Below are 115,343 nucleotides of genomic sequence, written 5' to 3' on the forward strand. Positions count from 1 at the left end.
ATGTTTTAAAAACATCTGGCTTGAATCACAAATGATTCATGTTGCATTGTTTAGTTTTCAGAGAACCACCTGAGGCTTTCGCCCCGCCGCTCATCTCAGCGACTCATTTAGTATATCGCATCGACTTTTTCCTGTCAAGAACTTTTTTCGCGTTTTTTTAAGCCCGTGCTCCCTCCGCGTTTCCAGCCCCAGCAAGTATTTTGAGTCGTTAGCGCCGGATTCATTCAGCCAGCGTCAGGGAGAGTCTAAAACGCCCCCTGACGCTGATTTCATTTTATCACTTATAACGACATCAGCACGACAATCAGTACGCCGGGAATGCCGAACAGTCCGGCAATCAGGGCTTTCAGAAACGTAATCTGTATGCCTGCGCCGAAGAGATTCACCACCCAGAGCAGCACCGCACCGACGATGCTGTTGGTAATCATCTTCCATAGCAGTTTCATCGGCAATGCCACGATTTTCCCAATCAGGCAGAGTACGATAAGACCTACGGCAAACGCCACAACAAGTTCCATTAAATTTCCCTCCGATTTTCCATTGCCTTGGAAAGCGTCACCTCGTCGGCATATTCCAGATCGCCGCCAACGGGCAGTCCATGAGCGATACGCGTCACCTTAATTCCCATCGGCTTGAGCAGCCTGGCCAGATACATAGCCGTAGCCTCTCCTTCCACATTGGGATTGGTCGCCATAATGACTTCGCGAACCGTATCGTTCGACAAGCGGTAAATGAGTTCTTTGATGCGAATCTGATCCGGCCCCACCCCTTCCAAAGGGGAAAGAGCGCCATGGAGGACATGATAGACGCCATGATATTCACGCATGCGCTCCATCGCCGCAACGTCCTGCGGCTGTTCGACGACGCAGATCACAGAATGATCCCGCTGTTCACTGGCACAAATAGCACAGGGATTCTGATCGCTGAGATTGAAACAGGTATTGCAGAATCCGATCTTCTCCTTGGCTTCGATGATCGCGCCTGCCAGTGCTTTCGCCTGATCCGCATCCATATCCAGAATATGATAAGCAAGACGCACTGCCGTCTTGTTTCCAATGCCCGGCAGTGCGCGAAAGTGTTCGATAAGTTTTGCCAAGGGTGCAATATACTGCACGATCAGAACATCCCCGGCGGCAGACCGAGACCGCTCGTCAGCTTGCCCATTTCCGAGGCCATCATATCGTCTACTTTTTTGACGGACTCGTTAAATGCAGCCGAAATCAGATCCTGCAGCATCTCGACATCCTCCGGATCTACCGCCGCCGGATCAATGGTCAGGGACTGCACCTGCTTTTCACCGTTCATGACGACCTTCACCGCGCCGCCGCCCGCTGTCACCTCGACGGTCTTGCGCTTGAGCTCATCCTGCATTTTTTTCATTTCATTCTGCATCTTCTGGACTTTTTTCATCATGCCGGCCATATTGCCCATGTTGCCCATTCCACCAAACATATCTTGAACTCCTCTCAAAGTCAGATTGTAGCACTCAACTTCCTTTAGCCTATCAAAATTAGAGAATTACGTCAAGAAAAAGCCTCCCGAACTGGAAGGCTTCTCCTCATCATTTCCGATTAGAAATTCCACTTTAAACCTAAATTGCCGATAACACCGCGCTGTTTGCCGGCCCATCCCGTAACACCGAGATCAACGGAAACAGGACCGTTGCCCGGCTTTACCTGCCAGCCAAGCTCCATCATAACGCTGCTGCCCTTGACGCTGGGCGCCGCCGTTTCATTGCCATGATAGGTCGCTCTGTCTTCTCCTTTGGTCTCCGCCTGATAAGCTACGCCGCCATAAAGGCTGCTGTTTTCATTCACCTGATGCGTAAGACGCGCGCCCAGACGCAGACGCTGGCTTTCTACATTATCAAACTCAATCTGATCGTCAGCGGCGCCGTCAATTTTCACCCTGACTTTATCGCCGTCCTGCTGGCTGTAGAAATATTTTGCATACGTATCGAGCGTATCCTTGCCGTTGATCTTCGCCACGGTCCCCACGCCGATATGTCCGGCCCAGTAATTGCTGTCACTATCATACGATGCGTGCGTTACAGACGAGAGCCAGCCGTTGTAATCGGAACTTACGCGGCCAACCCTGAGACTGCCTTCGTAATACAAACCGCGGGAGTTCGTCTGACGTCCCATGACGCCCACGCCCCATAAGCGGCTCTTGCCATCCGCCTTGATGCCGTTATTCTGATAGCTGTCGTAATTGCCTCTGCCATATTCCACGACCGGAGCCAGCAGATACGTCTTGTTGCCCTTCTTTACTTCGCGGGCAAAACCTACATTGAGGTTATAGCCTTTCGTATCTACATGAGAGCCGCTTTTAACCCGCAGATTGGAACCGCCCATGGCCGCAAACGGAGCAAATTCTCCGGCCTGAGCTGCCGCAGCCGCCGTCTTAGCCTGCGTGAAGCCGGCCCCGGTGAGCATATCCGAGCTCATGTTGAGCACCGTAGCCGCCGCAGCCTGAGTTTCCACCAGAGATTTTACGCGCTGGGACGTCTTGATGGCCGAAGCCTCAGCATTATCACCGCCGATAACATTTTTGACCTCGCTATCGCCAGTGTTGCCAGTGTTGCCAGTGTTGCCTGTATCGCCAGTAGTGTCGGTAATGCTCTTGACCGTAGCCGTCAATGCTGTGTCCGTTGTGCCAAGTGTAAACGTATATTCCTTATCGCTGAGCACATTGCCGGCCGCTATCATCTTGACATCCTTATCGGCAATTTTCGTGGTTTCCGTAGGTGCATTTGAGAGGCCATTATCATTTACCAACAGCTTTACCATGTCGCCTTCTTTCAGCCCCACACCATGCTGCGCCGCTACACCTACCTTAACGTTGGCCATATCAGTGGAGCTACCATCATTAGTAACCGTCAACATGGTATCACCCTGAGCAATATCGGCTGGCAGGAAGAAATTGATATTTTCAAAGCTGCCAAAATAATTAGTAGAAACATTCTTAGCCGCTATATTTAATGTATTGCCATTTAAGCCAACATTATAGCTTGCATTTTCGCCGCCCTTTAAAGCCGACAGCTGTACCGAGCCCAGAATATTTACCGTGTTACCAGAAATACTTTGCGTATCCTTTGCCGCCGCATAGCCGCCAAAGACCTGCAGCCCAGGAACATCCCCCGGATAACCGGGTTCGGGCTTGATTTTTACATTAGCACCTATCGTCACCACATTGCCGCTGACGTTGTCCGTGCCAGAAGTATAACCACCAGCCAGTAATCCACGCGTAGTACTATCGCTGATAGTGATAACATTCCCTGTCACATCCGTACCATTACCATAACCACCACAGACACGCAAATCATATGTCTCCGAAGTAAAATCCTTAAAGGTAATCGTATTTCCCGTTGAATCAGAGCCATTTGCAGAATACCATTTTTCCTCCCAGCCATCATGCTTAATAACTGTCTTTTCTGCCAATTGACTATAAAAACCATTATCCCCACTCATGCCAGTAACTGTCGCTTCAGCAGCTCCTGCCATCCCCGGCATAACGCTTCCGCTCACGCCCGCCAGCAGAGCTGTCCCCACAGCCAGACGCAGCCATTTTGACGATTTTTTATTTACCTGCCCATTCTGCACCATAATCCATACTCCCTTCTGATCCTCTTTTTATGCTTTTCTTTAAGCTGGTTTTAATATACATGATTTTATATTGCTTAACAATAATTCTGTATCGTTATGAAACAATGATACAGCTATTCTTTCGTATAAGTTATTGATACGTATCATTGGTACATAAAGCAATAAAAAAGAAAAAAGAAACGCCCCCCGCAGACGCGGAGGGCGTTTCCTCGCAACCATTCCAATGAATTGGAACAGGTTAAGGGAAAAAGATTGTTTTACTTCGTCACGCTGGGGAAAGCGCGCGTAAGTTTTATCTGAGATGCTGTCAATCCTTCCGGTTTAGCAAACCATGCGAGCGCATAAGCTGCCGTTCCCGTATAATCGATAGCATACTCATTCGTAGACCATGACGTCAAAACGTCAAGATAAGATTTAGCGGTCGGGATATGACCACTCTCCAAGTATTTCGTCTGATCGGGGTCGCCGCCCGATACCGCATTGGGTCCGCCAACCAGCAGGCCCGGGATATAAGCCCCCGTGCTCTCATGGATGCGGTTATGCGGATGCTCCGGCGGATTGTCCCCTGCACCTGTCAGGAAGCTCTTATCCAGCGAATTGCGTCCAAACATATAGTGAATCTGCGACAAAGCTCCTTCGATATAAGCCTGTTTCGGCTCAATCTGGTAAGCCATGAGCAGCATATCGCCCTGCGTCAGAGCATTCTTGGTCGAAGCCCAGGTATACTCGTCTTTGGACAGAGCGCAGCCAAAGCCGTCTTTCGCAATCTTAACCAAAATCATATCGGCATAATCCATATAGGCCTTTTTGACCTCTGCCTGCAGACCGGCATCCGCACCTTTCGACATGGCATAGGCAAACTGCGCCAAAGCCAGCGTATTATCCCAGGTAAAGAACCCCGGCGCCTTCGTAAGCTCCGCCTTGTTCGCTTTCAGATACCGCTCGTATTTCTTATCTCCCGTCGTGCGGAACATTTCAGCCGCCATCCACAGGCGTTCCTGAATGTCATTGGTATCATTGTATGGTCCGGAGCCGCTTTCCTGTCCTTCATCTACACGATAGACAGACTCTTTGGTCTTCGACAGATAGGCCCATACCTTATCGGCATCCTTCTTGAGCTGCCTGGCATAGACAGCATCGTAATCCTTGTAGACGCGCACGCCAATCGCCAGACTAGCGCCATACATCGCCGTGCTGGCCGTACAGGTACTATAGAGGAAGCGGTCCTGCGTATCCGAATCCGGACTCTTATCAAAGCCCGGCCACTGGGCTCCGGATACCTTATGGAACGTACTGCCGTCTTTGCGCATCATCTTCTTGAGGAAGTCAAATTCATACTTTACCTCATTCAGCGCATCGGGCAGATTTTTATCGTACTGGATGCCTTCCGGAAAGAGCAGCTGCCCCTTAGTGAAATGGTCCGGATGCGCCTCAAAAGCCAGCAAAAGCTCGGCAGCCGCCAGACCGCCGGTCGTCGTATACTTGCCATAGTCGCCGGCATCATACCAGCCGCCCAGAACATCGACCCGATCACCTTTTTTATTGAGCTTATCGGTAAAATAAACCTGGGCTTGCTTATCCTGCGCATGACCCATCTTAACCTTGAGGCCGGTGATATTCTTATCATCGATCGGCGTGCCGCTGCGCGTCAGCGTATAGGAGCGCCAGGTCTGCACCGCCGGCACCGAATAAACATTATCGCCAATAGCAAAATCATACGATTCGCGGCTGCCGACCTTGATTTTATATTGCCCCGGCGTATTGAAATCGCTAAAATCGGCCCGGCGCAGCGTCTCTTCCGACATAGCATCCCGCTTAGCGGCTGAAAGCTTGCCCGTATAGACCACTTTATCCGTCCTGGCATCCACAATGCTAAAGGCCGTATCACCAGAATCCGTTACCATAGCCATCTTCTCATGGCCGGTAAGGTAACCTACCTGATCGACATGCATGCCTGCGTCGGCGGCTTCCACAAGGGAAGCCGCCCCGCAGGCACCCAGCATGGCAATGCCTGCCAGCACCAGCCGGCAAAGTCTTTTCTTGCTCTGCATGGCAGCCTCAACTCCTTATCATTCAAAGAACGGCGTGTATTTAATGGATTTATACTCAGCCGTAATCGGCAGATTGGAGTCATTAAAGGGCTTGAGCCATGCGTCTACGCCCTTGCCATTCCAGGCGTTCATCATGATCTTCTGCTTGGTCACCGGCAGATCCTCATTTTCGCGGCGGAATACTTCCTTGCCATCGACGAACCAGATGATGGAATTCTTGTGCCACTCAAAGGCATAGGTATGAAAATCCTCCGAAGCGTCAAAACCAAGGTCAATCATCTTTTCATGGCCGCCCTTGCCATTGCGGAAGTAGTTGAGCTGAACTTTCGTGGTATCCTTGCCGAGCACCTCGAAGTCGATCTCATCCCACGGATCGCCATCATAAGGGCCCGTATAAGTGAAGAAAGACGAAACGACGCCATCATTCTTCATGGCTTTCATGACTACTTCATAGCGGCCATAGCCATAGGTAGCCTTGCTGCGATACTCGCCGCCGGAATACGGAACTTTATCCGCAGCCGGATTCGGCGACTCGTCGACGGTCAGCTGCAATGTGCCGTCTTCAAACGTCACATTTTCTTTGTGCCAGAAGCAGTTGAACGGCATGCCGTTCGTCCAGCCATCGGAAGCTTCAAACAAGTTATTCGCACCTTTCGAGAGGTCTACTTCAAAAGCATCGCTGGCTTTCGTCTGCGTAGCCGGAGCGGCGGCAGCCACACCCGGAGCGGCCATGTCCATCGTAACGGATACAGGTACTGCCAGCGCCATCATAACCGCGGCTGCCAATGCTTTCTTGCGAATGTCCATCATTTTGTTTCCTCCTTATTCCTTGTTACTCATCATGGACCAGTCCAATAGACCGGTCCATCCCCCCTGATCAATAAGACAAGTCCTCGCCATTGCTCCGAATGACTTTCTGATACCAATAGAAGGACTTCTTCGGGGTGCGCTTGAGCGTCCCCTCTCCCTTGTTGTTCTTGTCGACATAGATAAAGCCATAGCGTTTTTCCATCTCGCCCGTGCTGGCCGAGACGAGATCGATCGGCCCCCATGGGCAGTAGCCCATGAGCGTCACGCCGTCCTCCTCGATGGCCTTCTTCATCTGCTCGATATGCGCCGCAAAGTAGCGGATGCGCTCATCATCCTGCACGACTCCCGTCTCGTCCGGCGTCTCATGCAAACCGATGCCGTTCTCAACGATCATCATCGGCAGCTCATAGCGCTCGGAAAGCACATTGAGCATATAACGCAGGCCGATCGGATCAATCTGCCAGCCCCAGTCAGAAGCCTTGACATATGGATTGGGAACTTCCTTGGCCAGATGACGGCTCGTCGCATCGTACTCGCTGACGAAACTCATGTAGTAAGACAGGGCGAAATAATCCACCTTGCCCGCCTCAAGAGTCGCGAGATCGCCGTCCTCCATCTCGATATGATAGCCGCGGTTCTCCCACTCCTTGAGCATGTACTGCGGATAATGTCCGCGGCACTGCACATCACTGTAATAGAAGGTGCGGTCCATTTCTTTGAGCGCCGCAATCTGATCGAGCGGTTTGCATGTCGCCGGATACGACGGCGACATGGCAAGCATGCAGCCGATCTGGAAATCCGGATTGATCTTGTGCCCTTCGATAACCGCCTTGGCCGAAGCGACGAACTCATGATGCGCGACCTGATAGAGCACCTCGTAGCGATCCTCGCCTTCCTGATAAAGCACGCCCGAATTCGTGAACGGCGCGAACGCGTCATCGACATTGCGCTGATTGTTGATTTCGTTAAAGGTCATCCAATACTTGACCTTATCCTTGTAGCGTTCGAAGCACGTAACGGCAAAGCGGACAAACATATCGACGAGCTTGCGGCTGCGCCAGCCGCCGTACTCCTTAACCAGATGATACGGCATCTCAAAATGCGACAGCGTAATGACCGGCTCCATGCCATACTTGTGCATTTCATCGAACAGATCATCATAAAACCTGAGGCCTTCTTCGTTCGGCTCCAGTTCATCGCCATTCGGGAAGATACGCGTCCAGGCAATGCTCGTGCGGAAGCATTTGAAGCCCAGCTTCGCCAGCAGTGCAATATCTTCCTTATAATGCGAGTAAAACTCAATGGCCTCATGATTCGGATAGATTTTGCCCGGCAGCACGCCGTCCGTGATCTCACGCGGCTTGCCCGGCCCGCCGACGGTCATGACATCCGCTACGCTGATGCCCTTGCCGCCTTCTTTCCATCCGCCCTCAAGCTGATGAGCAGCGACTGCGCCGCCCCAGAGGAACCCCTTTGGAAAACTCATAACCGGTTAATCCTCCTTTTGCTCATCCAAACGATGGTAAACATCGATAAACTCCAATGCGATCGTTTTAAACGCCTCCGCGCTCATCAGCTGATCCTCTGCGTGCAGAATCAAAAGATTCACTGCGCCGCCTTTCCCCGAAGCTTCCTGCTGCAGAAGCCCGGCATGAGCATCATGTCCTTCGACAAACGCCTCATCGCCATCCTTGATCAGCTGCTCCGCCTTTTCATAGTTGCTTTTTTTCGCTTCCTGAATGGCTTCAATGTAGCAGCTGCGCGCCGTGCCAACAGCCGAGATAATCTGAAATGCAGTGAGTTCTAAACCTTCCATAAAATAATGCTCCTTAGTCGTTTTAGTCGTTCATTAATTTGCGGGCAAATTCAAGGGTGCCTTTGCCATCCATGCGGCCATACATCCGCATATCGATCGCGTCGACCGGTACGCCCGGCACCTGTTCAGCGATCTTATTCTTCTGGAAACGGATCTGCGGTCCGAGAAGGATGCAGTCGGCATCAGCGGCCTTCGTTGCCGCCTCCGATGCTGAGAAAGCATCGATGGAGCATTCATAAGAAGCCGCAGCGGCAGCTTCCTGCATTTTCTTTACCAGCATGCTGGTGGACATCCCCGAAGCGCAAAGTAAAACAATCTTTTTCATAATAATTTCTCCTTTTTATTCCCCAAGAAAACCGTTTATTGTTAAATCAGAAATGGAAATCAACACGAGTACGCAGGAAGTTGTGTTTATATTTGTTGAGCTTATGACCATAGGTCGTATCAAAGGCATCTGCCGTAAGATACATGGTATCCCACTCGACATTCTTAATCGGAACATATTTGAAACCGAATGCCCAGCCTTTGTTTCCTGCATGGAATGCACCATCCTGCTTGTCACCGAACACGCCAACGAGATCGTTCTCGTTTTCCGGATAGTTGAAGTAACGGGTATAGAGCTGGAACGAACCTGGGCTGTTAAGATCAGGCCAACGATAGTTGAGCTGAACAACATACGTGTTCTTGCCATCATAGGTCTTATTGTAGGAACCACCGCCAGCAGAATATTCCGTAATCGTGTTAGATTTACGATTTGTACGTACATAATCTCCTAACAAGAAGATATTCTTCACTGGATTCCACATAGCACCGATAAGGAATGCATTCGAGCCAACAGTATTCGTTAAATTCGGTGCATAAACATCATCGCCATTTGCAGTTTTTCCTACATGATTGACGTGTGTAGCCGCATTATAATTTGGATTCTTTGAAGTTGCTTGGTCGTAATAATTTACACCAAGCCGCTCATTCTTGCCTACATTTAATTTACCGTATGCAACCCGCATTTCCAAGCCATGGCCAACACGTCCTTCCAAGCCGACACCGCCTAAGCTGAAATCATAGCCACGATCCGTCGGCGTCAGGTAGAACGCCTTAGCCGTCAGGTTGGATTTCGGGACATCGGTGCTGAGTACAACACCATCGGATTCATTGCCGAAATAAGCGAAGTTATAGCCTAAGAAACGCCATCTGCGGCCCGCATCCACATTCACCTTACCGAGGGAGCCCTCCAACCAAACGCGCTGAATAGTACCGTGCTCATTGTCATATTTATGATCTGCATCCTTCGGATGATAGAACTGTGAGCCACCTTCAGCCGTTACATATTTAGCATAATGCTGTACCGTCTCAGCCTGAAAATTTGCATTCCAGCGGTCGTTGATCTTGTATTTTCCTTCGAGATCCAGATAAGTACGGCGGAAGTCATTTCGATTGCCATAGGACTTCATATTATCATTATCCCAAGCCAAACGGCCAAAACCGTTAATCGTGATGCGGTTCTGCGCATCTTTGAGATTCGTGATTGCTGCTTTATTGCTTTTTGCGATTTTTCCTGCCTGTTTGAGCTTGGCATTCTCTTTTTTGAGTGCATTGAGCTGTTGGGCAAGCTGCTGCTGCTGTGCCTCAAGAGCCGCAATACGGGCGTTGATGTCCGCACCGTCATTGGCCGGCGCTGCCAGCGCCGTACCCGAAATCCCCATGGTAAGGCCGAGCATCATTGCTGTTGCTTTTTTCTTACTAATCATCATCATTCCCCTTTTCTCGATACTTCCTAAACTCTAAATTAATGTTCTGCAGTCGACTGCATCTCAGCCTTTACAGAATCTTCTTCCGGTTTTTCTTCTTCCATCTCGCCCATCTCTTCTTTGAGGAGGGCGTTATCCTGCGCTCTGAGGAACGGGAAGTAAATCGCTGTTGCGATAGCAAGGTTTACGATCTGAACGACCGCGCCCTGCCAGCCGTTCAGCAGGAAGCCGGCGATGACCGGCGGCGTCGTCCAGGGAACCTGTACGGCGCTGAACGGAGCCATAAATCCCAGCGAAATGGAAAAATACGTAACCAGCATAGCCAGCAGCGGAACCAGAACAAACGGTACCAGAAGATACGGGTTGAACACGATCGGCAGGCCAAAGATGATCGGCTCGTTGATGTTGAAAAGTCCCGGTACGAACGCCATCTTCATCAGGGATTTGAGCTGCTGCGAGCGCGCCGTGAACACGCCGGCGATCAGGAGTCCCAGCGTCAGGCCGCAGCCGCCGCTCTTGACAAATACATCGTTGATCTGGCAGGTCATGATCTTGGCCTGCGGATTGTTCAAGAGCGTCATGCCCATATCGATGAGATGCTGGTTATCGAGCGAGTTGGCGATGAGCAGAGGACCGACCACGCCGCCGACGACGTTCGGCCCATGGATGCCGGCCCAGAAGAGGATACTCTGCAGTCCGACGATGATCGTGCCGCCGGCCAGCGAATCCGAGAGGCCCTGCAGCGGCGTCTGAATGACCTTGAAGATCAGCTCCGGCACCGTCGTCGCCCCGATATAATGGCAAAGTCCGTAAAGAACCGAAGCCGTCGTAAAGAAAATCATGCCCGGAACGAGCGCGGTAAAGGCTTTCGCGACGCCCTGCGGCACCGAATCCGGCATCTTGACGCCGATGTGGTTCTTCTCACAATAACAAAAGACATAAGAGACAAAAAATGCGATGAAAATTGCCGTGATAACGCCATTGCTTCCCGCCCAGGCTTTCGGGATGATGTCGCCCACTGTCTCGCCGCCCTTGCTGACGATTGTCGGCGGCATCAGGATCAGGAAAGTCGACAGGGCCAGAATCGAAGCCATCATGGCATCGCAGCCTTCATTTTCTACGAATTTATACGTGATGGACAAAACGACAATCAGAGCCAGTACACTGAACGTACCGCCTGCTACGGCATTGAGCGGCGCCGTCCAATCCGATCCGAAAATGGAAGCCATAAACTCAGAATAACCCGGCAGCGGCAGGTTTGCTAAAAGCAGAAACACCGAACCGCAAATCGTAAACGGCGTCGTCATGATGAAGCCATCACGCAGGGCCGCTACTGCCCGAATCTGAGCGAACTCTCCCATGAATTCGATAAACTTATCGAACAGTTCTTGTTTACTCATGATCTTTCCTCTTTCCAATAAAAATACCCTTTGGAGCTATGCGCTTAGCTCCCCTTCCCCTTAAGGTGATTATAATATAACATGCCGCAAATCAAGGCACAATAAAGCACAATCAATACGAAACACTGTTTCAGCGCCGATAATAAAAACCCCGGCGTCTCGTAGCGTTGTTACATATATTTTTCATATTCTGATAGTTCACATAATATTTATCCAATCTAAACGGGCGCCAAGGCTCCTCCGGCAGGTTTTCTTTTATGAATCATACCAATAAAAAAGCTGTGAAGCCTATGCTGATGCGCACCAGCATAGGCTTCACAGCCTGTCAAAGGATGGATTAATAGTAGAAATGTTTCCTGAGCCATTGCTCCTTCTGTTGGGCATTATGAAAATCGACCCGCGTCATGAGGACAGCGAACAATATATCGGTTACATATTTCGCGCCCATAAGGAAAACGCGCGGCCCCAGCTCTTCCATGGATTTTACCGTAGCCACAGGGAAAACCACATCCGCCATATTCGCAAGATTGGAACGCGGAACCGCCGTGATAAGAATAATCGGATTGCCGCGCATTTTCAGAAGATGCGCCACATCAAGCAGCATACGGTTCTCCCCCGTACGGCTGATAAAAAACGCAACATGATCCTTAGGTGCTCCTGTTGCCTGCAGATACTGCATCGTCATGGCCAGATGGACCGTCGAACATTTATTGGCCATGATAAAGCCGGAAGATGCCATATTGGCAATATCTAAATTATTATCCGTAGCATAGAAATCGATATGATCCGTCTTATTCAAAATGGCCAGAGCCCGCACAAAATCAGCTGGTTCCAGCATACTGCGCGTATCCTTCAGCGCATCGATCTCAATACTCGTAACCTTATCGAGAATCGAATGCACCGAATCCCTGTCGGTCATAATGAGCTCATCACCATGCGGGCGCTCCATATACTGCATCATCTCCGCCAGAAACTTGACACGAAACTCCGTATAGCCGCCGAAGCCCAATTTCTGGCTGAACCGCACGATAGCCGCCGAGCTTGTAAACGTCTCCTTAGCCAGCTGGCGTGTGGACATCCCCGGCAGCATCCGGAAATTCGCCAACAGATAATCAGCAATCATGGCTTCCGATTCTGAGAAACCATCTTTATCCTGTAATTGTTTTACTAAGCCCGTCATTTTTCTCCCTCAATCTCTACGACATTATCCCCAAAATAATGAAACGCTTTTTCCAACGGCGCCCGTTCCTCCGGCGGCATGTCCTCAAGATTTACCGGAACCGGCTCCGGTTCTTTCGGTACCGCCGGCTGAGGTTTCTGCGGCGGACGCGGCGGCGGCGCGGGACGATCCTCTCCGCTGCAGGAAAGACGCAGTTCCCGGCCCGTGATCTCCTGTAGAATCGTTTCCAGCTGCGAACGATAATTGCGCATCGTCAGGGACGCCATCAGTGTCCCCTTGAAGCGGATAAAGAACTGCGAGCCTGTCATACCCGCGAACTCGCCCTGCGAAACACAAGCCAGCACCGGCGCCTTGCGGGGGTCCTGCAGTTTCTGCAGCAGGGCTTCCCATACCTTTGCATCCTCCGGGCGCACGGTCGCCGGAGCAGACTGAGCAGCAGGAGCAGCGGGAGCGGCAGGCTTCTGCCGCGGGACTGCAGCAGGCGGCTTCGGCGCCTGAGCCGCACGCGATGACAAAGCAGCGGAAAGCTGCACCAGCTTCGCTTCCAGACGGGCAATCCGGCTGTCCGCTTGTCCGGAGCCGGATGAGGCTTCCGATGCGGCAGCTGGCGGTTCTGCCGACGGGACAGCAGACGGGACAGCGGACGGTCGGCAGAGCGACAGCAGCGCAACCTCTACCGTGATGCGCGGCTGAGGCGACCATTTCATCTCGTTCATGGCCTCGTGGAGGCGCTGGATCATCTGCATGATCTGTTCCGGCGAGAAGAACTTGCTCTGCTCCTGAAGAACCTGTTCCCTCTCAGCGTAAAGATCCATGTCCTTCACCGTGCCGGCAGCTTCATAAATCATCAGACTGCGGAGGTGCAGCGAAAATTCCGTAAGCACCTGCCTTAAATCCATCCCGCTGCGCAGAAGCTCCGCGATGATTTGCAAGACCTCCGGAGCACGGCGGCCGGCCACGGCCTCAGTCATACGGTAAATCCAGTCATGACCGACCAGCCCGAGAATCTGCCGTACCTGATCCGCTGTAATATTCCCTTCCGACAAGGCAGAGCACTGATCGAGAATCGATAACGCATCGCGCAGCCCGCCATCGGCCTGCAGCGCAATCATGGTCAGCGCCTCGTCCTCGGCCTCCAGCTTCATCGCACCGACGATATAAGAAAGGCGCTCCTTGATTTCCTCGACGGTAATCCGTTTAAAATCGTAACGCTGACAGCGCGACTGGATCGTAGCGGGGACCTTATGCGCCTCCGTCGTGGCCAGAATGAAGACCACATGAGCCGGCGGCTCCTCCAGCGTCTTCAGCAGCGCGTTGAACGCTTCGGCCGTCAGCATATGCACCTCGTCGATGATATACACTTTATACCGCCCGTCAACCGGCGCAAATTTGACCGTCTCTCTGAGATCGCGAATCTCGTCGATACCGCGGTTCGATGCGGCATCGATTTCAAAAACATCCATCGATGAGCCGTCGTTGATCTTACGGCACTGCTCGCACTGCCCGCAGGGATCCGGCGTCGGCCCCTTTTCACAGTTCAGCGCTTTGGCCAGAATCTTTGCCGTACTCGTCTTTCCCGTTCCGCGCGGGCCGGAAAACAGATACGCATGGCCGATCCGTCCGGACGTGATGGCATTGGACAAGGTGCGGCTGATATGTTCCTGGCCGACCAGATCCCGGAAGCTTCCCGGACGCCATTTCCGGTACAAAGCAATATACGCCATCGTAATCACACCTCCACAGAACTATCATACCATAGATACCCCCAATCCGGCGACAAAAAAACAGCTTCCTCAAAGAGGAAGCCGCTCCGGAACAGGTTCTTTCTCACGCCGGACCGCAGTCTCCAGGCACCCTTGCGGCACATGAAGCGGCCCGCTTATCGCTGCTTCCTTCCGGACCTGACGAGGTTCACAGGACTTCATTGCGCAAGACCCGGACACTGCAGCCCGGCCTGAAAAAGAATATAAAAATGGCGGAGAGTGAGAGATTCGAACTCTCGGTACAGTATCACCGTACACACGCTTTCCAGGCGTGCTCCTTCAACCACTCGGACAACTCTCCACAATGCTCTACCAAAAAGAATATTCACTTGTCGCTGCCGCGCCATGCGCTCACAACGATAATTATTTTAGCATTGTACCATTCATCTGTCAATAGCTTTTTTCATTTTTTCACAGCGTCCGCGCTCAAAACAGGTCATCAGCGGATAAAATAAGTTGAAAAGCACCAAACGAAGTGTAGATCCGCAGACACAGCCGCTTTGCTCCCTGAATCCGGACATTCTTTCTCCAGCGCGGCAGGGAAAGCTCCCCCTCCATTCCGCTGTTCGCGAGTTCAATGCAGAAAAGCCCATTGACCACATTCAAAAACTCCTGAATACTGTCCACCGCCATCTCATCGACCGTATCCAGAAGCTCACCGCTGTAACGGCGCGCCAGTTCCAAAAAGACCGCGTCCCGGGCCGCCAGTCCGCTTACAAAAGAAATATCCCCTTCAATGCGCAGGAATACGGCATGTGCTGGTGCCGGCTCCTCTTCAATGGAGGGGAGCTGCGCCACAACGGCCTCTGTGTGCATCATTTCCCTCAGTTTTTCGATAAACAGCTCCGCATAACGGCTGTACCACTCGATGCGGTCTTCCCATGCGCCATCTGCGGCCCGCATGACTGCCGTGCGAACCGGACGGGGATCGATGACGGACACTTCCGGCATCATGCGGACCAAAGCAGCCTCATCCTGTTCCCCTTCTTTCATGATCTGCTGCAGCTGTTCCGGCGTATAGGACCTTCCATTCAGCAGACACTGGGCAATGTTAAAATTACTGGTCATGGACGCCGGCCTTCCTTTGAAGCGTTCCGACAGCCTTCCGAATCTGGTCGCTCGTATATGGTTTTTGTATGAAGTCCATCGCGCCCATTTTCAGTGTACGGATCAGCTTCTGTGGTGTCCCCGCCGAGGAAACCATGACGACCGGCAAATCCGGATTGACTTCTTTGATTACCTGCAGCGCCTCAATTCCGCCGACTTCCGGCATGACGATGTCCAAAAAAATGGCATCGAGATGCTCCTGAAGATTGATCTGAATGGCTTCTTTCCCGTTGGATGCCTCCAGCACCTCGCAGCCCAGAGATTCCAGTTCCTCCCGCAGTTTTTTGCGCAGCAGCTTCGAATCGTCCGTGATCAATATTTTCAATTTCCTATTCAAAGTATCCGCCCCCCGGTTTTCTTTTCCCCAAAAAGTTTCTCTGAGGCTCCCAGTTTTTCTTCATCGTTTATGATGTTCATAATTGTTTATGATGTTTATGATTCGTCAAAAACAAACATTTTCCTTCTCTCCATGAAAAAAAGCTCCTCTCCCTGACAGGAGAAGAGCTTTTTCGGCACCATTCACCAAATGAATAGACCGGCAATGCCTGCCGAAAGCAGGGAAACGAGAATGCCCGAAAGCAGCATATAGCCGACGTTGCGGGAAATCAGCTCGTTCTTATCCTCATCGACCAGTCCCTTAAAGCAGCCGATAATCATGCCCAGCGTAGAGAAATTCGCAAACGATGTAACAAATACGGTCAAAACGCCCTGCATGTGACGGCTGAATTCACCGAGAATATCCTGCACGTTCAACATGACAACAAATTCGTTGGTGACCAGCTTCGTTCCCATGTACTGAGCCAGTTTGAAGGCTTCCGTCGTATCGAGGCCCATAAGCCAGGCGAACGGGAACATAATGCAGCCGAGAATATTCTCCAGCGTCAGCGACGGATGAATCAGTACCATCAGCATATCGATCAGCTTGGCCAGCGCAACAAATGCGATAACGTTCGCGCAGATGATGAGAATCAGGCGGCCAGCGCCGAGAATCGAGTTGCCGAGGAAGGAGAAGAACGGCTCACGCTGCTTGCCGCCATCCGTCACCGTAGCCACCGTATCTTCCTCTTCCGAGATCTTGACCGGATGGAGAAGGTTCGTCACGATCAGTGCATTGATGACATTCAGCGGAATCGCCGTAATAATGAATTCGCCCGGCATCATTTTCGTATAAATTCCGACCATAGCCGCCGTGATGCAGCTCATCGACATCATGGCCAGCGTAAGGCAGCGGTCCGCCTTCATCCGCTTGAGCTGCAGGCTGGACACGGCCAAAGCTTCCGTATTGCCGAGGAACATCATCTCAATGGCGAAGAAGGACTCGAATTTCGGCTCGCGCGTCAGAAAAGCCAGTCCCTTGCCGATCCATTTGATGATGAACGGCAGAATACCGATATAAGTCAGAATATCGAACATCGGAACGACCAGCAGGATCGGCAGCAGCGCCGAGGTGAAAAAGTTCATCTGCGGCACATGGACCCAGTCCGGAAACGCAAAGGCGATGCCTTCATAAGCAACGCTGATCAGCCAGTTAAAGCCGGCCGCGGCGGCCACAATGATCTCCCGCCCGACAGAAAACGAAGTCAAAAACCAGGCCAGAAACACATTCAAGGCCAGCAGGATACCTACACTACGCCAATGGATCTCCTTGCGTTTCTTAGAGAACAGGACACCGATAGCCAGAAAGACGGCAATGCCCAGAACATTGATAATAAAATACATGATTAAACTCCCCTTCGATTCATGGGTTTATAACAGGACGCCTGTCCCATTGTGGCACGGCATCCTGTTATTGTCAACTAACGGTTCAGAGATCCTTGTCCGTAAAAGCATACGGAAGCAGTTCGTCCAGTGTCACGACCTTTACGTCGCCCTTCAGATTCGCCATGATGATTTTATTGATATGAAACTCGCCCATGACCTGCCGACAGGCGCCGCATGGAGAGCACGGGCCTTCTGTATCGGCGATCAGCGCAATGGCCTCGATTTCCTTCTCTCCTTCGGAAACCGCTTTGAAAATCGCGGTGCGCTCTGCGCAGTTGGTCACCGGGTAGCTGGAATTTTCAATGTTGCAGCCGCCATATACATTGCCTTTTTTCGTCAGTACAGCAGCTCCTACCTTGAATTTTGAATACGGACTATACGAAAATTCCCGGTATTTTCTGGCGGTGTCGATCAGTTCTTGATCGGTCATGATAAGCGCTCCCTTCAATATTTCTCCACTTTATCCTTCTCAACGCGCGCATAGACCAGCGGCTCTTTTTCCGGCTGTGCATCGCCGATGCAGATCGCTTCGCGGTACATGCGCTCTGCATCCTGCAGTGCGTCTTTCTTCGACGTATACAGAGTAACCAGGCAGTCGCCCTTCTTGACCGCATCCCCGTATTTCTTATGCAGAATCAGACCGGCGGAAAAATCAATCTCGCTATCCTTCGTCTCGCGGCCAGCTCCCAGAACGACCGATGTTTCCCCGATTTCTTCCGCATTCATCTTCACGATAAAGCCGTCGCGATCCGCACAGATCTCCGCCTGATACGGCGCCTGCGGGAATTTGCTGTAATCGCGCAGTACAGAATCATCGCCGCCCTGTGCGCGGACCATTTTGCAGAACGTCTCAAAGGCCGAGCCGTCCGCAATGGCTTTTTCCGCCATCCGGCGGCATTCCTCCGGCGTTCCCTTGCCGACCAGATAAAGCATGTTGGCAGCCAGCTGCAGCGAAACCTCCGTGAGGTCCTCCGGGCCGTGTCCCTTGAGAACGTCCATGGATTCCATCACTTCAATGCTGTTGCCGATACCGAAGCCCAACGGCGTATCCATGTCGGTAATGAGGGCTACCGTGCGGCGGCCTGCGCCTTCGCCGATCGCGACCATGGTCTGCGCCAGTTTGATGGAATCGTCCAGCGTTTTCATGAAAGCGCCGCTGCCCGTCTTGACATCCAGCAGAATGCAGTCCGATCCGGCGGCCAGCTTCTTGCTCATGATGGAAGACGCGATCAGCGGGATGCTGTCTACCGTAGCCGTCACATCACGCAGCGCATAGAGCTTCTTGTCTGCAGGAGCGAGATTGCCGGACTGCCCGATGACACTGACGCCGCACTGATTGACCGTATCAAAAAATTCCTGACGGGAAAGGACTGTGCGGTAGCCCGGAATCGCTTCCAGCTTGTCGACCGTACCGCCCGTATGGCCAAGTCCGCGGCCGGACATCTTGGCTACCTTGCCGCCGCAGGCCGCGACAATCGGCGCCACGATAAGCGTCGTCTTGTCACCGACGCCGCCCGTCGAATGCTTGTCGACCTTTTTGCCGTTAATGGCAGACAAGTCGATCATATCGCCGGATTTCGCCATGACTTTGGTCAGCTCTGTGATTTCATGATCGTTCATGCCGTTGAACCAGATGGCCATCGTCATAGCCGACATCTGATAATCGGGAATCTCACCATGTACATAACCATCGATCATATACTGGATCTCTTCATCCGTCAGAACTTCGCCATGCTTCTTTTTCGTGATCAGATCATACATTCTCATGTCATAGCCCTCCTAATTCATGAAGCGTTTATTTCGTGATTCTTGGCAGCAGGCTTTCGCCCTTCGTTTTCAGGTCGCAGCCAAACATATCCGAAATCGTCGCACCGATCATCGCAAAGGTCGGATATGTGCCGAGGTTTACGCCTGCCCGGACATGCTGTCCGTAGATCAGCAAAGGAACGTATTCGCGCGTATGATCCGTTCCCGGTGCGCCCGGATCGCAGCCATGATCCGCCGTAATCATCAGGACGTCGTCTTCGCGCATCTTGGACATAAACTCGCCGAGCTGGCGGTCAAAGACCGTAGCCGCCTCGGCATAGCCGTCGATATTGCGGCGATGACCGTACTGCATGTCAAAATCCACCAGATTGACAAAGCAGAGTCCTTCGAAGTCCTCATCCATTACCCTGAGTGTTTTTTCCATGCCGTCCACATTGTCTTTATTGATACCCAGACTGCGGCTTATGCTGCGTCCCGCAAAAATATCCGAAATCTTGCCGACACCGATCGTCGCCAGACCCTTGCGCTGCAGGGCGTCCATCATCGTATCGCCAGTCGGATCCAAAGAGAAATCATGACGGCGCGGCGTACGCGTATAATTCGGGTATTCGCCCGTATAAGGACGGGCGATGACGCGCCCTACGCCATGCTCGCCCTGCAGGATCTTGCGCGCCGTCCGGCAGTAATCATAAAGCTGTTCGACCGGGACATCATCTTCATGCGCGGCAATCTGGAACACGCTGTCTGCAGAGGTATAGACGATAAGGCCGCCGGTCTCCTTCTGTTCCCGCCCGTAGTCCTTGATGACCTGTGTGCCGGAATACGGCTTGTTGCAGAGAATTTTCCGGCCGAAGGCTTCTTCCAGCCGGGCAATGAGATCGGCCGGGAAGCCATTGGGATACGTCGGCATCGGGCGTTCCGAGACAATGCCCGCGATTTCCCAATGCCCTGTCGTGGTATCCTTGCCGCGCGAAAGCTCACGCAGGCGGGCAAAGGAGCCGATCGGCGCATCGACCGGCGTTCCGCAGCCGACACCGTCGATATTAAACAGTCCGATCTTCCTCATGTTCGGCGTATCGTATTTGGGCGAAGCAGCAATGGACTTCAATGTGTTGCACACATCGTCGCCAAAATCCGGCGCATCCGGCTCCCGGCCGATGCCGTAGCTGTCCAGAACGATAATAAACGCACGTTTGAATTTACTCATAATCCTGACCTCCCAGGGATTCTTGATTGGATTTCGAATGACGTCACCGCCATCCGGCCATCACTTGTCCAGTTCGTCTTTCAGCACCTTAACCGCAGCACTGGCGCCCAGGCGCGTGCAGCCGGCCTGCAGGAAAGCCTCCATTTCCTCACGCGTATGAATGCCGCCGGCAGCCTTCATCTGTACGCCGGAACCGATATGTTTCTTAAATAGCTCGATGTCTTCCAGCTTGGCGCCAGCCGTGCCGAAGCCCGTCGACGTTTTGATGATGTCTGCACCGCCCTCCGTCACGCAATGGCAGGCTGCGATTTTTTCTTCATCCGTAAGGAAACAGGTTTCGACAATAACCTTGAGAATACGATCTCCACAGAGGCGCTTCAGCGCGCGAATCTCCTGCGTCACATAATCCGTTTCTCCCGCCTTCAGCATGCCGATGTTGATAACCATATCGATTTCACTGGCGCCGTCAGCCAGAGCCTGCGCCGTTTCAGCGATCTTGGCCGCCGTATTGCAGTTGCCGTTCGGGAATCCGACTACCGTCGCGATCTTCAGGGCATCGCCGTACTTTTCCTTGATGCGCGGAATAAAGCAGGACGGCACCATGACCGTAGCTGCATGATATGTCAGCGCCTCATCGCAGATCTGCTGGATTTCCGCCCAGGTCGCCGTCTGCTTCAGATACGTGTGATCGACATGTGCTATGATTTCCTTTGCTTCCATTCAAATTCCTCCACTTCATCCTCAAAGAACTTCTCATTTTGGAATACATATGTCCTCTTATAAGTAACAACTACGATAAGGTATGCCTGGCTTTCCTAAATAGTATACTTGTTTGTAATTGTCTGACTCTTTCCGCCATATATGTTTTCCGTTGTTGCTATTATTGTATCGCTTTTATTCGTGCAAAAAAAGGACACATGTCTTGATACGGCACCGATTTCATCGTGTTCCTTAAACATGTGTCCCATTTCATTATGCAGATCGATCCGCGGTCAGAGCTCCAGCCCCTGCTCCCTGCGCGCATGGTATTCGCGGTCCAGCATACCGAGAATAACCAGATTTTCATAGACGCCGTTCGTCAGAATGGTCTCGCGGATCAATCCCTCTCGCAGCATCCCTTCGGATTCATAGAGGTGCAGCGCCCGATCGTTGTAGTCCTTGCAGTCCAGCCAGGCGCGGTGGAACCCCAGATCATCGAACGACCAGATTTTCAGGAGTTTCATCGCCTCATGGCCGTACCCCTGCCCTTTTTTATCGATGATGATATGCGTCCATTCGATTTCCTTCGCTTCCGTCTTAAGGCCGTTGACCATGAGATAACCAACCGGATCTCCGGTGTCCTTTTCCTCGACCAGAATATCCATGGCCGCCTTGCTTTCCTCGATCAGTTTCGTATGGAAATCCCGGTCAAACGGCACGATAAACCGCAAGTTTTCCGGATCGTATTCCAGCTTCATAATGTAGTCCAGATCCTGCACGCCTGCTCTGCGCAGCTGCAGGCGATTTCCCTTGTGCAGCAAATCCCGCATATAAATCCCGCCTTTTCATTGATCTTTTCTTTTCGTTCCGCTCTCCGCTATGATATAGTATAGTTAACTCTATTTTCAAGTTCAAGCATATCTTTTTTGAAGGGGAGGAATCTCTTTGTCCAATCTGGAATGGATGTCCTGGGTCGACTGGAAACATTTGCTGGAAATGCTGGTCTTGCCGAGCCTCATACTGATCGCCTCGCTCACGGCCGGTATCCTGCTGAACCGCATGATCAACAAACGTCTAACCGTCCCGACCACGGAAACGGGATGGCAGTTCGTCTTCATCAACGCACTGCGCGGCGTTCCGATCTCTTTGTGTCTCGTCACCGGTCTGTACTGGATCGTCAACACCATCAACATCATCGAGCCGCTGGTTCGTATTTTTTCCTATATTCTCTTCACCGTGATCATCCTGTCGCTCACCCGGGTTCTGGCCCGGACCGTCAGCGGCATCATCAATCTGCAGATTGAGCGCTCGCAGAAACGTCTGCCGAAAACGACGCTGCTGACCGTCATCATCAACGGCATCATTTATTCCATGGGCATCCTGATCATTCTGCAATACTATGGAATATCCATCGCTCCGATCCTCACCGCACTGGGCGTCGGCGGAATGGCTGTCGCGCTTTCTCTGCAGGAAACGCTGGCCAATATTTTCTCCGGCCTGCATCTCATCCTCTCCAAGCAACTTCGCCTCGGCGACTACATCCGCCTGAACACCGGCGAAGAAGGACGTGTTACCGATATTACCTGGCGATTTACCACCATCGTACCGGCCGGAGACAGCAATATGATCGTCATCCCGAATCAGAAAATCGCCTCGTCGAACATCACCAATTTCAGTATGCCGCACCGCGATATTGTCATTTCCGTTCCAGTCGGCGTCGCCTACGACAGCGATCTGGATCAGGTCGAACGGGTAACCATCGAAGTGGCTGCTCAGGTATTAAAGGAAGTAGATCACGACGTCAAGGCTCTGCCGATCATCCGGTTTCATACCCTCGGCGACTCCAGCATCAATTTTAACGTGGTCATGCATTCCAGCCGCTTCGATCACCAGTACCTGCTGAAACATGAATTCATCAAGGCTTTGATACGCCGCTACCGGGAGGAAGGCATCGAAATCCCGTATCCAGTCCGCACGGTACTCACCCCCGGCTCCCCGGCCGATCATCCCTGACCCGCCTGTGGATAACCCATATTGCCGCCAGATGTCTACTTATCCACAGAATTCCGGATAATTATCCCCGGAATTCTGTGGATAAGTTTTTTCTCAGAAACTTTATTCAGCCGCTTCTGCCTTCTTCTCTCCCCAATTTCGTTGATTTCCTTATCGGTTCCTCCGCACTATTGGTATTTTCTTGTGCATAAAACTAAAAAATATAAGTAAAAATCCATTTTTATCCTGTGGATAACGCCTAGGGGCATCCCCCCTGCTGAAACTATATATAGTATAGCTATTGACTTGCATACAATATATATTGTATAATTTAGTCCAGATTCAAGGAAATCCTTGACCGTATCCGGTTTTATAAAAATGAAACAGCCTCACACAAATCAAAAAGGACAGGTGATATCCATGGTAGTAAATGGCATCGACGTAACGATAGATGGACTGCAGGACATTTCGGAGCAGGAAATCGTAAATTATATCCAGTATGTAGAAAAGCAGACCAGTGAAAAACTGGACACACTCCATATTTCTCCAGCCGATAACGGTGAAGTTCACATTGACTATGCGCTGCAGCCGCAGAAGTTTGAACGCATCCGCCGCATCACCGGCTATTTGGTCGGTACCATCGACCGCTGGAATGACGCGAAGCGCGCAGAAGAGCATGACCGCGTCAAGCACGGCATGCACTGAACCGGCTGTTTATCCGGCGCCCCTTAGCATCGGATAAACGACCGATCATGATCCGGGTATAGTATAAGCCTTCCCCAGCCGGGGAAGGCTTATACTATACCCGGATTCCCCTTCAATTCGATACAGAAAGGTTTTTGCTCATGAAATTGCAGATTGCCGGAATCGCGGATGACTCCGTTGTCGATGGCGACGGAGTCCGCCTGACCGTATTTACCCAGGGATGTCCGCACCACTGTCCGGGCTGCCAGAACCCCGAAACCCACGATTTTCATGGCGGGCATGAAACGACGGTCGAGGCCATTCTGACCCAGATCGACAAGAATCCGCTGCTCTCCGGCATTACCTTCAGCGGCGGCGAACCGTTCATGCAGCCTGCCCCGCTGGCACGTCTTGCCCGGGAGATACACCGCCGCGGCATGGATGTTTGGTGTTATACCGGCTTTACGCTGGAAGAACTCAATGCCCGCCGCAATCCTGCCGCAGACGCGCTGCTCCGTGAGATCGACGTACTGGTTGACGGAAAATTTCGGGAAGAGCTGCGCGATCTCACCCTCCATTTCCGCGGATCGTCGAATCAGCGCGTTATCGATATGAATAACTGGCGGAAAACCGGACAAATCCGTCTGCTGTATACCGACTAAATAAACGTCAGGAGGCGCCTCTCCAAAAGAGAGACGCCTCCTGACGTTTATTCCGTTATCTGATGATTATTTCACCACGAGGACTGGACACTTGGACTGCTCCACAATGTACTGGCTGACGCTGCCCAGCAGCACGCCTTTCACCACGCCCAAACCGCGGCTGCCCATGACAATGAGCTCCATGTCGTTGCTCGTAGCGAAATCCAGAATCACCACGGCCGGCGATCCGGTTTCCGAAAACGCCTCTTTTTCAATACCGGACGGCACCATTTCCATCGCACGGTCCAGAATCACATTTCCTGCCTTCGTGACCGCCTCAAGGATGGCATCGGACAGGCACGCATTAATAGCCAGCTGATTGATATTGGCCACATAAAGGAAATTCAGCTTCGCCCCACAGGCTTCTGCAAGCGAAATGGCTTCAGCAACAGCACGATCGGAACCTTCAGAGCCATCTACTGGTACAAGGATATTCTTCAACATAATATTACCCCCTTGAACAAAATCTGTTATTACTTTGCGACTGCCACGGAGACGGTCGCACGTTCCACAATTTCCTGGCTGACACTGCCAAGCAGGAATCCCTTCACGCCGCTCAGTCCACGTCCGCCAACAACAATGAGCTCATGCCCCTTTTCCTCCGCAAAGCGCAGGATCTCATCAGCGGGAATGCCCGTCCGGTGATGATACGCCGCTTTCACCGAGGCGGGAATCTGTCCGGCAGCCCGTTCCAACGCCCGCCGCTCGGCCTCACCGACCGGCCCGGCGATGCTGTCCGGCAGCCAGGATTCTTCGGAAGCATCCGTCTCCCGGTCAAAGTACGTGACATGCAGGACATCCAGCGAAGCGCCGGACACTGCTGCCAGCTCAGCCGCCAGTTCAGCCGCCCGCTCCGAACCCTCGGAGCCGTCTACCGGCACCAGAATACGGGTTAGTTTTTTCATGAAACCATCCCTCCCGCGATGTTTATATGTATTATTTCGCGAAACTGACACAAAATTCCTTCAAACCATGACGACAAGAAGAAAAAATATCCAGGATTTTTCATTGACAAGATTTCCGCATCAGTGATAAGCTTGATAGAACAATCTAATCTTGTTTTTTTATTTTTCCTGTTTATAATGTAAACTAACTTATTATATATAAAACATTTGTATGATTTAAGGAGGATTTTTCCTATGTCCAAAACCGAAACCTCTGCTGATCCGCATTCCGATCAGGCGATCGTCGCGTCCACGACCATCGCCGGCATCTATCAGGCTGCCCGCCAGCTCGAGGGGATTGTGAAGAAAACGCCCCTGATTCCCAGTGAATTTTTCTCCGAGCAATGCGGCAATCAGGTTTTTCTCAAGCCGGAAAACCTGCAGCATACCGGCGCATTCAAACTGCGCGGCGCGTACAACAAGATCAGTCAGCTGACCGAGGCCGAACGCAGCAAAGGGGTTATCACGGCCTCGGCAGGCAATCATGCACAGGGAGTCGCCTATGCCGCTCAGAAGCTCGGTGTCAAAGCGGTGATCTGTATGCCGGCAACCACTCCGATCCTCAAAGTCGAAGGAACAAAGGCGCTCGGTGCGGAAGTCGTCCTGCACGGCGATGGATTTGACGATGCGTACGCCTACAGTCTTGAACTGCAGAAGAAGCACGGCTACGTCTATATCCATCCGTTTAATGATCTCCAGGTTCTGCTTGGTCAGGGAACCACGGCGCTGGAAATCATCGATGCCTGCAAGGACATTGATGCCATCCTCGTCCCGATCGGCGGCGGCGGCTTCGCCTCCGGTGTCGCGCTGGCGACGAAACTCGTCAACCCATCCATCAAGGTGATCGGCGTCGAGCCGGAAAATGCCGCCTGCATGAAAGCGGCACTGGATCAGGACAAGATCGTAACGCTTGACAGCGCAGATACCGTTGCCGATGGCTGTGCCGTCCGGACTGCCGGCAGCCTGACGTTTGAATTCTGCAAAAAATATCTGGACAACGTCATCACGGTATCGGAAATGGAAATCATGGGAGCCCTTCTCTCCCTGATTGAAAAGCACAAACTGATCGCCGAAGGCGCCGGCGTGCTTTCTCTTGCCGCTCTCCAGAAACTTCCATTCAAGGGCAAAAAGGTCGCGGCGATTGTCAGCGGCGGCAATATCGATATTTCAACCATCTCCGCTCTGATCGACAAGGCTTTGATCGCCCGCAGCCGCGTATTCTGTTTTGCCGTCCCTCTTCCCGACAAGCCGGGGCAGCTTCTGAACGTTTCCCGCATTCTCGCAGAACAAAATGCCAATGTCATCGAGCTCAATCACAATCAGGCAAAAGTCACGGACAGCTTCAAAAAGGTCATTCTCGAAGTCACGGTGGAAACCCATAACGAAGATCATGTCCAGCGAATCATCGCGGCTTTGAATAAAAACGGCTATGATGTAGAACGCATCTACTGATTTTTTCGCAAAAGGCCCGGATTTCATCCGGGTCTTTTTTTCTTGCACGTTTTGTCCTTATCTTCTTATTTTTGCAAAGATAGAACCTTTTTCCGCTCACGTTGACTTTATTTCCGGCCTGCTTTTATAATGAAGTGTCTTACTTATCATTTTTATTGATCCGGTTCATTACTTTTCGTGATGGCCAGGAGAAAGGACTGATCGTATTTGTTTTTTCTTGCACTATCTCCCATCCTCTGGCTGGTCGCTGCCCTCAGCATCTTCCACCTGCCGGGACACAGAGCCTGTTCGCTTGCGCTGGCCATCGCCGCAGCCGTCGGCATGGCCGCATTCGGCATGACCGCCCCGCATATGCTGCAGGCTGTACTGGAAGGAACCGCGCTTGCCTGCTGGCCGATCCTGCTGGTAATCATCGCGGCCATTTTCACTTACAATCTCTCGCTCCACACCAAAGGCATGGACATCATCAAGAAAATGCTCACTTCTGTCAGCAATGACCGGCGCGTATTAATCCTGCTCATCGGCTGGGGATTCGGCGGTTTTCTGGAAGGAATGGCCGGTTTCGGCACGGCGATTGCGATACCGGCCGGGATGCTCGCCGGCATTGGGATTTCCCCGATTCTTTCCGCATCGGTCTGCCTGATCGCCAATTCCGTTCCAACGGCCTATGGATCGATCGGCATCCCGCTGGTAACGCTCGGCAATGTGACCGGGATCGATGCGACGAAACTGGCCGCCTATACTGCGCTCCAGCTGGCGCCGCTGACGCTGATCTGCCCGCTGCTCATGACCATCACGGCCGGCGGTTCTCTTAAAGCGCTTCACGGCATGTTCCTCCTCTGTATCGCTTCCGCGGCGGCCTTTCTTCTGCCGGAACTGGCGGTAGCTTTTTTCCTTGGGCCGGAACTGGCTGTTGTCGCAGGGTCTATTGGCGCTATGGCCGCCATTGTCGCCTTCGCCAGGCTGTTCCCGCTGAACGACCCGGCCTATGCCCTGCCGCCCCATGAAGATAAAGCGGCGGTAACGCTCAGTCAGGGCCTGAAAGCATGGCTTCCGTTTCTTCTCATTTTTCTGTTTCTGCTCGCTACTTCAAAGCTCATCCCAGCCATCCATGATCCGCTGAATCTCATAAAGACCTCCGTACTCATTTATCAAGGGGAAGGCGGATCGCCATATACCTTCACCTGGGTCGCCACTCCCGGCGTGCTCATCCTGCTCGCTGCCTTCATCGGCGGCAAGGTGCAGGGCGCCGGAACCGGCGAAATGGTTCAGGTCCTTCGACGCACGATCATCAATCTGCGCTTCACGATTCTGACGATTATCACCGTCATTGCCACAGCCAAAGTCATGGGATATGCGGGCATGACGCACGAAATCGCCGAGACCGCCGTCGCAGCGACGGGCAGCGCTTATCCGGCAGTCGCCGCGTTCATCGGCTCGATCGGAACCTTCATCACCGGATCTGCTACATCCAGCTGCGTCCTGTTCGGCAAGCTGCAGACGGATTCTGCGCAGGCCATTGGCGCCGGTCCGTCCGTACAGGCATGGATCGCCGCAGCCAACGCTACGGGAGCCTGCGCCGGCAAAATGGTATCTCCGCAGAGCATTGCCATCGGGGCAGCAGCCATCGGCGCAGCCGGCGCTGACGGAAAGCTTCTTCACTTTGCGGTGAAGATCTACCTCCCCTTTGTCGTAATCATGGGACTCATCGTCTACTTCGGGCAGTGGGTCATCGGCTGAACCGATTCTTTCCTAATAGAACACGCGATAAGAGGGCATCCTGAGACCGGGATGCCCTCTTATCGCCTTTTGGACGGCAACGGCAAAAAGCCAACTGGCGTCCCTGCTTTGTGTTATACTATAATAAAACAGATTTACCCATATCAAAACAACAGGATGATTGCCATATGATTGAACTGGAACGGCTCCAGACGGAGCAGCGCAATCCGCGCACCAAAAACATTGACTGTCTGCCGACGCTTGACGTCGTGCGCCTTCTCAACGCAGAGGACAAGACGGTTCCGCTTGCCATCGAAAAAATCCTGCCGCAGATCGCGGAGGCTGCCGACCTCATCGCCGACCATCTCGCAGCAGGCGGACGCCTCTTTTATCAGGGCGCAGGAACCTCGGGACGTCTCGGCATCCTCGATGCGGTCGAATGTCCGCCGACCTATCGCACCGATCCATCGCGCATCGTAGGATTAATCGCCGGCGGCACACCGGCCATCTTCCGTGCGCAGGAGGGCGCTGAAGACCAAGAATCGCTTGGCGCTGAGGATCTCCGGAAACACGATTTCTCAGCGGCCGATGTGCTTGTCGGCATCGCCGCCTCAGGACGCACACCGTACGTACTCGGCGGTTTGCATTATGCACGTTCGCTCGGCGCGGCGGCCATCGCGCTCACGTGCTCAAAGAATTCTCCTGCCGCAGCAGCTGCCGATCTTGCGCTTGAGCCGGTCACAGGGCCTGAGGCGATTACGGGATCAACGCGCATGAAGGCGGGTACCGCACAGAAGCTCGTCCTCAATATGCTTTCCACTGCTGCGATGATAAGGCTCGGCAAAACTTACGGCAATCTCATGATCGATGTAAACGCCTCGAACGCCAAGCTCACAGAACGGGCCATACGCATTGTTATGGAAGTCAGCGGCGCCCCCCGGGAAGATGCCGCTGCCACGCTTTCCGCCTGCGGCGGAAGCGCCAAGCTCGCCAGTCTTGTCCTACTGACTGGGGACGATGTGGAAACATGCCGGAAGCTGCTGGCAGACAAGCGGGGAAAACTGCGCGATGCGCTGAAGAAAAAATAAATAAGGATAGGAAAAATCATGACCAGCAAGGAATTAGCCTCTGCGATCCACAGCATACTGGGGGCAGAAGAACATATAAACCGCATATATCACTGCATGACGCGTCTGCGTCTCGTCTTTGATCAGGAAGATAGCGCGGCCGATACGGAACGCCGCAAAAAAATCGAAGCACTCGACGGCGTTATCGGCACGCACAGCGACGGGCCGGAACTTCAGATCATCCTCGGTCCCGGCAAGGCGGCCAACGTCTATGACGCGTTTTGTGCGCTCCGGCAGACGGAGGCCGCGCCAAAAACGGCCGGCGAATCAAAGCCGCCGTTCGATGGCGGCAGGGCTCTGCATGAAAAAATCCGGGCCAGAAACGCCACACCGGTCAAACAGTTTTTCCGCCGCATCGCCGGCATCTTCATCCCGCTGATTCCCGCCTTTATTGCCTGCGGCCTGATCAGCGGAATCCTGAACGTCACCTTAAAAACCTGGCCGGAAATGACCGCATCTTTCTGGATACAGCTTGCCGGCATCGCCGGCAATGTCATATTCTGGAGCATGAACCTTTTTGTCGGCGCTCAGGCCGCGAAAGCCTTCGGCGGAACGCCGATCCTCGGCGGTATCCTCGGCGGCCTCCTCAGCCATCCCGGACTCGCTTCTGTCGCCATGGACGGCATGGCATTCACACCGGGACGCGGCGGCGTCATATCCGTCCTGCTGGTCGCCGCGTTCGGAGCCTGGCTGGAGCAGCGCCTGCGCCGCATCATCCCGGAAATATTCAGCCTTTTTCTCACGCCGCTCCTCACATTTCTCATCGCGGGAACGTTCGCGCTTCTGCTGATTCAGCCGGCCGGCGGCCTGCTTTCCGATCTCATAGGTTCATCGGCCACTGCCGCCGTACAGCATGGTGGCGCCATCACAGGATTTATTCTCGGCGGCGCCTGGCTTCCTATGGTCATGCTCGGCATCCATCAGACCTTCACCCCGATTCACGCGGAACTCCTTTCCCGTTACGGCGTGACGATTCTTCTTCCCATCCTTGCCATGGCCGGCGCCGGGCAGGTCGGCGCCAGCCTTGCAGTCTACCGCAGGACAAAAAATGCACAGCTCCGAAAAACGATCTCTTCCGCGCTGCCTGTCGGCATTCTCGGCGTCGGTGAGCCGCTGATCTACGGTGTAACGCTGCCGCTCGGCCGTCCTTTTCTTGCCGCCTGTATCGGCGGAGCTTTTGGCGGCGCCGTACAGGCGGCTTTCGGCGTAGGCGCGGCCACGCTCGGCATCTCCGGACTTCCGCTGGCCGCCGGAACCGACCATATCGCCATATATCTGCTCGGCCTCTTGACCGCCTATACGGCAGGATTTCTGGCCTGCTGGATCATCGGCTTCGATGATCCGCCCGAAGCATGACCGCAGCAACGGAAGGAGTACACGCTATGGAAAACGGCATTTCGATCTATCCGGGGCTGGACAACACGCTGGCACAAAATCTCCAGTTGATCCAACAGGCCGCAGCCTGCGGCATCCGGCGCTTGTTCACCTCACTGCACATACCGGAAACCGACCCGGGACGCCTGAAGAAAGAACTGGCCCAGATATTAAAAGCAGCCCGCCGCTGCGATATGGAAATCATTTCTGATATTTCCCCGGCAACGATGGAACTTCTCGGCATCCGGGAATTCAGCCCTTCGGCGTTCCGTATGCTCGGCATCACCACCCTGCGGCTTGATTATGGGTTCGGTCTGGAAGAAATCACGGCGCTTTCCCGCAATCGGCAGGGCATCCGCATCCAGCTCAATGCGTCGACCATCACGGGTAAGATTCTCAGTGCGCTGGTCGAGCTGCATGCCAATTTCGGACAGATCGACGCATTGCACAACTTTTATCCCCGGCGCGGAACCGGCCTCAGCGAAGAATTTCTCGTGCGAAAAACCTCCATGCTGCACAAGCTCGGAATACGTACCGGAGCGTTCGTACCCTGCGCACAGGGACGCCGCGGCCCGCTCAGAGAAGGACTCCCCACACTGGAAGAGCACCGGGAAGAAGATGCGGGGCTGGCTGCCCGTCATCTTGTCGCACTGGGAATCGATTCCGTCTTTCTCGCAGACTCCCTACCTTCTATGCGGGAACTGCAGGCAATCGCCGCGCTGCGGGACGACGCCATCGTCCTGCAGGGCCGGATGATCACGAAAGATCCGGTCCAGCAGCAGCTGCTGCGCCATACCTTCACCGCACGCGCGGATGAAGCCCGCGACGCTGTCCGGGCTCAGGAAAGCCGCAGCATACTGAAGCAATTCGGAGCGGATATTTCCCCGGATCATACGGATCCGCGCCCTGCCGGGGCCATCACGATCGACAACCGGAACTATCGGCGCTATATGGGAGAACTACAGATCATCCGCAATGCTCAGCCGGCCGATCCCCGCGTCAACGTTCCGGCCGTCATCTCCCAAAGCGATCAGAAACTGATCCCCTATATCACCCCCGGCAGAAAGTTTTCATTTCTCTTTGATTGAAATTTGATATAATATAGTTACTAAAAAAATGGAGTGAATGACATGGCAGCAACAATTCCGGACGAAGATCTCTGCGAGATTCATCACACGCATCCGGATAAGCTTAGAGAATGTGCGGTCCGCAAACTCGACGATCAGACCAGTCTCGCACTGGCCGATCTCTTCAAGATACTGGGCGATAAAACACGTATCAAGCTTCTCTCCCTGCTGGCAGAGGAAGACGAGCTTTGTGTCTGCGATATCGCCGAATCTCTTCAAATGGGACAGTCCGCCATCTCGCATCAGCTGCGGGTGCTGCGCGCTGCACGGCTCGTAAAATTCCGCAAGGCAGGCAAGGAGGCCTTTTACTCGCTCGACGACGATCACGTCGTCAAACTCATGCGTCAGGGACTGGAACATGTCCGTGAAATCTGACGCTTTCCAGATTACAGAAAGGACGATCCCGATGAAGAACTCACGCTGGCGCAGAGCAGGCGTTGCCGCAGGCCTGTCTCTTATCCTGCTTTCCGGCACCGCTGCGGCCTCGCCGACGCTCCAGACCGGATCACACGGCCACAATGTAATGCTTCTCCAGCAGAAACTGAAGCAGGCAGGATATTCCATCGCCAGCGTCGACGGCGTATTTGGCGGCGAAACGGAACGCGCTGTCGCCGAATTTCAGCGCGACCGGAAACTTCGCATTACCGGCATTGTCAACAATGCTACCTGGCGCGCCCTGCAGCGGGTTCGCCCCCAAAGCGGAAAAACGCCCGCTGTTCCCCATACGGCTGTTCCGGCGGCAAAACATGCCGCACCCGTTGCGGCCGCGCCAGACAATCTGCCGATCCTAAACCGCAGCAAAGTCGGCGCGCTCATCCGGACCGCCCGGTCTTATATCGGCGTGCCGTATAAATTCGGCGGCTCAACGCCAAAGGCATTTGACTGTTCCGGCTATCTCCAATATGTCTTCGCTCAGAACGGCATTTCCATTCCGCGAACGGCAGATGAACAATACAAACTCGGCCGCCGAACAACCAGCAGCCGTCAGCTTGAGCCAGGAGACCTCGTATTCTTCACCACTTATGAACCGGGCGCTTCACACTGCGGCATCTATCTTGGAGACGGCGAATTCATCCATGCCGCATCAAGCACAGGCGTCCGCATCGACGCTCTGTCCAACAGCTATTGGGCTCCGCGCTATCTTGGCGGAAAGCACATCGTAAAATAAACCAATAAACCATCCATACAAAAAGAACGCTGATGACCTCAGCGTTCTTTTTGTATGGATGGACATCCCGTTCAACCCATGATATGCTTTGCGGACAGGCCGCCTCCCGCAGGCAAAAGGCGAAACTCAGCGACGGCTTTTCGCTACCTGTTCAAAGGCATTTCCCGCCGCGTCGATCGTGCGCTCAATGTCCTCCTCGCTGTGTGCCCCCGACATAAAGAGCGTCTCAAACTGCGAAGGAGCCAGATAAATTCCCTGCTCAAGCATGCTCAGGAACCATACTTTGAATGCCTCCTGATCCGATGCACAGGAATCCTCATAATCCCATACCTCATGCTCATTGAAGAATATGCCAAACATGGATCCGGCCTGATGCGCCTGAATAGCGACTCCCGCCTTTCGGGCTTTTTCCTGCCAGCCCAGCAGAAGCTTTTTGGTTTTGAGCGTCAGCATACGGCTGTAATCGGCCTCGCCGGGTTCCGGCTCCGCCGTAATGATCTTCAAGGTTTCCAATCCGGCTGTCATAGCCAGCGGATTGCCCGAAAGGGTGCCGGCCTGATAAACCGGACCAGCCGGCGATACTTTCATCATGATATCCCGGCGGCCGCCATAAGCCGCTACGGGCAGACCGCCGCCGATGATCTTGCCCAGGCAGGTCAGATCCGGCGTAATGCCATACGCCGCCTGTGCTCCGCCGAGTGAGGCGCGGAACCCGCACATAACCTCGTCGAAAATCAGCAGGGTACCATGCTGCTCGGTCAGGCGGCGCAGCGTGCGAAGATAACCCTGACGAGGCGGAACGCAGCCCATATTTCCGGCCACCGGCTCGACGATAACCGCTGCGATCTCATCGCCCATCTCTTCCATGATTTTGGTAATCGCATCGACGTCATTGTACGGCACGCTAATCGTATCCTGCGCCGTTCCCCTAGTAACGCCCGGCGAACTCGGCACACCGAATGTCGCCATACCGGATCCGGCATGGACAAGCAGGCTGTCGCTGTGCCCGTGGTAGCAGCCGACAAATTTTACGATCTTTTCCCTTCCCGTATAGCCCCGCGCCAGACGCAGAGCGCTCATCGTAGCTTCCGTACCGGAATTGACCATTCGGATGACTTCAATAGACGGATAGACTTTCATGACCAGTTTGGCCAGATCACTCTCCACACAGGTCGGCGCTCCATAGCTTGTACCGCGTGCCGCCGCTTCCTGAAGGGCCCTGACGACATTCGGATGCGCATGGCCGACCACCATCGGCCCCCATGAGCCGACGTAATCAATGTATTCGTTTCCGTCGATATCATAGATCTTATCTCCCTGTGCCCGCGCAATGAACGGCGGATTGCAGCCGACATTGGCGTAGGAACGCACCGGACTGTTGACGCCGCCCGGCATAAGCGTTTTCGCCTCGGCAAAAGCCGCAGCGGACTTTTTCAGATTCAGCATGTTTCCTCCTCTTCTTTCAGCCATCTGGCCGCATCCATCGCATGATAGGTAATAATGATGTCGGCGCCGGCACGCTTCATCCCCGTCAGCGTCTCCAGTACGATGCGCTTCTCATCGATCCAGCCGTTGGCAGCCGCAGCCTTCACCATGGCATACTCGCCGCTGACATTATATACGGCAACAGGATGATGAATATGGTCCCGTACCTGACGCACAACGTCCAGATAGGCCAAAGCCGGTTTGACCATAATGATGTCAGCGCCCTCCTCGATATCCAGATCCACTTCCTTCAGCGCTTCCTGCGCATTGGCCGGATCCATCTGATACTGACGGCGGTCGCCAAAGGCCGGCGCACTGTCTGCCGCGTCGCGGAACGGACCATAATACCCGGAAGCATACTTGACCGCATAGCTCATGATCGACACGTTGATGAATCCGTGATCGTCCAGCGCCTCACGGATCGCCGCTACACGGCCGTCCATCATGTCGGACGGAGCGATGATATCCGCGCCTGCTTCAGCCTGAGAAACGGCAACCTTCTGCAGAAGTCCGAGCGTCCTGTCATTGTCGACATAATGACCTTCCAGATGGCCGCAATGACCATGCGTAGTATACTGGCAGAGACAGACGTCGCCAACGATCATGAGCTCCGGCACGGCCGCCTTGATGGCCTTGATGGTCCGCTGAACCGGACTCGTCATATCCCAGGCACTCGAACCATCTTCATCTTTATACTCCGGCAGGCCAAAGACCTCTACAGCGGGAATCCCCAGCTCCCGAATCTCCCGAGCCAGCTTCACCGCATTATCCACAGACAGATGAAAGCATCCGGGCATACTTGGAATCTCCTCCCGGACATTTTCTCCCGGCACGACAAAAATAGGATAAACAAAGTCTTTGGCCGAAAGATTGGTTTCCCGTACCATGGCGCGCATGGCAGGTGAAATGCGCATACGGCGCGGACGCAGCTTCTGATTATACATAATAAAACATCTCCCAAATCTGAGGCAGAACGATCTGCCGTCAAATCAATCGTGAAAAGCAGGCACCACGGCGAAATATCCGCCGGCCTGCATCTTTAAAGGCTCTTTAATAAGGCCTCGATCAGCCCGTCGATCGTGTACGTCTCAGCCACAATGGACGGATCAAGGCCCGCCTCGCGGGCCGTCGCCGCTGTCACGGGACCGATGCAGGCTGTCCGCACATGCTTAAGCGATTCCGCACCGCCAAGAATTTTCATGAGATTCCGCACCGTCGACGAACTCGTAAACGTCACGAAATCAATCTCCCCCGCTGAAAGCGCCTGCCGCAGCGCATCGGCTTCCTCAGCGGGAACCTCCGCAGCCTCCGTCTGATAAACCGGCACGACGTCAACCAACGCACCCTGCCCGCGCAATTTCTCCGGCAGAATCTCTCGCGCCTCTGCAGCGCGCGGCAAAAGGATTCTCGCATGCGGCGGCAATTTCCCCTTAAGCGCCTCGATGATGCCCTCTGCCCGAAACTCCCGGGGTACCACATCGGCGCGAATGCCATAGGAGAAAAGCTTGTCCGCCGTCGTCTGACCGATAGCCGCGATTTTGGCATAACCGAGGGCGCGGACATCCTTCCCGGACCGGCCCAGACGCTCAAAGAAACGTTTTACACCATTTGTACTCGTAAAGATCAGCCATTGGTAATCCGCAATATGCGCAATGGCCTCATCGACGGCACGATAATGATCAGCCGGCGCGGCAATGGAAATAGCCGGCTTTTCGATGACGTTCGCGCCGAGATTTTCCAAAAGCGCCGTAAGTCTGGATGCCTGGCTGCGCGCTCTCGTAACCAGCACCGTCTTTCCATACAGCGGCCGCTGAGAAAGCCGGTCGAACCACTGCAGCTTCTCCCTCAGCTTTACCACCTCGCCGACAATAAAGATCGCCGGCGGCTTAAGCCCGGCTTTCGCGACGTCTTCCGCCGCCGTACCGACCGTCGTCATGAGCACGCGCTGTTCCGGCTTCGTCCCCCAGCGGATCACAGCGGCCGGTGTATCCGCGGGGCGGCCATTGGCGATAAGCTCCCGCGTGATATGCGGAAGGTTTGCCACGCCCATAAGAAACACCAGCGTATCGACACCTGTCGCGAGCTTATCCCAGCGCATATTGCTCTCACCTTTTGTCGGATCTTCATGGCCTGTGACCACGGCAAAGGATGTGGCAACCGCCCGGTGCGTCACAGGGATGCCCGCATAGGCAGGAACGGAGATCGCCGAGGTGATTCCCGGCACAATCTCAAACGGAAGGCCGTTTTCCTCCAGCAGCAGCGCCTCTTCGCCGCCGCGCCCAAATACAAACGGGTCACCGCCTTTAAGTCGCACTACGCATTTCCCCGCGCGGGCTTTATCCACCAAAAGGCGGCTGATATCTTCCTGCTTCATGGTATGATGGCTGGACGCCTTGCCGACATAGATATACTCCGCATCCTGCGGAGCCCACCGCAGAATGCGATCATCAGCCAGCCGGTCATAGACGACAACTTCCGCTTTTTTAAGACATTCCACCGCTTTCAGCGTGACCAGCCGGTAATCTCCCGGCCCTGCTCCGACTAAATACACCATTCCTGCCATAAAAGCTCTCTCCCTTTGCAAGTAAATTCCTGTTCTATTTCAGCGGTTTTGCAGCAGACCGATTTCCTGCAGGATGCTCAGGCCTCCCATATCCAGCAAGCGATCCGCCAGCGTCCGGCCCAAATGCTCTGCCTCGCCAGCCGGACCGCTCAATCTGTCGCGATACAAGCGCATGCCGTCAACCGAAGCGATCACCGCTTCAACGCAAAGACTGCCCGCCGTATCCGGCGCCGCGTAAACACCGACAGGCACCTGACAGCCGCCCTCGACACGCGCCAGAAAAGCGCGTTCCGCCGCAGCGCAATGCACGGTTTCCTCATCATTGAGAAAGGCAATCCTGCGACGGAGTTCTGCATCGCTTTCCCGCGTTTCGATGGCCAGCGCTCCCTGACCAACAGCGGGGAGGATCATATTCTGCGGCAGAATCTGCGTAATGCGGTCGCCAAACCCCAGCCGTCTGAGTCCCGCCACCGCCAGAATAATGGCGTCAAACGACTCTTCTTCCAATTTTCTGAGCCGCGTATTCACATTCCCCCGCAGATCCCGGATCTGAAGATCCGGCCGCACATGAAGGAGCTGCGCCCGGCGGCGCAGACTGGATGTGCCGACCACAGCGCCGCGGGGAAGTTCGCGAAACGTCCGGTAACGCAGGCTGACCATGGCGTCACCGGGATCCAGCCGCCTGGTAATCGCTGAAATGACCAGTCCCTCCGGTACTTCCGTCGGCATATCCTTGAGACTGTGCACCGCCAGATCAATGCCGCCATCTATCATTTCCGCTTCCAATTCTTTAGTAAAGAGGCCCTTGCCGCCAATCTTTGCCAGCGGCGCATCGAGAATCTTATCCCCTTTTGTCGTCATGAGCTTCAGCTCCGCCTTAAGTCCGGGATATTCCTCTTCCAAACGCCCTTTGACGTATTCTGCCTGCCAGAGCGCCAGCTTACTGCTCCGCGTACCGATAATGATTGTGTCTTTCTTCACTGGTTGCCGTCTCTCCTATCGTATCGAGCTTGAACAATGCCCGCATGGCATCGATATAGAACTGTTCCTGCGGCGTACCGGCCGATGCATTGAGTTTCATCATCGGCATACGCAAAATCTTTCGCACGATCATGCGGCTCATATGCTCCACCTGACGCCGTTCCTCCTTGGTGAGTTCCGGCAGCTTTGAAGCCGCCCGCTTTACCTCGCGCTGGCGGATGCGCTCACAGCGGTCGGAAAGAAGGGCCATAAGCGGCCGGAAGGACAAATACCGGAACTTATCCTCAATGGATACGACTTCTTCCTCCACGATCTCTCTAGCCCGCACGGCCTCTTCCTGACGCTCCTGAATGTGTTCATCGACCACCTCTTCCAGCGCGTCGATATTATATAACGTCACCCCCCGGATCTCGCCGACATCCGGGTCCACATCGCGAGGAACAGCAATATCGATAAGGAAAAGGCGGCGTCCCCGCCGGCGGGTCATAAGCTGCCTCGTTTCCCATGGTTTGATGACGTAATGCGGCGCCCCCGTGGACGTCACAATCACATCGGCATCCACAGCGCGCTTCATAGCCTCGTCAAACGGAATGGCTTCCCCGTGAAAGCGGTCGGCCAGCAGTCTGGCCCGCTCGATATGGCGGTTGGCCACATAAATCCGGCTGATCCCGCGAGACTGCAGATGCTGTATCGTCAATTCAGCCATCTTCCCGGCACCGAAGATCAGGGCGTTCTTCCCTTCCAGGCCGCCCAGTTCCTCACGCGCCAATTCAACCGCCGCATAGCTTACCGAAACCGAATTATATTGAATGCGCGTCTCCGTCCGCACCCGCTTCCCCGTGGCAATCGCCCGATGGAACAGCGTATTGAGCACCGTACTCGTCGTGCCGGCTTCCCGCCCCATCGCGTAAGCTTCCTTTACCTGAGAGAGAATCTGTCCTTCGCCCAGCACCAGCGAATCCAGACTGGATGCGACATTGAATAAATGACGGATACATTCCTCTCCGTCAAAAGAATACAAATATGCATCGATATTCTCTTCGTTTCCCGTCAAGTCAAACAGGAACTGTTTCAGTTCCGGCAGATCCGTCCCGATATCCTCAACAACCGCATACACCTCGCTGCGGTTGCAGGTAGAAAGAATCACGGCTTCCGACAATCCCTCATATTCATTGAGATTTGCCAGCCCGCTGCGAACCGCCTGCTTGGAAACCGCGAAGCGTTCACGCACCTCTATCGGTGCGGTCTTATGATTCAATCCCAGCATCAATAATTCCATGTCGTATCTCTTCCTCCGCCTGATCAATCCGGCCGGTTCTCACTAACTCCAAAATCTGCTCATTCAGTACCTTGCGCCAAAAGCGCTGATGCGCATCCGCACCGCCCGGCATAGCCAGCACCTCCTGACGGATCCGGGCCAGCCGGTCCAGAAACGCGCCAAAAGACTCCGGATACTGCTTTTCCAGGTCCCTGCGCAGCAGCCGCGACAGAGCGGGGCTTGCGCCATCCGTCGAAACCGTCATCAGCAGCCGGCCGCGCTGCACACGGGACGGAACCTGAAAATCCGTCCGTTCAGGACACGAAGCATCATTCACCAACGCACCGAGAGCAGCGGCTTCTTCCGCCGCCCGGCGATTGACTTCGCCGCAGTCCGACGTACAAAACACCAGCAGCGGATGAAGCGGCGCGAGCATCCCTGCCTGAAACGGCTCCGCCACCCATTTCAGGCTTCCGTCTCCGGCGAGCTTTGACAGAAAATCGGTAAGCGCAGGAGCAATAACCGTGACCTCCGCCCCCGCAGAAAGCAGCGCTGTGATTTTTCGCTCCGCCACCCGGCCGCCGCCGATCACGGCACAGCACCGGCCGGAAAGGTCGAGATTCATCGGATACAGCATAAGGCCCCTTTCCCTGAATGTCTTCAACTACGAATGTGATTCATCTTTTAAAAACTACTTGTTTCATTATACTCCAAAAAAAGGAAAAAAAGAAGATATCCGAAAGGATACCTTCTTTTACCTGTTTGTCTCAGCCGGTCAGTCCAGCGATATGATCTTATTCTTCAGGACATAGACCAGAGCCTGAGTCCGGTCATTGACCTTTAGCTTATGAAAAATGCTGGTCAGATGATTTTTGACCGTCTTTTCACTAAGTCCCAGTGCCTTGCCGATATCCTGATTGGAAAAGCCTTTGGCAATACACTCCAAAACATCCATTTCCCGGGCAGTCAGCCGCTCTCCCCGGCTCTCATTGAGCATTTCCCTTGCCCGGCTCTCCACATCATCGGAAAGCGAAAGGCTACCAAAAAGGCGTTCAGCCAGCTTTGGATAGACAAACGCATTGCCCTCATTCACGACATGAATCGCCTTGATCAGCACCGATGGTTCCACGTCCTTCAACAGATAGCCAAGCGCTCCATTTTTCAGCAGCTCCAGCACGTAATTATCGCTGTCATGGATCGTCAGCGCAATAATACGCGTCGGACAGTCCGCCTGCTTGAGCTGGCGCGCTACTTCCAGCCCGCTCAGTCCCGGCATATTAAGATCCAGCAGCAGAATATCCGGCTGCAGCATCAGCGTACGGGCCAGTGTTTCCTGACCATCCTCTGCCTCACCGATAACTTCCAAATCATCCTCAAAGTTCAGAACTCTCTTAATGCCCTGGCGGAGCAGGGCGTGGTCATCTGCAATCAAAATCTTAATAGCCATAACAATTTCTCCTTTACTGTCTCATGGACTCGTGTCCTTGGTCCCGCCCGAATCGCTCAGCTGATGTGCGGTCAGAAATATCATGACCTCTGATTCCGTATGGGTTCGCTTCAAGCTGCGAAAAAAACCGCCCAGTACCGGCAGATCCCCAAGAAACGGCACTTTGCTGAGATTGCGCGACTCTTCGCTCCCGATCAATCCGCCAATCACCATCGTTCCTCCATCACAGAGACGCACCGTTGTGTCCGCGCTGCGCTTTTGAAACCGATAAGCCTTAATATCATTAACATAAAGCGGCGAACTTACTTCTGTATGAACTGCCGCCGTGATCTGTCCGTCCGCATTCACCCTCGGCAGACAGCGGAGAATGATCCCCGCCTGCCGATAGGTAATGGATGTCGTCGTCGTGGCATTGGTCACAGACTGAACCGGAACGGGTATATCTCCGCCAATATTAATGACAGCTTCATGTCCCTGAACCGTCGTAATGTTCGGGCGCGCCAGTACCCGCGCCTTTCCCTGACTGATCAGGGCATTGATTCTTGCACTGAAATAGGCTTCAAACGGTACGCCGTCCGGACCATGGCCGAACTGGATCACGCCCGGAACCTGATCTCCCCCGTTCCAGCGACGGTACACCTCATCCTCCCGGCGTTCATTGCTTTTCCCCTCATGCCGATAAGTCCTGCGGTGTTCCGGATACTGAGGAAGCTCCGACCACTGCCACTCGATGCCGAGATGTTTGGACGCCTCTCTGGACAGCGCGATCACTCTGGCCTCCAAAGAAACCTGCGGCGCCGGAATGTCCAGTTTGCGAAGAACGGCCTCCGCCGATTGCGCTTCGGACTCTGTTCCATAGAACAACAATGCACCAGCGGACTCATCCACGAGTACCCGGCCGGCACGATTTTCTTCTCTGTCATTCCATTCCTTCATCTTACTCTTCTTTTTATCACTGATTATATTATTCGCCGCAGAGTCCGATTTTCCTTCCGACTGCAGCGACATATTTACAGCAGATGCCAATTCATGCGGATCCGCATAACGGACTGTATAAGTATGTACCCGACGCATCGCCGCTGCTTTTTTTGCTGTGGTCACCACGTAAACATCCCCGTCCCTGACCGCACAGAGCCCCTGTGATGCCGCAATCAGCTCCAGCAGCCGTTCCGGTTCTCCGGAAAGATTCAACGTGACACGACCGGTCACACCATCGTCCAGAATCAAATTAAATCCTCCGGCCTTTGCCACCGACAAGAAAACCGGACGCACATCCGCCTCTACGGTTTTCAGCTGCATCGGCGACGCCATGGAAAAATCCGTCGCCGCAAAAAGGCACAGCACTGCGAATCCTGCCAGCCGTACGGCCTGTACACCGCGTATCCATCGCATGATGTTCTTCCCCTCGTTTCTTAAAATTCCGGCAGAACAAGCTGCCGTTCTCCACCTTCTCCGCTGATTCGAACCCTGTCCTCCCCGATGAAGTCCAGCCGCCAGCCCATCACCATCTCGCCTTGGCTTAGAGAATACAGCCTCCCCCCGGAAGCAATCAAAGCCAGCCGTCCCTCAGAACCTCGAACGATCCCCTTCAGGCTGAGTTCCGGAGCGCGTTTTTCCTCTGCAGCCAGACCGGCTTCCGCAGGTTCGGCTGGCCGCATAACCGCACCGGCAGCAAAAACTGGCAGTACACCTTTCTTCCCCGCAGCCGCAGGTTCCGTATCCGGTGCGGATTCCTTCTTTCCCTCCTTTTCTCCAGCTGTCTCATGCCACGACGAAAAGGGATTCCGAATCTGTGCCTGTCCATCGGCCTTCTCCAATCCGCTGACCCTTTTTTCTCCCAGCGAAGCCGCTGGTTCAGCAGCAACCGGTTCCGGTTCTTCGGTGGGTTCCTCATTTCCCGCCGCATAGAATCCCAGGCCGGCCATCATTCCCACGGCAGCCAGAATCAACATCATTTGCCGCTGTCGTTCCTGTTCCACCTTGTACATCTCCCTTCTATGTCCTTATGTAGTGGACATTTTCTTTATTATAGCCTATTTTTAATCTATTGTATAGCGTTTTATATTGTTTGATTCGTTTTTTGCCTGATATACAAAAAACTGCGGCAAAACGATCGCTCATTTTGCCGCAGTCATACGTTGAAATATAAAGTTATGCCTTCTGGTTCATAGCTTTGCGCTCTGCCAGTTTTGGTCCCATGATGCGTTTGTACGACTCGACGCCCGGCTGATTAAAGGCATCGACATCAGCCAGCTCGCCTTCGTAGGCAACGGACATGGCCAGCATATACAGAAGCTCGCCGAGATGATACGCGTTAAGCTCCGGCAGGGTAAAGCAGGCGTTGTACCGCTTGTTGGAGGCCAGCGCGTCCGCATTGGACTGCCGTGCGACTTCCAAAGCCTGTCCCATCGTTACACCGGAAATATCGGCCAGCTTTTTCGCCTCAGGGAATACATTGGGGATCTCCAGATCCTCTTTCCAATTTTCCAAACGGATAAACTGAACGACCTTGTTCAGCTTGCCCTCCTGATGCTGCTGGGTCTGGGAATGCATATCCGTCGTGCCGACGGCGACCAGCGGGGTGCGGCCATAGCAGACTTCCTTGCCCTCTTTGTTGTACTGTTTGCCGAGGGACTCCGCCAGAAGCTGGATATACCATTCGGAAACCGATTTGAGATAGTCGCCGTACGGCATCATCACTTCGATGTCACGCCCGTGTTTTTCCGAAGCCGCAAACTTCAGCGCTGCGTTGAGCATCGCAGGATTCTGCCACATATCATCGTTTTGGCAAGCCTTGTCCATATCCTTCGCACCATCAAGGAAGGACTGGATATCGAAGCCGATGCAGGCAGCCAGAGTCAGGCCGACCTCGCAGAAGATGGAAAAGCGTCCGCCGACGCCATCCGGTACGGCATACTGCGGCCAGCCTTTTTCAATGGCCAGCTTCTTGAGCAGGGTCTGATTTTCCATGTTCGGGTCCGTCACGGCGACCACTTCTACATCAATGCCCTCCGCCTTCTGCAGGGCATCGTAAATGACCATGAAGTTGGACATCGTATCCAGTGTGCCGCCGGATTTGGAAATGACCAGAAGCAGGACCTTCAAATTTCTCTTTTCATGCGTTCTGGCAATCTGTGCAGCGTTCTTGAGATAATGAATGATGTCTCCCGTCCGGCGCGGGTCGATATTGTTGCCGCTGAACAGGACCTTCGGAAAGCCGTTGCGTTCCTCGCGGGACAGAGCGTTCCAAAATTCGCCGCAGTGCACATCAAAGAGCACCTTGTCGCCGAGATACGATCCGCCGATGCCCAGAGAAACCACAACATCCACATTGTTTTGAACGTGATCGGTAAGCTCCTGCAGATGCTTCAGCGAAGACGGGCTGTTGAGATGCCCTTCCTCGACATAGGGAAGCTGGCTGAACAGAACCTTCTCCGGCTCGCCGTCTTTCGACAGATGCGCACGGATAAAACCAGTCTCCCGCATGACCTTCATCGCTTCATGCGCCTTTTTCAGATCTTCTTCATACCCTTTCAGATCTGCATCCGTTACTTTCCCCTCGCCATACAAATTGTCGTAATCAAACGTAAAGCCGGATTTCAACTTCAAGCTCATTTGTGTAACACTCCTCCACCTGTCATACATCCCTTGCTATGCAAACTGCAACACAAAAAAGATGCATGTATAACTAGATCACATATACTTCCACACGTGATTATTATAACATGCATCATTTCTTCTGTGAAGTTTTATTCGCAGGGAAACTGAAGCCGGAAGCGCCCCGGTTTCATGGTTCCCTGATTCAGGCCAGCAGCGGCTTGATCGCTGCCGCCAATACTTCCTGTTCTTTTTTCGCCTCGTCCAGATCCTGCCCCAACGTCGTAAAATACGTCTTGATCTTCGGCTCCGTACCTGACGGACGCACGACAACCGACGCCCCGTCGTCCAGCATATAGATTAAAACATTGGCCTTGGGCAGTCCCGTCTTATCCGGCTCTGCATAATCTATGGCCTTCTTCACCGTTTTGCCGGCAAACTGCTGCGGTGGATTTTGGCGCAGGCCGCTCATGATTTCCTTCATTCGGTCCATCCCGGACAGCCCCGGGAAAGAAAAGGACTCTACTTTATTGTAATAGCGCCCATATTGACGATAAATCTCTTCCATACGTTCCTTGAGCGAAGAACCGATCGAACGATAATACGCCGCCATTTCACAGATAAGCATCGAAGCAACGACCGCATCTTTATCGCGGACATAAGATCCGGCCAGATACCCGTAGCTTTCCTCAAAACCGAAAAGGAACCGTTCCGTCTCGCCGGCTGCCTCCAGCCGGGCAATCTGATCGCCGATCCACTTGAATCCCGTCAGCACATGACGAAGCTCCACGCCATAGTGCTCCGCGACTTTATCCGCCAGCGGCGTCGAAACAATGGACATGACGGCAACCGGTTTTTCCGGCATCGTCCCCTTCTCCGCACGTCCCTGACAGATATAGTCGAGCAGCAGAACCCCCATTTCATTGCCGGATACCAGCTCATACGAACCATCCGCGCATTTCATCGCAATGCCGACGCGGTCGGCATCCGGGTCCGTCGCCAGCATGAGATCCGCATCTTTTTCCTTCGCCAGTTCCAGTCCTCTGGCCAAGGCGTCAAAAATCTCCGGATTGGGATAGCTGCATGTCGTGAAATATCCGTTGGGATATTCCTGTTCCGGCACAATGGAAATATCCGTAATGCCGATATCCTTCAGAACGCGCGTAACCGGCACCAGTCCGGTTCCGTTAAGCGGCGAATAGACCAGCTTCAGTCCGGCCGATTTCGCCAGTCCCGGACGAACCTGACACGACTCAACCGCCCGATAGAACGCATCCCGGCAGTCTTCGCCGACAAACTGGATCAATCCCTTTTCTACGCCTTCGGCAAAGCCCATATGACGTGCGCCAGTCAGCACATCTGTCTTTTGGATCGACTCGTAAACGACCGCGGCCGCATCGTCCGTCATCTGACATCCATCCGGGCCATAGGCCTTATACCCATTATATTGTGCCGGATTGTGCGATGCCGTAATCATAATACCGGCGTTGCAGTGATAATAACGCGTTGCAAAGCTCAGCGCCGGCACGGGCATCAGCTCATCATAAAGCCGCACATGGATTCCATTGGCGGCCAACACGCCGGCTGCTTCCCGCGCAAAGGTCCAGCCCTTGAGACGGCTGTCATAGCTGATTGCCACAGTCTGCGTTCCTGCCTGCGTTTTGACCCAGTCCGCCACCCCCTGCGTAGCCTGACGCACCACCCAGATATTCATGCGGTTCGTCCCCGCTCCCAGCACGCCGCGCAGCCCCGCCGTACCAAAAGTCAGCGCAACGGCAAAGCGGTCGCGGATCGCCTCGTCATCCCCCGCAATCTCACGAAGCTCCCGGTTCAGATCGAAATCCTGCAGGTCGGCGGCGGCCCAGCGCTTATACTCTTCCTGATAGGTCATAAAAACATCCCCCTTATATCCAGACTGTCTCCTGCCCATAGGCAGATCCGGCTCATTCTCAAAATATTCACTATTTCCCTTTTTCGACAGAATAAGGGGAAATCCTGCACGATTCCCCCTATTTCGCCGGATCTTTCTGTTGGAAACTCCGATGCGTCCAGAAAAAGGCAATAGCCAGCGGCACACATGAGCCGATCCAAGCCATGGGATTGGCCAGACATGCGCCAAGATAGCCCAGCCAGTCACAGAGGAAAACAGCCGCTGCACTGCGCATCAGAAGCTCCATAATCCCCGCAATCGTCGGCACCACACTTTGTCCCAGCCCCTGCAGCGTATAACGGAAAATAAACAAAAGCGACAGGATCCAGTAACAGGAACCGTTGACCATCAGATATTTCTGCCCGTAACGGATGACCTCCTGAGCCTCGTCGCCGACAAACAAACGCATAAAGAAGGGACCGAAAGCGATCAATCCTGCCCCTGCAAGGACGGCAAACGAAACGGACATCGCACAGCATTTGCGGACTCCCTCACTGATCCGCTGATACTGGCAGGCGCCATAGTTTTGTGCCGTATAAGCCGCCATGGCAATGCCGAAGGACATCATCGGCATCAAGGCCAGCGACTCGATCTTCTGCGCCGCCGCATAGGCGGCAACTGCCAGAGGGCCAAGATGATTGAGTGCAACCTGCAGAATGACCGCACCAATTGCAATAATGCTCGACTGAAATCCCATCGGCAGAGCAATGCGAAGATGCTGCCAGTAAAGTCCGGCATCCGGCCGCCAATCCTTCCGTCGCGTATGCAAAGCCGGCACCTTTTTCCAAATAAAGACCAGACAGAGCAGATTGCCGCATATCTGCGAGGCCAGCGTAGCCAGTGCGGCTCCCGGTATCCCCCAGTCCAGAACCAGAATGGCCACCGGCTCAAAGGCGATATTGAGCGTCAGCCCGCAGGCCAAAAGGATGGTCGGCGTCCGGCTGTCGCCCAGCGCCCGGATAAGGTTCGTCTGCGTCTGGTAAAACACAAACAGGCCGATTCCCGCATAAATCAACAGGATAAACGAATACGCAGCATCGAGGATTTCCTCCGGAGTCTGCATCCAGATCAGCAGCTGCCGGCAAAGCAATACCCCGGCCAGTGTCAGCACCGCAGAAGCTGCCAGCGACAGCACCGCACAGGCCGCCGCGCTACGCCTTACGCCCTCCTCATCACGGGCGCCGAAACGCTGTCCCGTATAAATGGAAAGCCCGGTGGAAAAACCGATGACAAAGCCCAGCATCAGAAACATCAGGGCTCCCGTACAGCCGACAGCCGCCAATGCGTCCACGCCGAGAAAACGTCCAACCAGCAGCGTATCCACAAAAGCGTACAGCTGCTGAAATACATTTCCGGCAATCAGGGGCAGGGTAAAGAACAAAATGAGCCTGGCCGGCTCCCCTTCCGTCAGATTTTTCGTCATTCCAGATACCTCGTCACAAATGTCCGGAGCGTCTCCTGCAATACGGTCACATTATTCAGCAGCGCCTCAGTCTGGGGGCGCAGCTTCGTATAATGAAAAATCGGATGACGGCTGACCTGATAATCTGCCGGATACGGCGTGACTTCCATCCCCTGTTTGGCAAAATTCAGCACGGAACGCTTCATATGAAACGCCGACGTGACCAGCAAAGGATGGCTGAACCCGTACTCCCGGAGCATCTGCGTAGAAAATCTTGCATTCTGCGTCGTATTGATGCTCCGGTTCTCCACGAGAATCTTCTCCGCAGGAACGCCAAGCGAGCGCAGCGTACGCGCAGCAATCTGCGCCTCCGGGCCGGAGTCCTGATATACCTGCCCGCCCGAAAGAAGAATCGGCACGTCAAGCATGCGCTGCAGGCGCACCGCGGTCAAAAGGCGATTCGCCGGATCGGCGCAGAGCGAGCCGATGCCATCTACATCGGGAACATCCGGCATCGCTCCGCCGCCCAGCATGATGATAACATCGCCCTGCGGCTCTGCCGGGGGATCATAAGAGGATTCCAGCCAACCCATCGTATAATCCGCTACAAAGCCCGTGCACAGGAAATAAAAACTTAGCGTAATCCCCGCCAGAATACCAGCCGCTTTCCGCTCCCGCCGGCATCGCCAGAGATAAACAGCCAGGCCGGCCAGCGCCAAAATAAAGATGCCCGGCGGCAGGATCCAGCTGGCGCCGAACTTCAAAAAATAAACCATAACTCCTCCCTGAAACAAAAAGAAAAAGCGCAAATTCCTGCCTGTCCGAGGAATCTCCGCATTTATTTCATCCGCAACACGTTGTATAATGTTATTGTAACAAAGAAACTGGAAAAAGAAAAGAAGGAGCATCTCATTATGGCACAAATTGAACCGAACCCCATACAGGCAGCGAATAAGGCCGGCGGAAAGGGTACCATCACCATCGTCAAGCTGCTGACCCCGGATGAGCTGGACGGCAAATGCGACATGTACGCAAAAGTCATCATTCCGCCCCTTTGCTCGATCGGCCTGCACGAACATCACGGCAATACAGAAACGTATCACATCCTGCACGGAACGGCACGTTACAATGATAACGGCAAGGAAATCACCATCGGCGCTGGAACGACCACATTCTGCCCGGACGGCGAAAAACACGGCATTGAAAACCTCTCCGCAACGGAAAATCTTGTTTTCATGGCGCTGATTATCCGGAAATAACCATACAGTCCGATCCGTTTTTTCCATAACCAGAAAGAGCCGCCGATCCATTCGGCGGCTCCGATACATGATCCCGAGGCATAAAGGCCCCGGGATTATTTTTTCGCTCCTCTTATGCCGTCACAGAAGCATCGATGTCCGGCGCGATTTGGAAGCAGTATCCGGGATAAGCCTCCCGCATCTCTCGATAGAGGATGTCCAGACCCTTCTGCGGGGGGATCACGAAGTTCAGCACCACATCAAAGCGGATTTTCTTTTCCTCCTCCTGAACGTAGAAGCCATGCATCTGCACGACCCAGTCATGCTGCAAAACACGCTTCCGGATGTCGTCACGCAGTCGGGCCGCCGCATCATCGCGCGTATTGTAGGAGTAGACCCCCACGCCGGCCAGAATGACTCCCGTTTCCCGATAAACTTTTTCCTCCGCCAGCCGCGTGAGCGCATCCACCTCCCTGACCGACATCGTATCCGGCAGCTCAAGATGCACAGAAGCCAGATTTTTATTCGGGCCATAGTTATAGATGATCAAATCGTACGCTCCGCGCACCTCAGGCAGCGAGGCCAGAATCTCTTTGACCCGATTCGTAAAAGCCGCGTCCATGCGCTGTCCCAGAATCTCATGCAGCGTTTCGATCATCATGCCAATGCCGGACTTTATGATGACGACGGAGATAACCACACCGACATAGGCCTCCAGAGAAATCCCTGTCGCAAGGAAAAGAAGAGCTGAAATCAGCACCGACAGAGAAATCACCGCATCGAACAGCGCGTCCGTTCCCGAAGCCGTCAAGGCCCCGCACTGGACGCGTTCCCCCTGCCGTCGGACGTAGCGGCCCAGCAGCCATTTGACCAGAACCGCCGCAGCCAGAATAATCAATGACGTCAGACTGTAGTCAGCCGCTTCCGGCTCTATGATTTTCTTAACGGATTCCACCGCCGAGGTAATCCCCGCATAAAAAACGATTCCCGCAACCACCAGCGCGCTTAGATACTCGATGCGCCCATGCCCCAGCGGATGCTTCTTGTCCGGCAGTCTGGCCGCCAGCCGTGTCCCGACAATCGTGATAATCGAGGACATCGCATCGGAAAGATTATTTACTGCATCAAGCAGCACCGCGATGGAATGAACCGACAGGCCGACTGCAGCCTTGAAGCCCGCCAGCAAAAGATTCGCCACGATACCGATGACACTTGTCCGAATGATGATATGCTCCCGATTCTGTCCCTTAGCCTGCATCCTTATCCTGTCCCTTCGCTTGAAATTACCTTTCATTTTAGCATACTTCTCTGGCAACTGCAGAAAAAAACGCCCCTACAGGAAGAGGAGTTTCTCCTCATACGCCGTAAGGGCACCTTTGTATCTGTCTCAGAGCAGCTTCTCAATCTCTCCGGCCAGCGCGGAAGGCTCCGTCGTCGGCTCAAAGCGGGCCACGACCTTCCCCTCGCGATCGACGAGGAACTTCGTGAAATTCCACTTGATGGAATCGCCTTCGAGATATTCCGGGAAATGCTCCTCAAGGGCCTTCTGCAGCAAGGCCGCATTGGGATGCGCCGGATCAAATCCCTTGAATCCCTGCTGCCGGGTGAGATACTGGAACAGCGGCTGAGCGTTTTCGCCGCGCACATCGCCCTTGGCAAAGATCTGGAAGGTAACGCCATAATTCAGGCGGCAGAATTCCTGCACCTCGGCATTGCTGCCCGGCTCCTGTTCCGCAAACTGATTGCAGGGAAAACCGAGAATCTCAAGCCCCTGCCCCTTATATTTCATATAAAGATCCTGCAGCTCCTTGAACTGCGGCGTAAAGCCGCACTTGCTTGCCGTGTTTACAATGACAAGGACTTTCCCCTTGTAATCCGCAAGAGACTTCTCCTCACCCTTATTCGTCTTAACTACAAAATCATAAATGCTCATCATTCTGCCTCCTGATTGGCCGCCTCGATGGAAATCGGGGCCATGTCATCGCAGCCCTGCTCTTTCGCAAGGCGGGCCAGTGCATAATACATCATGGTCCCATTAGCCTCAGCCTGCATCAGACCTTTGGCCCTTCCTTCAAATTCCGTTCCTTTGGCTGCGTTGTAAATAATTATGCCCGATCCCCCTATAACACCTTTTAAATCTGTTCTCCCAAATGGTTACAGCCCCAGCAACGCGTCAAGCTTCGCCTTGTCAAAGCTCACGACATAATTCTTGTCATCGACCGTGGTGATCGGGACGATGGTATCGCCGGTGAGCTCGTAGCAGGCATCGCGGTCAGCCTCGTTCTCCTCGATGTTGTGCTCCTCAAAATCGACATGCTTGCTCTTGAGATATTTCTTGACTTTATCGCACCATGGGCACTCGTTGATCGAATAAACCTTTACCATTTTTCATTTCCTCCTCGTTTGCTTTCAATGTATTTCCCGGCCAGCAGCGCAGCGGTCGTTCCATCGGCCGCCGCCGTAGTCAGCTGGCGAATCTCCTTCACGCGGACATCCCCTGCAGCGAACACGCCGGGTATCACGGTACGGCAGTCCTCACCGGCCGGGATGCGCCCGTCCTCCATAGCGAGTTCATCCGCAAACAATGCGGTATTCGGTACGACACCGATGTTGACAAAGATGCCGTCCACGGACAGCGCCTGCTCCGTCTGCGTATTCTTATCAAAAACATCGATAGAGCTCAGATGCTCCTCGCCATGCAACGCCCGGATCTCCGTATCCAGCAGGATTTCCACCTTTGGATTTTGCCGCAGACGCTCTACTGACACCTCGTCCGCACGGAAGGCGGAACGATGAATCAGATAAAGCTTGCTCGCGTACTTCGTCAGGAAGTTGGCAGCATCAACGGCCGCATTGCCGCCGCCCATGACTGCAATGACCTTTCCCTGATAGCTCTGCCCGTCGCAAAGCTCGCAATAATGGACGCCGCGGTTTGCGTAACGCCTTTCCTCCGGCAGCGGAAGCTTGCGGCGATTCATGCCGGAGGCGATGATGACGGCATCCGCCTCATAGATATGATCCGTGGTTTCGACGATCTTAGGCGAACCCTTGAGCACTACCCGCTCGATGGAATCGAACTCATCGATGACCGCACCGAACGACTCGGCCTGCGCCTGCAGGGTTGCGATCAGATCGCGGCCCGCGACCTGCCTGAAGCCCGGATAATTCTCGATGCCGGTGGCGTTGGCAATCTGCCCGCCCACGATGCCGTTCTCGAGCACGAGCGTCGCGAGATTCATCCGTCCCGCATAGAGCGCGGCGGTGAGTCCTGCCATCCCCGCGCCGATGATGACGACATCCTGATGTATTCTCTCCTTTGCCATCCGCATGACCCCTTTCTCTGTCTGTGCTTCTCTTTACATTTTTTATTATACACGATAATTTAATTTTGTCAAATATAATTTTGCTATTTTTATTGTATTTTTTATTCTTGTTTCAAAGGCGCAGGGAAAACAAAAAGGATGCCTCCTGCAACATGCAGGAAAGCATCCCGTAAAGCCGTATGGTGTTTTTCTATTCTCCTCTTAGCGGAAGCCTTACATCTGCTTGACCGGAACAGGGCCGCGCGACAAGGCTATTGCGCCGGTCCGCGCAATTTCCAGAATCTCATACTCGGACAGTACCTCGATGATTCCATCGATCTTGCTCTGTGAGCCGGTCAGCTCGACGACGACATCTTCCGGCCCCACATCGACGATCTTAGCCCGGAAAATATTCACGACATTGATGATATCCGCACGATGCTCACGCGTAGCCTTCACCTTGATCATGACCAGCTCGCGTTCGATAGACTCCACCTTGCTGAGATTGACGATCTTAATAACATCGATCAGCTTTGACAGCTGGCTGACGACCTGATCCAGCTCATTGGACGATTCCACGGAAACGACGATGTTGATGCGCGTAACATCCGGCTCTTCCGTATAGCCGGCGGAAATGCTCTCAATATTGAAGGCACGGCGGCTGATCAGCCCCGACACATGAGTCAGAACACCCGGCTTGTTGTCAACCAGCACCGCAAGCAGAAATTTTTTCATCATCAGCGATTCCCTCCCAGCACCATCTGATCCAGCCTTTTTCCTCCCGGAACCATCGGCAGCACATCTTCCTCTTCCGGAATCAGCACATCAATCAGCGCCGGGCCAGGCTCATTGAGGATCGCCGGCAGTCTGGCATCCAGTTCCTCCGGACTGCTCAGGCGATAGCCTTTGACGCCCATGGCTTCTGCCAGCCGGACAAAATCCGTTTTCCCCTTGAGCTCCGACTGGGAATAATGATGATTGTAGAACAGACGCTGCCATTGCCCGACCATGCCAAGAATACAGTTATGCAGAATAACGACCTTGACATCAATGTCATTATCGGCAATCGTGGCAAATTCCTGACAGTTCATCATGATGCTGCCATCTCCGGTAAACAAAATCACGCGGCTTTCCGGGCAGCCGATTTTTGCCCCCATCGCCGCCGGCAGGCCGTATCCCATCGTCCCCTGCCCGCCGGAAGTCAGAAAATGACGCGGTTTATATACATCGAAGAACTGAGCCGCCCACATTTGATGCTGGCCAACATCCGTCACGGCAATCGTATCCGGATCGGAACACTCACTGATCCGGCGTATCAAGGCCCCCGGCTTGATCTGGCCGGCCTCCTCCTTATAGCTGAACGGGTGCTCCCGGCTCATAGTCAGCGTGTGGTTCAGCCAGTCGCGATAACGCGCACCGTCGGCGCCGGCCTGAGCCAGCTTATCGCGGAACAGAGGCAGTGACCAGCGCAGATCGCCGATGACCCGGTAATCTGCTGCAACATTTTTATTGATCTCCGCCTCATCGAGCTCAAAATGAACAATTTTTGCCTTTGGTGCAAACCCCGAAACCTTACCGGTTACACGATCACTGAAACGCATACCCATGCAGAGCAGAAGATCGCTTTCCTGAATGGCCATATTGGCTGCGTAGGAACCATGCATGCCTGCAAAGCCGAGGAATCCCTCCGTATCGGCAGCCACCGCGCCAAGGCCGAGCAAGGTACAGGTGACAGGAATCCCAAGATGGCGGACGAGGTCCCGTACGATATCAGAAGTCTCCGATCCAATGACACCCCCGCCGACAAACAGCAGCGGACGCTTCGCATGCGTCACAGCTTCCACTACACTATCCAGTTCCTCTTCCCGGCCAATATACCGACCGGAATATCCGCGCAGATGCACTTCCTCCGGATACTGATAATCAAATTTCGTATCAAAGACATCCTTGGCCACATCAATGACCACCGGCCCCGGACGGCCGGTGCGGGCAATAAAAAAAGCTTCCTTTAAAACGCGCGGCAGGTCCCGGACATCCTTTACGAGATAATTATGCTTGGTAATCGGCGTGGTAATGCCAAAAATATCTGCCTCCTGAAACGAGTCCTTTCCAATATAGGGATTGGCGACCTGACCGGTAATACATACCAGCGGGACAGAATCGGTGCAGGCCGTTGCGATTCCCGTGATGAGATTGGTTGCTCCCGGTCCCGAAGTCGAAAAGACCACACCGACCTTTCCCGTAGCACGCGCATAACCATCAGCGGCATGAACCGCCCCCTGTTCATGCCGCGTGAGAATATGCGGGAATTTCATCTTATAGACCGCATCATACAGCGTAAGCACGGCGCCGCCCGGATATCCAAAAACGACGTCCACGCCTTCCTTTTTCAGGCTTTCCAACACAGCCTGTGCTCCATTCATCAACAACCTAAAGCCCCCTTGGTCATCTATGGTTTACATGTTTTCAGTCAGTATTTTTATATTATACACTATTTGTATACAAAGTTACAATACCATGGAACAAAGCTTAGCAATCCATAGTCAAAGCAGCAGGATGTCCCTATCCGAAAAAACGAAACCTCTTTTGGCGGTCGCTTCCCGACTTAATGATGATCGCTGGCCAGTACAATCGCACTGACTTCGGCTGCGCCGGCCCGTTTCAGTGTTTCCGCGCAGGCCGACAAGGTGGCACCGGTTGTCATGATATCATCGAGCAGCAGGATTCGCCTGCCGTATACGCCCGCCCCGGGCGTTACGGAAAAGGCTCCGGACAAATTCACACGCCGCTGGGCCGCGGTCAGACGATACATCGGCACAGTAGCCCGGCAGCGCAGCAGCAGGCGCTCCACAGGCAGTCCGTTTTCCTGCAGCCAGCTGCCAAAGATCAGCTCCGACTGATTAAAACCGCGCAGCCGTTCCCGACCTGCATGAAGAGGCACGGGAACCGCTACCTCCGCCGTCCGGACAAGGCGGCGGATCTCCTCATGCTGCATAGCCTGACGCAGCAGCGTTGTCAGATACGGCAGGACGGCTTTCTGCTTCCGATACTTGAGCCGATAAATCAGCGGACGCAAACGGTCCCGATACAGTCCCAGAGCCCAGACCGGATCGACGGCTTCACGCATGGACGAAGAAAGCGGAATACGGTGCGGCATGCAAGCCAGCGGGAGGCAGACCTCACACCACTCCCCCCGCCTGCTGACATACGCATGACACAGCGGACAATGCGGCGGAAACAACAGATTCCAAAACGGTTCCAGCAAATCAATCACGATGAAAAAATCTCCTCTTGCCGGCCCGGTTCTCCCAGACGAGAATGGCTTCCAATACGGATCCGGCAACACATCGGGCCTTGTCGGAAATGGTAAAGCATTCTTCCTGTCCCATCGTCGGATGAATATCGGCGATTTTTTCGCCCTGTACCACCAGAGCCCCGCGATGAAGGGCCCCCCGCAGGACCCCATTGATCGTCGCCTTCAGCTCCACAGTGCGCCCGTCCGGCGTATGAAGATGCGCGATCGGCTCTCCCCGCTTCACCATCAGGGAAATACTGCGCAGCATATCGAGCCTGCCGGCCTCCGGCGCAAAAATCAGATGCTCGATATTGCGATCAATCCCGACCGTTGCGTTCCATACATCCTGCTCCCGTGCCGAAAAGCCCTCGTAGATCAGGCGTCCCAAATTATGCCCGCGCATCGTTTCCACCACGACATCCACATCGCGGCCCGCGCAAAATCCAGGCCCCAGAGCAATAGTGTACTCTGCCATATTCCATTGCGTCCCCAGATTTTTATGACAGACAATCGCATCCACCAGAATCTGCGGCTTCAGCTCGCGGACGCAGTGCGCCTCGGGATCCTCCAGCATCACCAGCTGCCCTTTCTTCAGCCGCTTCCGGGCCTCAGCCAGATTCTCCGCCCGATAGCACGTCACGCGCTCTACCGTCGTCTCCCCGCGATACATCGCATCCGAAAAAGCTACCCTTCTCCGCGTCGCTGTCGGACTTGCCTGCTCCAATGCCAATACATGGAACCCTGCTCGATACAGGGCATGAATTACACCACTGGCCAGTTCGCCGCCGCCCCGGACGATTACCAAATGCTTCATTGCCTTCGCGCTCCCTTTTCTTTGGATTCGTTTCTATTATACTATATCTTTTCTTCTTTTACTCCTAACTTGGAAATATTTTGCATTGTTCAGATAACTGCGCACAAAAGTATTGCAATTATCTGAACAATGTGCTAATATATAAGTGTAAAGAGGAGATAGATAAACAAACCGGCAGGAAAGTAGTCCTGGAGGGCGGAATCCGGAAAGGTGTTTATCCAGCCGAAACAGGCTCTCTTCAAGAACTTACATGACTCGTTAGACGAAAGGATGTGAGTGGTTATTGAAGATATCGCTTCGCAGATCTCCTTTTCGGACTGACTAGCAAGTGCATCGGTGAAGAAAACGATTATCCATGAGGCAGGAATGAGACGTAATGATGGTCAGGCGACCGCCAGTCGTACTCAAGGCTATTGGAAGTCAGGCGCACACCGTCAGTTGACGAGGGGAAGAGACGCTATCCCGGGTAAATCTTTACGAATCATCTGGAAAACCAATCGAGACTATAGAAACTCTATCGTTATCGATAACGGCAAAGATGACATGGAAAAGTGTGTACACCAACGTGATCTGTAATCACAACAAGGTTTCAGCTGGACGTCTACATACGTGATCTAAGCGTAGCATGGTTCCTGCTCGAGAGGGAATCCTGCAGACAAATGAATACGAGGGACAACTTATATCTATGGTTATCAACAACTAAAGCCGGTTCGCACGGAAAGATGTGAACCGGCTTTTGCTATGCCTTTTTCTATGTTCCCTTTTATATTAATTGATTTAACGGTCAGCTGTCTTCGTATTCCCGCACGCGTAAAGTCAGTCCGCGCTCTTCGCAGATCTTCCGGCATTTGGCAATCTCATCCGGACCCTCGACTTTGTCGACAATCGTCAGCACAACATGCGGAACGTATTTCTTACAGTGTTCCGCAAAAGTCAGCATGGCTTCATACGATTTCAGCCCATACTTCGCCCGCGTCAGTTCATAGTACCGCTGAGCATTCGACGCATTGAGGCTTATGGATACCGTATCGAGCAGGCCTTTAAAATCCGCCGCAATTTCACGTCCGTATTCCAGTTCACCCAAGCCATTGGTATTAAGGCGCGTCGGCATATCCGGATGGTGCTGTTTAACATAGCGAAGCAATGCGGTCAACTTCTCCAGCTGCATCGTCGGCTCGCCAAAGCCGCAGAAAACAACTTCGCGGATGTATTCCCATGGGACTGCGTCAAGTGCGGCGCGAAAATCCTCCAATGACGGCGTTTTTTTCAGCCACAGCGAATGATTTTCGGCCATTTTTTTCATATTGCGCAGACAGAAGGTACAAGCGCAATTGCATTCATTGGTCACATTGACATAGAGATTTCTTTTTCCTTCCGGCTGAATGCGCAGACTTTCTTCCAGCGGCAGGTACTTCCCGCCCTTGTGGGTCGCATAAACCAGCATATCAATTCAACTCCCTCAGATATTCCTCAAACGGCAGACCATAATTCCAGGGAAGGTCCAGTTCCACAGCAAAGGCAAGGCATTTGCTGATAAACGAGGCTGCTTTGCGAACCGCCTGCGTCAGAGGCTCGCCGTTGATCAGGCTCCCCGCAACGATCGCGGCAAAAGCATCGCCGGATCCCGAACGGTCACCGCCTACCTTCTTCACCTGCAGCACCGTCCCTCGTCCCGCCTCATAGACGAAATTGCGGATTGTATCTTCCCCTCCGCTAAGGCCCGTGATCACCACCTGAGACGGCCCCCGATCAGCCAGCGCGCCTGCCATATATTCCAGTTCCTGATCCGAAACTACGCCGTCCTCCGGGTAGGAAATCCCCAGCAGCTGACAGGCTTCCGTGAGATTCGGCGTAATGAGGTCAGCAAAGGACAGCAGCACGCGCATCCTGTCGCACATCTCTTGTGTATACGAGCTGTACAGCCTGCCATAATCGCCCATAACCGGATCAACCATAACCCGCGTCGACGGACGCTTGAAACGCCGGATAAAATCAGAAACGATCTCAATCTGCCGGACCGACCCCAAAAAACCCGTACAAATTCCGTCAAAAGACAGATGATTCTTTTCCCAACTGTCAATATACGGGCGCATGCGATCCGTGTAATCATCCAGAAAATGATGCGGAAAGCCCGTATGAACGGACAAAACCGCCGTTGGCAGCGGACAGGCCTGTATCTTCATAGCGGAAATGAGCGGCAGCTCCACAGCTACGGAACACCGGCCGAAGCCCGTAATGTCATTGACTAAGGCAATGCGTTTCTGACGTTTCAATCTTCTCTCTCCCAGACTTTCCTGTCCCTGCCGGATCGGATCATCGATTATCGACCCGGTCCATTGCGACCAGATCATGCTCCATAAAGCGATGCGCCGCAAGCTGCTCAAATTTGGTCCCCGGACGCCCATAATTGGCATACGGATCAATCGAGATACCGCCGCGCGGCAGGAACTTTCCCCACACCTCAATATATTTCGGATCCATAAGATGAATGAGATCCTTCATGATGATATTTACGACGTCTTCATGAAAATCGCCATGATTGCGGAAGCTCACCAGATAGAGCTTGAGGGATTTGCTTTCTACCATCCGCTCTCCCGGCACATAACTGATATAGATGGTCGCATAATCCGGCTGTCCGGTAATCGGACAGAGCGCCGTAAACTCCGGGCAATTGAACTTGACCCAGTAATCATGATCCGGATGACGATTTTGGAACGTCTCCAAAATCTCCGGACAATAGTCATAATGATATGCGACTTTCTTCTCCCCGAGAAGCGTAATCTCCTCTTCTTTCTTATCGCGTGCCATATTATCTCCTCTGTTGTAAAAATTTCTCCTCAAAGTTTTCTACGCTTTCCGGATGACCAAAAAGATATCCCTGAATGGAATCCGCACCGCATTCCTCTGTCAGCAGACGGTATTCTGCCTCATCCTCCACGCCCTCAATGCAGCATTTGATGCCAATGCTGTGACAAAGGGAAACGACGGAGCGGACCAGCTGCCGGTCAAAATCATTTTCCAGAATCTTTTTCACAAACTCCCGGTCGATCTTGACGATATCGCAGGACAGATATTTCAGCGAAGCCAGGGAGGAATAACCCGTACCGAAATCGTCCATGGCGATGGCAATGCCCTGCCGCCGGAAAGCATCAAACTGCTTGTTGACAAAGCTCCAATCCGCGACAATTTTACTCTCCGTCAGCTCAAGGACTACCGCCTCAGGCGGAAGATCATAACGCTGCAGGCAGGCTGCCGCAAATTCCTTGAACGAAAGATCACGAACCTGCTCATAGCTCATATTGACGCTGATGCGAAAATCCGGTATAGTCCGCCGCCAAATGGAGCAAGTCCTCACCGCTTCTTCAAAAATCCACTTGCCCACGGGAATGATGAGCTTTGTCTCTTCCAGAATCGGAATAAACTCCATCGGAGCAACCATCCGCCCCTTAGGATTTTTCCAGCGCAGCAATGCCTCCGCACCGATCAGCTTCTGATCGGCTGCACGGACCTGCGGCTGATAAAACAGGCTGAAGCCGGTACAGCCATTCTTTACGCTTTCCCACAGGCTGTCGCGCATAGAAATGGAGCGGACCCAGCGATTATATTCCTCTTTGCTGAAAACGACATTGCGGTTCTTTCCTTTCCGCTTCGCAATGTCCATAGCCGCTTCCGCATGTTTATGCAGCACCAGGTAATCTTTTCCCGCCGCCGGATAAAAAACCGTCCCGCAGGAAGCCGTACAGAAGTATTTCCGGCCGTCAATATCCTGCGGACGGGACAGCGCGCTCTGTACGCTGACAAAAATCTCATGCACTTCCTGTTCGCCGGCATGCGGATAAATAAGTGCAAATTCATCGCCGTCCAGCTTGAACAGCGTCAAGGCCTGCGGCAAAACGTTGCCGAGCACACGCGCTACGCGCTTCAAAACCATATCGCCCATGATCCGGTTATATGTTTCATTGACGATCTTAAAATTATCCAGGCCGAACACCATGATCGCGCCGCCCTCACCAGTAGCGCGATATTCCGCTAAGGCCAGCTTGACCGCATGCTCAAACTGATATTTATTCAGCAGGCCGGTCACCTCATCCGCCTGATTGCGTTGTGCCATCCTCGACATCATACCGACAAACAGCTCCGGATTGCCGTCCCGGTCCGTTCCCACACGGCCGCGGCTTCGGATCCATACATACTCGCCTTTCCTCGTCCGGACCCGATACTCCATCGCCTGTTCAAAAAGAGTATGCGAGGTAGTAATACCGCGGATGGATGCCAGATACGGGCCACGTTCCTCCGGATGAATCAGCGGCGCCCAGTAGGAATCCATATCCTGCAGAACTTCCCCCGGAAGTTCAAAGTCCTGTACCAGATTCGGCGAGATCATAACGGTATTCTGTTTGAGATCCATAAAGAAAAGATATCCATCCGTTGTCTTCTTCAACAGATCGAAAAAATATTTGAAACGCTTCAGACAAGGGCTCAAGGGGATACGATTACTCTTTCTCATATTCATCATCCTATTTGCCAAAATCAAGGATCCCTGTTCCTTCCATATAATATAAGTCTATCATATACCAAAAAGCCCGTAAGAATCAAGCACTTATATGGGACAAAAGTCTCATACAAGCTGGATAGACAAAACGGCCTGCTTTCAAAGGAAAGCAGGCCGCTGTCAAATGCCGTATTTCTTATTTGTTGAAGATATTCTTCAATGCCTGTTTATTGACATCGCGATTCAGCTGAGCGAGATACGTCGTCAGCTTGATATTCTTCGGGCAAACCTCGACACAGTTCTGGCTGTTGCCGCAGCTCGTGATGCCGCCCTTCTCCATCAGGGCGTTCAAACGCTTCGGCGCATCGAACTTCCCGAGCGGATGGAGATTGAAAAGATAAGCCTGCACCGTCGGTGCCGGTCCGATAAAGTCAGACTGCGGGCCGACATTCGGGCATGCCTCCAGGCAGCAGCCGCAGGTCATGCAGTGCGAAATCTCATAGGCGGTCTGGGCCGTATACGGATTCTGGATCGGAGCATCCTTGACTTCCCAGGTTCCGTCCACTTCCACCCAGCCCTGAATGCGCTTGAGGCTCTCGAACATGACGGAGCGGTCGATCAGCAGGTCACGGATGACCGGGAAGGTACGAGCCGGCTGCAGATGAATCGGCTGCTTAAGCTGATCCACCAGAGAGCAGCAGGCCTGCCGTGCCTTGCCATTGATGACCATCATGCAGGCACCGCATACCTTCTCCAGGCAGTTGCACTCCCAGACGACCGGAGCGACTTTTTTACCGTCCACCGTGACCGGATTCTTCTGAATTTCCATCAGGGCTGCAACAACGTTGAGACCCGGGCGATATTCTACATCGAACTCCTGCGTGTACGGCTTTTCATTCGGACCGTCCTGGCGCTCGATTACGAATCTGACTGTTTTCTGTTCTGCCATTTGTATTGTCCTCCCTCTTACTCTTTCTTAGCTACAGCGTAGTTACGCAGACGCGGCTTAATGAGAGAGTGCTCGAACTCACGATAGGATACGACCGGCATCTCTTTCTCCTGATCGAAGGTGACAATCGTCGTCTGCATGAAATGCTTGTCATCACGCTCCATGAATACGAGATCGCCCTTTTCGTCCATGGCACGGCCCGTCTTTTCATCATAATGGAACGAACCGCATTTATCCGTTACACGTTTCTTGAGGTCTTCATCCATCTTGTTCCAGTCGTTCTCCAGAATGATCTTGGCATGAGCGCCGCGGCTTTCATCACGCTGCAGAGCGGACTGGGTGATCGCCATCGCATAGATGATCATATTGCGGAGCTGGCGAACAAACATGGCTTCCTGATTTGCCCAAGCGCCATGATCCGTAACACCGATATCATCCCAGCGCTTCAGAATGCCCTTGAGTTCTTCCATACATTCCTTCAGGCCATTGTTGTCGCGCTCAACGGAAACATATTTATACATGATGTCGCCCAGCTCATGATGCAGCTTATGTGCATTCTCCGAGCCATTCATATTGCGGATCTTGTCGAACTCCGCTACGCACTCCTTGCGAGCTGCTTCAAGCTCCGCCTCAGTCAGCGCATCGCCGAGCTTGCCGCTGCGGGCCAGTTTCAGCGACTCCGGACCGGAAATTGTGCCGGAATAAGCGGCCGACAGCAGGGAGTTCGCGCCCAGGCGATTCGCACCATGATACTGATAATCGCACTCGCCCGAAGCCATAAGACCCGGAATATTCGTATGATGCTCGCGGTCAACCCAGATACCGCCCATCGAGTAGTGAATGGACGGGAAGATCTCCATAGGAACCTTCCGCGGATCCTGTCCGACAAAGTCGCCGTACATCTCAAGAATACCGCCGAGCTTGCGCTCCAAATAATCAGCCGGGATATGAGACAGATCGAGGTACACCCGGTTCGGATTATGCATGCCGAGCCCCATGTGAACAACGACCTTATAAATGGCCCGGGAAGCGACATCACGCGGTACGAGGTTTCCGTATGCCGGATACATATCCTCAAGGAAATACCAGCGCTCTTTCTCATGCGTCTCCGGATTTTCACGGTAAACCCATACACGTCCGCCTTCGCCGCGGCATGCCTCCGACATCAGGCGGTTTTTGTCCGTACCCGGGATCGCCGTCGGATGAATCTGCAGGAACTCCGGATTGCCGAGCTCTGCGCCCTGCTGATACACAGCCGATACTGCCGAGCCGTTGCAGATCGTGGACGCCGTGCAGCGGCCATATACCTGACCAGGGCCGCCTGTCGCCAGAATGACGACATCCGCCGGGAAGGAAACGATCTCGTTGGAGTTCATATTCTGTGCGACGATTCCGCGGCAGACACCGTCTTTATTCTTGATGATCCGGATGAATTCCCAGAACTCATACTTCTTGACGCCGCCCTTGACTTCCCAGCGGCGAACCTGCTCGTCCAGTGCATAGAGAAGCTGCTGGCCAGTCGTAGAACCGGCAAATACCGTGCGCTTATTCTTCTGACCGCCGAAATTGCGCAGATCCAGCACGCCTTCTGCCGTGCGGGTGAACGGCACGCCCATCCGGTCAAACATCTTGATGAGCTTCGGCGCTGCTTCGACCATGCCCTTTACCGCGAGCTGATCGGCCAGGAAGTCGCCGCCATATACCGTATCGTCGAAGTGCTCGTAGATGGAATCATGCTCGCCCTTCGTATCCATGCAGGCGTTGATGCCGCCCTGCGCGCACAGGGAATGTGAACGCTTGACCGGGCAGTACGAGAACAGATCTACCTTTCCGCCGCCCTCGCAGATCTTCAGCGTAGCCATGAGGCCGGAAAGGCCGCCGCCTACGACAATAATCTTATTTTCTGGTTTATTAGCCATTGATATTCTCCTTTACTTGCTGCTGACAGTATCCACTGTCTTACATTACGAAGTAGCTGCCCATGAAAGCAAGGGTAATGAGGCAGAGAACGGCACAGAGGGCCATGCTCAAAACGCTGATGACATTCTGGATGCGCGGCCCTTTGGCAATGCCCCAGGTCATGCAGAACGTCGTGATACCATTGCAGAAATGGAAGATCGCGGCAAACATGCCGAGGATGTAGAGCACGGCAACGATCGGATGGCCGGTGAAGTAGCTCTGAAGCAGTTCGTAGGAAATCGGCGTACCCGTGATGCCCTTCGTAAAGATGCGCAGATAGAACACATGCCAGATCAGGAATACCAGGAGGAACCAGGCGGTCCAGCGCTGGAGAGCAAACTGCCAGTTGCGGATGTAGCCGAAACGGCCCGGATTGTTATTCGCCTGAAGGGCGATATAGACACCATAGATGGCATGGAACAGCAGCGGAATAGCAATCCCGCAGATCTCCAGCATAAGGAAGATCGGTTTCGGGATAAGCTCCATCATAGCCAGCGATCCATTGAGTGCCGGAGCGCCGCCAAGGGCCATCGAGTTCGTGAAGATATGTTCGAAAAGAACCATCCCCAGAGCCAGGAGACCCACTAAAGAATGCAGACGACGCAGATAAAAAGTTGTGTGAAACATTCTAAACCTCCTAAAATAATGCCGGGAAACAGCCGCCCCCGGAAAGAACATCCCGAAAGCGGCCCTGTTTCCCTGAAAAATGATCAGTAGCCTTTCAGCGTACGATACTTGGCCTGATTCGTCTCATAAAGATTGTTGCCCTCGCAGTCAATGACAACGATCGCCGGGAAGTCCTCTACGGTCAGACGGGCCAGCGCCTCAGGGCCGAGCTCGGAATAAGCGAGGACTTCATACTTCTTGACGGATTTCGCGATCAGAGCTGCCGCGCCGCCGACAGCTGCAAAATAAGTAACGCCATTCTTTTTCATGGACTCAACCACTTCTTTCGAACGCGAGCCCTTGCCGATCATTCCCTTGATGCCCTGATCCAGCATAGTCGGCGTATAAGCATCCATACGGCCGGAAGTCGTCGGGCCGCAGGAGCCGATCGGATCGCCCGGCTTTGCCGGCGTCGGACCGAGGTAGTAAACCATCTTGTTCTGCCAGTCGATCGGCAGCTTTTCACCGTTGGCCAGCGCTTCACACATTTTTTTATGCGCCGCATCGCGGGCTGCATAAATTTCTCCTGTAATGAGCACGCTGTCACCGATCTTCAATTTCCGGGAATCTTCTTCTGTAAATGGGGTATGAATACGAATAGGTTCTGCCATGATACTCTCTCCTCCTGATAAATTCTGTTCCGTTTATCTGCGAATCAAAGAACGCGCTGAGCATGACGGCATGCATGGCAGCAGATCGTTACAGCGACCGGCAGGCCGGCAATGTGCGTCGGGCCCCACTCGATATTGACGCCAAGGCAGGAGGTCGAACCGCCGAGCTGCGGTCCGATACCCGTTTCGTTGATAAGTTCAAGGAGTTCATCTTCCAGCTTCGCGTACTCAGGCATCGGATTGTGCGAGTCAATCGAACGCGTAAGGGCGATCTTGCTCATGACAGCAGCCCGGTCCATCGTGCCGCCGATACCAATGCCGACGACCATCGGCGGGCAGGGATTCATGCTGGCATGAAGAATGATTTCCATTACAGCCTTCTTCACACCCTCGACGCCGTCAGCCGGAACGAGCATCTTGATTCCGCCCTTATTTTCCGAGCCAAAGCCTTTCGGCTCTACCGTAATCTTGAGCTTGTCGCCCGGAACGATCTTCGTATAAATGACACCTGGCGTATTATTCTTTGTATTGACACGGTTGAACAGCGGCTCGCCGACAACGGATTTGCGCAGATACCCATCCGTATAGCCCTTGGCAATACCTTCATTGACCGCATCTTCCAGAAGGCCGCCAGTGATGTGGAGATCCTGGCCGACTTCAAGGAACACGATCGTCATGCCGGTATCCTGGCAATACGGACGATCTTCATCGCGGGCAATCTCCGCATTCTTGATGATCTGATCAAGGACGTTCTGGCCGACCGGCGATTTCTCTGTCTCACGGCCGCGTTTGAGTCCCTCATACACATCTTTGGGCAGATAGTATGCTGCATCCTTACACATCTGTGCCACAGTCTCCGTGATCTGTTTTGCGTCGAGTTCTCGCAAAGTAATCCCTCCCATAAATACAACTTATCACACATCTGTAGGTTCATCATAGCACATTTTTATATGGCTTTCAAGCGTTTCAAAAAGTGCCGGGAAGCCCCGTAAATAGTGAACTCAGTTCACTTTTTTCGCAGGCTGAACCACGCTCATGAAGCCCTGTTGTTTCAATAATATATATTTCCCTTTCCCGTCAAAAATCCTGCCTTTTCCTCACGATTTGGCGAAAAAAAATCGCCGGATTGCTCCGGCATTTATGGTTTCATATCGACGGTATATCACAAAGTGAGACGTATTCAGCACCCCTTAGCACCGGATAAGCGGATCAGGCGGCATTCCGGCTGCTGATCCGGCATCAGGGAAACGATCAAAAACGAACCGCGTGCGCTGTCGCGCGGGCGGGCAATGCTGCCGGGATTCAGAACGGTAATCTCTCCCGGTGAACAGTCCGCAACATGAGTATGACCATAAACGGCAAGATCCGCACCCTCCGCACGGGCGGCCTCCTGAAGCGCGGCGGTCGAAAAAGAGACGCCGAAAAGATGTCCATGCGTCAGGAAGATACGATGGCCTTCGATCTCCGCAATCTCAACATCCTGCAGCGAAGAATACGGCCAGTCATTATTGCCTGCGACGCGAATCACCGTCTGGCGCGTGACCATGGACAGATACTCTCCATCTCCGGCAATATCCCCCGCAAAAAGCCAGCAGGATACGCCGTCAGCCGCCGGATGCGCCAGCATCGCATCCAGCGCGCCGGTATTGCCATGGCTGTCGCTTACGATTCCGATCTTCATCTGATATACTCCTCCAATCGGGCAGCCATCTGCCGCACGGCCATTCCGCGATGACTGATGCGGTCTTTTTCTTCCGGCGTCAGCTCCGCCATGGTACGGCTTGGATAGGCCTCCGGATAAAAATAGGGATCGTAGCCAAAGCCATTCGTTCCTCTGCCTGCACACTTTACCCTGCCGTCGCATCGCCCATTCGTCAAAAACTGCGTGCCGTCCGTATCGACAAACGCCAGAACGCAGCGATAATCGGCCGCCGATTCCGCTGCACCGGCCCGTTCCAGCTCAGCGAGCATTTTCTGGTTGTTTGTCGCGTCATCCGCATGAAATCCTGCAAACCGCGCGGAATGAATCCCCGGCGCACCGCCCAGCACATCGATCTCCAGGCCGGAATCATCCGCCAGACAGGCACAGCCGGTCTGTTCCCGGTAAAACTTCGCCTTGATCAGCGCATTCTCCGCAAAGGTACCGCCATCCTCCACCGCGTCCGGCAGCGGTCCGAAATCAGACAGAGAGACAAGTTCGACCGGAAGTCCGGAAAAAGCATCCATCAGCTCCCGAATCTTCCCCTTATTTTTCGTAGCGATCACGATTTTCTTCAAGCTCATCACCTTATCCTTCCCGACCGACCAGCCAAACCAGTTCTCCGCCGAGCACGTCCTTTTGATAGGAAATCAATTCCCGGCACCCCTGCTCGCCAAGCTGCAACAGCTGATTCAGCTCCGCCCGGGAAAAAGGCCGCCCTTCTCCTGTCCCCTGCACTTCCACAAAGTTCCCAGCGCCAGTCATGGCGACATTCATATCCACAATGGCCTGAGAATCCTCCTCATAGCACAGATCCAGCGCGGGATCACCGCATGCGCGGATTCCGACGCTGACGGCCGAGACAAAATCCCGAACCGGAAAGATCCCGCCTTTTTCATAGAACGTGGCACAGGCCTCTACCAATGCCACAAAAGCGCCCGTAACCGACGCGGTACGCGTACCACCGTCGGCCTGAATCACATCACAGTCGATCATGATGGTCCTCTCGCCAATGGCTTTCGTATCGAATACCGACCGCAGGCTGCGCCCGATCAGGCGTTCAATCTCCTGCGTACGGCCGGACTGTCTGCCCCGTACAGCCTCGCGCTGCGATCTTGTTCCCGTGGCACTCGGAAGCAGGGAATATTCCGCCGCGATCCATCCCTCGCCGGTTCCACGCAGGAAAAAAGGAACGCGATCTTCAATCGATGCCGCACAGATCACCTTGGTGTTTCCCATCTCAATGAGCACCGACCCTGCCGGATATTTTTGAAAATGGCGGTGAATCCGATACGGTCGAAGCTGATCCGCCCTGCGCCGGTCTTTTCGTTCCATAAAACGTCCCCTTTCTGTAAAGCACAAAGCCTTCCCAAACGGGAAGGCTTAAATTCGGAAAAAACATGGCAGACTCCTGCCGTTTTTCTTCTGTCTCTGTTATCCCTGCTGCTTTTCCTGATACTGCCGATAATGTTTAATGATGCAGATCGGTGTTTTCTGCGAAGCATTGCCGAACGGATTGTCAATCAGCAGCTTGCGGGCAATCTCGCCATTGACCGGCTCCGTGATGCCAACGACGCGGGAGCGCTTGAGGTCATTGACATCTGCGATCATCGCGCCAAAGCACCCCAGACGTTCCTTGATGCGCTTTACGACCTGATCCGGCTCTCCCGGTCCATAAACGATGCACTTATCAAACGGCGGCATCGTTCCGGTCACATCATCGATCATTGCCGTCTCCTTGCCGCCCCAAACGTAAAACATGCCCGACTTTCCGAACAGCTTGGCAATAAAACCGGCAAACAGCGCGAAAGCTACGCGCCATTTCCCCTCCACATTCATCAGCGACTGCATGCCATGCGGCGAAGCAAGAGAGCCGTAATCAGGGATAAACCGGCAGCAAAACTGCGCGACGCGGGAGATGGTCAAATCTTCCGGATGGACGTAGCGCCCCTGCGTAATCGCCACGACGCTCTCCGCACAGCAGAGCAGGTCGTCAGGACCGATCTTATCTTTCGTATAACGTTCGATGCAGTCAACGATATCATCCTTTTCGGTCAGGATACGCGTCGGCACGGGAATGAGTTCGGTTTCTTCTTTCATGTTTCGCTGCCTCCTTAATCCTGCACGAGCTGAACATCGGCCAGACGAGCCAGTTCCTCAGCGGGAATGACCAGCCGGACCTTGCGGTAGTGCCACGGCGTACGCCCGGTTTCCATCCAGATGAAATCCAACGGCAGATCTACCATATGGGAAAGCGCCGTCTTCAGATCCATCCCCTTGCGCGGGGTCAGTTCCAGTTTGGCAAAGAGATTCAGCGTATCCTCGCCATGTGCGTCGCCCTTTTTCTGGATCAGCACCGCTTCAAAGTAATCGTCCTCGCGCGGCTCTCCTTCCCGCTCGGCCTTCCCGCGGACAGCGATACCGTCATACTGCTCATAGGGAAGCTGCGGACGGCAAATCGCATCCATGATCGTCGCACACTGTTTGCCTTCATTATAGAAGCGCAGCTTCTTGGACAAGACAAGCCGGTTTTCCCCACAGGACTCCACCGTCAACGGCTCGCGGTCATCCACACGGATATCCTCCTTGCCGGCCGCTTCCAAATAAAGAGCGGCTGCCAAAACGGCCAGGACGATCAGTCCGGCCACAACATATAAGACTGTCACAATCATTCCTCCTCAACCTCAACCGATTGTTTCTTCGCTGCCTTTTCCTTCTGCATGGCAGCCTGAAGAATCGTATAATACTTCTCGGGCAGACGGGTGATATGACCGGTATCCCGGCGCGTGAAGACATTCTGCGAATGTCCCGTCACCATGAGCGTCCCGTCCGCCTTGCGGAATATGCGGTAATCAAAAGCCATCTTGGCCTTGGTCAGAGCCGTAGGCGTCGTCTCGATCAGCACGACATCATCAAAATATCCCGGCGACACATATTTGGCGCGCACATCGGTGATCGGAAAAACAAAACCATCCTCCATCAATGCGCCCAGTGTAATGCCGATCGAGCGGAGATATTCCACCCGCCCCACCTCAAACCAGCGGATATAATTGGAATGATGAACCACGGACATCGCGTCCGTATCATAAAAATTCACATGATGCTCGGTGATAACTGGCATACAATCCCCCCTGCCGGACGGCAATCCGAAACCACTTTATGGACACAAAACATACAATGTATAGACTAGAACAATTCCCGCGCAAAGTCAAGAATCAGATCACATACATCCGATCCAGACGCTGCATATAACGCTGCAGGCGGGCAAGTTCCGCGGCGTCGGTCACTCTGCGCCCCGAATAAAAGTAATCCACCGACTGCGGCAGATCTTCCAGCTGTCCGCGTTCGCGCAGGCGACGAACCAGCTCCCGGATCGTCCCCTCATTGCCGTCAATCAGCTGAACATGCGGCGGCAGAATGCGCCGCATCGTATCTTTAAAGTAATTGAAATGCGTACAGCCCAGCACCAGCGCGGAATAACGGCTGAAATCAAAGGGGGCGAGCTGACGGCGCAGATACTCCGAAACAGCCGGCGATTCAAACTCCTGCCGCTCGGCAAAATTGACCAGTTCCGGCAGCGGCAGGCGATCCACCAAATGCGCCTTATCGACCTTCTCGATCAAAACATCCATCTTTCGTCCCCGGACCGTAATCGGCGTAGCCGTAACGAGCACACGATGCCGGCCATCGAGATCCAGAGCCTTCTTCGCCGCGGGTTCCATGCCGATAATGGGAATATCGTAACGCCGCCGCATTTCAGCAGCAGCCACAGACGTCGCCGTGTTGCAGGCCGTCACGATTGCCTTGACATCCTGCGTCATCAAAAAATCGAATGCTTCGGCGACAAAAGCAAGAACCTGTTCGCGGGTCTTTGTTCCGTACGGAACATGATCCTCATCCGCAAAAAAGACAAACTGTTCCCGCGGCAGCACTTTCATGGCATGGTGAAGAACCGAAAGTCCGCCAATTCCGGAATCAAACAATGCGATTTTCAAATCATTCAGCTCCTAAAGTATCCCCTGAAATTCTTTCTCGCAATCCATAGCTATTATATCAGCCGCTATTCTGTTTGACAAGCAACTCCCCTTCCTGCTATAATATTACTGTTATCTTGCGGAGAGGTGTCCGAGTGGTTTAAGGAGCCGGTCTTGAAAACCGGTGATGTCTCACGGCACCGTGGGTTCGAATCCCACCCTCTCCGCCATTCGGAGTGGTACTCAAGAGGCTGAAGAGGACGGTTTGCTAAATCGTTAGGCTGGGTAACCGGTGCGGAGGTTCGAATCCTCTCCACTCCGCCACGCGAACCAATACAGGACTGCTGTCAGACAGCAGTCCTTTTTCTTTCCCATCATGCAAAAGCATCCCGTCAGCGCAAAAAGCGCCGGCGGGATGCTCTTTTTATAGAATGAAACCATCAATTCTTGGCCGGAACCATGTCTTCTGCTTCAAGCGTTCCTTCCTTCGCCCGCTGAGCAAACTCAGCCGTTGCCGTAAACAGAACATCGCTGGAGCTGTTCAGCGCCGTTTCACAGGAATCCTGCAGAACGCCGATGATAAAGCCGACACCGACAACCTGCATGGCGATGTCATTGCCAATGCCAAAGGAAGCGCAGGCCACCGGGATGAGAAGCAGCGAACCGCCGGCAACGCCGGATGCACCGCAGGCGCCGACCGTAGCGATGATGCAGAGCAGCAATGCCGTCGGCAGATCGATAGAGATTCCCAGCGTATGCGCAGCAGCCAAAGAGAGAACCGCAATGGTGATGGCCGCACCGCTCATGTTGATCGTCGCGCCCAGCGGGATCGAAATCGAATACGTGTCCTCATTCAGACCAAGGCGCTTGCACAGCGACAGATTCACCGGGATATTGGCCGCAGAGCTGCGCGTGAAAAAGGCATAAAGACCGCTTTCCCGCAGAGTAGCCCAAACCAGCGGATACGGATTGCGGTGAATATGCAGATACACGATAATCGGATTCATGATAAGCGCCACGGAGAAAAATGCCCCCAGCAAAACAGCCAGCAGCTGAATATAGCCGAGCAGAGCCCCCAGCCCGTTCGTGCCGATAGCGTTAGCGACTAATCCGAAAATACCAAACGGTGCGAAGCGAATGACCCACTGAACAATTTTCGTGACCGTTTTGGCCAGATCGTTGAGCATGGCTTTCGTCCCATCCGAAGCGCTGTGCATGGCCACGCCAGCCAGAACGCCCCAGGCCAGAATGCCGATGTAATTCGCCGATGCCAGTGCATGAATCGGATTATCCACCACACTCAGGATCAGATTATGCAAAACTTCCAGAATGCCGCTCGGCGGTGCCAGCTTCGCATCGGCGACCTGCAGATGAAGCGCGGTCGGAAACGCAAAGGAAAAACCGACAGCCACCAGCGAAGCCAGGAACGTGGCAATGATATACAGTTTGACAATCGGCTTCATCGCTGCACTCGCGTCGGCATTTTTCTGTGCCATAGCATTCATGACCAGCACAAAGACAAGAATCGGCGCCACTCCCTTGAGGGCACGGACAAACAAATCACCGAGAATCGATACGGCCGGTACCGTCTCCGGCGCTGCCACCGCCAGCAAAATACCGGCCACCAGGCCGACAGCAATCAATTTGATCAGGGCAGTCTCCTGATACTTTCTTCCGATAGCTCTGAACATGAACGTAATCCTCCTAAATCGAATCCAAATAAAACAATAATTCCGTCCTCTTATGGAATACAGTTGCTAGTATACACCATGAATCACCATGTTGCAAGATTTTTTATGCTTTTTGTTTTCTCTGAGTGAACGTTTCATTCTATGTACTAAAAAACGCACACATTAATGTGATGTGTGCGTTACATACGGACATTTTAAATCATATGATTCTGCTGCAATTCCGCCAGATAGCGTTTCAGGGCATCCTGCCACGACGGCAGCCGCGCAAATCCCGCCCGGTCCAGACAGTCTTTGCTGAGACGGGAATTTTGCGGGCGCTCTGCACGGGTGGGATATGCTGACGACGGCACCGGCGTGACCGTCACCTGCCTGCCGGACAGGCGGAACGTCTCCCCGGCCAGCTCCGCCCAGGAACAGACGCCTTCATTCGTCGCATGATAAACGCCGTACCGTTCACTGCCGGACATATCCGCCAACAACACAGCCAAATCTTTTGTGTACGTCGGTGAACCGACTTGATCGTCCACCACCGTCAGCTCCCGATGGGTCTCACTGAGACGCAGCATCGTGCGGATAAAGTTGTTTCCATGAATCCCGAACACCCAGGAAATCCGGACAATGAAAAATCTCTCTAATATCTCCCGCACGGCTTCTTCCCCGTGCAGCTTGGACCGGCCATATACATTCTTCGGCCCCTTGGGATCCTCCGGTTCATAGAAATCCTCTCCGCTGCCCGGAAAAACATAATCCGTACTGATGTAGATCATTTTCGCATCAATCTGGCGGCAGATTTCCGCCAGATTGCGTGTCCCTCCGGCATTTACCGCTTCACAGAGCTCCGGCTCCTCCTCGGCCCGGTCGACGGCAGTGTAAGCGGCGCAATGGATGACAACATCCGGATGATAAGACAGTATATACTCCCGTGCCCGGTCAAAATCCGTCAGGGAAAAATCCCGGCTCGATACGCCCCGTACCGCAACACCCCGCTTCGTCAGCTCAGCCACACAGTCATGCCCGAGCTGGCCGGTCACTCCTGTCACCAATACGTTCATCGCCACTGCTCCCTTCCAATGCGCCCTGCACATTCTCCTCATCCTGAATCAGGGGGATCTTCAAAATGATTTTCGTTCCCTTGCCCAGATCACTTTCCATGGAAATCTCAATCCCATGCTGCTCCGCAATCCAGCTGGCAATCGACAGTCCCAGCCCCGTACCGCTCACACCGCCGGCCGACTTCGTCCGCGACGCATCGACGCGATAAAACCGTTCAAATACCTTCTGCTGATCCTCTTTCGCTATGCCAATGCCATTATCGGCAAGCTCCAGCAAAATGAATTTTCCGTCCGGCTGCCGGCGGGAACTAGCCGTAATCCGTCCGCCTTCCGGTGTATATTTCGTACTGTTCTCCAAAAAGATGCGCATCATCTGCCGTATCGTAACCTGATCGGCGAAAATAACGCCTTCATCGTTCTGTAAAAGCTCAATCGAATGAGTCCGCGTTACCAGCTTCATCTTGCGCATGACATCTTCGACCAGTTCCGAAAGCTCCAAACGTTCCTTATGAAGTACCTGACGCTTTTGATCGGCACGCGCAAGGAACAACAGTTTCTCGATCAGCTGCTGCATGTCTTCAGCCTCCGATCGGATCGAGGAAATTCCCTCATCAAGGACCTCCTTGTCCGACCGCCCCCAACGGGACAGGAGGTCGGAATAGCCCAGAATGACCGTAACCGGCGTCCTCAGCTCATGCGAGGCATCGGAAACGAACCGCTGCTGCTTGAACCCCGTCTCCAAACGATCCAGCATGTGATTGAACGTATCCGCAAGCTCCGAAAGCTCATCGCGGGCCGGCGGCACTTTGATGCGCCGGTCCATCTTCTCCACCTCGATTTTCCGCGCCGTCGCCGTCATCTCCCGGATTGGACGGAGAATGCGCCGGCTCAGGAAATACCCGGCCAGCAGCGCCAGTACAAAGCCCAAAATCGTCATGAGGAAAAGAATTTTCTGCAGCGTATCCAGAAAATTCTTCTCCGCCGTAATGGTTTTAAAGAAATGCAGCTGATACAGCTGCCCCCCATATTCTACTTCCATCCTGGCATGATAGATCGTCATATTCCGAAACTCAGATACCTGCATGGACCGGTTCGCCCAAAAGGGCGGATTCTTCATGGCATTCGCCTCGATCGTGCCGATAGACGGATAGTGCGTATCGTTCTCGTACACAATCTGCCCGGTCAGATCTGTGATGCGCAGAACAACCCCCGGCAGAACCGGATCATCCCGCCAAAAATCGGGGCCCAGATAAGAACGTCCCTGCTCCATCCGGTCCAGTACATGATTCATGCTGATTTCCAGTTCCACTTCTGCCTGATGATAAAAAGAAAAATAAACGCCCAGTCCCGTGAGGACACTGGTCAGGATCAGGACCAGCAGAAGAACGGCGGCATAAAAGCAGGTGATCTTGGTCGAGATTCGCGCATAACGCAGACGATTGAGCATCATGACCGGATGATGAAACCAGGCCTTAATCCTTGATCGCATACCCTACACCCCGGATTGTGTAGATATACTTCTCCCCGAAATGATCGTCGATTTTCGCGCGCAGATACCGGATATATACATCCACGACGTTCGTATCGCCCGTATAATCATATCCCCATACCTCCTGCAGGATCTGATCTCTTGTCAGGACATTCCGCTTATTGCGAAGCAGATACTCGAGCAGGGAATATTCCTTTTTGGTCAGCTGAACCTCCTCATTGCCGACCCGCACTTCATACCGGCTTGGGTACATGACCAGATCACGCACCTGCAGCTTTTCCCCCTCCGGACTCACTTCGCGCCCATCAGCACGAGGTTTGCGCAGAGCATTGCGGACGCGAGCCAGCAATTCCTGTATGGCAAAAGGCTTCGTCATATAATCATCGGCCCCCAGATCCAAACCGTTGACCTTATCTTCGACATCATCCCGCGCGGTCAGCATAATGATCGGTACATCGGAGATCTCACGGACCTTCCGGCAAATTGTCATACCATCCATATCCGGCAGCATGATATCCAGCAGAATCAGATCGTAATCCTCCTGCGCGATGCGTTCAAATGCGCGCAGCCCATTATCCTCCACGGCAGTCGCATATCCCTCATGCTCCAGCTCAATCTGAAGAAACCGGGCAATCCGGCGTTCGTCCTCAACAATAAAAATACGTGGGTTTCCCATCTTGAAGTACCTCCCATATCGACATACCATTCGTTCTTACCGACGCAAAAACGCGCATACGATATCACAATACAATACAATATAGTATAATAATATAACGAACGGCAGGGAATGAAAACCCCTGCCGTCCAATTCTAATTGAAACTTTATGATTGGGAAAATGGTCTCAATGCCGGGAAGACGCCTTCTCCATGAAGGAATCTTCCCTGACGGCAAACCGTTCATGCCGCCCGCAGCCGATCTCGCCGCACGCATCCCAGGCCCGGACGGAAAACGTAACCTTCCGTCCCTCCACGGCTGTAACCTCCGCTTCAGCCCGCACCGCCGCCCCTTCCGGGGAAGGTGCCTTATGCTGCACATCCATGGCAATGCCCACTGTAGTCCAGCCATCCGGAAGCAGCGGTTCCAAAAGGCCGGCCGCTGCTTTTTCCATCAGGCAAATCATGGCCGGCGTCGCATAGACCGGCAGGCTGCCGCTTCCCATGGTCACTGCCGTATTCGCCTCCGTGACTGTCTCACTGGCGACAGCCTTCATCCCCACTTTTATTTCCTGAAAGTCCATCTCAGTTTTCCCCCCGTTCATTTAAAAAGATTTCGCGAAACAGCCGGATAAGATGCGCACTGGACGAGGACAGCGTCCGGTTTTTCAGCCATGCAATGACGGTATGCGTACTCATCTCCGGCTCGACCAGCTTCTTGTAAATCAGATTTCCATCCGTCAAAAGAGTCTTGGAAGAGACCGGCAGCAAAGCCATCCCCATGCCCATCTTGGCCAGAAGCAGGTCCTGGACAATGCTGTCGCTGACGCAGACGATATGCGGCTCAAAACCGAGCTTTCGGCAATTGGCGACAAAAACCGACTGCCAGCGCAGGGGAATAATGATCGGAACATCCCGCAGCTCATCCATCCGCACCTGCTCCTGATCGGCGCCAATCTCCTGTTCCTTGTTCATGATGAGAACCAGCGGCTCATTCGGCAGGACGATCGACTCATAAACCTTGGAATCCACCTGCGTACGCGTAATGCCGATCTCGATGACGCGATTGTCGAGCAGCTCAAGAATCCGCGCTCCCTCAGCCTCCCAAATCTGATACGTCACATTCGGATAACGGGAATGAAATTCCGAGATCAGCTCCGGCAGCAGCATGGCGCCGGAAGTCGTAATCGTTCCCAGACGGATAGATCCGGCCACACCGGAGCCAATCTCCGTAATCTCCCGCACTGTGCCGTCCACCATTCCCAGGATATGTTCCACACGGGAATACATGACGCGTCCGGCGTCAGTCAGACGGATACGTCTGCTCCCCCGTTCAAAAAGCTGAACGCCGAGCGAAGTCTCCAGCCGTTTCATTTGCCGGGACAAAGCCGGCTGAGCGATATCCAGACGCTGTGCGGCATGACTGATGTTTCCTTCTTCGACAATGGCATAAAATGCCCGCATATCCTTAATTTCCATTTCGGATCCTTTCTATACTCAGCATTTATAGGTTCTATAACCCATATCGTCATTATACTTTTTTCGACGAAAATAGGCAATCTTTTTCCCGATTTTTTATAGTGCTTCCCATCCCGATCAGAAGTTCCGCGAATCTGCAACGCTTATTTCATCTTTCTGTCTATTCACACTTGTACTTTATCCGCTGCATGTTATAATATTATGAGGTATATGCGGGTTGCATATACCCGTTGTCGTTTTATTTTACGCAGCAATACCTCTTTATAATAATAGAAGGAGTTTTCATCATGACCAGAATCAAAGATGCTCTGGATGCCGTTGCAGCGGCTGTCATCGCCCGAAAAGACTATCTGACTTCGCTCGATGCAAAGACGGGCGACGGCGACCACGGCCTGAATATGGCCCGCGGATTCCGTGCCGCTCAGGAAGCCGTCGAAGAAATGGACGATACCAGCCAGCCCGGCCCTGTTCTGCAGGCTGTCGGCAAGGCCCTGATCCGCAATGTCGGCGGAGCTGCGGGGCCATTATACGGAGCCGGCTTTGTCAAAGCAGGCGAAGCCTGTGATGCAGAGACGCGCCTGAACGTCGCCAGCATCGAAAAGCTGCTGCGCGCGGCAATCGAAGCGATACAAGCGCGCGGCCGTGCGGAAAAGGGCGATAAAACCATGCTGGATGTTCTCATCCCGATTCACGACTGTTTCCTGCCGGAACACGCAGAGGACAAACCTCTTTTTGAGGTTCTTCAGGAAGCATCAAAAGCTGCGGGCGAAGGGGTCAATTATACCAAGACCATCATCGCCCGCAAGGGCCGCGCCAGTCTCGTCGGCGAGCGGAGCATCGGAATCGAAGACCCCGGCGCCGTAAGCTCGATGATCATGTACCGTGCGCTCTACCAGTTTTTAAAACGGTGAGGACAACCGGGGCTGCTGCTGCAGAGCAAATCTGCGTTGGCAGCCCGTTTTATTTGCCCGGCAGAAGGGAATGTAGTATACTCATAGAAGAAAATTCGACACGTTATAATCCGTATGAATCAGGAGGAGCATACATTGACAGATCAGAAAGTACGCACACGTTTCGCGCCAAGTCCGACGGGATATATGCATATCGGCAATTTGCGCACAGCGCTCTATGGATATCTCTACGCCAAGGCGCAGCAGGGTGATTTTATTCTGCGCATCGAGGATACCGACCGCACCCGCTACGTCGCGGATGCGGTAGATTTCATCAACCGCACGCTGAAGCTGGCCCGCATCGTCCCCGACGAAGGACCGGATATCGGCGGCAGCTGCGGCCCGTATATCCAGAGCCAGCGCCTTCCGCTTTATAAAAAATATGCCGAAGAACTCGTAAAAAGCGGCCATGCCTATTACTGCTTCTGCGACCCGGAGGAAGATCATTCTGCCGGAAAATTCGGCGGCTACGACCGGACCTGCCGCAATCTGCCGCAGGAAACCATCGATGCCCATCTCAAAAACGGCGATCCGTACGTCATTCGTCAAAAGATGCCGCTTGACGGCGCAACGACTTTTTTTGACGTTCTGCATGGAAACATCACCATCCCGAACGAAGAGCTGGAGGATCAGGTTTTGCTGAAACGCGACGGCATGCCTACCTACAACTTCGCCAATGTCATCGACGATCATCTCATGGGCATCACGCATATCATGCGCGGCGCTGAGTTCATCACTTCCACCCCGAAATACATCCTGCTCTATCAGGCGTATGGCTGGGAAGTTCCTGTCTTTATCCATCTGGCACCGGTCATGGGAAAGAACGAAGACGGTTCCGTCTCCAAGCTCTCCAAACGCCATGGCGCAACCTCCTTTGACGATCTGGTCAAAATGGGCTATCTGCCGGAAGCCATTGTCAACTACGTTGCCCTGCTCGGCTGGAATCCCAAAAACACCAATCAGGAAATCTTTTCCATGGAGGAGCTCATCCATCACTTCAGTCTGGAAGGCCTGTCCAAATCCCCAGCTGTCTTCGACTACGACAAGCTCGGCTGGATCAACGGCGAATACTTCAAAGCCATGGACGATAACACCTTCGCGGCAGAAGCGAGAAGCTATGCCGGCGATCTGCCGGACAATCTGGAAAGCAGTTGGCCGCAGCTGGCTGCTCTGCTCAAAACCAGGCTGCAGCGCTTCGGCGAGATTCCGGAAGCCATCGCCTTCCTTGTCGAACAGCCCGCCTTCGATGCCGAGCTGTACAGCAACAAACGGAATAAAGTGACGCCGGAAAAGGCCGCCGAGCTCCTTCCGACTCTCATCGCCCTCCTCGAAGATACGCCGGAAGAAAAATGGGATAACGACAGCCTTTATGCGATGCTGGAAGACTTCATCGAAAAAAACGACCTGAAAAAAGGCCTTGTCATGTGGGTTTTGCGCATCGGAGCGGCAGGTCAGAAGATCACACCGGGCGGTGCAACCGAATTGCTCGCTCTGCTGGGAAAACCAGCTTCGCTGACGCGCCTCAAAAAAAGTCTTGCAAATTTAGAAGCGCTGTAATATAATAATACAAGTCAGTCATGTGGCACCTTCGTCAAGCGGTTAAGACACCGGCCTCTCACGCCGGGTTCATGGGTTCGAATCCCATAGGTGTCACCAGATCCGGCGCCTTCGTCAAGCGGTTAAGACACCGGCCTCTCACGCCGGGTTCATGGGTTCGAATCCCATAGGCGTCACCAAATCGGCACCTTCGTCAAGCGGTTAAGACACCGGCCTCTCACGCCGGGTTCATGGGTTCGAATCCCATAGGTGTCACCAAATCGATAAGCGGCCAGGATTTTTTCCTGGCTTTTTTGTTGTTTTTCTCCTCTACCTGTTTCTGTCAGAAAGGCTGTGCTGCTCATGCTGTTTCTTTCCATGCTTCTGCTCGGTGCGTTGATCGGCTTTGTGGGCGCCGGCGGCGCCGGCGTTACGATCACACTGCTCACGGTCGGCTTTGGCGTCCCCATCCATACGGCGCTTGCCGTAGCACTGGCCTCCATGGTCTTTACCATGCTGTCCGGCGCCATCAGCCATTTCCGTCAGAAAGAAGTGGTCGTCCGGACCGGCGCAGTGATCGGCCTCGGCGGGATCATCGGCGCTTTCATCGGCGCGAATGTCTCCAATCTCATGCCGTCCGGATTTCTAAGTTCCATTACCGGCATCATGCTCTTTTCCAGCGCCGTGATCCTCTACATCAAACTTTACAAAAACCGCTGGCTGGCTGCGCACACTCCGGTGCGCACCACGCTCCTTACCGGCCGCCCCCTGTGGATTCGCGGCATCATCACAGGAATCATCACCGGCTTTCTCTCCGGCGCTTTCGGCATCGGCGCCGCAGCGTATATCCAGCTCTGCCTCATGGTTATTTTCGGCGTACCGCTGCTTCAAAGCATCGGAACCTGCATGATGATTATCCTGCCGATCTCAGCGGCCGGGGGACTCGGCTATCTGTTCAATGGACGTCTGGACTTTCCGATTTTTGTTCAGACCCTGCTCGGTCTCATGCTCGGCGCCTGGTTCGGTGCAAAGGGAACGCATCTCGCACCATTGCCCTTCCTGAAAGTCTGCATCGTCGCCATGCCAGCCGTCGGCGGCATCATCATGATCCTCTTCCACTGAAAACAGACGGCAAAGGGTCAATCTGCTCTTAATGCAAGAAATACTGAGAAAGGGGTTCGCCTAAACTGGCGAACCCCTTTCTCAGTATTTCTGAACCTGCGTTTTTGCCGAATGAAAAGTTCCCTCATCCTCATAGATTCTTCATGATATCCTCGGCAATCTGTCCGGCGGTAAGATGGTTCTCCTCGGCCAGTTTGCCATAGTCATAGCGGTCATAGAATTTCTTGGGCAGACCGAAATTCAGCACCTTCATCTTGTCTGCTCCATAGAAGCGGGCAATCTTTTCGCCAAAACCGCCGTCCAATACGCCGTCTTCCAGCGTCACCACCATATCATGGTTTTCTTTGAGCTGATGCAACAATTTCTCATCCAGCCCCGTGATGAAAAGCGGATTGATGACCGTAGCCTCAATGCCCTGCTCTTTGAGCTTTTCTGCCGTTTTCTCCGCCAGATTGCAGAAACTGCCAAGGCCAAGGACAGCAACCTGACTGCCCTGCCGTACCACCTCATATTTGTTCAGCTCATCATAAGACTTGCGAACAGAACGGTTGGAGCCCGGCACCATCATATGGGGTACGCGAATGGCCACAGGATATTTTTCCTGAGCAACCGACCAGTCCAGCATAGCCTGATATTCTTCCGGAGAAGTGGGGGCCAGATAAACCAGATTGGGTATATTGCTCATCATAGGGATGTCATAAAAGCCAAGATGGGTCACATCGTTCATGCCATACATGGATGCCCAGAACACCAGAAAGGTAGCCGGACTGTTATTGACGCACACATCCTGGGACAGCTGATCATACGTGCGCTGGAAGAAAGAGGCATAATCCCCAAAGACCGGATGCGCGCCATTTTTTGCCAAGCCAGAGGCCATGGCCACCGCCTGCTCCTCGGCAATCCCCACGTCAATGTAATGCTCCCCCAATTTCTCACGGCGTTCCTGCGTAAGTCCCATGCTGGATGGAGTCGCTGCCGAGATGGCGATAAACTTCTTATCCTCGCTGGCCAGACGCAGAAAAGTCTCTGCGGTCTGCTCGGCATAAGGATCCACCAGCGGCTGTTTTACTTCACCGGTTTCAATATCAAACGGCATATGCCAGTGCCAGGCTTCCTTGTTTTCTTCGGCAAACTTATAGCCTTTCCCCTTTTGGGTGACAACATGCAGCACCACGGGATGGTCAATGTCCTTTACCTCTTCCAAGGCGGCGATCAACACCTCTGTGTCATTGCCATCGGCCACGAACCGGTAATCGAGCCCCATAGCTTTAAACAGGTTGCGTTCCGACTTACCGTTGGTATCACGCAGTTCTTTGAAGCCCTTATACATGCCGCCGTGTACCTCAGCGATGCTCTGATCGTTATCGTTGAACACAATGATCAGATTGGACTTCATCTCCCCAGCAGTATCGAGGCCTTCCAAAGCTTCGCCGCCGCTCATGGAACCATCGCCGATGATGGCGATGATGTTTTCCTTGTCCCCCTTCAGATCACGAGCCTTAGCCAGACCAGTGGCCAGACTGATGGAAGTGGATGTATGCCCCACATTGAACATATCATGCTCGCTTTCATCCGGATTGGTATAGCCCGACACATCATCATAATGATCCTCATAAAGATAGGCATCTTTGCGGCCCGTGAGCATCTTGTGTGGATAAGCCTGATGGGAAATATCAAAGACAAACTTATCCTTTGGCGAATCAAACACCGTATGCAGGGCAATCGTTGCCTCCATTATCAGTATGAACTTGATACAAGCACATTTTTCCCTTGTTTGCCACCGTTTGAGGGGTTGCAAATCTAGTTCTATGACCACTGGGGGGTTGCAAGCCGTTTGCCAGTATCGTCAAGCCTCTATTTTCCAAGCTTGACGATACTGGCCTAACGTCTGCTTTTTATAGTACCTTCATGATATCTTCGGCAATCTGGTCGGCGGTCAGATGATGCTCCTGGGCCAGTTTGCCGTAGTCATAACGGTCATAGAATTTCTTGGGCAGGCCGAAGTTCAGAACCTTCATCTTGTCTGCTCCATAGAAGCGAGCAATCTTCTCGCCAAAGCCGCCTTCCAATACACCATCTTCCAGCGTTACTACTATGTCGTGGTTTTCCTTCAGCTTGTTCAACATTTCTTCATCCACACCACTGATAAAGAGCGGATTGATAATTGTAGCCTCAATCCCCTGCTCCTTCAATCTGGCTGCCGTTTCCTCTGCCAAATTATAGAAGCTGCCCAGGCCAAGGATAGCAACGTGACTGCCCTGCTGTACCATCTCAAACTTGTTCAGCTCGTCATAAGCCTTACGGACAGGACGGCTGGAGCTTGGTACCATCATATGGGGCACACGGATGGCCACAGGATACTTCTCCTGGGCAACAGACCAGTCCAGCATGGCCTGATATTCCTCCGGGGAAGTCGGGGCCAGATAGACCAGATTGGGGATATTGCTCATCATAGGTATGTCATAGAAGCCCAGATGGGTTACATCATTCATACCGTACATGGAGGCCCAGAAGACCAGGAAAGTGGCCGGACTGTTATTGACGCACACGTCCTGCGCCAGCTGATCATAGGTGCGCTGGAAGAAGGAAGAATAGTCGCCAAATACAGGATGCGCACCATTTTTAGCCAGGCCAGAAGCCATGGCCACAGCCTGCTCCTCGGCAATGCCCACATCGATATAATGCTCACCCAATTCCTCACGACGCGCCTGAGTAAGTCCCATGCTGGCAGGAGTTGCTGCCGAGATGGCGATAAATTTCTTATCCTCCTTGGCCAGCCGCAGGAAGGTTTCTGCAGTCTGCTCAGCATAGGGATCAACCAAAGGTTGTGTTACTTCGCCCGTTTCAATATCAAAGGGCATGTGCCAATGCCAGTCTTCCTTATTCTCTTCGGCAAATTTATAGCCTTTTCCTTTTTGGGTGACGATATGCACCACCACCGGATGGTCAATATCCTTAACCTCTTCAAAGACGGCAATTAGTGCTTCCGTATCATTTCCATCAGCCACGAACCGATAATCGAGGCCCATAGCTTTGAACAGATTACGTTCCGACTTACCGTTAGTATCACGCAGCTCCTTGAAGCCCTTATACATGCCACCGTGGACCTCGGCAATACTCTGGTCATTATCGTTGAACACAATAATCAGATTGGACTTCATTTCCCCCGCAGTATCCAGCCCTTCCAAGGCCTCGCCGCCGCTCATGGAGCCGTCACCGATAATGGCGATGATGTTTTCCTTGTCACCCTTCAGATCACGAGCCTTGGCCAGACCAGTAGCCAGACTGATGGAAGTGGAAGTATGCCCCACATTGAACATATCATGCTCACTCTCATCGGGGTTGGTGTAGCCAGACACATCATCATAATGATCTTCATAAAGATAAGCATCCTTGCGGCCTGTCAGCATCTTGTGGGGATATGCCTGATGGGAAATATCAAAGACAAACTTATCTCTAGGACTATGGAAGGCAGAATGGAGAGCGATAGTCAATTCTACGACACCAAAATCCGGACCGAAGTGACCACCGTGGATGCTTGCTCTTTTCAGCATGGCATCCCGCATTTCCTGTGCTAGCACCTTACGCTGCTCTGCCGAAAAACCTTTGATATCCTGAGGACTATTGATTTTCTCTAAATACATGAAATTGCTCCTTACTTTATCTGATAAACATCTTTCGTTCAGCTGATGTCTGTAAGTCTATACCCTTGAGTGAACTTCAAGTCAAGTACCTCTTCCGAAAAAAATTTCTAAACTGCAAAAGAAAAAGGCACGAGCTTTTAACCCGTGCCAATTCTTAGCTTATTCGTATTTCCGTCCCGTCCTTGAAGGTAACGCCAATGTCATCCTTGCCATACACCGTCATGAAATCTACCAACGTCCCCCACAAGCCTTCATCAAATTCCGTCACCACCGAATCCTGTGCTTTGATTGCTTTAGCAAAGTTGTCCAGCCTTTCAGCCTTGAGCCTTCGCGCCTTGATGAACTTTTCCACCTCATCATACCTAGCTTTTGTGGCATCATACCGACTGACCAGTTCGTTGTAGCGTTGTTGGTAATCAGTCTGATTTTGGGCTATGCGGGCATTTTCATTGATGCAGTTCTGCACCATATCCGAGAGCACCTGCAGCTCACCCATGAGCCGTTTGCGCTCGACCTCCAGCGCCTCCGTAGTGCATATCTTTTCCTGCACCAGCCGGATGTTTTCCAGCATATCCGCCTTCCCCTTCAGCAACTTGCTCACAGCTTTGATGAAGACCGTCTTTATCTCATCTTCCACCAGATGGGGCGTAGAGCATTTCTTTGCACCTGCAAACTTATGATTGCACTGGTAGACCACCCGCCGGTACTTGTCGTTACTGTGCCATACCTTGGAGCCGTACCAGTGACCGCATTCCCCGCACTTAATCCGGTGTGAGAATATGGTCACACCGCTGTAACGCTTGCCAGCCCTACGCCGCTCAATCTCAGCCTGCACCAATTCAAAGGTAGCTGGCGGAATGATGGCCTCATGATTGCCTGTCACATAGTACTGTGGAACTTCCCCCTCATTCTTTTTATGCTTCTTGGTAAGAAAATCTACCGTAAATTGCTTCTGGAGCAAAGCATCTCCCTTCATCTTCTCATTGGTAAGGATACTTTGCACGGAACTCGCATGCCATTTATCCTTCCCCGTTGGAGACTTAATCCCTCGATTCATCAATTCTCTGCATATGGCGAGATAGGATAAACCTGTAAGAAACAGCTTGTAGATGAGCTTTACCACCTCGGCCTGCTTGGGGTTTATAACTAGATTGCCATCTTCCCCTCGGTCATATCCCAGAAACCTTTTGAATGGGATGCTGACCTTGCCATCGGCGAACCGTTTCCGATGCCCCCATGTGGTGTTCTCCGATATGCTTCTGGCCTCCTCTTGACTGATTGACGAGAGCACGGTTAGGAGTAGTTCGCCAGCCGAATCCAATGTCCAGATGCCCTCTTTCTCGAAATACACCTCAACCCCGCTGGCCTTCAGTTTCCTTATGGTTGTGAGGCAATCTACCGTATTTCTGGCAAAGCGACTTACTGATTTTGTGATGATAAGCTGAATTTTTCCATCAAGGGCATCTTTTATCATTTTGGTAAAGCCCTCACGCTTTCTGGTAGAAGTCCCGGTTACACCTTCATCCGTATACATTCCCGCAAATTCCCAGTCTTCCCGCTCCTTGATATACCTGGTGTAGTAGTCTACCTGGGCGGCGTAGCTGGATACCTGATCTTCGTGGTCAGTGCTGACACGAGCATAACCCGCCACCTTCCGCTTAGCCTTGCTATCTATCGGAGCTGCGGTGAATTTACTTATGGTCGCCGGAATGGTTGTTACTGTTTTTGCCATTTCTCTGCCCTCTTCCTTGCATAGGCTCTTCTAATGCTTTCGCCCATACGTTTTCGAACTTCTGGCGTATACCTGGTTTTGCAGGACGCCATAATCTTAGCCCTCTGCTCATCAGTCCAAGGCTTACCAACCCTTTTAGGAATCTTCCACGTGCGTTCTATCCGTTTACCGTTATAAAACACAAAGGCCAACTCAGTAGCTGAAATCACTTCAATCCGCTCAATTTCCTGTTTAAATATCAACTCATCAAATTCCGGTATGCTAAGGACTTCTGCTATAAACGGCTTCAGCAAATCTTCCCGCAGTCCTATGGTGTCACATTTCGTTTTTTCGCTACAGCACCAATATAATGCCTTTCCTTCAGGTAACAATTGGCTAGGCCTTGTACGTTTCTTAAAGTTGCAACCACATTTTATACATTTGATTTTCCCCGTAAATATTGTTGCTCCTTTACCTTCAGGATGATTCTTTCGCCACTCGGAAAACCTCGCCCGTTCCTCATCTGTCCAACGATCTTTTCGCCCTGTATTCGGACAACTTTCTGTTATTATCGAGCCGTCTTTCATATGGAACTCGATAATATTTCTACTGGGAACCATTAGCATTTCTACTCTTTCTGTAAATGTTTTTTCGTCAAATTCATCCAAGCCAAGGACTTTTGCACAGACCCTTTTTAACCCTTCATGATTTATGCTTCCACCAACCGAACATTTTATCCCCTTCTTATGTATAGAGCCGCACACCCAATAGGCTCTGCTCTTACCTTCCTTACGTGTATGACGTTCGTAATTACATCCACATACGGGACATTTTATTTTCGTCGTAAAGCAGGATTTATTTATGCTCTTATTGGCTAAAGGCCCCAGTGCCTTACGGCGAGCCATTTCCTGCTGAACATAGCAAAATGTTTCTTTGTCTATAATAGCTTCATGATGATTATCAACAATGTACTTTGGCAGTTCCCCAGCATTTTTCACCAGTTTATGACTCAAAGGATTTTCGGCATAATATTTTTGCATCATCAAAGTGCCTGTGTAGATTATATTCGTAAGCACCTGCTTGATGGTGTAATCTACCCATTTATTACCCGCTCTAGTGGTAATTCCTTCAGCAGCAAATTCCTTTTTTGTTTCCCATCTTGATTTACCGTCAAGGAAATTTTGAAAAATTCGTTTTACCACAGCAGCTTCATCAGGAACAATAACCAATTGATTACCTTCCCAGCGGTAGCCATAAACCTGGAAGTGTCCGTGCGGAATTCCCTGCTCGAAACGCTTTCTTACGCCCCATTTCACATTGTTGGAAATGTTGATGCTCTCCTCTTGAGCAAAACTTGCCAAAATAGACAACATGATTTCGCCGGATGAGCTTGTGGAGCTGATATTCTCTTTCTCGAATCTTACTTCCACGCCGATGACTTTGAGGTGCCGTACCGTTGATAACAGGTCAACCGTGTTGCGTGCAAAACGGCTTATGGACTTAGTAAGGATGAGGTTTATCTTCCCTGCCTCACAGTCTGCTATCATCTGTTGAAACTCAGAGCGCTTTTCGATGCTGGTGCCCGATATGAAGCTATCGGCATAAACTCCGGCATATTCCCACTCCGGATTTTTCTGTATCAAATGGCTGTAGTAACTTACCTGTGCTGACAACGAGTGATCCAGTCTGTCTGATTCGGCTGAAACACGGGCATAGGCCGCTACACGCTTCTTTCGCTTAATCTGCGGAATTTGTGGCTCTATCCGCTCTATCTTCTTCATGGCCGTGCCCTCCTTTCCCTACTATATATCACTCTACGGCAGCATTAAGTCAACGCCATGTCCGAGAACAATGTACCAACGACTGGCTTATATTTTTCCCGCATAAGCCGTTCTGCCTCAGCATAATTCTCCCTTGTAATGATGCCCGTTTCCAGCATCTCCCGGAACATACGCATGGCAGACTGATACTTTGCTTCCTTCATCACCAATTCATGAGACATGAGCTTCACCAAACCTTTCTGCGATATAGCAGGCATGGGAGCAGTACTTTCTGTCCTTCCTGCCGTGGAAGGGCTTACCACAGTGAGCACAGACATTGTTGGCCTTCATCAGCCAGGTATGGTGGTTCCACCATTTGATGCGGCAGGCATCGGAGCAGAATTTTTTCCCCTTCTGCTCTGGTGGCTGTATAATAGGCTTACCACACTCTAAGCAGACCATCTGACCGCCACCTGCCGTCAGCTTATTTCTGATGCAGTAGGATTTGACCGTGCTGATGGACAATGACATAAACTCTGCTATCTTGCCATAGCCCATGCCGCTCCTACGGAGATGGGCTATTTCTTCTTTTTCTTTATCTGTCATAAACTTCGACCTCCCTCAATACTAAGAGGACAAAATGCCTGATTCTGGTCACCATCCTCTCCTACTTTCTAAAAGAGAAGAATGTGGCATTTTGCCGAAAAATCTGTTTCTTACCCTTGGAAGGACAGAAGCCACGATTTTCAGCAAACACTTCAGCCCCTATATTAAGGCGAAAAAATCAACCCCACAAAAATAGCCCGGCAGGACTTCTCCCACCGGGCATGCTTCATTTCAATATTCACTTGTTCTTCAACTGCTTCATAACTTCCGTCAGCTTTTCTGGCACCGGCAGACCAATCCGAGCTGCATTCTCCACTATGGAGATGCCCTCATTGGCACAGTAGAAGAATATTACAGCCGTGCGCATGACACAGCCTCCACCAACCATATGGACATCCAGCACGTTGGCCACGCCAACCAAGGCCATGATGAAGACCTTCTGACAGATGCCATTGAACCCCACGGAACTTGACAGCCGTTTCTCCACTATGGCACAAAGCACCCCCGTGACATAATCAGTCACGATAAAAGCCACCAATGCATAGAGCAGACTGTCAAAACTGCCGAGATACTCCCCCAAGGCAGCACCAGCTCCTGCTGCCCAGCATCTAACATCTAAAAATACATCCATGGTCAATCCCCCTTTATCCATTTCGCTTTATTTTTCATAGGATGTAAACGGCTGTTACGCACATCGCCTGATAACAGCTTCTGCTTGCCCCCCTTCAAGAGATAAAGCTCCTCACCTGATGTCATCAACCACACCCCATTTTTTACTCGCCCCAGCCTTATCGGCTTATTCATAAAAAAATGCGACTCACAAATCAGAGTCTTTTGCGGTGAATACAGCTTACCTAAAAACTTATCCTGCCAATAAGATTGTGCGTCTATATTCTCCGGCACCGCCTTAGTACCTTCGATGTAATATCCGTCCGGGAGTGGCAATGTAAAAATGCCTGCATAAATCCGGTATCTGGAACGCTCGATATGGATTTCATTGTCCTCATCAACCTCCCTTATCGTCATTGCCCACAACGGCTGAATGCTCTTGGGGGTCACCATCACCCACAGGTAAGAATCAAAGTCAATAAAGAATCCCCAGTCAGCTTCTCCTTCTCCCCGGTAATTTATAGCATCAATATGAAATCCTTTCGCATAACAGTCCAATAGATAGCAATAGGAATCTTCTGATTCATACCAGCCGTTGACTAAAGTACACGAGTTCAAATATACCTTGTTTATTACATCGTCTACACCTGAAAGAGGCGTTTCAATGACGGTTGCCTCCTCGTAAGCGTAATCATAGCAAAAGTTGCTGTAACCACTCAGGTCTATGGAATATTCCATCTGCCCATTTATTGCAACGCCAGGCTGACCGAGCTGGTCTTCGAAGCTCTCGCCATCGCCAATGTCATGATACCTATATTCACCCCCTTGTAATGCATATTGATTACCTTGCTCATCCAAATGCAAATCCAGAATCTTGCCATCGGCAAATGTAAATGAACTCCCACGGCTCGCCATCAGCGTATGTTGCTGTCCTTTCGCATACTTTGTTATCTTTCCCTTATGATAAACCGCTCTTGTGCCGTCCCACATTAGAAGCGGTACATAGGACTCACTAGGGCTGATAATAGGAGCAGCCCCCCCAGCCTCAAAACTGTTACCATAGATACATCTGCCGTCTGTCCAGACAACATCACCGGGATGAAATGATTTGTTGCCTATTGCTGTCAGCCACCTACCATTGGCGCAAATGCGGCTGCCGTTCACCGCTGTTACTATTGCCCGCTGCATTTCATCACGCTCCTACGATAACAGCGCGACCAGTTTTCGTCAGCTGCACCCAAACGGCACTCCCCGTTTCCGTATGACATTCCACTGCCGCCGTAAAGGGATAGGCTCGGTTACCGATGCACACTTTATCTCCTTGGATAATGCCCCTCTGCGCCTGCCCCATGCCTTTATGGGAATTGGCCACTCTTCTGACTGCTCTTGCCAGACCATCTACCCCGTTCATCCGTACCACCTCACCAGTCTAATGCTCTGTCGCAGACTTCTGGTTGTGAGCTTCACCTGATTGCTCACCAGAAAATACTCCTTATCGTCCAGCCTGATGCGTTCCGTAAAATCCAGAATATGCCGTATCGTTGCATGCCCTTTTATTACCGGGCTTACGATATCCAGACTGACTTCTTCCTGCCGCTTACGGTTCAGCCACTCAATCTCATGGGTAAGCTCCCGTAGGAAATCATCTCCTGTCACGGGAAATTCCGTATCGAAAAGCGCCTGTCCCTTGAATTTGTCATCTTCGTCATCATCAAAATCATAGTCGCTCCCCAGACTCCGGTTCCACTCGTTGATGGTAAACTGACTGGATTTGCCTCCGGGCTTGCCCTGCGAGATGGAACTTCCCTGAAACTCTCCATCTTCATACACCGTTGTGGAATACCAGCCGTAGCCGATTGGCGCATGGTAGGTTATCCTCGTGGAGAAATTCTCGTTGAGCCAGTCCGTCCAATCGTTGCGGTCATGGGACGTTTCACCCTCTTTTTGTGTTGCGTCCGTGGTTTTCTCCGTTTCTTTGAAAAGGTAAATGTCATTAGCCGTCTTGGCGTATGTATATGTGGTCTGCACCGTAGAGCCGTCCGGGTTATGCGTCCGCTTTTCCGTAAGGTACTGATCATCATAGGAATATTCTGTAATGCTGCCATTTGTTTCTTCCTCCGTAAGTAGCCCGTTAAGATAGTGACGGGTAATTCCCTCAATGCCGATGGTGCCAGTGAAGGGCTGCGGCTCATAATCCTTATCGCTCCTTGCTCTGTCCCAGCTTTCCGTGGTGGCGCTGTCCCAAACCGAACGGATGAGTTTGCGGTTAATGGTCGGCATCGTGTGTGGCCATGCTGTAATGTCTGTCACCTGATCCTCATGGCCACGCTGAATAATATGCAGCATTCCGCCACGAATGAACACATTAATCTGTCTTTGTGGTAATCTGCTCGTCCAGGAAAAGAGTGATGAGATGAAGTCCTGATAGGTCATGCCCGACAAACTGTAATCCTGCGAGGGAGTGAAATCTTCAATCCGTAAATCCAGTGACAGTCCCAAGGCATCAGCGATTTTGCGGGCATAGTAGGAGCAGTTAGCCTCCACTACCTCAATATTGATGGGCATATAGAGCAGACGGTCTAAGGGGTACATCCCTTTTACTGTCTGCAAGATGCCCTGCTGGCTGGTTTCCTCAACCTGAAAATCGCAGGCAAAGTCCAAAATTCTGCCCTGCACAGCCGCTTCAATATCCAACGGACTTGCCGTCATCATTTGGAAGGTATCAGCAAGTGTCCGTTCGTTGAGAGCGAGCGTTACCGACTGGATACCGGAAATATTCTGTTGCGGAATATCGTCTATACCATCGCCACCAGTACCCTTATTGGCATCTATGGCAAAATGGTACGGCAAGATTGAAACTGTATCTCCATGGGCAACTTCCCATTTGGACAAATCGCGCTCGGTCATGGCTTCTGCTTTGGATATGAAAGCAACCCGCCTTGCTGTATCTGCGGTTGCTGCCTGTAACGGCGAATTTACTATGCGCTCGGTCGTGGCAATGGCCGTTTCAGACTTTACCACCTGTCTTGTGAAGTTTTGCGTGGCAGATTCAGTCTTGGAAACATACCGCGCAGCTTTTGCCATTCCTGCCTGTGTTGCCTGCAAATTTCGCACTACATCTGCCGCCAGAGAATTCTCCCTTGACAGAATCCGAACAGCCCCCGCCACAATCTGCTCATCAGCATAGATTTCACGAAGCGTATTGACACTTGCTCCCTGCAGAGCAGAAGTGACCTGCCGACAGGTATCTGCCATCACCTCATTGGTACACACCATCTCTCTTGATGAATCCGCTACTCCATGAACCGATACACCAAGACAGCGGCACATTTCAGCAACAGCCGTTTCATAGCTGCATTCCCAGCGCATTGTGTCTGCCATGACACAATTATTTCTGATGACATTTCGCTTGCCGTCAGCTTGTGCTTTATCCTCAGCAGCCAGTTTCCTTTCCGTATCTGCCGTGGCAGTAACTATGTGTTCTGGCTGTATAATACCGACAAGTATTTTCTGTGGCTTAAACGCTATGCTGCCTGCAATTATGGCTGTGGCAACAGGATGCAAACCTTTTATTTCAATGCTCATGATGACCTGTACCCCAGCTTTTTATCTGCCATATCTGCCAACGTAATATCCTCTGCCGACAACCCCAAAATGACCTGGCCGTCAGTTGTAGGCAGTGACATGCTGCCAATATTCTGCTCCGTGCCATCTTCTGCTTGCAGATATTCTTCGAGTCTGGTCAGCAAATCACCATTCCTATATGCCTTTTCTGCCTGAAAGCCGATACCCGTAACCAGTGAATCCTCACCATATTTCTTTATAAGCGTTTCCGCATCCAGAACATACTGCAAAATCTGCCCTGCCTTGTTTGACGAGTATCCGCCGTCCTCCTGTTCTGCCATGGTCACATCTGCCAACGTTACAGGAAGTTCGATAACGTGTTCACGGATGTCTATCGGCTCGTCAGATATAATCAAATTCGACCAATGTCCCTTACCTTCGTCTGAAAAGATGACCAAATCTATGTCTTTGTTCGTCCAACTTCTATCAAGGACGCAGGTGCCATTGACAAAGGCTTCAATTTTTTCTCCATCAAAGTGGAGCAGGATTTCGTTGAGAGCGTTGTCTTTTACTTCAGCCTCCCTGACTACATTGCAGCCTATGTTCCAAGCACTGTTAGCATACCCGGCCTTCCATTTGTCAGAATCACGTTTGTTGAAAACCACCCCTGAAAAATATCCTGTCCCTGCACCGATATAGCAGCTCGTGTAGGTGCTTGAAGTACTGTAAAGCCAAAGCGAGGCTTTGATGTACAGTTCCTTCTCCAGATTCAGACGGTAAACGCATGTCTTTTCCTTCGTTACATAAAAAGAAGCCTTGGCATAAGGATTGCCCGTTTCTTCCTGTACAGCCAATGCAGTATTTCTCTCCAACCAGGATACATAGCCCGGATTCATGTATCTCATCAGTCTCCCCCCTTATGCCACCACAACCTTCCCCACAGCCTCGATGCTGACGCTGGTATCCTTCTGCGGAGGCTCGTCCTCCGAACTCATGCCCTTTGCCCAGAAGATAACATTGTCATCCGCTACATCCGCAAGGACGATTTTATCCTGCCAGATTGCACCATCTAAAGCCGCTTTACTATCGACAAAATCACCGTCTTTTGCCAATTTCCACTTGGCTGAACTCGTGCCTTTCAAGCTGACCGTCACCCCACCATCAATCTTATAGCCATCATCACAGCGAACAGCACATTTCACCGCCGCCGATTCTGCCTTGCTGGCATCGAGAGTAACGGATATGGGAATAAGTCCCGTACCACTTGAAGCCTCCGTACCGTCTGTCTTTCCTGCCGTGGGATTGTTCGTATAGATATGCAACTGATTTGCCATTTGTTAAACCCTCCAAAATTCCAGATTCACTTTATAGCAGCGTGGGAAGTGGCTGACATAGCTGTAGCCCTTCACCACCACACGCAGCTTCGTATGGATAATGCCTGCCTCATCCTTGACACTTACGAGGGTGCGGTCATTCCATAACTTCTTTATTGCCTGCCAGTCTGATAGCATAAAGTCTGCCGTACAGCTGTACTTGTCACCGCTCTCCAGATGACCAAAGTCCTGCACCACCGTGCCACCGAGGACTTCCATTGTCTGTTGGCGATCATCCGGCAGGACTTTCCAGCCCTCCACAGATAACGAGCGATGTCCGTCAATCTCAATATGCAAGTTCACCACTCCCCAATGCCTGCTCCACAGCAGGCGTTATTCTATCTGCCACCTGATCAGCAAGACGGCTCATGCTTTCGCTGTCCTGAGTTACAGCAGTGTCGATGTTCACCGAGACATTTACAGTTGGTGCATGGTTGATGGTTTGATTTCCTTCCCCCATGGTTTGGGGCTGATTGAACCGTTCCATTGCCCCTGCCATATTGTCGCTGATGGCACCTGCCAGCCGGTCCGCACTTTCAGCGGTTATGCTGATACCATCAAGCATTGCCAGTTGTTCTGGTGTTCCCTGAAAGCTGGCGCGAATTTGTGCCAGAGTGTCTGCCATATCCTGCCGTCCTACATCCTGCTCCCAGTGAGGATTGACAGCAAACTGTGGCAGAAGATTATCTGCTGCTTCTTTTCTTGCCGCCTGAAATTTTTCCAGTTCTGCCGGTGTAAAACGTAAATCTTCTGCGGTCAGCCCGGCTTCTTCACGAAGTTTCTTTAACAGCCCAATCTTGCCACCCTGCCGGAATGCCTCAAGTTCTTCTTTCTGTGAGCGCAAGGTTTCCAGAGCGGCATCCCGTTTGGCATCGGCCTTGGCTTTTTCTGCCCACTGAGTTGCCTTGACCTCATCTACGCCTTTTTGTTGCCAGGCCTTTTTCTCCCGCTCGATTTCATCCAGCCTGTTGCGGAGACTGTCCTGCCAGATGGAATCTATACGGGAAGCCACTTCATTTTCAAACTGCTGACGAACTTTTGCCTTGCTGGCTGCAGCCCACTGAGTTGCACTGACCTCGTCCAAGCCCTTCTTCCGATAGGCTTCGGCTTCACGGTCTATATTGGCCAGCTGATTGGCTAAATCCGAGCGATAGATTTCCTGCGTCTTATCTACGACATTGTGCTGAAAGTCTTCATAAATCTGAGCCTGTTTGGCGACTTTGTATTCGTCAATGAGCGTTTGACTTGCTCCTGCCTGCTGAAACTTCTCTATTTCCTTGTTGATACCCGCCAGTGATTTTTCCAGGTCGCTACGGCTAAGATTTGCCATGGCATCCTTCAGTTCAGCATTAGCCTGACTCATTTTCTCTGCCGCAAGTGCAGCCTGTCTTGAGGCGCGGGCATTTTCCCTTTTGGCTTCACTGTTCTTGCGGATGGCTTCTTCGGCTTCACGGGCAGCTTTCTTTTCTTCCTTGAGAGCTTCATCCTCGGCTTGCCATTCCTTGAACTTGTCGGTGTGCGTGGCAAGTTCATAGGTACCCAGCGCACCCACACCTGCGCCAATGCCGGCACCAACCGGTCCGCCGACCATAAAACCCACGCCAGCCCCCAGCAATGCTCCCTGTACCGTTGTGCCTACACCGCCATGACGAGCATAGGTTCCAACATTGCTGAGTGCCTCCTGCGTGGTTTTGGCATTGATGCCGATGGACTCTAAGGCGTCTGCCACGCCCCCCAACAAATCCATGGAAGTCTTGGCAAACTCACCGACTGTAACCGCCAGTTCCTTGATATCGTCCTTGTTGGTACGGATGGAATCAATAAGCCCCTTGAAGCCTTCAATGATATCCGGCATCAATTCTTCAGCTACTGGAAGCAGGGCTGCACCGAAGGCGGTTTTCAGCTGACCTGTCTCCATCTCCATTTCCTTCCACTTAAGGTAGGTCTTATGTGCCTGTTCTGGGTCTAAAAGTCCCGTGGTCTTGATATGGGAGGAGATTTCCATCAGTTCGGTGTACTGCTCAAGGACAGGAACAAGCCCTGCTCCTCTTGCGCCCAGCACTTCGGCCACATAGGCTTCTTCTTCGCCAGCATCTGCCGCCGTACGATAGCCCCTGGCAAGTTCCCCCAGCTGATCGCTCATAGACTTCAAAGCACCACTGCCATCCGTCAGCGATACGCCAAATCTGGTCAATGCCTGCGTAGTCGAGTTGCCATTCTCACCTGCCGAGAGTATCTGTTTGTCCAGCCTTGCCATTAGTGGCGTGATGGATTGGACATTCACCCCCACCATAGCAAATACACGGTTCAGCTTTGCCGCTTCGGCACTTGATGTATGCAGTCTTTGGGTGAGTTTATAGAGACTTTCGCCACTTTCCATGGCACTTTGGGTAATATTGAACAGCCCAGCTCCCGTAGTAGCAATGGCAAGTACTGCTGCCATCTTGGCACTGAGCAGATTAAAACCGCTGGAAAGACTACCCAGCCCTGCCTTGGCCTGCCCAATACTGGCTGACATCCGCTGACCAAATGTAGTGGCATTACCTCCTGCTGCCTTAATCTGTATATTCAACCTGCGCATTTCAGCTTCCATCTGGGCGATGGCTTTCTGCTGTTTCAGGAGATTGGTTTCGGCCTGCCGGGTAAGACCGCTATCCTCGCCACTGGTCTTGTGAGCATCTTTTACCACAGTTGCAAGGATTTGTTCCTTCTGTCGCTGAATGTCCAACTGCTGATTGATAGCCTGGTACTTGATTTTCAGTTGGTCGAGTTCCTTGCCGGCTCCTTCCAGCTTGGTGAGGTCGATGTCCGTTTTCAATGTGAGCTGTTTGCTCTCACTGTTAAGCCGTGCCATGGTCTGGCTGACCGTTCTTCCTGCCGTGTCGAAATCCAGCTGCAGACGGGCAATGTCCAAGCCCAGTGAAATATACAGTTCGTCTATTTTCTGCCCCTTGGCCATTACATCACATCCTCAATAAATTTCTGACACCCCTTATCTCTGACCAAAGCGGTCACCAGCAATTGGTCGAGCAGTATACCTGCATCCGTTTCATCCACCTCTTGTACTGTCCAGCCGTAAGCTGACTGCAATCGCTCGTAGTATCTTAAAAGTGTCTGGTACGGAGTCAGCTTGATGTCACCGGCTCCGTTTCCCCGTTTGGGATTTTCACCAACTTCGAGAAGGTCAGCGACTGCAGCCACAGGAAGATTTCACGCACCAACGGCACAATGTCTGCAACTTCCATATTCTCATCTATAGATTCTTTGGTGATTACCTTTTGACCGAAGGCCAGCACAATGAGGTCAACATTGCGGTCGAGGTATTCCTCCAAAGCCATATCCTGCTTGTCCTCATCGAAGAAGGCCAAGAATTCACGCCAGACCTTCATCTTGGGTGAGTTAGGTGTATAAGTTTTGCCATCTATGACAATCTTAGGTTTATCCATCTCTCAGCCCTCCTCAGACACTTGCATACCAGTCAGCTGCCTCCGTAAAACCAGACTCCTCATCGGCCTTGGTATAGGAGAGTCCGTCCGACAGACGGTAGATGGCCTTGGCGGTGATAGTCGGCGTTGCGTAAGCAATATTTTCTTCCTTGGTGCTGCCAGTTTCCGAAGGCTCAGTGAATTGTACCTTGTAAAATTTGGTATAGCGTTTTTTTCCGTTGCGCTTGTCCGACTGAAACATGACGGCGAAGAAAGGAGCCACATCGTCTTTGCCAGCAACCATTACACCATTTTCCATCTTGTGACCGAAGAGATAAGCAATGTACTCCAACGGCAGAGCTGCCGTATCGAAGGTCAAATCGTAAGAGGCCGTTCCCGTCACGCTGTCAATACTCTGTCCATCGGCATACAGTTCTGCCTGACTGGTCTTGGGCTTGATATCCACCTTGCGAAGAATACGCCCTAAGTTTATAGGCGTTTCATAAGTAGCCGTGCCATTTGGTTCATCCGTCAGCATTTTTGCAATATGCAGTTTCTGTACGTTGATGAACTGCCCACTCATAAGGTTGCTGGCAAGAGTTGCCGTATTCTTTGGTTCTGCCATTAGCTTTCCACTCCAATCCTATAGTCGATTACGTTTACAAAAAAATTGCGCTCAGCCAGCTCCAACGACTGGGCGCGAACAAAACCGAGGGAACGCATGACAGCATTCACCCGGTCGGTGATGCTGTCCGCTACGCCATCTTTGGTCAGCACATGAATGCGCACCGTCACCCGACGTTCCAGTTCTTCCCCATCTGCCGAGATAGCAGGGACATCCGAAATAACCGAGTAAACCAATATGGGATAACTCCCGGCATCCGGACTGCGACCATGATAGATACATCTGCCACGACAGTCTCGATGAAGCTGACTGGTTAAGCGCCTGTCTGCCATAAGGCCACGATATACCGTTTCCGCAATACTCATTTAGACCTCCTCACTGCTGCCTTGACCGCTTCCACGATTCTATCCTTCACCGCATCACGCTGGGCATCCATAGCTGGATACATAAAAGGCTTGTTGATGCGCGGGCTGAACTCTACCAGTCTGCCATATTTCAGCCCGTCCTGCGTTTCGGCATCGGCAGTGATTTTATACTCCGCACCGCCTTTCTTCTTAACAGCCCGGATGGAATCCCGAAGTGCCCCCGGTACTACGCGATGGTCACTGCCCTTATAAACAGGACAGCGGTTCTTGGCTTCCTGCACCACCATCTCTGCACCTTCGGCGAGAGCTTTCTTGCCTGCCTCCAATACCCCTTCGCCCATTTCTTCCAAAAGCTTCTGCGTATTGACCCAGCCTTTACTCATCTTCCACCAGCTCCCTGCATTCCAGAATAAGCCACTGATGCTTGCCGTCCTTGCCATATGGCGGAGCCGTCTGCTGGAGCGTCTTACCTTGCCAGCGGATAATATCCGTCACCTTGATGTCTGTTCGATAGCGAATTGCTATGCGGTAGTCCACCTCTTTGACTTCTTCAGCGTAGCCATCGGAGATTTTGGCGGCATAAGGCAGAACTTTTGCCCAGACCGTTGCCACTTCTGTCCTGTCATGCTCCACCAGATTGCCCTCTGCATCCTGCTCGGTAACAGGACGCAGAATCGTTATCCGCTGCTTAAGTTCGTTCAGAGATACATACATCAGAAGCCCTCCCGGCGAATCCCCATCAGCAGGGAACGGAGTGTTATGGTAAGTTTTTTATGGTCAGCATCATCCCGGTGTTCATAAAGATAGCCGACCGTATAGAGCACTGCCGTCTTGGCTATAGCTCCGCAGGCTTTGAATTCGTCCTCATCAAGCCTTGCCACATCCATGCATAAACGCTCTGCCGCCCGCAGGAGTTTGCGGACGATTTTATCTTCGGCATCCGTGTCAATACGGAGATATTCTTTTACTTTGGGCAAGGAAACAATCATAAGCCATCACTCCCATAAAAACAGGGAGACACCATCAAGGCATCTCCCTAAAACAATCCATATCAGCCCTTGCCAGCAGCACCTTTGATTTTCAGCATCTGCACGGCCTCCGGCAGTACCAACTTGCCGTCCACACGTTCCTTCATAACAAAGGCAATCATGCCGTTTCCGGCAAACAGTTCACGCAGTTCCTGAATGGAACGGGAGCCACGGTCACCGATGTTGTAGTAGCTGTAATCACCGAACACCAGCGCCGTCTTCCCCGCCTCTGCCGTAGGCATAAAAGGTGTAGTGTGAATCGGATAGCCCAACAGACGGTCAGGCTCGCCCATCTGATAGGAGGGCTGCCACATATATGCCTGGTTGGCATCCTTCAGCTTACGGATTGCCGCCAAGGTCTGGTCATTGACGATAAAAGCTGCACTCTTGCGGTACGGACGCTTGAGCTTGTAGACCAGTTCGATAAGGTCATCCGCCGTGATGGATGCACCGCTGGTGGTGACACCGGTCTGCGCCGTGGTCAAAAGACCAGTGGGCTTGTGGTTGCCATCACCATTGAGGAAGGCATCCTCCTCGGCATTGGCGATAGCCTTGCCGAACTGCTGAATGATGTAACTCTCCAGATTAAAGGCGCTATCGTACAGAAGTTCCTCCGTAACTTTGATCGCCACATGAAGCTTGTAGGCATCCATGATAATCTGGTCGAAGGTGGCATCTCCAAAGCTGAGAGCACCGCCTTCCTCAATCCACGATGCGGCAGGCTTAGTGGCGGCGATGTTGATTTTGCGCTCACCGCTGGTAGTGATTTTCGTACCGAGGTTACGCATAATGCACTCCTCGTTCAGCACATCAATCAAGCGGCTGTCGTATTCCTCCGGAACTAAATAACCGCCATCGGTATCAACACCTTCCTGCAGGACGTTGGATACGTTGCGGAAGTTGCTGCGGATGGCGGCGATCATAGCCTTGCGGTATTCATCTGTTGCCCTGCCCGTTTTCTCCAGCACCTTGGCGACAGGCTTGTTGACAATCGGCTCGGAAGTAGGCTTGGCAAGTTCTGCATCAATCGCCATCTGACGTTCCATGCGCTCGATGTCCTTGCCGAGAGCCACCACATCTGCCTCCATCTTGTCATAGGCGGCAGCATCTTCGGCAGAAAGCTTGCCGTCCTTATCCGTGTGACTGTCCAGAAAAGCCTTGGCACCTTCCCACAGCTGTGCCCGTTTCTTGCGAAGTTCCATAACATTTGCCATAAATAATTCCTCCAATCAGTGAATAAGTAAGTTAAGACGGCTCCTGAGAGCGTCTGCAGATACACGGTTGTCCGGCACAGTTGCCTTGACGAATTTCAGCGACTGCGCCTTGATTTTATCGATGAGGGAGTTTGTTACTGCCCGCTGGGAAAACAGCATGGCTTCAACACCCTCAGACTGCTTTTCCTCATCCTCGTTGGCGAACAGAATCTTGTCTGCAAAGCCTAGCTCCACGGCCTTCTTGGCGTTCATCCAGCTTTCCGCATCCATAAGGTCGGACAGGCTTTGACGGGGCTGACCAGTCTTCAGTTCGTAGGCATTGAGGATGGATTCCTTCACCTCGTCCAACATCTGGATTGCCGCCTGCATTTCCTTGGTGTTGCCAATGACTGCCGTACTGGGATTGTGAATCATCAGCATGCCCACAGGGGACATCTCCACGGTGGTTCCGGCCATGGCAATCACGGATGCCGCCGATGCCGCCAGACCGTCAATACGGACGGTGACACTGCCTTTGTAGTCCATAAGCATGTTGTAGATTTGCGCCGCCGCGAACACATCACCACCTGGGCTGTTAATCCAGACTGTGATATTGCCCTCGCCCTTCATTAGCTCATCTCGGAAGATGGCTGGCGTAACTTCATCGCCAAACCATGAATTTTCGGCAATCTGCCCGTTAAGCACAAGGGTGCGTTCCCCTGTATCAGAGTCACGCACCCAGTTCCAAAATTTACGTTTCATTTTTAAAGCCTCCTCCTGCATTTTTGCAGGACATTTTATTATTAACCTAGAATTTATCCCCCGATTCCAAATCGTCTATATATACGAAGGAGGAGAATACCTATGCGAAAAATGCTAAAAGCATGGCTCTTTACCATGCTTCTGCTACTCCCATGTATGTTAGCCAGTGCCGGAAGTTTGTACCCCGATACACTCGACAACGGCAATTATGTCTGTGTCGATGGTGGTATGGGCGTTGGCACTTATGCTGACAGGTCATCCGTTGTTGTTCAAAACTATAACCCTCCCAACTATCAAATTGCCATAAATATCATTCGGGTTCAATTTTCCGATGATTACTGGAGCAAGCATGAAACCTATGTAGGTGGCCCATATAAGGTCATTGGCAACTTCACTGCCTACTTCCGCTATAATTGGGATCGGAAATCTGTGGCATATCTCCGCCAAAATGGCTGGATGGATTGGAACATTCATCATGATTACAGCCATGCTGAAGGTAACCCCTTCGTTCCTCATGCTGCTGAAGTTGCTTTTGTGTCCGCTTATAAAATGCGATTCTTCAATGACACCATGGGTTATAGCCCGGTATTAAAAGAATATCGTCGTGTCATCGATGAAAGCTTTTATTGGACTTTGGGCATATAATTTTAAGGCGCCGATTTATTCTCGGTGCCTTTTTTATTTCCAAACAGTCCTGCATCACAGAGCTTACATAGATTGCCGTTAATCAAGTAGAGATTGCCACCTTCCTCTTCCGGGATAGGATTCATATTCTCCATCTCGCGGATATCGTTGGCTGAGAGCCAACCATTCTGTCTGCCCACCGCATAGCCAGCCATACGACTTTGATAGTCACCACGAAGCAAACCATCCACATTGAACTTGATGAAATACCTTTTCTGCTCAGTAGAATTGAGCAGAGCTTTCTGCAAGGACTGTTCCCAGCGCACTACCCACGGATTCAGCGTGTATTTTACGAACTCCAAAGACTGCTGCTCAATGTTATTGAAGGAACTTTTTTCAAGGTCGCCAATCATATGCGGTGGCACACGGTAGAGCCGCGCTATCTCGTCAATCTGGAACTTGCGAGTTTCGAGGAACTGCGCCTCTTCCGGCGGGATGGAAATCTGCTGATAGTCCACGCCCTCCTCCAACACTACTACCTTACCCGTATTGGCTGTACCGCCATAGACGGCTTGCCAGCTTTCGCGCAACTTTGATGGATTTTTGAGAACTCCGGGATGCTTCAACACACCCCCTGGTCTTGCACCATTGGCGAAGAAGGACGAGCCGTACTCCTCACAGGCCAAGGTCATACCCACAGCGTTACGCGCCATGGCAATAGGCGAATAGCCAACAAGTCCATCAAAGCCCAGCCCCGGAATATGCAGGACATCCTGCCGCCGCAATTTAATCTGACTGCCACCTTTGATTTTAGGATTACTGTCGCTCATGGACATGTAGGTGTAGACAATCTCACCATGCTCATCCCGGTCAACGCTCATGCGGTCAGGCAGTAGCGGATACAGCCCCACCACTCGTCCCATGCCATCTCGGATTATCTGCGAGTAGGAATTTCCCCACAAAAGCAGGTGAATCATGGCCGTCTCACGAAATATAAAAGAAGTCATTTCAGGATTGGGCGAATCATGGAGCAGGAAGTACAACGGATGCTGTGGCACACGTTCCTTTCCCTGCCCTTTGTATTCATAGACATGAAGTGGCAGGCTGGCGATGGATTCAGCCAAAATGCGGACACAAGCATAAACTGCCGTGGTCTGCATAGCTGTGAATTCGTTGACATTCTTGCCGCTGGCGGACTTCCCAAAAACAAAAGGCCAGCCGCTCCAATGATACATGTTGGTGGGCTTGTCCCTTGAACGGAAAAGTTTTGTGAAGAAATTCATAGGTATCACGCTCCTTATAAAACACATGGAGGAAATATGGAAATAAAGACAATTGACTTTGATTTTACGGTTTATAAAACTGCTGATGCGGTTGCTCCTGGATGAGTATGAGGAAATTCTACGAATATGAATATGGAATTTATAGCGTGAGGAAAGCAAGATGGAGGCCATTGAACAAATGACAAAATATGAAATTATATCAACAGTTATTTCAACAACTGCACTTGCATTGTCAATACTAATCCCTCTATTACAGTGGATATGGAGAAAATGGATAATAACTGAAAAAGTAAAGTATTATTCGACAAGTCAAGCTAATCTTTTTTTCAATCAAAGTGGGGCTTATATGCGAATATATGGTATAGTTGAATCCGAAAGAAAATCAACAACTATAAAAAAATTAAAAATAATAGTCACGCGTAAACGAGATGATCAAAAATTAAATCTTACATGGTCATACCTTATATCCCCTGTTAGTCAAAACATGTTAGGAAACTATATTCAAACATTAGAAGTAGCACATCCATTTCGTGTTGAAGCGGATAGTATTGCTTGTGCATTCGTAGAATATAGTGATTTCTCTGATTCATCTGGCATAAAAATTCGGAGCCTATGTGCAAATCTAGCGAGTGAAATACAAGAAATCACCCCAGATTCAAATTATGATCAAGCAATAAAACGATTTTCTAACTCCTCTAACTATCTAGGTGCTAAAAGTCAAATAGCAAACGACTTTTTTTGGGAAGCCGGGAAATATGCAGTTGATATTGTTGTGGAATATGGAAAACGAGGTACAAAATCATTTCCTTACGAATTTTCTATATCAGAAAAGGATTATTTTGATTTACAAAAAAATATTGATGAAATATTGATAGCTCAATTAAAATCACATTACGGAATAAGACCTAATTTTCATTCTCCTATGATAGAAATTTCTGAGAGAAAAATAGACATCTAATAACTTAATCTCCCCACACCTAAAAACAATGTAATTTCATGAAAGTTGTATAGTTAGGAGTCGGTTGAAAATTTCTATATCTAAGATATACCATTTTCTAATAGCCATATTAGTTTTGTATGGAATTTGAGTGAAAAACGCACTTCAATGACTCAGTCAATCACTCCATCAATCGTCTCCTTGGATTTGTCTTTGTCAACATTTTGATAAAGCACCGCCCTTTCGAGCGGTGCCCCATGTTCGTTTTCGGCTTAGAAGGTTTCGATGTAGGAAAGGTTCATCTTCTCAATGTCGGCTACCATCTTGGTGCCCCTTGCAATCTCCTCGGCGGTTTTCTGAAGTTCCTCCGCCCCCCTGCGATCGCCCATCCGGCAAATGCACCCGGTGACCTTGAGGTTTATCGCCACCCTGTGGTCTTCCCATCTGGTGTTGTCGTAATCGGTTTCCTTAAACAGTTCAATGCGGATGTTGCTTTCGCTGGTCTGTTCGCTCGCCCAGGCCGGCCCCATGTCCCTCATTTTGAATCCGTACTCGTTGCCCTTGCTCTCGATAATCTCGGCGATTTCCTGTTTGGTCATTTTGTTTTCCTCCTTTTCGGTCGTCTATGTTTTCCCTTTCGGTATGTGTATATTCGCTCTTTATGGAGAAAATAGCAAGTCATAATTCGCATTTATCTGTGTATACAATCGCCTAAAAAACTATCAATCCACGGCTGTCATACACGCTTTCCCCAGCATCATTTCCGCAACGAATAGCACGGTCAAGAGCCATGATGAGGGCAATCGCCCCGTCAATCTTCTCCGTGCTTTTTGCTTTGTCTGCCTTGATGTTTCCGGCAGGGTCGGTACGGATGAAGATGTTGTCCATGTTCCACCGCAGGACGGGATGCCCACCGTGGGCGATTTTCTGCTCCAAGACCAGCTTCATCAATTCCTTGGTGGGAGGACTCATGCTGGCGAAACCTTGACCGAAGGGGACAACGGTGAAACCCATTCCTTCGAGGTTCTGCACCATCTGCACCGCTCCCCAGCGGTCGAAAGCAATCTCCCGGATATTGAACCGCTCGCCAAGCCGCTCGATGAATTTTTCAATGTAACCATAATGCACCACATTGCCTTCGGTAGTTTCCAGCTTGCCCTGCCGCTGCCAGACATCATAGGGAACATGGTCACGGCGCACACGCAAATCCACATTGTCCTCGGGAATCCAAAAATACGGCAGCACTGCATATTTATCGCTCTCGTCCATTGGCGGGAACACCAGCACAAAAGCCGTTATGTCTGTGGTACTGGAAAGGTCTAGACCACCATAGCAGACACGTCCTTCCAGTTCATCTTCCGAAACCTGAAAAGCGCAGGCATCCCATTTATGCATCGGCATCCAGCGGATGGACTGCTTTACCCATTGGTTAAGGCGCAACTGCCGGAAGGAGTTCTCCTCGCCCGGATTCTGCTTGGCTGAATCACAGGCAGCTTGCACCTTGTCTATGCCAACGGTAATGCCCAGGGAGGGATTGGCTTTTTTCCAAACCGCTGGACTTGTCCAGTCTTCATCCTCTCTGGCTCCATAAATAACCGGGTAGAAGGTATGGTCAATTTTGCGACCTTCAAGAATATCCACGGCCTTCTGATGCGTTTCATAGCAGATGGACTGCGTATCCGTTCCCGCCGTAGTGATCAGAAAATACAGCGGCTGCATTCGGGCATCGCCGGAACCTTTGGTCATGACATCGAAAAGTTTTCTGTTGGGCTGGGTATGCAGTTCATCAAATACCACACCGTGTATATTGAAGCCGTGCTTAGAGTAAGCCTCCGCCGACAGCACTTGGTAGAAACTGTTGGTGGGTTGGAAAACCATCCGTTTCTGAGAGGCAAGGATTTTCACCCGCTTGTTAAGTGCTGGGCACATCCGCACCATGTCAGCAGCCACATCGAAAACGATGCCCGCCTGTTGGCGGTCAGCCGCGCAACCATAAACTTCTGCCCGTTCCTCCCCATCACCACAACAAAGCAAAAGCGCCACAGCCGCCGCCAGTTCGCTCTTGCCTTGCTTCTTGGGGATTTCCACGTAGGCTGTATTGAACTGGCGATAGCCGTTTTTCTTGAGAATACCAAAAAGGTCACGAATGATTCGTTCCTGCCAGTCAATCAGCTCAAATGGCTTTCCCGCCCATGTCCCCTTGGTGTGGCATAAGCTCTCAATGAAGGCCACGGCAAAGTCCGCAGCCCCCTTGTCGTAATGGGAATCCTCTGCCATAAATTCAGTCGGCTTGTAGCCAGTAAGTTTTCGCAATCAATCACCCCCAACAAAAAAGAGCCGCCATCAGCGACTCTCAAAATCTATTTTACACGAGGAACAGCCCCGAAGGGCTGTCCCCGGCTGTTGCCAATCTCAGTTGAACTTTTCCATCAGAATTGCGTAGGCTTGGTAGCCAAGTTCCGTATCCGGTTCCATGTCCCATCCCCGTTCGTAGTGAAGGATTGTTTTGCCATTCGCCCGGCATTCCAGCTTGGAAATTCTGCCGCCGTCAATTCCGAATTCTGAACCTTCCTCGTAGTGCTTTACCCAATACTGAACCTTGGTGCCTTCAATCTCAATTTCGCCTTTGCTCCACATGGTTGCATCCTCCTTCGCTTGTCTGGTTGTTCCCTTTCGGTATGTGTATGTTCGCTCTAAACGAGGTTTATATCAAGCGATTTTCGGATAACTCTTGTGTATACATTTCAGTCCGTAGGCCAGCTGTATTCGTAGGCATCGCCGAGGATATTCTCGTCAAAGCCGAATTTCAGATAAGCCCTGTCCAGCGTTTCAAGGTAGTGGCTGGATGGAATCCCCAGCTTGCGGTTCTCATGCATGATGTAAACCATCCCTTGGGTAATCCCACAGCGAATGCCATGCTCATCCGTTTTCACAACCTTAATGGTCTTTTTGTAGTAGAAAGTCGGAAAGCCCTCGTAGTGATCGAGGCTGTTCTCATCATCCTCCGTAATCTGCCACAGGAGCACCGGCACTTTCTGTCCCTTTTCCTTCTCGATGGTGGCGTAGGCTCCGGTCTTGCTCCCCTTGAACATCAGCCGCCATCCTTCAATGATTCCTGTTCCTAAGAGCTTGGCCGTTGGGCATCTGAACGCCATCTGGCCTAAATCCATGTTACTGCCGTAGGCAATGTAAATCCTGTTTTTCATTTTCTTTGCCTTCCTTTCTGCCTCCGAAGGAACATCCCTTCTACCACCCAAAGCCCGCCGTGTGGCGGGTCAGTGGGCTTTGTGGGGCTTTTAAGCCGAAGGGGTATTCCTGCCGAAGCGGAAAGCGGCATCGCCTTCAAGGTTCCTTGTGAGGATTTCCCTTGCGGTTGCGAATTCCTCACCAATGAATCCAAGGCGCATCAGCCAAGTCCGCATCGCAAATTTGGGGTTCTCCCGCTGTGGTTCTTTGGGGCTTGCGGTCTTTACCTCCTTTGCCATTTCGGAAAGGGCAAGGCAAAGCTGAATGTAGCTTTTAAGTTCGCCTGCGTGAATGCCGCCCTTTTTATCTGCCGTGGGGTTGGCAAATTGGAAAAGCCGAAACTCGATGGTTCCCTTGGTGAATGTGGCGTGAAGGTTTAGGCAATGATACCGGCTTTCGTTGTAGTGCTGATATCTGCCGTAGCTTGCGCCGTTTCCTTCGTACCAAATGTCTGCCAAGGCCTGCATGGTTTGTGGCTTTTTCTTGTTGAGCCGGTCGAGGAAGTTCCGGCTGACCGTCCGGCAATAGCGTCCAAGGCGGTTTTGGTCAAGCCTCATGGCGGCAATCAGCAGGCTTTCGTGGCTTGCCATGATGTTGGCAAGATTCCGCAAGGTTTGTGCCGTATGGTCGGCTTTGCCGATGTGAATGTGTACTCCGCACATGTGGCGGGGATTGCTTTTTGCTCCGGCGTGGCGAAGGTTGCGAAGAAGTTCCTGCAAGGTGGCGATGTCTTCGTAGTGCAGGATGGGCGTTACCAATTCGGTCTGTTCGTTGCCGGATTCAGCATCGATGCTGACATCCCTTTGGAATTTCCATTCTCTGCCCTGTCCGTCCCATGCGCTCCAAGTGTAGTAACCGTTGCGGTCTGCCGTGTACTCGTAGCGTCCGGTGCCGAAGTAGTCGGCGGCAACCTTGGATGCCTTTTGGCGGCTGATGCTGTACATCTCAACCTCCACCCCAATGGTCTGTTTCTTCATGTTCTCAATCTGCTTGGCGGTATTCGCATTCATTTTGAAATCCCCTTTCTTCCTTGTGGTCTGCTGTGTTTTTCCTTACTGTATATATCACTCTAGTGAGAGAGATTATCCAGTTAATAAGTGTGTATACACAGCGCACATGGGGGATTATTTTCCATTGTCTTCCGGTCGATGTTTCAGCAGATAGAATTTGTCGAACGAGGGGATAAGGGACAGGGATGAGCCGTTGTCCCAACGGACCAAAATTGAGCCTGCATCATCCACGCCCCTTATCTCCCCAACGGTTCCTTCCGGCGGAGCCTGCGGTTCATCGTGCATTTCCACCAGCATCACAATGCGCCCCGGAGGGTAGATGGAGCGCAGCCGCTCCACCTCCTCTCTGCTCGGGAATCCCATCCTGTTACCCTTGCTCATGTTCAGCAACCTCCTTCTTTTTGCCGGACTTGAAGCTGGCGTTGCCCGAAAGGTTCGCCATAAGGATTTTCCTCGTTTCCTTATACTCGGCTCCAATCAGCCCAAGCCGCAGGAGGAAACAGCGGAAGGCGTATTTCTCGTTGTCCACCGCTTTGGCTTTTGCAGTCACCCGTTTCTGCGTTTTTGCCATCTCGCAGAGCTTGCTGATGAAGTCCTGCGTTGCCTTTGCCTTCTCCGGCGTTACTTCTCCCTTCAGCCAAGTAAACGTAATGTCGCTTTCCGTGAGTGTGTAAGTCGCTTCTTCGATGCCAAATGCCTTCTTGATAAGACTGCCCTTGCTCTCCAGCAGGTGGTCAAGATTTTCCAAGGTAGCATCCGTGAATGAATCCCTCGGCAAGCTAACGGAAAGGTTGTCTTCTGCAGGCTCCTGCTCCTCAATCGATTGCTTTTCCTCCGGCAAATCTTCATGGGCTTCGCAAGGAAAGCCTGCCTGTTCCAAGGCTTCAAGAACATCCTCTACCATCTTGCTGTCCGTGCGGTCGGCAAAAATCAAGGTGCCATCTTTGGTTATCTCGAAGTCTCCTACCTGGTAGGAAAAACTTGGTGCTCCAAGATACTTGATTTCCCAGCCTTCCAAAGCCTCGCTGACTACCTTCACCATTTCCTTGCGGCGGTTACCGCTGACGTTGTACTTTACTTCCATTTTCAAAACCTCCTTTTCTCCAGGTAGTCACATATTCCCGTAAAGCGTAGGAAATAGCAAGTTATTTATGTCTTGTTTGGTCATTTTTCCTTAGCGAAGTGGGCAATGCCCATCATTACATAGTAGACACAGGGAAGTGCTACTCCATTGCCCCACATCTTGTACTCGGCACTATCCGTATGGGGATTTGCCAGCCATTTGCGGATTTGGTTATCGGTCTTTGACTTCTTGGTGGTTCCCATCACCTTGCGGTGGGTTTCAAAGACCTCACGCCAGAACTGCATTTCTTCCGCTGTGGGATTTTCCGTACCAAGGTCACTGCACCACCAATCCGGGAAGCCTTGGAGCCGACAACATTCCAAAGGTGTAAGCCTACGAACGATGAAACCTTTCTGTACAGCTCCGGGTCCTCTGGCCGTCATGGGTGGTTGCAGTTCTTCATCAAAGGATGGTGCGAATTTGGCATTGGCTCCGGCATTGAAAGCATCCCTGCCAATCCCGCAGCATACTGCCGTTGGGTCTTTGTAGTCCCTGGACATCAGCGTGGGAGATTTTTCTTTTTCCACCTGCGTGTAACAGCCTGTGGTCATGGCATAGGCTTCATCCTGCTGAACGATAGCCAGGCCGCCCTGATTGGCATCCGGAGTATTGCCGGATGTATCTATGCAGCGGGAGATGTTGGTTTCGTAAATGTTGTGGCGAGCGTTCTTCGTTCCCTCAGAAGTCAGTCGTATATCTACGGTACTGACCACAGCGTTGAAATTATCTTTATCCGGCATCCGCTGCTGTCCTGCAGCATTGCTGGCGGTAATTGTTCCTGCTACCTCACTGCCATCCCAGAACTTTGTAACGAGTGGTTGATTGTTGCCACCTGTGCCATAGGTGCTGGCTACCGTTGGGGCAACCTCCAGCGGCCCCGTGTATCTGGAATCCATGCTATGGTTTTCATAAACTTGTGCCTGTTGAGTAGTTATGGTGGCAGGAACCACTCCAGCCCGAAGTGTCGGTGACTTCTCCTCCTCGTAGCCAATGCTGCGGCTCTTGGCTGAATGCTCCGTACAAAATCCTGCGCTTACGCATTGGCCTGCCGCTCCAAGGCCAGGCGCAAGTTTTCCGGCAAAGCCTTGCCACGAGCTAAAGCACGATGCAGAATTCCCGAGCAAGCTTTCGGTGTCAAATAATATTTTGGATGCACAACCGCCTGCAAAATCTGCGACAAGGTAGATCCTGCGCCGCCTTTGTGGAACTCCCCAACCTTGCGCGTCCATAACACGGTACGCAATGCTCCATCCATCTCCCATGAGAATGTCGGCATAAGGCCAGCCAGTTTTTTCAGGCATAGGCACCGGGGGAGCCTGTGGTTCTTTGATGCGGACGATTTCCGTGAGGACACTTTGGAAGTCCCTCCCTCCGCTGCTGGAGAAGGCCCCGGTGACGTTCTCCCACACAATGAATCTTGGATATCTGCCATTTGTAGCATCCCTCATTTCTTTGATTACACGCACCGCCTCATAGAAAAGGCAGGACTGCTTTCCGTCCAGTCCTGCCCTCTTGCCGGCAATGCTCATATCGGTGCAAGGGGAGCCAAAGGTGATGATGTCCACCGGCTCGACCTTGCTGCCGTGTATCTGATTGATGTCTCCGTAATGCTTGACCATAGGCAGCCGTTTGGTTGTCACCCTAATCGGAAAAGGCTCCACTTCACTTGCCCATCTCGGTTCAATGCCAGCAAGGATTGCTCCCAACGGGAAACCTCCGCTGCCATCAAAGAGACTGCCCAATGTAAGTTTTTTCTGTTCTGTCATTGATTCAATGTCTCCTGCTCAAAATCCGTGATGCCCCTGGCAATAGCACGGGCGAACTCGTTCTGCTTTGTACGGAGCAGAACTTCATCTTCGGCATTATCGATGAAAGCCGTCTCTACCAGCACCGCTACGGCATCCGTATTCGAGAGTACATACAGACCGTTTTTGCCCGGTACTGCCCCCTTTACGCCACGGTCTGCTGTGCCCAACGCATCCACAATCTGACGCTGAATGCACTCAGCAAGCTGTTTACCGTATTTGCTGGTATGGTAATGCCAAACCTCCGTCCCACAGGCTACGCCGTTAAAGGCATTGCAATGAATTGATACAAACACATCTGCGTCAATGTTGTTCGAGGCACAGACCACCTCATACAAATCATCCGACTGCAAATTGCCGGATACAGAAACGCCGGCCTTGGTGAGATGCTTCTCTACAAGGTCGGCGATATTCTTGGCCACATCACATTCTCTAAGTCCCGTTCCACTATTGACGGCACCGGGGTCAGGGCAGCCACAAGGGGCATGCCCAGGATTCAGAAATACACGCATAAGTCAGTCCTCCTTCGGTTTGGGAACATCGGCATAGGGAATCTTCTCCCCATCCCGTTCCACATACACATCTGCAAAACTTCCATCATGGGCAGCGGCATAACGCTGCACCGCAACATCCACAAACTTCGGCTCAAGTTCCACACCGTAACAGATACGCCCCAACTGGTCGCAGGCTATAAGCGTTGAAGCCGAGCCAAGGAAGCCATCCAGCACCAGCCCATTTGTCTGGGTGCATTGCTTGATGAGATAAGCAATCAAGGGAACCGGCTTGCTGGACGGATGACCGCAGCCATCTTCCTTCGAGTTTTTGATGCGGTCGAATTCAAATACTGTGGTCTGCTTCTGATTGCCATACCAGGTGTGTTTGCCGTCCTTGCGCCAGCCCCAGATAATCGGCTCATGGATGTACTTCCAGTCGGTGCGCGTAAGCACTAGCCGGTTCTTCTTCCAAACCAACCCTGCCCCAACTTTAAAGCCCGCATCTTCATAAGCGTCATGGAAGATGCGGGCTTTTGCCGTAGCGTAGAAAACATATATCGAGGCATCTTTTGCCATGGCTTCATGGAAACAGCCGAAGGCTTTGGTCAGGAATTCGTATGCCTCCTTGTCGGAGAGGTCATCGTTCTTGATTTTGCCGGAGGTGCTTTCAAGATTCACCATGTATGGCGGGTCGGTGCATACCAGATTTACCTGTTCATCACCGAGCAGACGCTGGTAGGTTTCCGGCAAGGTAGAATCACCACAGATAACCCGATGCCTGCCTAAATACCACACATCTCCTGGCTTGGAGATACACGGCTTTTCCAGTTCCTCGTCCACATCGAAATCATCCTGTTTGGCATCGTCATTGGTTTCAAAAAGGTCAGCCAGTTCCTTTTCATCAAAGCCTGTCAGCCCTAAGTCAAAGTCCATGCCCTGCAAAGCTTCAATCTCGACACGGAGCATATCTTCATCCCATCCGGCATCCATGGCATAGCGGTTGTCGGCGAGGATGTAAGCCTTCTTTTGTGCTTCTGTGAGATAGTCCACAAACACACATGGCACTTCAGCAATATGCTCTTCCTTTGCTGCCATCAGCCTGCCATGTCCGGCTATGACATTGAACTCCCTGTCGATGATGACCGGATTCACAAAGCCGAACTCCCGCAGTGATGAGCGTAGCTTGGTTATCTGCTCTTTGCTGTGCGTCCGGGCATTATTCACATAAGGCACTAACTTGTCGATAGGAATAAGCTGCATATCTGTAGTCGTTTTTCCCAATAAGTACACCTCCCATAATTAATCTGCGTCAAGCAGGATTTATATACTTTTCAGTCGAACCATATTCTCATGAGGTTTTGATGGATTCCCCCTTATGGTATGCGCTGTGTAATTAGCCATAAGGGCGGTAAGAGGGCGTAGTTTCCAGCACAGCGGAGCGATTGAAAATCCGGAGTCATAACCGGTCGCCCTACCAAATCCAAGATTTTAAACGAGGCTTATAGTTATGTTAGAAAAACCCCATTGTGGTTGGAGTAGATTAACCCTTGGTGATAATAGTTGGCGTCTAAGCTATGTTAATTGTGACCTCCCGATAGAATGGCTTCTTTCTGTTACCAGAGGATTAAGCGGAAATGAGGATTTCTATCTTTGGAATGATAAAGAAGGCTCTGATTTACACTGTAATATTCATGATGATTATTGCCAAATATATGATACTCTTGAAGAAAAAGAATATATTATTCCTGTTTCAAAAATCCAATTTTGCAAATGGCTTTTGATGGATATAGACAATTATTTTGGAGAATGGCTATCATGGGATGATAACAGTAGCTGGAATCCTGATATGCCTAGATTTAAAAGCCAAGAAGAAAAGGATAAATACTACAATGAACGAAGAGAAATATTAACTTTTCTTAGGAACAGGCTTGCGGAATTACTCAATGAGCTAGAGTCTTAATTGCTACTTTCCCATTCTAGTACGGAGCAGACGCTCCATCACGTCATCCTGCGGATTCGCTCCGCTATAGCCTCCCGCGCAGTTTTCCTTGACCACCTGATAAATCTGGTACCACAGTTGGTTGGCCTGTTTCATGTACTGCAAGCTGATGTTCACATAGGGCGATACGATAGCTGCCCCAGTCGTTGGATGCTTGGCTAGGAATCCGTAATTGGAGATAGCGTCCTGACATTGAATCCAGCGGGACACGGTCATGGCGTAATGCTCGATAAGCTCCGGGCTGACCAGTTCAGCACAGCCCTTTTCATTCAGCCAGTTCCATGTCTTTTCGTAAATCTCCACAGCGTAATTTTCCTGCCCGTTCTTCTGGGGTGCTTTGAGGTACTCCTTGGGAGCGGGCATTTCCATGCCTTTAAGATTGGCCGTTGGCAGCACCGCCACCTTGGCAGTCTTGCCTTCGTTGATTTTATCGGCGAGAGCTTTCTTCTTACGCCCGGCACCTGCTCTGGCACCGCCGCGATTTGTTCCGTCTTTGGCCATTCTCATCACTCCCTTCCCTCGTTTGATTTCTTGATTTTTTCAAACGTTTTTCAAACAAAATCGGTGTTTTTCAAAGATATATGGGGTTCCATAACTTTCAGTTATCCCCGTCCGCACAAGGGATAAGCCTCACGGGTACCCCCCTGCCTATTCCCCTGTTTGAAAAACGATTTTTTCGCGTGAGGGCAAGTGCCGGACGGACATTCGTCCTCACGTAGAGATTCATCCCGCCCCTGCCCCTCAGTAAATCCTGCGACTCCGCTTGTGAATCTTCTCATGACAGCTGATGCACAGGCTTTGCAGGTTGCTCTCATCATGGGTGCCGCCATCTGCCAAGGGCAAAATATGATGAACCAGCTGTGCTGCTTTGTACTTGCCGTGGCTCTGGCACAACTCACATAAGGGATGGCGGCTGATGTACCTGTTCCGAATCCTTCGCCACCGCTCATCGTAGCGTTTGTGATGGTCATAGCCACGAGTAAATTTCTCGTAGTGCTGTTCCATCATCTTGCGATGGTCTTCGCAGTAGCCGCTCTTATGGTCAGTCAGTTTTGGACAGCCGCTGTATCGGCATGGTCGCTTTGGTTTCATTGGCATGGGCTTCACCTCGATTCCGGGCACTAAAAAACCTCCTCGGGGATTGCTCCCGTTGGAGGTTTTCATCTTTTTATTTCATGTTACCATTTTAGCACTTTGAGGTAGGAATTCTAGTGAATTTTTGTGCACTCTTTATTTTTTCCCAAGATTTTTTCTACAGCGGCGAGTCCCTTAGAATGCAGGATGTGTACCCAACGGGAGCTGTAATGCATCTCTGCCGCA

At 52.2% G+C, this 115,343-nt stretch carries 119 protein-coding genes, 6 tRNA genes and 1 other RNA gene (1 of these 126 running past the window's edge); 22 read left to right on the plus strand and 104 right to left on the minus strand.

What is annotated here, in order from left to right; translation table 11 throughout:
* Positions 1-281: 281 nt before the first annotated feature.
* The 23 genes from FYJ78_RS00005 to FYJ78_RS00115 all read right to left on the minus strand — a co-directional run bounded on the left by FYJ78_RS00005 (position 282) and on the right by FYJ78_RS00115 (position 21,744).
* Positions 282-518, minus strand: a complete 237-nt coding sequence (locus FYJ78_RS00005) for a pro-sigmaK processing inhibitor BofA family protein (protein WP_154619369.1) — start codon at positions 516-518, stop codon at positions 282-284.
* A complete protein-coding gene (recR, locus tag FYJ78_RS00010; protein ID WP_328597590.1) occupies positions 518-1,114 on the minus strand; it encodes a recombination mediator RecR in 597 nt (198 codons plus the stop codon). The genes FYJ78_RS00005 and recR overlap by 1 nt, the downstream gene beginning before the upstream one ends.
* Before the next feature lie 2 nt (positions 1,115-1,116).
* Positions 1,117-1,452 carry a YbaB/EbfC family nucleoid-associated protein gene (locus FYJ78_RS00015; protein WP_154619372.1) on the minus strand — a complete coding sequence of 112 codons (336 nt, stop codon included), beginning with the start codon at positions 1,450-1,452 and terminating at the stop codon, positions 1,117-1,119.
* A gap of 119 nt (positions 1,453-1,571) precedes the next feature.
* Entirely contained in the window at positions 1,572-3,605 is a 2,034-nt protein-coding gene (locus tag FYJ78_RS00020) for an autotransporter outer membrane beta-barrel domain-containing protein (protein ID WP_154619373.1), read from the minus strand.
* Positions 3,606-3,862: 257 nt separating this feature from the next.
* Positions 3,863-5,656 (minus strand): glycoside hydrolase family 9 protein, encoded by a 1,794-nt coding sequence (locus tag FYJ78_RS00025; RefSeq protein WP_154619374.1) that lies wholly within the window; start codon positions 5,654-5,656, stop codon positions 3,863-3,865.
* An 18-nt stretch (positions 5,657-5,674) separates the two neighbouring features.
* A complete protein-coding gene (bglS, locus tag FYJ78_RS00030) occupies positions 5,675-6,466 on the minus strand; it encodes a beta-glucanase (RefSeq protein WP_235899731.1) in 792 nt (263 codons plus the stop codon).
* A 67-nt stretch (positions 6,467-6,533) separates the two neighbouring features.
* Positions 6,534-7,952 (minus strand): 6-phospho-beta-glucosidase, encoded by a 1,419-nt coding sequence (locus FYJ78_RS00035; protein WP_154619375.1) that lies wholly within the window; start codon positions 7,950-7,952, stop codon positions 6,534-6,536.
* Between the two features lie 6 nt (positions 7,953-7,958).
* On the minus strand, positions 7,959-8,282 hold the full coding sequence (locus tag FYJ78_RS00040) for a PTS sugar transporter subunit IIA (protein WP_154619376.1): 324 nt from the start codon (positions 8,280-8,282) through the stop codon (positions 7,959-7,961).
* Positions 8,283-8,304: 22 nt separating this feature from the next.
* On the minus strand, positions 8,305-8,607 hold the full coding sequence (locus FYJ78_RS00045) for a PTS sugar transporter subunit IIB (RefSeq protein WP_154619377.1): 303 nt from the start codon (positions 8,605-8,607) through the stop codon (positions 8,305-8,307).
* Positions 8,608-8,653: 46 nt separating this feature from the next.
* On the minus strand, positions 8,654-10,030 hold the full coding sequence (locus tag FYJ78_RS00050) for a hypothetical protein (RefSeq protein WP_154619378.1): 1,377 nt from the start codon (positions 10,028-10,030) through the stop codon (positions 8,654-8,656).
* Positions 10,031-10,068: 38 nt separating this feature from the next.
* Positions 10,069-11,430 (minus strand): PTS sugar transporter subunit IIC, encoded by a 1,362-nt coding sequence (locus FYJ78_RS00055; protein ID WP_154619379.1) that lies wholly within the window; start codon positions 11,428-11,430, stop codon positions 10,069-10,071.
* Positions 11,431-11,767: 337 nt separating this feature from the next.
* Complete coding sequence (locus FYJ78_RS00060; RefSeq protein WP_154619380.1) at positions 11,768-12,610, minus strand: MurR/RpiR family transcriptional regulator; 843 nt, start codon at positions 12,608-12,610, stop codon at positions 11,768-11,770.
* Complete coding sequence (dnaX, locus tag FYJ78_RS00065) at positions 12,607-14,334, minus strand: DNA polymerase III subunit gamma/tau (protein WP_154619381.1); 1,728 nt, start codon at positions 14,332-14,334, stop codon at positions 12,607-12,609. The genes FYJ78_RS00060 and dnaX overlap by 4 nt, the downstream gene beginning before the upstream one ends.
* A 117-nt stretch (positions 14,335-14,451) precedes the next feature.
* Positions 14,452-14,551, minus strand: an RNA gene (gene ffs, locus FYJ78_RS00070) — signal recognition particle sRNA small type.
* A 32-nt stretch (positions 14,552-14,583) separates the two neighbouring features.
* Positions 14,584-14,674, minus strand: a tRNA-Ser gene (locus FYJ78_RS00075).
* A gap of 125 nt (positions 14,675-14,799) precedes the next feature.
* A complete protein-coding gene (locus FYJ78_RS00080) occupies positions 14,800-15,441 on the minus strand; it encodes a chemotaxis protein CheX (RefSeq protein ID WP_154619382.1) in 642 nt (213 codons plus the stop codon).
* The gene (locus tag FYJ78_RS00085; protein ID WP_235899733.1) at positions 15,431-15,805 is read right to left on the minus strand and encodes a response regulator; all 375 of its coding nucleotides are present in this window, start codon (positions 15,803-15,805) and stop codon (positions 15,431-15,433) included. The genes FYJ78_RS00080 and FYJ78_RS00085 overlap by 11 nt, the downstream gene beginning before the upstream one ends.
* Before the next feature lie 194 nt (positions 15,806-15,999).
* Entirely contained in the window at positions 16,000-17,199 is a 1,200-nt protein-coding gene (locus tag FYJ78_RS00090; protein WP_154619384.1) for a NupC/NupG family nucleoside CNT transporter, read from the minus strand.
* Positions 17,200-17,284: 85 nt separating this feature from the next.
* Entirely contained in the window at positions 17,285-17,671 is a 387-nt protein-coding gene (locus FYJ78_RS00095; protein WP_154619385.1) for a cytidine deaminase, read from the minus strand.
* 14 nt (positions 17,672-17,685) lie between these two features.
* The gene (locus FYJ78_RS00100; protein WP_154619386.1) at positions 17,686-19,008 is read right to left on the minus strand and encodes a pyrimidine-nucleoside phosphorylase; all 1,323 of its coding nucleotides are present in this window, start codon (positions 19,006-19,008) and stop codon (positions 17,686-17,688) included.
* Positions 19,009-19,036: 28 nt separating this feature from the next.
* Positions 19,037-20,215 (minus strand): phosphopentomutase, encoded by a 1,179-nt coding sequence (locus tag FYJ78_RS00105; RefSeq protein WP_154619387.1) that lies wholly within the window; start codon positions 20,213-20,215, stop codon positions 19,037-19,039.
* 60 nt (positions 20,216-20,275) lie between these two features.
* Positions 20,276-20,935, minus strand: coding sequence for a deoxyribose-phosphate aldolase (deoC, locus tag FYJ78_RS00110; protein WP_154619388.1), 660 nt, complete (start codon positions 20,933-20,935; stop codon positions 20,276-20,278).
* Between the two features lie 272 nt (positions 20,936-21,207).
* A complete protein-coding gene (locus tag FYJ78_RS00115) occupies positions 21,208-21,744 on the minus strand; it encodes a GNAT family N-acetyltransferase (protein WP_154619389.1) in 537 nt (178 codons plus the stop codon).
* A gap of 133 nt (positions 21,745-21,877) precedes the next feature.
* Between FYJ78_RS00115 and FYJ78_RS00120 the strand changes: the two genes are divergently transcribed.
* The 3 genes from FYJ78_RS00120 to nrdG all read left to right on the plus strand — a co-directional run bounded on the left by FYJ78_RS00120 (position 21,878) and on the right by nrdG (position 24,252).
* Positions 21,878-22,927, plus strand: a complete 1,050-nt coding sequence (locus FYJ78_RS00120) for a mechanosensitive ion channel family protein (RefSeq protein WP_154619621.1) — start codon at positions 21,878-21,880, stop codon at positions 22,925-22,927.
* 399 nt (positions 22,928-23,326) lie between these two features.
* A complete protein-coding gene (gene nrdD / locus FYJ78_RS00125; protein WP_154619390.1) occupies positions 23,327-23,611 on the plus strand; it encodes an anaerobic ribonucleoside-triphosphate reductase in 285 nt (94 codons plus the stop codon).
* 140 nt (positions 23,612-23,751) lie between these two features.
* Complete coding sequence (gene nrdG / locus FYJ78_RS00130; protein WP_154619391.1) at positions 23,752-24,252, plus strand: anaerobic ribonucleoside-triphosphate reductase activating protein; 501 nt, start codon at positions 23,752-23,754, stop codon at positions 24,250-24,252.
* 66 nt (positions 24,253-24,318) lie between these two features.
* Here nrdG and FYJ78_RS00135 read toward each other — a convergent pair whose 3' ends face one another.
* Positions 24,319-24,735 carry a universal stress protein gene (locus tag FYJ78_RS00135; RefSeq protein WP_154619392.1) on the minus strand — a complete coding sequence of 139 codons (417 nt, stop codon included), beginning with the start codon at positions 24,733-24,735 and terminating at the stop codon, positions 24,319-24,321.
* 29 nt (positions 24,736-24,764) lie between these two features.
* A complete protein-coding gene (locus FYJ78_RS00140; RefSeq protein ID WP_154619393.1) occupies positions 24,765-25,196 on the minus strand; it encodes a universal stress protein in 432 nt (143 codons plus the stop codon).
* Between the two features lie 234 nt (positions 25,197-25,430).
* Between FYJ78_RS00140 and ilvA the strand changes: the two genes are divergently transcribed.
* From ilvA to FYJ78_RS00175, 7 genes are all read left to right on the plus strand, one after another.
* Positions 25,431-26,687, plus strand: coding sequence for a threonine ammonia-lyase (gene ilvA, locus FYJ78_RS00145; RefSeq protein ID WP_154619394.1), 1,257 nt, complete (start codon positions 25,431-25,433; stop codon positions 26,685-26,687).
* Positions 26,688-26,894: 207 nt separating this feature from the next.
* Positions 26,895-28,427 (plus strand): L-lactate permease, encoded by a 1,533-nt coding sequence (locus tag FYJ78_RS00150; RefSeq protein ID WP_154619395.1) that lies wholly within the window; start codon positions 26,895-26,897, stop codon positions 28,425-28,427.
* A 167-nt stretch (positions 28,428-28,594) separates the two neighbouring features.
* On the plus strand, positions 28,595-29,494 hold the full coding sequence (gene murQ, locus FYJ78_RS00155; protein WP_154619396.1) for an N-acetylmuramic acid 6-phosphate etherase: 900 nt from the start codon (positions 28,595-28,597) through the stop codon (positions 29,492-29,494).
* 18 nt (positions 29,495-29,512) lie between these two features.
* The gene (locus FYJ78_RS00160; protein WP_154619397.1) at positions 29,513-30,889 is read left to right on the plus strand and encodes a PTS transporter subunit EIIC; all 1,377 of its coding nucleotides are present in this window, start codon (positions 29,513-29,515) and stop codon (positions 30,887-30,889) included.
* A gap of 26 nt (positions 30,890-30,915) precedes the next feature.
* Entirely contained in the window at positions 30,916-31,995 is a 1,080-nt protein-coding gene (locus FYJ78_RS00165; protein ID WP_154619398.1) for a DUF871 domain-containing protein, read from the plus strand.
* A gap of 42 nt (positions 31,996-32,037) precedes the next feature.
* Entirely contained in the window at positions 32,038-32,409 is a 372-nt protein-coding gene (locus FYJ78_RS00170) for an ArsR/SmtB family transcription factor (RefSeq protein ID WP_154619399.1), read from the plus strand.
* A gap of 31 nt (positions 32,410-32,440) precedes the next feature.
* Positions 32,441-33,202, plus strand: coding sequence for a C40 family peptidase (locus tag FYJ78_RS00175; protein WP_154619400.1), 762 nt, complete (start codon positions 32,441-32,443; stop codon positions 33,200-33,202).
* A 126-nt stretch (positions 33,203-33,328) separates the two neighbouring features.
* Here FYJ78_RS00175 and hemL read toward each other — a convergent pair whose 3' ends face one another.
* The 13 genes from hemL to FYJ78_RS00240 all read right to left on the minus strand — a co-directional run bounded on the left by hemL (position 33,329) and on the right by FYJ78_RS00240 (position 48,641).
* A complete protein-coding gene (hemL, locus tag FYJ78_RS00180) occupies positions 33,329-34,648 on the minus strand; it encodes a glutamate-1-semialdehyde 2,1-aminomutase (RefSeq protein WP_154619401.1) in 1,320 nt (439 codons plus the stop codon).
* Positions 34,642-35,631 carry a porphobilinogen synthase gene (gene hemB / locus FYJ78_RS00185; RefSeq protein ID WP_154619402.1) on the minus strand — a complete coding sequence of 330 codons (990 nt, stop codon included), beginning with the start codon at positions 35,629-35,631 and terminating at the stop codon, positions 34,642-34,644. The genes hemL and hemB overlap by 7 nt, the downstream gene beginning before the upstream one ends.
* Before the next feature lie 95 nt (positions 35,632-35,726).
* Entirely contained in the window at positions 35,727-37,250 is a 1,524-nt protein-coding gene (gene cobA / locus FYJ78_RS00190) for a uroporphyrinogen-III C-methyltransferase (RefSeq protein WP_154619403.1), read from the minus strand.
* A 39-nt stretch (positions 37,251-37,289) separates the two neighbouring features.
* The gene (gene hemC, locus FYJ78_RS00195; protein ID WP_328597591.1) at positions 37,290-38,231 is read right to left on the minus strand and encodes a hydroxymethylbilane synthase; all 942 of its coding nucleotides are present in this window, start codon (positions 38,229-38,231) and stop codon (positions 37,290-37,292) included.
* Positions 38,191-39,510: a glutamyl-tRNA reductase gene (gene hemA / locus FYJ78_RS00200; RefSeq protein WP_154619404.1), complete on the minus strand. Its 1,320-nt coding sequence runs from the start codon at positions 39,508-39,510 to the stop codon at positions 38,191-38,193. Before hemA ends, hemC begins: the two co-directional genes overlap by 41 nt.
* Complete coding sequence (locus FYJ78_RS00205; RefSeq protein ID WP_195847811.1) at positions 39,479-40,153, minus strand: precorrin-2 dehydrogenase/sirohydrochlorin ferrochelatase family protein; 675 nt, start codon at positions 40,151-40,153, stop codon at positions 39,479-39,481. Before FYJ78_RS00205 ends, hemA begins: the two co-directional genes overlap by 32 nt.
* 111 nt (positions 40,154-40,264) lie before the next feature.
* Positions 40,265-40,936, minus strand: a complete 672-nt coding sequence (locus FYJ78_RS00210) for a response regulator (RefSeq protein WP_154619406.1) — start codon at positions 40,934-40,936, stop codon at positions 40,265-40,267.
* A 21-nt stretch (positions 40,937-40,957) separates the two neighbouring features.
* A complete protein-coding gene (locus FYJ78_RS00215; RefSeq protein WP_154619407.1) occupies positions 40,958-42,328 on the minus strand; it encodes a secretin N-terminal domain-containing protein in 1,371 nt (456 codons plus the stop codon).
* 20 nt (positions 42,329-42,348) lie between these two features.
* Entirely contained in the window at positions 42,349-42,891 is a 543-nt protein-coding gene (locus tag FYJ78_RS00220) for a hypothetical protein (protein WP_195847812.1), read from the minus strand.
* A gap of 196 nt (positions 42,892-43,087) precedes the next feature.
* The gene (locus FYJ78_RS00225) at positions 43,088-44,551 is read right to left on the minus strand and encodes a glucose-6-phosphate isomerase (protein WP_154619409.1); all 1,464 of its coding nucleotides are present in this window, start codon (positions 44,549-44,551) and stop codon (positions 43,088-43,090) included.
* 187 nt (positions 44,552-44,738) lie between these two features.
* A complete protein-coding gene (locus FYJ78_RS00230; protein ID WP_154619410.1) occupies positions 44,739-46,424 on the minus strand; it encodes a phospho-sugar mutase in 1,686 nt (561 codons plus the stop codon).
* 118 nt (positions 46,425-46,542) lie between these two features.
* Positions 46,543-47,886 (minus strand): MATE family efflux transporter, encoded by a 1,344-nt coding sequence (locus FYJ78_RS00235; RefSeq protein WP_154619411.1) that lies wholly within the window; start codon positions 47,884-47,886, stop codon positions 46,543-46,545.
* Complete coding sequence (locus FYJ78_RS00240; protein ID WP_154619412.1) at positions 47,883-48,641, minus strand: YdcF family protein; 759 nt, start codon at positions 48,639-48,641, stop codon at positions 47,883-47,885. The genes FYJ78_RS00235 and FYJ78_RS00240 overlap by 4 nt, the downstream gene beginning before the upstream one ends.
* Positions 48,642-48,779: 138 nt before the next feature.
* Between FYJ78_RS00240 and FYJ78_RS00245 the strand changes: the two genes are divergently transcribed.
* Entirely contained in the window at positions 48,780-49,124 is a 345-nt protein-coding gene (locus tag FYJ78_RS00245; RefSeq protein ID WP_154619413.1) for a cupin domain-containing protein, read from the plus strand.
* A 112-nt stretch (positions 49,125-49,236) separates the two neighbouring features.
* Here the strand turns inward: FYJ78_RS00245 and FYJ78_RS00250 are convergent, their stop codons facing one another.
* The 24 genes from FYJ78_RS00250 to murI form a co-directional block, all read right to left on the minus strand.
* Positions 49,237-50,361 carry a cation diffusion facilitator family transporter gene (locus tag FYJ78_RS00250; RefSeq protein WP_154619623.1) on the minus strand — a complete coding sequence of 375 codons (1,125 nt, stop codon included), beginning with the start codon at positions 50,359-50,361 and terminating at the stop codon, positions 49,237-49,239.
* 129 nt (positions 50,362-50,490) lie between these two features.
* Complete coding sequence (locus FYJ78_RS00255; RefSeq protein ID WP_154619414.1) at positions 50,491-51,036, minus strand: glutathione peroxidase; 546 nt, start codon at positions 51,034-51,036, stop codon at positions 50,491-50,493.
* Between the two features lie 221 nt (positions 51,037-51,257).
* A complete protein-coding gene (locus FYJ78_RS00265; protein ID WP_154619415.1) occupies positions 51,258-51,488 on the minus strand; it encodes a glutaredoxin family protein in 231 nt (76 codons plus the stop codon).
* Positions 51,482-52,426, minus strand: coding sequence for an NAD(P)/FAD-dependent oxidoreductase (locus FYJ78_RS00270; RefSeq protein ID WP_154619416.1), 945 nt, complete (start codon positions 52,424-52,426; stop codon positions 51,482-51,484). Before FYJ78_RS00270 ends, FYJ78_RS00265 begins: the two co-directional genes overlap by 7 nt.
* A 213-nt stretch (positions 52,427-52,639) precedes the next feature.
* The gene (ilvN, locus tag FYJ78_RS00275; protein ID WP_154619624.1) at positions 52,640-53,140 is read right to left on the minus strand and encodes an acetolactate synthase small subunit; all 501 of its coding nucleotides are present in this window, start codon (positions 53,138-53,140) and stop codon (positions 52,640-52,642) included.
* A 2-nt stretch (positions 53,141-53,142) separates the two neighbouring features.
* On the minus strand, positions 53,143-54,828 hold the full coding sequence (gene ilvB, locus FYJ78_RS00280) for a biosynthetic-type acetolactate synthase large subunit (protein ID WP_154619625.1): 1,686 nt from the start codon (positions 54,826-54,828) through the stop codon (positions 53,143-53,145).
* Positions 54,829-55,010: 182 nt separating this feature from the next.
* Complete coding sequence (locus FYJ78_RS00285; protein WP_328597592.1) at positions 55,011-55,679, minus strand: ComF family protein; 669 nt, start codon at positions 55,677-55,679, stop codon at positions 55,011-55,013.
* Positions 55,672-56,514: a selenium-dependent molybdenum cofactor biosynthesis protein YqeB gene (yqeB, locus tag FYJ78_RS00290; RefSeq protein ID WP_154619417.1), complete on the minus strand. Its 843-nt coding sequence runs from the start codon at positions 56,512-56,514 to the stop codon at positions 55,672-55,674. Before yqeB ends, FYJ78_RS00285 begins: the two co-directional genes overlap by 8 nt.
* Positions 56,515-57,298: 784 nt before the next feature.
* Positions 57,299-57,958 (minus strand): TatD family nuclease-associated radical SAM protein, encoded by a 660-nt coding sequence (locus FYJ78_RS00295; protein WP_154619418.1) that lies wholly within the window; start codon positions 57,956-57,958, stop codon positions 57,299-57,301.
* Position 57,959: 1 nt separating this feature from the next.
* Positions 57,960-58,787: a pyridoxamine kinase gene (locus FYJ78_RS00300; protein WP_154619419.1), complete on the minus strand. Its 828-nt coding sequence runs from the start codon at positions 58,785-58,787 to the stop codon at positions 57,960-57,962.
* Between the two features lie 40 nt (positions 58,788-58,827).
* Positions 58,828-59,322: a preQ(1) synthase gene (gene queF, locus FYJ78_RS00305; protein ID WP_154619420.1), complete on the minus strand. Its 495-nt coding sequence runs from the start codon at positions 59,320-59,322 to the stop codon at positions 58,828-58,830.
* Between the two features lies 1 nt (position 59,323).
* Positions 59,324-61,021, minus strand: coding sequence for a putative bifunctional diguanylate cyclase/phosphodiesterase (locus FYJ78_RS00310; protein ID WP_154619421.1), 1,698 nt, complete (start codon positions 61,019-61,021; stop codon positions 59,324-59,326).
* 181 nt (positions 61,022-61,202) lie between these two features.
* Complete coding sequence (sdhB, locus tag FYJ78_RS00315) at positions 61,203-61,955, minus strand: succinate dehydrogenase iron-sulfur subunit (protein WP_154619422.1); 753 nt, start codon at positions 61,953-61,955, stop codon at positions 61,203-61,205.
* A 17-nt stretch (positions 61,956-61,972) separates the two neighbouring features.
* Positions 61,973-63,874: a succinate dehydrogenase flavoprotein subunit gene (gene sdhA / locus FYJ78_RS00320; protein ID WP_154619423.1), complete on the minus strand. Its 1,902-nt coding sequence runs from the start codon at positions 63,872-63,874 to the stop codon at positions 61,973-61,975.
* Between the two features lie 40 nt (positions 63,875-63,914).
* Complete coding sequence (locus FYJ78_RS00325) at positions 63,915-64,541, minus strand: succinate dehydrogenase/fumarate reductase transmembrane subunit (protein WP_154619424.1); 627 nt, start codon at positions 64,539-64,541, stop codon at positions 63,915-63,917.
* Positions 64,542-64,624: 83 nt separating this feature from the next.
* Positions 64,625-65,191: a Fe-S-containing hydro-lyase gene (locus FYJ78_RS00330; protein WP_154619425.1), complete on the minus strand. Its 567-nt coding sequence runs from the start codon at positions 65,189-65,191 to the stop codon at positions 64,625-64,627.
* A 44-nt stretch (positions 65,192-65,235) separates the two neighbouring features.
* Entirely contained in the window at positions 65,236-66,078 is an 843-nt protein-coding gene (locus tag FYJ78_RS00335) for a fumarate hydratase (RefSeq protein WP_154619426.1), read from the minus strand.
* A gap of 293 nt (positions 66,079-66,371) precedes the next feature.
* A complete protein-coding gene (locus FYJ78_RS00340; RefSeq protein ID WP_154619427.1) occupies positions 66,372-66,872 on the minus strand; it encodes a metallophosphoesterase family protein in 501 nt (166 codons plus the stop codon).
* Positions 66,869-67,468: an RdgB/HAM1 family non-canonical purine NTP pyrophosphatase gene (gene rdgB / locus FYJ78_RS00345; protein WP_154619627.1), complete on the minus strand. Its 600-nt coding sequence runs from the start codon at positions 67,466-67,468 to the stop codon at positions 66,869-66,871. Before rdgB ends, FYJ78_RS00340 begins: the two co-directional genes overlap by 4 nt.
* 10 nt (positions 67,469-67,478) lie before the next feature.
* Positions 67,479-68,225, minus strand: coding sequence for a ribonuclease PH (rph, locus tag FYJ78_RS00350; protein WP_154619428.1), 747 nt, complete (start codon positions 68,223-68,225; stop codon positions 67,479-67,481).
* Positions 68,226-68,324: 99 nt separating this feature from the next.
* Complete coding sequence (locus FYJ78_RS00355; protein WP_154619429.1) at positions 68,325-68,990, minus strand: coenzyme F420-0:L-glutamate ligase; 666 nt, start codon at positions 68,988-68,990, stop codon at positions 68,325-68,327.
* Positions 68,991-69,004: 14 nt separating this feature from the next.
* A complete protein-coding gene (locus tag FYJ78_RS00360) occupies positions 69,005-69,556 on the minus strand; it encodes a hypothetical protein (protein WP_328597593.1) in 552 nt (183 codons plus the stop codon).
* Positions 69,557-69,558: 2 nt separating this feature from the next.
* Entirely contained in the window at positions 69,559-70,011 is a 453-nt protein-coding gene (locus FYJ78_RS00365) for an acyl-CoA thioesterase (protein ID WP_154619431.1), read from the minus strand.
* Positions 70,012-70,105: 94 nt separating this feature from the next.
* On the minus strand, positions 70,106-70,885 hold the full coding sequence (murI, locus tag FYJ78_RS00370) for a glutamate racemase (RefSeq protein WP_154619432.1): 780 nt from the start codon (positions 70,883-70,885) through the stop codon (positions 70,106-70,108).
* A 120-nt stretch (positions 70,886-71,005) separates the two neighbouring features.
* On the opposite strand from murI, the gene FYJ78_RS00375 reads away from it, so the two are divergent.
* Both FYJ78_RS00375 and FYJ78_RS00380 read left to right on the plus strand, forming a co-directional pair.
* Positions 71,006-71,094 (plus strand) — tRNA-Ser (locus FYJ78_RS00375).
* Between the two features lie 3 nt (positions 71,095-71,097).
* Positions 71,098-71,188: transfer RNA gene (locus tag FYJ78_RS00380), tRNA-Ser, on the plus strand.
* 116 nt (positions 71,189-71,304) lie between these two features.
* Here the strand turns inward: FYJ78_RS00380 and sstT are convergent.
* From sstT to FYJ78_RS00410, 6 genes are all read right to left on the minus strand, one after another.
* On the minus strand, positions 71,305-72,555 hold the full coding sequence (gene sstT / locus FYJ78_RS00385; RefSeq protein ID WP_154619433.1) for a serine/threonine transporter SstT: 1,251 nt from the start codon (positions 72,553-72,555) through the stop codon (positions 71,305-71,307).
* A gap of 194 nt (positions 72,556-72,749) precedes the next feature.
* On the minus strand, positions 72,750-73,607 hold the full coding sequence (gene rfbD / locus FYJ78_RS00390) for a dTDP-4-dehydrorhamnose reductase (protein ID WP_154619434.1): 858 nt from the start codon (positions 73,605-73,607) through the stop codon (positions 72,750-72,752).
* A complete protein-coding gene (locus tag FYJ78_RS00395) occupies positions 73,564-75,096 on the minus strand; it encodes a sensor histidine kinase (protein WP_456242914.1) in 1,533 nt (510 codons plus the stop codon). The genes rfbD and FYJ78_RS00395 overlap by 44 nt, the downstream gene beginning before the upstream one ends.
* On the minus strand, positions 75,080-75,772 hold the full coding sequence (locus FYJ78_RS00400; protein ID WP_154619435.1) for a response regulator transcription factor: 693 nt from the start codon (positions 75,770-75,772) through the stop codon (positions 75,080-75,082). Before FYJ78_RS00400 ends, FYJ78_RS00395 begins: the two co-directional genes overlap by 17 nt.
* A 166-nt stretch (positions 75,773-75,938) precedes the next feature.
* Positions 75,939-76,334, minus strand: a complete 396-nt coding sequence (locus FYJ78_RS00405; protein ID WP_154619436.1) for a thioesterase family protein — start codon at positions 76,332-76,334, stop codon at positions 75,939-75,941.
* A 1-nt stretch (position 76,335) separates the two neighbouring features.
* Positions 76,336-77,229: a LysR family transcriptional regulator gene (locus FYJ78_RS00410; protein ID WP_154619437.1), complete on the minus strand. Its 894-nt coding sequence runs from the start codon at positions 77,227-77,229 to the stop codon at positions 76,336-76,338.
* A 287-nt stretch (positions 77,230-77,516) separates the two neighbouring features.
* Here FYJ78_RS00410 and dhaL point away from each other — a divergent pair, with 287 nt between their 5' ends.
* From dhaL to FYJ78_RS00440, 6 genes are all read left to right on the plus strand, one after another.
* Complete coding sequence (gene dhaL, locus FYJ78_RS00415; RefSeq protein WP_154619438.1) at positions 77,517-78,140, plus strand: dihydroxyacetone kinase subunit DhaL; 624 nt, start codon at positions 77,517-77,519, stop codon at positions 78,138-78,140.
* A 114-nt stretch (positions 78,141-78,254) separates the two neighbouring features.
* Positions 78,255-79,736 (plus strand): glutamate--tRNA ligase, encoded by a 1,482-nt coding sequence (gene gltX / locus FYJ78_RS00420; RefSeq protein WP_154619439.1) that lies wholly within the window; start codon positions 78,255-78,257, stop codon positions 79,734-79,736.
* A gap of 24 nt (positions 79,737-79,760) precedes the next feature.
* Positions 79,761-79,835: transfer RNA gene (locus FYJ78_RS00425), tRNA-Glu, on the plus strand.
* A gap of 5 nt (positions 79,836-79,840) precedes the next feature.
* Positions 79,841-79,915: transfer RNA gene (locus FYJ78_RS00430), tRNA-Glu, on the plus strand.
* 4 nt (positions 79,916-79,919) lie between these two features.
* Positions 79,920-79,994: transfer RNA gene (locus tag FYJ78_RS00435), tRNA-Glu, on the plus strand.
* Positions 79,995-80,078: 84 nt separating this feature from the next.
* Complete coding sequence (locus FYJ78_RS00440; RefSeq protein WP_154619440.1) at positions 80,079-80,837, plus strand: sulfite exporter TauE/SafE family protein; 759 nt, start codon at positions 80,079-80,081, stop codon at positions 80,835-80,837.
* 130 nt (positions 80,838-80,967) lie between these two features.
* Here the strand turns inward: FYJ78_RS00440 and FYJ78_RS00445 are convergent, their stop codons facing one another.
* From FYJ78_RS00445 to FYJ78_RS00545, 22 genes are all read right to left on the minus strand, one after another.
* Positions 80,968-82,572 carry a 1-deoxy-D-xylulose-5-phosphate synthase gene (locus FYJ78_RS00445; RefSeq protein WP_235899735.1) on the minus strand — a complete coding sequence of 535 codons (1,605 nt, stop codon included), beginning with the start codon at positions 82,570-82,572 and terminating at the stop codon, positions 80,968-80,970.
* 160 nt (positions 82,573-82,732) lie between these two features.
* Positions 82,733-84,481 (minus strand): 1-deoxy-D-xylulose-5-phosphate synthase, encoded by a 1,749-nt coding sequence (locus tag FYJ78_RS00450; RefSeq protein WP_154619441.1) that lies wholly within the window; start codon positions 84,479-84,481, stop codon positions 82,733-82,735.
* Positions 84,482-84,635: 154 nt separating this feature from the next.
* On the minus strand, positions 84,636-86,213 hold the full coding sequence (locus FYJ78_RS00455) for a recombinase family protein (protein WP_154619442.1): 1,578 nt from the start codon (positions 86,211-86,213) through the stop codon (positions 84,636-84,638).
* Positions 86,198-87,973, minus strand: coding sequence for a recombinase family protein (locus FYJ78_RS00460; RefSeq protein ID WP_154619443.1), 1,776 nt, complete (start codon positions 87,971-87,973; stop codon positions 86,198-86,200). The genes FYJ78_RS00455 and FYJ78_RS00460 overlap by 16 nt, the downstream gene beginning before the upstream one ends.
* Positions 87,974-88,017: 44 nt before the next feature.
* Positions 88,018-88,194 (minus strand): SHOCT domain-containing protein, encoded by a 177-nt coding sequence (locus tag FYJ78_RS12710; RefSeq protein ID WP_195847813.1) that lies wholly within the window; start codon positions 88,192-88,194, stop codon positions 88,018-88,020.
* Positions 88,184-88,558: a helix-turn-helix transcriptional regulator gene (locus tag FYJ78_RS00465; protein WP_154619444.1), complete on the minus strand. Its 375-nt coding sequence runs from the start codon at positions 88,556-88,558 to the stop codon at positions 88,184-88,186. The genes FYJ78_RS12710 and FYJ78_RS00465 overlap by 11 nt, the downstream gene beginning before the upstream one ends.
* A gap of 238 nt (positions 88,559-88,796) precedes the next feature.
* Positions 88,797-89,189, minus strand: coding sequence for a phage holin family protein (locus FYJ78_RS00470; RefSeq protein WP_154619445.1), 393 nt, complete (start codon positions 89,187-89,189; stop codon positions 88,797-88,799).
* Between the two features lie 2 nt (positions 89,190-89,191).
* Positions 89,192-90,355, minus strand: a complete 1,164-nt coding sequence (locus tag FYJ78_RS00475; protein WP_154619446.1) for a hypothetical protein — start codon at positions 90,353-90,355, stop codon at positions 89,192-89,194.
* A 4-nt stretch (positions 90,356-90,359) separates the two neighbouring features.
* Complete coding sequence (locus FYJ78_RS00480; protein ID WP_149189254.1) at positions 90,360-90,578, minus strand: hypothetical protein; 219 nt, start codon at positions 90,576-90,578, stop codon at positions 90,360-90,362.
* Positions 90,575-92,548 carry a hypothetical protein gene (locus FYJ78_RS00485; RefSeq protein WP_154619447.1) on the minus strand — a complete coding sequence of 658 codons (1,974 nt, stop codon included), beginning with the start codon at positions 92,546-92,548 and terminating at the stop codon, positions 90,575-90,577. The genes FYJ78_RS00480 and FYJ78_RS00485 overlap by 4 nt, the downstream gene beginning before the upstream one ends.
* Before the next feature lie 200 nt (positions 92,549-92,748).
* On the minus strand, positions 92,749-93,636 hold the full coding sequence (locus FYJ78_RS00490; RefSeq protein WP_154619448.1) for a hypothetical protein: 888 nt from the start codon (positions 93,634-93,636) through the stop codon (positions 92,749-92,751).
* 12 nt (positions 93,637-93,648) lie between these two features.
* Positions 93,649-94,065 (minus strand): hypothetical protein, encoded by a 417-nt coding sequence (locus FYJ78_RS00495; protein ID WP_154619449.1) that lies wholly within the window; start codon positions 94,063-94,065, stop codon positions 93,649-93,651.
* A gap of 3 nt (positions 94,066-94,068) precedes the next feature.
* Positions 94,069-94,407, minus strand: coding sequence for a phosphoribosylformylglycinamidine cyclo-ligase (locus FYJ78_RS00500; RefSeq protein WP_328597594.1), 339 nt, complete (start codon positions 94,405-94,407; stop codon positions 94,069-94,071).
* Positions 94,391-97,063: a coiled-coil domain-containing protein gene (locus FYJ78_RS00505; RefSeq protein WP_154619450.1), complete on the minus strand. Its 2,673-nt coding sequence runs from the start codon at positions 97,061-97,063 to the stop codon at positions 94,391-94,393. Before FYJ78_RS00505 ends, FYJ78_RS00500 begins: the two co-directional genes overlap by 17 nt.
* A 166-nt stretch (positions 97,064-97,229) precedes the next feature.
* Positions 97,230-97,550, minus strand: coding sequence for a phage tail assembly chaperone G (gene gpG, locus FYJ78_RS00510; protein WP_154619451.1), 321 nt, complete (start codon positions 97,548-97,550; stop codon positions 97,230-97,232).
* A gap of 13 nt (positions 97,551-97,563) precedes the next feature.
* On the minus strand, positions 97,564-98,154 hold the full coding sequence (locus tag FYJ78_RS00515; protein ID WP_149189261.1) for a major tail protein: 591 nt from the start codon (positions 98,152-98,154) through the stop codon (positions 97,564-97,566).
* Complete coding sequence (gene gp17 / locus FYJ78_RS00520) at positions 98,154-98,519, minus strand: tail completion protein gp17 (RefSeq protein ID WP_154619452.1); 366 nt, start codon at positions 98,517-98,519, stop codon at positions 98,154-98,156. Before gp17 ends, FYJ78_RS00515 begins: the two co-directional genes overlap by 1 nt.
* Positions 98,516-98,902: an HK97-gp10 family putative phage morphogenesis protein gene (locus FYJ78_RS00525; RefSeq protein ID WP_154619453.1), complete on the minus strand. Its 387-nt coding sequence runs from the start codon at positions 98,900-98,902 to the stop codon at positions 98,516-98,518. Before FYJ78_RS00525 ends, gp17 begins: the two co-directional genes overlap by 4 nt.
* The gene (locus tag FYJ78_RS00530) at positions 98,895-99,233 is read right to left on the minus strand and encodes a phage head closure protein (RefSeq protein WP_154619454.1); all 339 of its coding nucleotides are present in this window, start codon (positions 99,231-99,233) and stop codon (positions 98,895-98,897) included. The genes FYJ78_RS00525 and FYJ78_RS00530 overlap by 8 nt, the downstream gene beginning before the upstream one ends.
* The gene (locus FYJ78_RS00535) at positions 99,233-99,508 is read right to left on the minus strand and encodes a head-tail connector protein (protein WP_154619455.1); all 276 of its coding nucleotides are present in this window, start codon (positions 99,506-99,508) and stop codon (positions 99,233-99,235) included. The genes FYJ78_RS00530 and FYJ78_RS00535 overlap by 1 nt, the downstream gene beginning before the upstream one ends.
* A gap of 62 nt (positions 99,509-99,570) precedes the next feature.
* Positions 99,571-100,761, minus strand: coding sequence for a phage major capsid protein (locus tag FYJ78_RS00540; protein ID WP_149189266.1), 1,191 nt, complete (start codon positions 100,759-100,761; stop codon positions 99,571-99,573).
* 15 nt (positions 100,762-100,776) lie between these two features.
* The gene (locus FYJ78_RS00545; protein WP_154619456.1) at positions 100,777-101,502 is read right to left on the minus strand and encodes a head maturation protease, ClpP-related; all 726 of its coding nucleotides are present in this window, start codon (positions 101,500-101,502) and stop codon (positions 100,777-100,779) included.
* 102 nt (positions 101,503-101,604) lie between these two features.
* On the opposite strand from FYJ78_RS00545, the gene FYJ78_RS00550 reads away from it, so the two are divergent.
* On the plus strand, positions 101,605-102,147 hold the full coding sequence (locus FYJ78_RS00550) for a hypothetical protein (protein ID WP_154619457.1): 543 nt from the start codon (positions 101,605-101,607) through the stop codon (positions 102,145-102,147).
* 2 nt (positions 102,148-102,149) lie between these two features.
* On the opposite strand, the gene FYJ78_RS00555 is transcribed toward FYJ78_RS00550, so the two are convergent.
* Positions 102,150-103,409 (minus strand): phage portal protein, encoded by a 1,260-nt coding sequence (locus FYJ78_RS00555; protein WP_154619458.1) that lies wholly within the window; start codon positions 103,407-103,409, stop codon positions 102,150-102,152.
* A gap of 178 nt (positions 103,410-103,587) precedes the next feature.
* On the opposite strand from FYJ78_RS00555, the gene FYJ78_RS00560 reads away from it, so the two are divergent.
* Positions 103,588-104,367: a hypothetical protein gene (locus FYJ78_RS00560; RefSeq protein ID WP_195847814.1), complete on the plus strand. Its 780-nt coding sequence runs from the start codon at positions 103,588-103,590 to the stop codon at positions 104,365-104,367.
* 251 nt (positions 104,368-104,618) lie between these two features.
* Here FYJ78_RS00560 and FYJ78_RS00565 read toward each other — a convergent pair whose 3' ends face one another.
* The 10 genes from FYJ78_RS00565 to FYJ78_RS00610 form a co-directional block, all read right to left on the minus strand.
* Positions 104,619-104,945: a hypothetical protein gene (locus FYJ78_RS00565; protein WP_154619460.1), complete on the minus strand. Its 327-nt coding sequence runs from the start codon at positions 104,943-104,945 to the stop codon at positions 104,619-104,621.
* Positions 104,946-105,057: 112 nt separating this feature from the next.
* A complete protein-coding gene (locus FYJ78_RS00570; RefSeq protein ID WP_195847815.1) occupies positions 105,058-106,659 on the minus strand; it encodes a terminase large subunit in 1,602 nt (533 codons plus the stop codon).
* A gap of 99 nt (positions 106,660-106,758) precedes the next feature.
* Positions 106,759-106,983 carry a DUF7678 domain-containing protein gene (locus tag FYJ78_RS00575; protein ID WP_072305442.1) on the minus strand — a complete coding sequence of 75 codons (225 nt, stop codon included), beginning with the start codon at positions 106,981-106,983 and terminating at the stop codon, positions 106,759-106,761.
* A gap of 107 nt (positions 106,984-107,090) precedes the next feature.
* On the minus strand, positions 107,091-107,552 hold the full coding sequence (locus FYJ78_RS00580; RefSeq protein WP_154619461.1) for a gamma-glutamylcyclotransferase family protein: 462 nt from the start codon (positions 107,550-107,552) through the stop codon (positions 107,091-107,093).
* A gap of 90 nt (positions 107,553-107,642) precedes the next feature.
* Entirely contained in the window at positions 107,643-108,602 is a 960-nt protein-coding gene (locus FYJ78_RS00585; protein WP_154619462.1) for an amidoligase family protein, read from the minus strand.
* Positions 108,603-108,716: 114 nt separating this feature from the next.
* The gene (locus FYJ78_RS00590; RefSeq protein ID WP_154619631.1) at positions 108,717-108,965 is read right to left on the minus strand and encodes a DUF4314 domain-containing protein; all 249 of its coding nucleotides are present in this window, start codon (positions 108,963-108,965) and stop codon (positions 108,717-108,719) included.
* 4 nt (positions 108,966-108,969) lie between these two features.
* The gene (locus tag FYJ78_RS00595; protein ID WP_154619463.1) at positions 108,970-109,686 is read right to left on the minus strand and encodes a hypothetical protein; all 717 of its coding nucleotides are present in this window, start codon (positions 109,684-109,686) and stop codon (positions 108,970-108,972) included.
* A gap of 80 nt (positions 109,687-109,766) precedes the next feature.
* Positions 109,767-111,491: a DNA cytosine methyltransferase gene (locus tag FYJ78_RS00600; protein WP_154619464.1), complete on the minus strand. Its 1,725-nt coding sequence runs from the start codon at positions 111,489-111,491 to the stop codon at positions 109,767-109,769.
* Complete coding sequence (locus FYJ78_RS00605; protein ID WP_154619465.1) at positions 111,488-112,042, minus strand: N-acetylmuramoyl-L-alanine amidase family protein; 555 nt, start codon at positions 112,040-112,042, stop codon at positions 111,488-111,490. The genes FYJ78_RS00600 and FYJ78_RS00605 overlap by 4 nt, the downstream gene beginning before the upstream one ends.
* 3 nt (positions 112,043-112,045) lie before the next feature.
* Positions 112,046-113,305, minus strand: a complete 1,260-nt coding sequence (locus tag FYJ78_RS00610) for a site-specific DNA-methyltransferase (protein ID WP_154619466.1) — start codon at positions 113,303-113,305, stop codon at positions 112,046-112,048.
* Positions 113,306-113,531: 226 nt separating this feature from the next.
* Between FYJ78_RS00610 and FYJ78_RS00615 the strand changes: the two genes are divergently transcribed.
* Positions 113,532-113,984, plus strand: coding sequence for a hypothetical protein (locus tag FYJ78_RS00615; protein WP_154619467.1), 453 nt, complete (start codon positions 113,532-113,534; stop codon positions 113,982-113,984).
* Between the two features lie 3 nt (positions 113,985-113,987).
* Here the strand turns inward: FYJ78_RS00615 and FYJ78_RS00620 are convergent, their stop codons facing one another.
* From FYJ78_RS00620 to FYJ78_RS00630, 3 genes are all read right to left on the minus strand, one after another.
* The gene (locus FYJ78_RS00620; protein ID WP_456242915.1) at positions 113,988-114,530 is read right to left on the minus strand and encodes a P27 family phage terminase small subunit; all 543 of its coding nucleotides are present in this window, start codon (positions 114,528-114,530) and stop codon (positions 113,988-113,990) included.
* A gap of 234 nt (positions 114,531-114,764) precedes the next feature.
* Positions 114,765-115,121 carry an HNH endonuclease gene (locus tag FYJ78_RS00625; RefSeq protein WP_154619633.1) on the minus strand — a complete coding sequence of 119 codons (357 nt, stop codon included), beginning with the start codon at positions 115,119-115,121 and terminating at the stop codon, positions 114,765-114,767.
* 110 nt (positions 115,122-115,231) lie between these two features.
* Positions 115,232-115,343: the end of a hypothetical protein gene (locus FYJ78_RS00630; protein ID WP_154619468.1), read on the minus strand. Its footprint extends 326 nt past the window's final position; only the last 112 of its 438 coding nucleotides appear in the window; its start codon lies beyond the right edge, outside the window — the gene reads right to left on this strand; the stop codon is at positions 115,232-115,234.

This window comes from Wylensekiella montiformis (assembly GCF_009697385.1).
In the GTDB taxonomy this organism is placed as follows: Bacteria; Bacillota; Negativicutes; order Selenomonadales; family Selenomonadaceae; genus Selenomonas_A; species Selenomonas_A montiformis.

Coding starts and splice junctions, on each gene's coding strand:
- FYJ78_RS00005 (WP_154619369.1), bottom strand. CDS start 518: ATGGAACTTGTTGTGGCGTTTGCCGTAGGTCTTATCGTACTCTGCCTG.
- FYJ78_RS00015 (WP_154619372.1), bottom strand. CDS start 1,452: ATGTTTGGTGGAATGGGCAACATGGGCAATATGGCCGGCATGATGAAA.
- FYJ78_RS00020 (WP_154619373.1), bottom strand. CDS start 3,605: ATGGTGCAGAATGGGCAGGTAAATAAAAAATCGTCAAAATGGCTGCGT.
- FYJ78_RS00025 (WP_154619374.1), bottom strand. CDS start 5,656: ATGCAGAGCAAGAAAAGACTTTGCCGGCTGGTGCTGGCAGGCATTGCC.
- bglS (WP_235899731.1), bottom strand. CDS start 6,466: ATGATGGACATTCGCAAGAAAGCATTGGCAGCCGCGGTTATGATGGCG.
- FYJ78_RS00035 (WP_154619375.1), bottom strand. CDS start 7,952: ATGAGTTTTCCAAAGGGGTTCCTCTGGGGCGGCGCAGTCGCTGCTCAT.
- FYJ78_RS00040 (WP_154619376.1), bottom strand. CDS start 8,282: ATGGAAGGTTTAGAACTCACTGCATTTCAGATTATCTCGGCTGTTGGC.
- FYJ78_RS00045 (WP_154619377.1), bottom strand. CDS start 8,607: ATGAAAAAGATTGTTTTACTTTGCGCTTCGGGGATGTCCACCAGCATG.
- FYJ78_RS00050 (WP_154619378.1), bottom strand. CDS start 10,030: ATGATTAGTAAGAAAAAAGCAACAGCAATGATGCTCGGCCTTACCATG.
- FYJ78_RS00055 (WP_154619379.1), bottom strand. CDS start 11,430: ATGAGTAAACAAGAACTGTTCGATAAGTTTATCGAATTCATGGGAGAG.
- FYJ78_RS00060 (WP_154619380.1), bottom strand. CDS start 12,610: ATGACGGGCTTAGTAAAACAATTACAGGATAAAGATGGTTTCTCAGAA.
- dnaX (WP_154619381.1), bottom strand. CDS start 14,334: ATGGCGTATATTGCTTTGTACCGGAAATGGCGTCCGGGAAGCTTCCGG.
- FYJ78_RS00080 (WP_154619382.1), bottom strand. CDS start 15,441: ATGACCAGTAATTTTAACATTGCCCAGTGTCTGCTGAATGGAAGGTCC.
- FYJ78_RS00090 (WP_154619384.1), bottom strand. CDS start 17,199: ATGTATTTTATTATCAATGTTCTGGGCATTGCCGTCTTTCTGGCTATC.
- FYJ78_RS00095 (WP_154619385.1), bottom strand. CDS start 17,671: ATGACCGATCAAGAACTGATCGACACCGCCAGAAAATACCGGGAATTT.
- FYJ78_RS00100 (WP_154619386.1), bottom strand. CDS start 19,008: ATGAGAATGTATGATCTGATCACGAAAAAGAAGCATGGCGAAGTTCTG.
- FYJ78_RS00105 (WP_154619387.1), bottom strand. CDS start 20,215: ATGAGTAAATTCAAACGTGCGTTTATTATCGTTCTGGACAGCTACGGC.
- deoC (WP_154619388.1), bottom strand. CDS start 20,935: ATGGAAGCAAAGGAAATCATAGCACATGTCGATCACACGTATCTGAAG.
- FYJ78_RS00115 (WP_154619389.1), bottom strand. CDS start 21,744: ATGCGGGATTTGCTGCACAAGGGAAATCGCCTGCAGCTGCGCAGAGCA.
- FYJ78_RS00120 (WP_154619621.1), top strand. CDS start 21,878: ATGTCCTGGGTCGACTGGAAACATTTGCTGGAAATGCTGGTCTTGCCG.
- nrdD (WP_154619390.1), top strand. CDS start 23,327: ATGGTAGTAAATGGCATCGACGTAACGATAGATGGACTGCAGGACATT.
- nrdG (WP_154619391.1), top strand. CDS start 23,752: ATGAAATTGCAGATTGCCGGAATCGCGGATGACTCCGTTGTCGATGGC.
- FYJ78_RS00135 (WP_154619392.1), bottom strand. CDS start 24,735: ATGTTGAAGAATATCCTTGTACCAGTAGATGGCTCTGAAGGTTCCGAT.
- FYJ78_RS00140 (WP_154619393.1), bottom strand. CDS start 25,196: ATGAAAAAACTAACCCGTATTCTGGTGCCGGTAGACGGCTCCGAGGGT.
- ilvA (WP_154619394.1), top strand. CDS start 25,431: ATGTCCAAAACCGAAACCTCTGCTGATCCGCATTCCGATCAGGCGATC.
- murQ (WP_154619396.1), top strand. CDS start 28,595: ATGATTGAACTGGAACGGCTCCAGACGGAGCAGCGCAATCCGCGCACC.
- FYJ78_RS00160 (WP_154619397.1), top strand. CDS start 29,513: ATGACCAGCAAGGAATTAGCCTCTGCGATCCACAGCATACTGGGGGCA.
- FYJ78_RS00165 (WP_154619398.1), top strand. CDS start 30,916: ATGGAAAACGGCATTTCGATCTATCCGGGGCTGGACAACACGCTGGCA.
- FYJ78_RS00170 (WP_154619399.1), top strand. CDS start 32,038: ATGGCAGCAACAATTCCGGACGAAGATCTCTGCGAGATTCATCACACG.
- FYJ78_RS00175 (WP_154619400.1), top strand. CDS start 32,441: ATGAAGAACTCACGCTGGCGCAGAGCAGGCGTTGCCGCAGGCCTGTCT.
- hemL (WP_154619401.1), bottom strand. CDS start 34,648: ATGCTGAATCTGAAAAAGTCCGCTGCGGCTTTTGCCGAGGCGAAAACG.
- hemB (WP_154619402.1), bottom strand. CDS start 35,631: ATGTATAATCAGAAGCTGCGTCCGCGCCGTATGCGCATTTCACCTGCC.
- cobA (WP_154619403.1), bottom strand. CDS start 37,250: ATGGCAGGAATGGTGTATTTAGTCGGAGCAGGGCCGGGAGATTACCGG.
- hemA (WP_154619404.1), bottom strand. CDS start 39,510: ATGGAATTATTGATGCTGGGATTGAATCATAAGACCGCACCGATAGAG.
- FYJ78_RS00210 (WP_154619406.1), bottom strand. CDS start 40,936: ATGGCTATTAAGATTTTGATTGCAGATGACCACGCCCTGCTCCGCCAG.
- FYJ78_RS00215 (WP_154619407.1), bottom strand. CDS start 42,328: ATGCGATGGATACGCGGTGTACAGGCCGTACGGCTGGCAGGATTCGCA.
- FYJ78_RS00220 (WP_195847812.1), bottom strand. CDS start 42,891: ATGATGTTGATTCTGGCTGCCGTGGGAATGATGGCCGGCCTGGGATTC.
- FYJ78_RS00225 (WP_154619409.1), bottom strand. CDS start 44,551: ATGAGCTTGAAGTTGAAATCCGGCTTTACGTTTGATTACGACAATTTG.
- FYJ78_RS00230 (WP_154619410.1), bottom strand. CDS start 46,424: ATGACCTATCAGGAAGAGTATAAGCGCTGGGCCGCCGCCGACCTGCAG.
- FYJ78_RS00235 (WP_154619411.1), bottom strand. CDS start 47,886: ATGACGAAAAATCTGACGGAAGGGGAGCCGGCCAGGCTCATTTTGTTC.
- FYJ78_RS00240 (WP_154619412.1), bottom strand. CDS start 48,641: ATGGTTTATTTTTTGAAGTTCGGCGCCAGCTGGATCCTGCCGCCGGGC.
- FYJ78_RS00245 (WP_154619413.1), top strand. CDS start 48,780: ATGGCACAAATTGAACCGAACCCCATACAGGCAGCGAATAAGGCCGGC.
- FYJ78_RS00250 (WP_154619623.1), bottom strand. CDS start 50,361: ATGCAGGCTAAGGGACAGAATCGGGAGCATATCATCATTCGGACAAGT.
- FYJ78_RS00255 (WP_154619414.1), bottom strand. CDS start 51,036: ATGAGCATTTATGATTTTGTAGTTAAGACGAATAAGGGTGAGGAGAAG.
- FYJ78_RS00265 (WP_154619415.1), bottom strand. CDS start 51,488: ATGGTAAAGGTTTATTCGATCAACGAGTGCCCATGGTGCGATAAAGTC.
- FYJ78_RS00270 (WP_154619416.1), bottom strand. CDS start 52,426: ATGGCAAAGGAGAGAATACATCAGGATGTCGTCATCATCGGCGCGGGG.
- ilvN (WP_154619624.1), bottom strand. CDS start 53,140: ATGAAAAAATTTCTGCTTGCGGTGCTGGTTGACAACAAGCCGGGTGTT.
- ilvB (WP_154619625.1), bottom strand. CDS start 54,828: ATGAATGGAGCACAGGCTGTGTTGGAAAGCCTGAAAAAGGAAGGCGTG.
- yqeB (WP_154619417.1), bottom strand. CDS start 56,514: ATGAAGCATTTGGTAATCGTCCGGGGCGGCGGCGAACTGGCCAGTGGT.
- FYJ78_RS00295 (WP_154619418.1), bottom strand. CDS start 57,958: ATGCTGGTTTATGCGACCCACAAGGGCGGGAAGTACCTGCCGCTGGAA.
- queF (WP_154619420.1), bottom strand. CDS start 59,322: ATGGCACGCGATAAGAAAGAAGAGGAGATTACGCTTCTCGGGGAGAAG.
- FYJ78_RS00310 (WP_154619421.1), bottom strand. CDS start 61,021: ATGAGAAAGAGTAATCGTATCCCCTTGAGCCCTTGTCTGAAGCGTTTC.
- sdhB (WP_154619422.1), bottom strand. CDS start 61,955: ATGGCAGAACAGAAAACAGTCAGATTCGTAATCGAGCGCCAGGACGGT.
- sdhA (WP_154619423.1), bottom strand. CDS start 63,874: ATGGCTAATAAACCAGAAAATAAGATTATTGTCGTAGGCGGCGGCCTT.
- FYJ78_RS00325 (WP_154619424.1), bottom strand. CDS start 64,541: ATGTTTCACACAACTTTTTATCTGCGTCGTCTGCATTCTTTAGTGGGT.
- FYJ78_RS00330 (WP_154619425.1), bottom strand. CDS start 65,191: ATGGCAGAACCTATTCGTATTCATACCCCATTTACAGAAGAAGATTCC.
- FYJ78_RS00340 (WP_154619427.1), bottom strand. CDS start 66,872: ATGAAGATCGGAATCGTAAGCGACAGCCATGGCAATACCGGCGCGCTG.
- rph (WP_154619428.1), bottom strand. CDS start 68,225: ATGGAACGAAAAGACCGGCGCAGGGCGGATCAGCTTCGACCGTATCGG.
- FYJ78_RS00355 (WP_154619429.1), bottom strand. CDS start 68,990: ATGAAAGAAGAAACCGAACTCATTCCCGTGCCGACGCGTATCCTGACC.
- FYJ78_RS00365 (WP_154619431.1), bottom strand. CDS start 70,011: ATGCCAGTTATCACCGAGCATCATGTGAATTTTTATGATACGGACGCG.
- sstT (WP_154619433.1), bottom strand. CDS start 72,555: ATGTTCAGAGCTATCGGAAGAAAGTATCAGGAGACTGCCCTGATCAAA.
- rfbD (WP_154619434.1), bottom strand. CDS start 73,607: ATGAACGTATTGGTGACAGGAGTGACCGGCCAGCTCGGGCATGACTGT.
- FYJ78_RS00395 (WP_456242914.1), bottom strand. CDS start 75,096: ATGCGATCAAGGATTAAGGCCTGGTTTCATCATCCGGTCATGATGCTC.
- FYJ78_RS00400 (WP_154619435.1), bottom strand. CDS start 75,772: ATGGGAAACCCACGTATTTTTATTGTTGAGGACGAACGCCGGATTGCC.
- FYJ78_RS00405 (WP_154619436.1), bottom strand. CDS start 76,334: ATGGACTTTCAGGAAATAAAAGTGGGGATGAAGGCTGTCGCCAGTGAG.
- FYJ78_RS00410 (WP_154619437.1), bottom strand. CDS start 77,229: ATGGAAATTAAGGATATGCGGGCATTTTATGCCATTGTCGAAGAAGGA.
- dhaL (WP_154619438.1), top strand. CDS start 77,517: ATGACCAGAATCAAAGATGCTCTGGATGCCGTTGCAGCGGCTGTCATC.
- gltX (WP_154619439.1), top strand. CDS start 78,255: ATGAATCAGGAGGAGCATACATTGACAGATCAGAAAGTACGCACACGT.
- FYJ78_RS00440 (WP_154619440.1), top strand. CDS start 80,079: ATGCTGTTTCTTTCCATGCTTCTGCTCGGTGCGTTGATCGGCTTTGTG.
- FYJ78_RS00445 (WP_235899735.1), bottom strand. CDS start 82,572: ATGGAGGCAACGATTGCCCTGCATACGGTGTTTGATTCGCCAAAGGAT.
- FYJ78_RS00450 (WP_154619441.1), bottom strand. CDS start 84,481: ATGTATTTAGAGAAAATCAATAGTCCTCAGGATATCAAAGGTTTTTCG.
- FYJ78_RS00455 (WP_154619442.1), bottom strand. CDS start 86,213: ATGGCAAAAACAGTAACAACCATTCCGGCGACCATAAGTAAATTCACC.
- FYJ78_RS00460 (WP_154619443.1), bottom strand. CDS start 87,973: ATGAAGAAGATAGAGCGGATAGAGCCACAAATTCCGCAGATTAAGCGA.
- FYJ78_RS12710 (WP_195847813.1), bottom strand. CDS start 88,194: ATGTCTCATGAATTGGTGATGAAGGAAGCAAAGTATCAGTCTGCCATG.
- FYJ78_RS00465 (WP_154619444.1), bottom strand. CDS start 88,558: ATGACAGATAAAGAAAAAGAAGAAATAGCCCATCTCCGTAGGAGCGGC.
- FYJ78_RS00470 (WP_154619445.1), bottom strand. CDS start 89,189: ATGGATGTATTTTTAGATGTTAGATGCTGGGCAGCAGGAGCTGGTGCT.
- FYJ78_RS00475 (WP_154619446.1), bottom strand. CDS start 90,355: ATGCAGCGGGCAATAGTAACAGCGGTGAACGGCAGCCGCATTTGCGCC.
- FYJ78_RS00480 (WP_149189254.1), bottom strand. CDS start 90,578: ATGAACGGGGTAGATGGTCTGGCAAGAGCAGTCAGAAGAGTGGCCAAT.
- FYJ78_RS00485 (WP_154619447.1), bottom strand. CDS start 92,548: ATGGCAGACACAATGCGCTGGGAATGCAGCTATGAAACGGCTGTTGCT.
- FYJ78_RS00490 (WP_154619448.1), bottom strand. CDS start 93,636: ATGAGATACATGAATCCGGGCTATGTATCCTGGTTGGAGAGAAATACT.
- FYJ78_RS00495 (WP_154619449.1), bottom strand. CDS start 94,065: ATGGCAAATCAGTTGCATATCTATACGAACAATCCCACGGCAGGAAAG.
- FYJ78_RS00505 (WP_154619450.1), bottom strand. CDS start 97,063: ATGGCCAAGGGGCAGAAAATAGACGAACTGTATATTTCACTGGGCTTG.
- gpG (WP_154619451.1), bottom strand. CDS start 97,550: ATGGATAAACCTAAGATTGTCATAGATGGCAAAACTTATACACCTAAC.
- FYJ78_RS00515 (WP_149189261.1), bottom strand. CDS start 98,154: ATGGCAGAACCAAAGAATACGGCAACTCTTGCCAGCAACCTTATGAGT.
- gp17 (WP_154619452.1), bottom strand. CDS start 98,519: ATGAGTATTGCGGAAACGGTATATCGTGGCCTTATGGCAGACAGGCGC.
- FYJ78_RS00525 (WP_154619453.1), bottom strand. CDS start 98,902: ATGAGTAAAGGCTGGGTCAATACGCAGAAGCTTTTGGAAGAAATGGGC.
- FYJ78_RS00530 (WP_154619454.1), bottom strand. CDS start 99,233: ATGTATGTATCTCTGAACGAACTTAAGCAGCGGATAACGATTCTGCGT.
- FYJ78_RS00535 (WP_154619455.1), bottom strand. CDS start 99,508: ATGATTGTTTCCTTGCCCAAAGTAAAAGAATATCTCCGTATTGACACG.
- FYJ78_RS00540 (WP_149189266.1), bottom strand. CDS start 100,761: ATGGCAAATGTTATGGAACTTCGCAAGAAACGGGCACAGCTGTGGGAA.
- FYJ78_RS00545 (WP_154619456.1), bottom strand. CDS start 101,502: ATGAAACGTAAATTTTGGAACTGGGTGCGTGACTCTGATACAGGGGAA.
- FYJ78_RS00550 (WP_154619457.1), top strand. CDS start 101,605: ATGCGAAAAATGCTAAAAGCATGGCTCTTTACCATGCTTCTGCTACTC.
- FYJ78_RS00555 (WP_154619458.1), bottom strand. CDS start 103,409: ATGAATTTCTTCACAAAACTTTTCCGTTCAAGGGACAAGCCCACCAAC.
- FYJ78_RS00560 (WP_195847814.1), top strand. CDS start 103,588: ATGACAAAATATGAAATTATATCAACAGTTATTTCAACAACTGCACTT.
- FYJ78_RS00565 (WP_154619460.1), bottom strand. CDS start 104,945: ATGACCAAACAGGAAATCGCCGAGATTATCGAGAGCAAGGGCAACGAG.
- FYJ78_RS00575 (WP_072305442.1), bottom strand. CDS start 106,983: ATGTGGAGCAAAGGCGAAATTGAGATTGAAGGCACCAAGGTTCAGTAT.
- FYJ78_RS00580 (WP_154619461.1), bottom strand. CDS start 107,552: ATGAAAAACAGGATTTACATTGCCTACGGCAGTAACATGGATTTAGGC.
- FYJ78_RS00585 (WP_154619462.1), bottom strand. CDS start 108,602: ATGAATGCGAATACCGCCAAGCAGATTGAGAACATGAAGAAACAGACC.
- FYJ78_RS00590 (WP_154619631.1), bottom strand. CDS start 108,965: ATGGGATTCCCGAGCAGAGAGGAGGTGGAGCGGCTGCGCTCCATCTAC.
- FYJ78_RS00595 (WP_154619463.1), bottom strand. CDS start 109,686: ATGGAAGTAAAGTACAACGTCAGCGGTAACCGCCGCAAGGAAATGGTG.
- FYJ78_RS00600 (WP_154619464.1), bottom strand. CDS start 111,491: ATGACAGAACAGAAAAAACTTACATTGGGCAGTCTCTTTGATGGCAGC.
- FYJ78_RS00605 (WP_154619465.1), bottom strand. CDS start 112,042: ATGCGTGTATTTCTGAATCCTGGGCATGCCCCTTGTGGCTGCCCTGAC.
- FYJ78_RS00615 (WP_154619467.1), top strand. CDS start 113,532: ATGTTAGAAAAACCCCATTGTGGTTGGAGTAGATTAACCCTTGGTGAT.
- FYJ78_RS00620 (WP_456242915.1), bottom strand. CDS start 114,530: ATGAGAATGGCCAAAGACGGAACAAATCGCGGCGGTGCCAGAGCAGGT.
- FYJ78_RS00625 (WP_154619633.1), bottom strand. CDS start 115,121: ATGCCAATGAAACCAAAGCGACCATGCCGATACAGCGGCTGTCCAAAA.